The sequence below is a fragment of the Rhodococcoides fascians A44A genome, assembly GCF_000760735.1.
Taxonomy (GTDB): domain Bacteria; phylum Actinomycetota; class Actinomycetes; order Mycobacteriales; family Mycobacteriaceae; genus Rhodococcoides; species Rhodococcoides fascians_E.
In genome coordinates this window covers 793,059-902,496 of the sequence record NZ_JMEX01000005.1, presented here as the reverse complement: position 1 = coordinate 902,496, position 109,438 = coordinate 793,059, and the positions used below count along the sequence as shown (strand labels likewise).

General features: G+C 65.1%; 107 protein-coding genes, 2 tRNA genes, 1 other RNA gene and 2 pseudogenes. 66 read left to right on the top strand and 46 right to left on the bottom strand.

The genetic code is table 11. The features are described from left to right. Nucleotides 1–341: pseudogene (locus tag BH95_RS29450) on the top strand (preprotein translocase subunit SecA); the annotation flags it as partial. Between the two features lie 27 nt (nt 342–368). On the opposite strand, the gene BH95_RS08030 reads toward BH95_RS29450, so the two are convergent. Further along, entirely contained in the window at nt 369–950 is a 582-nt protein-coding gene (locus tag BH95_RS08030) for an Rv3235 family protein (RefSeq protein ID WP_019666113.1), read from the bottom strand. Nucleotides 951–1,147: 197 nt separating this feature from the next. Here BH95_RS08030 and BH95_RS08025 point away from each other — a divergent pair, with 197 nt between their 5' ends. The 5 genes from BH95_RS08025 (at nt 1,148) to BH95_RS08005 (ending at nt 7,148) form a co-directional block, all read left to right on the top strand. Next, nucleotides 1,148–2,599: a WS/DGAT/MGAT family O-acyltransferase gene (locus BH95_RS08025; protein WP_026347949.1), complete on the top strand. Its 1,452-nt coding sequence runs from the start codon at nt 1,148–1,150 to the stop codon at nt 2,597–2,599. Between the two features lie 7 nt (nt 2,600–2,606). Beyond that, entirely contained in the window at nt 2,607–3,128 is a 522-nt protein-coding gene (locus BH95_RS08020) for a DUF6912 family protein (RefSeq protein WP_019666110.1), read from the top strand. 115 nt (nt 3,129–3,243) lie between these two features. Beyond that, nucleotides 3,244–4,359 carry a ferredoxin reductase gene (locus BH95_RS08015; RefSeq protein ID WP_019666109.1) on the top strand — a complete coding sequence of 372 codons (1,116 nt, stop codon included), beginning with the start codon at nt 3,244–3,246 and terminating at the stop codon, nt 4,357–4,359. Between the two features lie 129 nt (nt 4,360–4,488). After that, on the top strand, nt 4,489–5,811 hold the full coding sequence (locus tag BH95_RS08010) for a fatty acid desaturase family protein (protein ID WP_020112114.1): 1,323 nt from the start codon (nt 4,489–4,491) through the stop codon (nt 5,809–5,811). A gap of 83 nt (nt 5,812–5,894) precedes the next feature. Continuing rightward, nucleotides 5,895–7,148, top strand: coding sequence for a fatty acid desaturase family protein (locus BH95_RS08005; RefSeq protein WP_019666107.1), 1,254 nt, complete (start codon nt 5,895–5,897; stop codon nt 7,146–7,148). A gap of 52 nt (nt 7,149–7,200) precedes the next feature. Here BH95_RS08005 and rsgA read toward each other — a convergent pair whose 3' ends face one another. The 3 genes from rsgA to ybaK form a co-directional block, all read right to left on the bottom strand. Continuing rightward, the gene (rsgA, locus tag BH95_RS08000) at nt 7,201–8,079 is read right to left on the bottom strand and encodes a ribosome small subunit-dependent GTPase A (RefSeq protein ID WP_231383863.1); all 879 of its coding nucleotides are present in this window, start codon (nt 8,077–8,079) and stop codon (nt 7,201–7,203) included. A 104-nt stretch (nt 8,080–8,183) separates the two neighbouring features. Continuing rightward, nucleotides 8,184–9,527 (bottom strand): 3-phosphoshikimate 1-carboxyvinyltransferase, encoded by a 1,344-nt coding sequence (aroA, locus tag BH95_RS07995; protein WP_196248741.1) that lies wholly within the window; start codon nt 9,525–9,527, stop codon nt 8,184–8,186. Between the two features lie 6 nt (nt 9,528–9,533). Then, nucleotides 9,534–10,043 (bottom strand): Cys-tRNA(Pro) deacylase, encoded by a 510-nt coding sequence (gene ybaK / locus BH95_RS07990; protein ID WP_020112111.1) that lies wholly within the window; start codon nt 10,041–10,043, stop codon nt 9,534–9,536. Between the two features lie 194 nt (nt 10,044–10,237). Here ybaK and BH95_RS07985 point away from each other — a divergent pair, with 194 nt between their 5' ends. Continuing rightward, on the top strand, nt 10,238–10,909 hold the full coding sequence (locus tag BH95_RS07985) for a sigma-70 family RNA polymerase sigma factor (RefSeq protein WP_019666103.1): 672 nt from the start codon (nt 10,238–10,240) through the stop codon (nt 10,907–10,909). Continuing rightward, complete coding sequence (gene rsrA, locus BH95_RS07980; protein ID WP_020112110.1) at nt 10,906–11,208, top strand: mycothiol system anti-sigma-R factor; 303 nt, start codon at nt 10,906–10,908, stop codon at nt 11,206–11,208. The genes BH95_RS07985 and rsrA overlap by 4 nt, the downstream gene beginning before the upstream one ends. An 86-nt stretch (nt 11,209–11,294) precedes the next feature. Here rsrA and BH95_RS29965 read toward each other — a convergent pair whose 3' ends face one another. After that, the gene (locus BH95_RS29965) at nt 11,295–11,369 is read right to left on the bottom strand and encodes a 50S ribosomal protein bL37 (RefSeq protein WP_099052202.1); all 75 of its coding nucleotides are present in this window, start codon (nt 11,367–11,369) and stop codon (nt 11,295–11,297) included. A gap of 108 nt (nt 11,370–11,477) precedes the next feature. On the opposite strand from BH95_RS29965, the gene BH95_RS07975 reads away from it, so the two are divergent. Both BH95_RS07975 and BH95_RS07970 read left to right on the top strand, forming a co-directional pair. Further along, on the top strand, nt 11,478–11,693 hold the full coding sequence (locus tag BH95_RS07975; protein ID WP_019666101.1) for a biotin/lipoyl-binding carrier protein: 216 nt from the start codon (nt 11,478–11,480) through the stop codon (nt 11,691–11,693). A 47-nt stretch (nt 11,694–11,740) separates the two neighbouring features. Next, entirely contained in the window at nt 11,741–13,216 is a 1,476-nt protein-coding gene (locus tag BH95_RS07970; protein ID WP_020112109.1) for a sensor histidine kinase, read from the top strand. A 126-nt stretch (nt 13,217–13,342) separates the two neighbouring features. Here BH95_RS07970 and BH95_RS07965 read toward each other — a convergent pair whose 3' ends face one another. Further along, a complete protein-coding gene (locus tag BH95_RS07965; RefSeq protein WP_026347946.1) occupies nt 13,343–13,597 on the bottom strand; it encodes a WhiB family transcriptional regulator in 255 nt (84 codons plus the stop codon). 332 nt (nt 13,598–13,929) lie between these two features. Further along, a complete protein-coding gene (locus BH95_RS07960) occupies nt 13,930–14,886 on the bottom strand; it encodes a diacylglycerol/lipid kinase family protein (RefSeq protein ID WP_019666098.1) in 957 nt (318 codons plus the stop codon). A 137-nt stretch (nt 14,887–15,023) separates the two neighbouring features. Between BH95_RS07960 and BH95_RS07955 the strand changes: the two genes are divergently transcribed. Then, the gene (locus tag BH95_RS07955; protein ID WP_020112108.1) at nt 15,024–15,449 is read left to right on the top strand and encodes a hypothetical protein; all 426 of its coding nucleotides are present in this window, start codon (nt 15,024–15,026) and stop codon (nt 15,447–15,449) included. On the opposite strand, the gene BH95_RS07950 is transcribed toward BH95_RS07955, so the two are convergent. Continuing rightward, nucleotides 15,446–15,931, bottom strand: a complete 486-nt coding sequence (locus tag BH95_RS07950) for a GNAT family N-acetyltransferase (protein ID WP_037181531.1) — start codon at nt 15,929–15,931, stop codon at nt 15,446–15,448. The two genes, BH95_RS07955 and BH95_RS07950, sit on opposite strands and share 4 nt — an antisense overlap. Continuing rightward, on the bottom strand, nt 15,928–16,572 hold the full coding sequence (locus tag BH95_RS07945) for an acid phosphatase (protein WP_179275226.1): 645 nt from the start codon (nt 16,570–16,572) through the stop codon (nt 15,928–15,930). Before BH95_RS07945 ends, BH95_RS07950 begins: the two co-directional genes overlap by 4 nt. Nucleotides 16,573–16,839: 267 nt before the next feature. Between BH95_RS07945 and BH95_RS07940 the strand changes: the two genes are divergently transcribed. Together BH95_RS07940 and BH95_RS07935 are read left to right on the top strand one after the other, a co-directional pair. After that, nucleotides 16,840–18,318, top strand: coding sequence for a DHA2 family efflux MFS transporter permease subunit (locus BH95_RS07940; RefSeq protein ID WP_026347944.1), 1,479 nt, complete (start codon nt 16,840–16,842; stop codon nt 18,316–18,318). 107 nt (nt 18,319–18,425) lie between these two features. Beyond that, nucleotides 18,426–19,220, top strand: a complete 795-nt coding sequence (locus tag BH95_RS07935) for a ParA family protein (RefSeq protein ID WP_020112107.1) — start codon at nt 18,426–18,428, stop codon at nt 19,218–19,220. Here BH95_RS07935 and BH95_RS07930 read toward each other — a convergent pair. Then, nucleotides 19,202–20,470: an Rv3212 family protein gene (locus tag BH95_RS07930; protein WP_037181530.1), complete on the bottom strand. Its 1,269-nt coding sequence runs from the start codon at nt 20,468–20,470 to the stop codon at nt 19,202–19,204. The genes BH95_RS07935 and BH95_RS07930 overlap by 19 nt on opposite strands. A 9-nt stretch (nt 20,471–20,479) precedes the next feature. Further along, entirely contained in the window at nt 20,480–22,237 is a 1,758-nt protein-coding gene (locus tag BH95_RS07925; protein ID WP_196806178.1) for a DEAD/DEAH box helicase, read from the bottom strand. 340 nt (nt 22,238–22,577) lie between these two features. Between BH95_RS07925 and BH95_RS07920 the strand changes: the two genes are divergently transcribed. Continuing rightward, a complete protein-coding gene (locus tag BH95_RS07920; RefSeq protein WP_033190541.1) occupies nt 22,578–23,321 on the top strand; it encodes a ferritin-like fold-containing protein in 744 nt (247 codons plus the stop codon). A 108-nt stretch (nt 23,322–23,429) separates the two neighbouring features. Further along, nucleotides 23,430–23,657, top strand: a complete 228-nt coding sequence (locus tag BH95_RS07915) for a DUF3107 domain-containing protein (RefSeq protein WP_026347943.1) — start codon at nt 23,430–23,432, stop codon at nt 23,655–23,657. Nucleotides 23,658–23,756: 99 nt separating this feature from the next. Here the strand turns inward: BH95_RS07915 and BH95_RS07910 are convergent, their stop codons facing one another. Beyond that, complete coding sequence (locus BH95_RS07910; protein ID WP_019666086.1) at nt 23,757–24,410, bottom strand: TetR/AcrR family transcriptional regulator; 654 nt, start codon at nt 24,408–24,410, stop codon at nt 23,757–23,759. 244 nt (nt 24,411–24,654) lie between these two features. On the opposite strand from BH95_RS07910, the gene BH95_RS07905 reads away from it, so the two are divergent. The 3 genes from BH95_RS07905 to BH95_RS07895 all read left to right on the top strand — a co-directional run bounded on the left by BH95_RS07905 (nt 24,655) and on the right by BH95_RS07895 (nt 27,951). Next, nucleotides 24,655–25,791: a DUF3152 domain-containing protein gene (locus BH95_RS07905; protein WP_037181529.1), complete on the top strand. Its 1,137-nt coding sequence runs from the start codon at nt 24,655–24,657 to the stop codon at nt 25,789–25,791. An 83-nt stretch (nt 25,792–25,874) separates the two neighbouring features. Continuing rightward, on the top strand, nt 25,875–27,050 hold the full coding sequence (gene moeZ / locus BH95_RS07900) for an adenylyltransferase/sulfurtransferase MoeZ (RefSeq protein ID WP_033190542.1): 1,176 nt from the start codon (nt 25,875–25,877) through the stop codon (nt 27,048–27,050). 46 nt (nt 27,051–27,096) lie between these two features. Beyond that, complete coding sequence (locus BH95_RS07895; protein ID WP_026347942.1) at nt 27,097–27,951, top strand: TIGR02569 family protein; 855 nt, start codon at nt 27,097–27,099, stop codon at nt 27,949–27,951. Nucleotides 27,952–27,969: 18 nt separating this feature from the next. Here BH95_RS07895 and BH95_RS07890 read toward each other — a convergent pair whose 3' ends face one another. Next, entirely contained in the window at nt 27,970–28,635 is a 666-nt protein-coding gene (locus BH95_RS07890) for a FadR/GntR family transcriptional regulator (protein WP_037181528.1), read from the bottom strand. A gap of 100 nt (nt 28,636–28,735) precedes the next feature. Between BH95_RS07890 and BH95_RS07885 the strand changes: the two genes are divergently transcribed. Then, complete coding sequence (locus BH95_RS07885; protein ID WP_037181527.1) at nt 28,736–29,983, top strand: MFS transporter; 1,248 nt, start codon at nt 28,736–28,738, stop codon at nt 29,981–29,983. 542 nt (nt 29,984–30,525) lie between these two features. Here the strand turns inward: BH95_RS07885 and BH95_RS07880 are convergent. The 5 genes and pseudogenes from BH95_RS07880 to BH95_RS07865 form a co-directional block, all read right to left on the bottom strand. Continuing rightward, nucleotides 30,526–30,921 carry a hypothetical protein gene (locus BH95_RS07880; protein ID WP_019666080.1) on the bottom strand — a complete coding sequence of 132 codons (396 nt, stop codon included), beginning with the start codon at nt 30,919–30,921 and terminating at the stop codon, nt 30,526–30,528. Beyond that, a complete protein-coding gene (locus BH95_RS07875; protein WP_019666079.1) occupies nt 30,921–31,433 on the bottom strand; it encodes a hypothetical protein in 513 nt (170 codons plus the stop codon). Before BH95_RS07875 ends, BH95_RS07880 begins: the two co-directional genes overlap by 1 nt. 284 nt (nt 31,434–31,717) lie before the next feature. Then, the gene (locus BH95_RS07870) at nt 31,718–32,371 is read right to left on the bottom strand and encodes a hypothetical protein (RefSeq protein ID WP_244164904.1); all 654 of its coding nucleotides are present in this window, start codon (nt 32,369–32,371) and stop codon (nt 31,718–31,720) included. A 108-nt stretch (nt 32,372–32,479) separates the two neighbouring features. Continuing rightward, nucleotides 32,480–32,734: pseudogene (locus BH95_RS29770) on the bottom strand (GAF domain-containing protein); the annotation flags it as partial. Nucleotides 32,735–32,776: 42 nt separating this feature from the next. Further along, entirely contained in the window at nt 32,777–33,211 is a 435-nt protein-coding gene (locus BH95_RS07865; RefSeq protein WP_037160924.1) for a hypothetical protein, read from the bottom strand. A gap of 164 nt (nt 33,212–33,375) precedes the next feature. Here BH95_RS07865 and BH95_RS07860 point away from each other — a divergent pair, with 164 nt between their 5' ends. The 5 genes from BH95_RS07860 (at nt 33,376) to BH95_RS07840 (ending at nt 39,854) form a co-directional block, all read left to right on the top strand. Then, nucleotides 33,376–34,800 (top strand): nitrate/nitrite transporter, encoded by a 1,425-nt coding sequence (locus BH95_RS07860; protein ID WP_037181525.1) that lies wholly within the window; start codon nt 33,376–33,378, stop codon nt 34,798–34,800. 51 nt (nt 34,801–34,851) lie between these two features. Further along, nucleotides 34,852–37,359 (top strand): nitrite reductase large subunit NirB, encoded by a 2,508-nt coding sequence (gene nirB, locus BH95_RS07855; RefSeq protein ID WP_037160939.1) that lies wholly within the window; start codon nt 34,852–34,854, stop codon nt 37,357–37,359. A 113-nt stretch (nt 37,360–37,472) separates the two neighbouring features. Continuing rightward, nucleotides 37,473–37,865 carry a nitrite reductase small subunit NirD gene (gene nirD / locus BH95_RS07850; protein WP_019666074.1) on the top strand — a complete coding sequence of 131 codons (393 nt, stop codon included), beginning with the start codon at nt 37,473–37,475 and terminating at the stop codon, nt 37,863–37,865. Then, nucleotides 37,862–39,115: a uroporphyrinogen-III synthase gene (locus tag BH95_RS07845; RefSeq protein ID WP_037160943.1), complete on the top strand. Its 1,254-nt coding sequence runs from the start codon at nt 37,862–37,864 to the stop codon at nt 39,113–39,115. Before nirD ends, BH95_RS07845 begins: the two co-directional genes overlap by 4 nt. 1 nt (nt 39,116) lies before the next feature. Further along, nucleotides 39,117–39,854, top strand: coding sequence for a sirohydrochlorin chelatase (locus BH95_RS07840; RefSeq protein WP_080733952.1), 738 nt, complete (start codon nt 39,117–39,119; stop codon nt 39,852–39,854). Nucleotide 39,855: 1 nt separating this feature from the next. Here the strand turns inward: BH95_RS07840 and BH95_RS07835 are convergent, their stop codons facing one another. From BH95_RS07835 to BH95_RS07820, 4 genes are read right to left on the bottom strand one after another with little or no spacing between them, the layout of a single operon-like run. Beyond that, nucleotides 39,856–41,610 (bottom strand): NTP transferase domain-containing protein, encoded by a 1,755-nt coding sequence (locus tag BH95_RS07835; RefSeq protein WP_037181523.1) that lies wholly within the window; start codon nt 41,608–41,610, stop codon nt 39,856–39,858. Continuing rightward, nucleotides 41,607–42,041 (bottom strand): PaaI family thioesterase, encoded by a 435-nt coding sequence (locus BH95_RS07830; protein WP_019666070.1) that lies wholly within the window; start codon nt 42,039–42,041, stop codon nt 41,607–41,609. The genes BH95_RS07835 and BH95_RS07830 overlap by 4 nt, the downstream gene beginning before the upstream one ends. Nucleotides 42,042–42,052: 11 nt before the next feature. Next, nucleotides 42,053–42,358 carry an MGMT family protein gene (locus BH95_RS07825; RefSeq protein ID WP_037181522.1) on the bottom strand — a complete coding sequence of 102 codons (306 nt, stop codon included), beginning with the start codon at nt 42,356–42,358 and terminating at the stop codon, nt 42,053–42,055. Continuing rightward, entirely contained in the window at nt 42,359–43,135 is a 777-nt protein-coding gene (locus BH95_RS07820) for an alpha/beta fold hydrolase (protein WP_037181521.1), read from the bottom strand. A gap of 90 nt (nt 43,136–43,225) precedes the next feature. Between BH95_RS07820 and BH95_RS07815 the strand changes: the two genes are divergently transcribed. Both BH95_RS07815 and BH95_RS07810 read left to right on the top strand, forming a co-directional pair. After that, on the top strand, nt 43,226–46,588 hold the full coding sequence (locus BH95_RS07815; protein ID WP_037181520.1) for an ATP-dependent helicase: 3,363 nt from the start codon (nt 43,226–43,228) through the stop codon (nt 46,586–46,588). Beyond that, complete coding sequence (locus tag BH95_RS07810) at nt 46,585–50,052, top strand: ATP-dependent helicase (RefSeq protein ID WP_052060007.1); 3,468 nt, start codon at nt 46,585–46,587, stop codon at nt 50,050–50,052. Before BH95_RS07815 ends, BH95_RS07810 begins: the two co-directional genes overlap by 4 nt. Nucleotides 50,053–50,055: 3 nt before the next feature. Here BH95_RS07810 and BH95_RS07805 read toward each other — a convergent pair whose 3' ends face one another. After that, nucleotides 50,056–50,439 (bottom strand): DoxX family protein, encoded by a 384-nt coding sequence (locus BH95_RS07805; protein ID WP_037181519.1) that lies wholly within the window; start codon nt 50,437–50,439, stop codon nt 50,056–50,058. A gap of 148 nt (nt 50,440–50,587) precedes the next feature. Between BH95_RS07805 and BH95_RS07800 the strand changes: the two genes are divergently transcribed. Together BH95_RS07800 and nudC are read left to right on the top strand one after the other, a co-directional pair. Further along, nucleotides 50,588–51,655, top strand: coding sequence for a potassium channel family protein (locus BH95_RS07800; RefSeq protein WP_026347941.1), 1,068 nt, complete (start codon nt 50,588–50,590; stop codon nt 51,653–51,655). Between the two features lie 64 nt (nt 51,656–51,719). Beyond that, on the top strand, nt 51,720–52,625 hold the full coding sequence (nudC, locus tag BH95_RS07795; protein ID WP_208601147.1) for an NAD(+) diphosphatase: 906 nt from the start codon (nt 51,720–51,722) through the stop codon (nt 52,623–52,625). Between the two features lie 43 nt (nt 52,626–52,668). Here the strand turns inward: nudC and BH95_RS07790 are convergent, their stop codons facing one another. After that, nucleotides 52,669–52,941: a mycoredoxin gene (locus tag BH95_RS07790; RefSeq protein WP_026347939.1), complete on the bottom strand. Its 273-nt coding sequence runs from the start codon at nt 52,939–52,941 to the stop codon at nt 52,669–52,671. 109 nt (nt 52,942–53,050) lie between these two features. On the opposite strand from BH95_RS07790, the gene BH95_RS07785 reads away from it, so the two are divergent. From BH95_RS07785 to BH95_RS07775, 3 genes are all read left to right on the top strand, one after another. After that, the gene (locus BH95_RS07785; protein ID WP_037181517.1) at nt 53,051–55,177 is read left to right on the top strand and encodes an ATP-dependent DNA helicase UvrD2; all 2,127 of its coding nucleotides are present in this window, start codon (nt 53,051–53,053) and stop codon (nt 55,175–55,177) included. A gap of 130 nt (nt 55,178–55,307) precedes the next feature. Then, on the top strand, nt 55,308–55,613 hold the full coding sequence (locus BH95_RS07780) for a hypothetical protein (protein WP_230594153.1): 306 nt from the start codon (nt 55,308–55,310) through the stop codon (nt 55,611–55,613). Between the two features lie 277 nt (nt 55,614–55,890). Beyond that, nucleotides 55,891–56,154: a WhiB family transcriptional regulator gene (locus tag BH95_RS07775; RefSeq protein WP_170947480.1), complete on the top strand. Its 264-nt coding sequence runs from the start codon at nt 55,891–55,893 to the stop codon at nt 56,152–56,154. Nucleotides 56,155–56,229: 75 nt separating this feature from the next. Here BH95_RS07775 and BH95_RS07770 read toward each other — a convergent pair whose 3' ends face one another. From BH95_RS07770 to BH95_RS07760, 3 genes are all read right to left on the bottom strand, one after another. Then, the gene (locus tag BH95_RS07770; RefSeq protein WP_019666054.1) at nt 56,230–57,546 is read right to left on the bottom strand and encodes an ABC1 kinase family protein; all 1,317 of its coding nucleotides are present in this window, start codon (nt 57,544–57,546) and stop codon (nt 56,230–56,232) included. 72 nt (nt 57,547–57,618) lie between these two features. After that, entirely contained in the window at nt 57,619–58,500 is an 882-nt protein-coding gene (locus BH95_RS07765) for a hypothetical protein (RefSeq protein ID WP_037181924.1), read from the bottom strand. A 149-nt stretch (nt 58,501–58,649) separates the two neighbouring features. Then, on the bottom strand, nt 58,650–60,092 hold the full coding sequence (locus BH95_RS07760; RefSeq protein ID WP_037181516.1) for a zinc-dependent metalloprotease: 1,443 nt from the start codon (nt 60,090–60,092) through the stop codon (nt 58,650–58,652). Nucleotides 60,093–60,307: 215 nt separating this feature from the next. Between BH95_RS07760 and BH95_RS07755 the strand changes: the two genes are divergently transcribed. After that, complete coding sequence (locus BH95_RS07755) at nt 60,308–61,330, top strand: YlbL family protein (protein WP_020112083.1); 1,023 nt, start codon at nt 60,308–60,310, stop codon at nt 61,328–61,330. Nucleotides 61,331–61,340: 10 nt separating this feature from the next. On the opposite strand, the gene BH95_RS07750 is transcribed toward BH95_RS07755, so the two are convergent. Further along, nucleotides 61,341–61,946 (bottom strand): PPA1309 family protein, encoded by a 606-nt coding sequence (locus tag BH95_RS07750; RefSeq protein ID WP_170947479.1) that lies wholly within the window; start codon nt 61,944–61,946, stop codon nt 61,341–61,343. Nucleotides 61,947–62,173: 227 nt separating this feature from the next. Here BH95_RS07750 and BH95_RS07745 point away from each other — a divergent pair, with 227 nt between their 5' ends. Beyond that, entirely contained in the window at nt 62,174–65,152 is a 2,979-nt protein-coding gene (locus BH95_RS07745) for a UPF0182 family protein (protein WP_026347936.1), read from the top strand. Nucleotides 65,153–65,259: 107 nt separating this feature from the next. Here the strand turns inward: BH95_RS07745 and BH95_RS07740 are convergent, their stop codons facing one another. Further along, nucleotides 65,260–65,862, bottom strand: a complete 603-nt coding sequence (locus BH95_RS07740) for a transglycosylase family protein (protein ID WP_033190585.1) — start codon at nt 65,860–65,862, stop codon at nt 65,260–65,262. Nucleotides 65,863–66,382: 520 nt separating this feature from the next. Between BH95_RS07740 and BH95_RS07735 the strand changes: the two genes are divergently transcribed. Both BH95_RS07735 and BH95_RS07730 read left to right on the top strand, forming a co-directional pair. Next, nucleotides 66,383–66,459, top strand: a tRNA-Met gene (locus BH95_RS07735). A gap of 159 nt (nt 66,460–66,618) precedes the next feature. Next, nucleotides 66,619–67,137 carry a heme-degrading domain-containing protein gene (locus BH95_RS07730; RefSeq protein WP_019666047.1) on the top strand — a complete coding sequence of 173 codons (519 nt, stop codon included), beginning with the start codon at nt 66,619–66,621 and terminating at the stop codon, nt 67,135–67,137. Here the strand turns inward: BH95_RS07730 and BH95_RS28710 are convergent. The 5 genes from BH95_RS28710 to BH95_RS07710 form a co-directional block, all read right to left on the bottom strand. Further along, on the bottom strand, nt 67,134–67,313 hold the full coding sequence (locus BH95_RS28710; protein ID WP_141216288.1) for a hypothetical protein: 180 nt from the start codon (nt 67,311–67,313) through the stop codon (nt 67,134–67,136). The two genes, BH95_RS07730 and BH95_RS28710, sit on opposite strands and share 4 nt — an antisense overlap. Nucleotides 67,314–67,422: 109 nt before the next feature. After that, nucleotides 67,423–68,694 carry an RNA polymerase sigma factor gene (locus BH95_RS07725; RefSeq protein WP_037181515.1) on the bottom strand — a complete coding sequence of 424 codons (1,272 nt, stop codon included), beginning with the start codon at nt 68,692–68,694 and terminating at the stop codon, nt 67,423–67,425. A gap of 12 nt (nt 68,695–68,706) precedes the next feature. Continuing rightward, a complete protein-coding gene (locus tag BH95_RS07720; RefSeq protein WP_026347935.1) occupies nt 68,707–69,042 on the bottom strand; it encodes a YciI family protein in 336 nt (111 codons plus the stop codon). A gap of 172 nt (nt 69,043–69,214) precedes the next feature. Then, nucleotides 69,215–70,438, bottom strand: a complete 1,224-nt coding sequence (locus BH95_RS07715; RefSeq protein WP_019666043.1) for an acyl-CoA dehydrogenase family protein — start codon at nt 70,436–70,438, stop codon at nt 69,215–69,217. 46 nt (nt 70,439–70,484) lie between these two features. Next, entirely contained in the window at nt 70,485–71,891 is a 1,407-nt protein-coding gene (locus tag BH95_RS07710; protein ID WP_019666042.1) for an acyl-CoA dehydrogenase family protein, read from the bottom strand. A gap of 123 nt (nt 71,892–72,014) precedes the next feature. On the opposite strand from BH95_RS07710, the gene BH95_RS07705 reads away from it, so the two are divergent. Further along, entirely contained in the window at nt 72,015–72,383 is a 369-nt protein-coding gene (locus tag BH95_RS07705; RefSeq protein WP_019666041.1) for a DUF1304 domain-containing protein, read from the top strand. A 65-nt stretch (nt 72,384–72,448) separates the two neighbouring features. Here BH95_RS07705 and hisN read toward each other — a convergent pair whose 3' ends face one another. Together hisN and BH95_RS07695 are read right to left on the bottom strand one after the other, a co-directional pair. Next, entirely contained in the window at nt 72,449–73,237 is a 789-nt protein-coding gene (hisN, locus tag BH95_RS07700; protein ID WP_037181514.1) for a histidinol-phosphatase, read from the bottom strand. 58 nt (nt 73,238–73,295) lie between these two features. Continuing rightward, nucleotides 73,296–73,787, bottom strand: a complete 492-nt coding sequence (locus BH95_RS07695) for a beta-class carbonic anhydrase (RefSeq protein WP_019666039.1) — start codon at nt 73,785–73,787, stop codon at nt 73,296–73,298. Between the two features lie 345 nt (nt 73,788–74,132). Here BH95_RS07695 and prfB point away from each other — a divergent pair, with 345 nt between their 5' ends. The 19 genes from prfB to BH95_RS07605 all read left to right on the top strand — a co-directional run bounded on the left by prfB (nt 74,133) and on the right by BH95_RS07605 (nt 91,833). Continuing rightward, nucleotides 74,133–75,245, top strand: coding sequence for a peptide chain release factor 2 (gene prfB / locus BH95_RS07690; RefSeq protein WP_019666038.1), 1,113 nt, complete (start codon nt 74,133–74,135; stop codon nt 75,243–75,245). A 7-nt stretch (nt 75,246–75,252) separates the two neighbouring features. Continuing rightward, the gene (locus BH95_RS07685) at nt 75,253–76,158 is read left to right on the top strand and encodes a mechanosensitive ion channel family protein (RefSeq protein WP_019666037.1); all 906 of its coding nucleotides are present in this window, start codon (nt 75,253–75,255) and stop codon (nt 76,156–76,158) included. Next, nucleotides 76,155–76,628: a hypothetical protein gene (locus tag BH95_RS07680; RefSeq protein WP_020112076.1), complete on the top strand. Its 474-nt coding sequence runs from the start codon at nt 76,155–76,157 to the stop codon at nt 76,626–76,628. Before BH95_RS07685 ends, BH95_RS07680 begins: the two co-directional genes overlap by 4 nt. 68 nt (nt 76,629–76,696) lie before the next feature. After that, nucleotides 76,697–77,386, top strand: coding sequence for a cell division ATP-binding protein FtsE (ftsE, locus tag BH95_RS07675; protein WP_019666035.1), 690 nt, complete (start codon nt 76,697–76,699; stop codon nt 77,384–77,386). Nucleotides 77,387–77,478: 92 nt separating this feature from the next. Continuing rightward, entirely contained in the window at nt 77,479–78,384 is a 906-nt protein-coding gene (gene ftsX / locus BH95_RS07670) for a permease-like cell division protein FtsX (protein ID WP_019666034.1), read from the top strand. Between the two features lie 120 nt (nt 78,385–78,504). Further along, nucleotides 78,505–78,978, top strand: a complete 474-nt coding sequence (smpB, locus tag BH95_RS07665; protein ID WP_019666033.1) for an SsrA-binding protein SmpB — start codon at nt 78,505–78,507, stop codon at nt 78,976–78,978. Nucleotides 78,979–79,029: 51 nt separating this feature from the next. Continuing rightward, a complete protein-coding gene (locus BH95_RS07660; RefSeq protein ID WP_080733949.1) occupies nt 79,030–79,881 on the top strand; it encodes a DMT family transporter in 852 nt (283 codons plus the stop codon). A 65-nt stretch (nt 79,882–79,946) separates the two neighbouring features. Then, on the top strand, nt 79,947–81,356 hold the full coding sequence (locus BH95_RS07655) for an NAD(P)H-binding protein (protein WP_033190591.1): 1,410 nt from the start codon (nt 79,947–79,949) through the stop codon (nt 81,354–81,356). An 81-nt stretch (nt 81,357–81,437) separates the two neighbouring features. Continuing rightward, nucleotides 81,438–81,808: a transfer-messenger RNA gene (gene ssrA / locus BH95_RS28210) on the top strand. 126 nt (nt 81,809–81,934) lie between these two features. After that, the gene (locus BH95_RS07650) at nt 81,935–82,597 is read left to right on the top strand and encodes an alpha/beta fold hydrolase (protein WP_244164849.1); all 663 of its coding nucleotides are present in this window, start codon (nt 81,935–81,937) and stop codon (nt 82,595–82,597) included. Then, complete coding sequence (locus BH95_RS07645; protein WP_170947472.1) at nt 82,594–83,850, top strand: FAD-dependent oxidoreductase; 1,257 nt, start codon at nt 82,594–82,596, stop codon at nt 83,848–83,850. Before BH95_RS07650 ends, BH95_RS07645 begins: the two co-directional genes overlap by 4 nt. Further along, complete coding sequence (locus BH95_RS07640) at nt 83,841–84,581, top strand: DUF1365 domain-containing protein (RefSeq protein WP_037181512.1); 741 nt, start codon at nt 83,841–83,843, stop codon at nt 84,579–84,581. Before BH95_RS07645 ends, BH95_RS07640 begins: the two co-directional genes overlap by 10 nt. Continuing rightward, the gene (locus BH95_RS07635) at nt 84,578–85,849 is read left to right on the top strand and encodes an SAM-dependent methyltransferase (protein WP_020112071.1); all 1,272 of its coding nucleotides are present in this window, start codon (nt 84,578–84,580) and stop codon (nt 85,847–85,849) included. The genes BH95_RS07640 and BH95_RS07635 overlap by 4 nt, the downstream gene beginning before the upstream one ends. After that, nucleotides 85,846–87,144: an SAM-dependent methyltransferase gene (locus BH95_RS07630; RefSeq protein ID WP_037181510.1), complete on the top strand. Its 1,299-nt coding sequence runs from the start codon at nt 85,846–85,848 to the stop codon at nt 87,142–87,144. The genes BH95_RS07635 and BH95_RS07630 overlap by 4 nt, the downstream gene beginning before the upstream one ends. Next, the gene (locus BH95_RS07625; protein ID WP_020112069.1) at nt 87,141–87,944 is read left to right on the top strand and encodes a DUF1295 domain-containing protein; all 804 of its coding nucleotides are present in this window, start codon (nt 87,141–87,143) and stop codon (nt 87,942–87,944) included. The genes BH95_RS07630 and BH95_RS07625 overlap by 4 nt, the downstream gene beginning before the upstream one ends. A gap of 75 nt (nt 87,945–88,019) precedes the next feature. After that, nucleotides 88,020–89,660 carry a phosphoglucomutase (alpha-D-glucose-1,6-bisphosphate-dependent) gene (gene pgm, locus BH95_RS07620; protein WP_026347934.1) on the top strand — a complete coding sequence of 547 codons (1,641 nt, stop codon included), beginning with the start codon at nt 88,020–88,022 and terminating at the stop codon, nt 89,658–89,660. Further along, complete coding sequence (locus BH95_RS07615; protein ID WP_019666023.1) at nt 89,657–90,880, top strand: MFS transporter; 1,224 nt, start codon at nt 89,657–89,659, stop codon at nt 90,878–90,880. Before pgm ends, BH95_RS07615 begins: the two co-directional genes overlap by 4 nt. Nucleotides 90,881–90,900: 20 nt before the next feature. Further along, entirely contained in the window at nt 90,901–91,653 is a 753-nt protein-coding gene (locus BH95_RS07610) for a DsbA family protein (protein WP_037159836.1), read from the top strand. 107 nt (nt 91,654–91,760) lie between these two features. Further along, nucleotides 91,761–91,833, top strand: a tRNA-Ala gene (locus BH95_RS07605). 69 nt (nt 91,834–91,902) lie between these two features. On the opposite strand, the gene BH95_RS07600 is transcribed toward BH95_RS07605, so the two are convergent. Then, nucleotides 91,903–92,250 carry a histone-like nucleoid-structuring protein Lsr2 gene (locus tag BH95_RS07600; protein WP_037181509.1) on the bottom strand — a complete coding sequence of 116 codons (348 nt, stop codon included), beginning with the start codon at nt 92,248–92,250 and terminating at the stop codon, nt 91,903–91,905. 444 nt (nt 92,251–92,694) lie between these two features. On the opposite strand from BH95_RS07600, the gene BH95_RS07595 reads away from it, so the two are divergent. Both BH95_RS07595 and BH95_RS07590 read left to right on the top strand, forming a co-directional pair. Next, nucleotides 92,695–93,702, top strand: coding sequence for an N-acetylmuramoyl-L-alanine amidase (locus tag BH95_RS07595; RefSeq protein WP_037181922.1), 1,008 nt, complete (start codon nt 92,695–92,697; stop codon nt 93,700–93,702). Nucleotides 93,703–93,731: 29 nt separating this feature from the next. Continuing rightward, nucleotides 93,732–94,793 (top strand): CobW family GTP-binding protein, encoded by a 1,062-nt coding sequence (locus BH95_RS07590; protein WP_037181508.1) that lies wholly within the window; start codon nt 93,732–93,734, stop codon nt 94,791–94,793. Here the strand turns inward: BH95_RS07590 and BH95_RS07585 are convergent. From BH95_RS07585 to BH95_RS07575, 3 genes are read right to left on the bottom strand one after another with little or no spacing between them, the layout of a single operon-like run. Continuing rightward, nucleotides 94,790–95,203: a molybdenum cofactor biosynthesis protein MoaE gene (locus BH95_RS07585; protein WP_019668000.1), complete on the bottom strand. Its 414-nt coding sequence runs from the start codon at nt 95,201–95,203 to the stop codon at nt 94,790–94,792. The two genes, BH95_RS07590 and BH95_RS07585, sit on opposite strands and share 4 nt — an antisense overlap. Then, nucleotides 95,200–96,174, bottom strand: coding sequence for a bifunctional molybdenum cofactor biosynthesis protein MoaC/MoaB (gene moaCB / locus BH95_RS07580; RefSeq protein ID WP_244164898.1), 975 nt, complete (start codon nt 96,172–96,174; stop codon nt 95,200–95,202). The genes BH95_RS07585 and moaCB overlap by 4 nt, the downstream gene beginning before the upstream one ends. A 44-nt stretch (nt 96,175–96,218) precedes the next feature. After that, nucleotides 96,219–97,466, bottom strand: a complete 1,248-nt coding sequence (locus BH95_RS07575; protein WP_244164847.1) for a molybdopterin molybdotransferase MoeA — start codon at nt 97,464–97,466, stop codon at nt 96,219–96,221. 131 nt (nt 97,467–97,597) lie between these two features. On the opposite strand from BH95_RS07575, the gene moaA reads away from it, so the two are divergent. Both moaA and BH95_RS07565 read left to right on the top strand, forming a co-directional pair. Beyond that, on the top strand, nt 97,598–98,683 hold the full coding sequence (moaA, locus tag BH95_RS07570; RefSeq protein ID WP_019668003.1) for a GTP 3',8-cyclase MoaA: 1,086 nt from the start codon (nt 97,598–97,600) through the stop codon (nt 98,681–98,683). Next, nucleotides 98,676–98,918 (top strand): MoaD/ThiS family protein, encoded by a 243-nt coding sequence (locus BH95_RS07565; RefSeq protein WP_019668004.1) that lies wholly within the window; start codon nt 98,676–98,678, stop codon nt 98,916–98,918. Before moaA ends, BH95_RS07565 begins: the two co-directional genes overlap by 8 nt. Before the next feature lie 6 nt (nt 98,919–98,924). Here BH95_RS07565 and nadE read toward each other — a convergent pair whose 3' ends face one another. After that, nucleotides 98,925–99,770, bottom strand: a complete 846-nt coding sequence (gene nadE, locus BH95_RS07560; RefSeq protein ID WP_037181505.1) for an ammonia-dependent NAD(+) synthetase — start codon at nt 99,768–99,770, stop codon at nt 98,925–98,927. A gap of 37 nt (nt 99,771–99,807) precedes the next feature. Further along, nucleotides 99,808–100,401 carry a TetR/AcrR family transcriptional regulator gene (locus BH95_RS07555; protein ID WP_019668006.1) on the bottom strand — a complete coding sequence of 198 codons (594 nt, stop codon included), beginning with the start codon at nt 100,399–100,401 and terminating at the stop codon, nt 99,808–99,810. Nucleotides 100,402–100,506: 105 nt separating this feature from the next. Here BH95_RS07555 and BH95_RS07550 point away from each other — a divergent pair, with 105 nt between their 5' ends. From BH95_RS07550 to nrdF, 6 genes are all read left to right on the top strand, one after another. Then, complete coding sequence (locus BH95_RS07550) at nt 100,507–101,073, top strand: NAD(P)H-dependent oxidoreductase (protein WP_037181504.1); 567 nt, start codon at nt 100,507–100,509, stop codon at nt 101,071–101,073. A 38-nt stretch (nt 101,074–101,111) separates the two neighbouring features. Further along, the gene (gene ykgO, locus BH95_RS07545) at nt 101,112–101,234 is read left to right on the top strand and encodes a type B 50S ribosomal protein L36 (protein WP_019668008.1); all 123 of its coding nucleotides are present in this window, start codon (nt 101,112–101,114) and stop codon (nt 101,232–101,234) included. 448 nt (nt 101,235–101,682) lie between these two features. Then, the gene (nrdH, locus tag BH95_RS07540) at nt 101,683–101,916 is read left to right on the top strand and encodes a glutaredoxin-like protein NrdH (RefSeq protein ID WP_019668009.1); all 234 of its coding nucleotides are present in this window, start codon (nt 101,683–101,685) and stop codon (nt 101,914–101,916) included. A gap of 38 nt (nt 101,917–101,954) precedes the next feature. Next, nucleotides 101,955–102,419, top strand: coding sequence for a class Ib ribonucleoside-diphosphate reductase assembly flavoprotein NrdI (nrdI, locus tag BH95_RS07535; protein ID WP_019668010.1), 465 nt, complete (start codon nt 101,955–101,957; stop codon nt 102,417–102,419). Between the two features lie 47 nt (nt 102,420–102,466). Then, on the top strand, nt 102,467–104,629 hold the full coding sequence (nrdE, locus tag BH95_RS07530; RefSeq protein WP_019668011.1) for a class 1b ribonucleoside-diphosphate reductase subunit alpha: 2,163 nt from the start codon (nt 102,467–102,469) through the stop codon (nt 104,627–104,629). Between the two features lie 44 nt (nt 104,630–104,673). After that, on the top strand, nt 104,674–105,675 hold the full coding sequence (gene nrdF, locus BH95_RS07525; RefSeq protein ID WP_019668012.1) for a class 1b ribonucleoside-diphosphate reductase subunit beta: 1,002 nt from the start codon (nt 104,674–104,676) through the stop codon (nt 105,673–105,675). Between the two features lie 27 nt (nt 105,676–105,702). Here the strand turns inward: nrdF and BH95_RS07520 are convergent, their stop codons facing one another. The 4 genes from BH95_RS07520 to BH95_RS07505 all read right to left on the bottom strand — a co-directional run bounded on the left by BH95_RS07520 (nt 105,703) and on the right by BH95_RS07505 (nt 108,496). After that, complete coding sequence (locus tag BH95_RS07520) at nt 105,703–105,900, bottom strand: hypothetical protein (protein WP_019668013.1); 198 nt, start codon at nt 105,898–105,900, stop codon at nt 105,703–105,705. A gap of 4 nt (nt 105,901–105,904) precedes the next feature. Next, nucleotides 105,905–106,822 (bottom strand): SPFH domain-containing protein, encoded by a 918-nt coding sequence (locus BH95_RS07515; protein ID WP_026348295.1) that lies wholly within the window; start codon nt 106,820–106,822, stop codon nt 105,905–105,907. Between the two features lie 137 nt (nt 106,823–106,959). Then, nucleotides 106,960–107,430, bottom strand: coding sequence for an NUDIX hydrolase (locus tag BH95_RS07510; protein ID WP_019668015.1), 471 nt, complete (start codon nt 107,428–107,430; stop codon nt 106,960–106,962). Between the two features lies 1 nt (nt 107,431). After that, on the bottom strand, nt 107,432–108,496 hold the full coding sequence (locus BH95_RS07505; protein ID WP_037159712.1) for an ABC transporter substrate-binding protein: 1,065 nt from the start codon (nt 108,494–108,496) through the stop codon (nt 107,432–107,434). Between the two features lie 239 nt (nt 108,497–108,735). Between BH95_RS07505 and BH95_RS29440 the strand changes: the two genes are divergently transcribed. Next, a partial coding sequence (locus BH95_RS29440; RefSeq protein WP_196250061.1) for a cbb3-type cytochrome c oxidase subunit I occupies nt 108,736–109,438 on the top strand: 703 nt, incomplete at its 3' end.

The window sequence follows — 109,438 nt, the reverse complement described above, 5'->3', positions numbered from 1 at the left end:
GCCCGGCCCCGGCCCCGGCAGCGTCGGCTGTCGCGGGCGCGGCTCCGGCGTCGGCGGGTCAGCCCGCGCCGGCCCGTCCGGAACCGAAGAAGGAGGCGCCTGCCGCCCCCGTTCCGTCGGCCTTGCGCGCGAAGGGCCTGGACGACCGCACCGAGGAGCGTCTGACGTTCTCCGGTCCGGACGAAGACGGAGGGACCGCAGTTCGCCGGTCCGGTGTCGCGACGGCACCCAACTCGTCGGGCGGCGACGCCGCGGCGCAGGGAACGCGTCGGGAACGCCGCGAAGCCGCTCGGGCACAGTCGAAGACGTCCAAGCCGGCGCGGTCCAAGAAGAAGCGCTAGGGGTCTCGGTCACGTCGCTGCACGGCATCAGACGACGCGCAGCGACGTGACTGTCCACCCGGTGTACTTGAGGCTGCGCCGGTACTCGAGGCGGGCCGCGACCGCGAACACCCGCGTCCCGCGCGTGTAGGTTCCGAACACTTCCGTCGCGTTGCGTGCGGCGTGCGTGACGTGAATGCGACGCAGGCTGGCCGCCCCCAGCCGTCGACCCGGTGGTTCGGTGCGTGCGATCGTCCGCACCGATTCCACGACGTTCGGGGCGAACAGCTGTCCCATCTTCTCGGGCGGCCGTCGTCGATCCAGGACCTCCAGCAGCAACCGAACTGCCTGCTCGGCGCCGCGGCGAGCATCGTCGGACACCGGATTCTCGCTGTCCACCACCAACGGGCCGATGCGCGATCCGCGTGCGGCGGCAGGTCCGGAACCTTCGGGGTGCTCGTGGTGTCCGACGCTGCGCGGGAACGGGCGTCGGCGACGGGTCGGCCTGCTGCAGGCAGCAGGGACGGCCTGACTGTCCGTCACCGGCCCGTCGTTCGCACGTGCGCTGTCCGTCGGCGGTTCGAATGCTGTGGCGCGGGCGATGTACGCGAACCGGCGTGCATCCGACATGGCGTTCATTCTCGGTCCCTCCGGCGGATTCGGCTTCTTGGTAATTCAGACGGAACCGAGGCGCAGTCGGTTCCATCGAACGTCGGCCGAATGGCTGTAGCCTGTGGGTTCGTCTAGGTTCGAGTACGACGAACCACCTCGCTCGACGAGTGGTGATCGGCACGGTGTGGCTAAGGATTGGGGAACCGGTACCCGCGATGGCGAACAGACTGACAACTCAGGATGCGTCGTTCTACTTCCTCGAGGCCAGCAGTACACCGATGCATCTCGGTTCTCTCGCGGTGTTTCGCACGCCTCGCAACGGTTTCCGCTACGAGGACCTGCTGTCGCTGGTGGAGCAGCGCCTCGCTCTGGTGCCGCGGTACCGACAGAAGGTTCGGGAAGTTGCGTTCGGCCTGGCCCGGCCGGTGTGGGTGGACGACGGCGAGTTCGACATCACGTATCACATTCGCCGCTCGGCCCTACCGAAGCCGGGATCGGACGAGCAACTTCACGATCTGGTGGCGCGGCTGACGTCGCGGCCCCTGGACCGCACTCGGCCCCTGTGGGAGATGTACCTGGTCGAGGGTTTGAGCAAGAACCGGTTCGCGATCTTCACGAAGTCGCACTCGGCGCTCGTCGACGGTGAGAAGGCGCTCGAGATCGGCCAGGTCATTCTGGATGCAACCAAGAGCCCGCCCGCGATGGCGGAGGAATTGTGGATGCCTGCGCGCGAACCCAAGGAATCCGCGCTGGTGATCGACGCCATCACGGAACTGATCGCCTCCCCGAGCGAGGGAGTCGAGATCTTGCGTGGTGCCGCGGCCGGGGTGGCCGGAATCGCCGGGGGAGCGCTCGGCGCAGCGGGAAAGGTGCTGTCCGTCGTTCGGACCGCCGCCCAGACCGCGCCGACGAGCCCCCTGAACGCCCCCATCTCGAGGAACCGACGTTTCGCGGTCGCGAAGACCGAACTGACCGACTACCGCAAGATTCACACACGTTTCGACTGCTCGATCAACGACGTCGTGTTGGCCGTCGTGACCGGAGCTCTCCGCAACTGGCTGCTGTCGCGGGGCGAGCCCGTCACGGCGTCGTCGACCGTGCGCGCGATGGTTCCGATGTCGGTCTACGTCGCCGAGGATCCGTCGGGTTACGAGCGCGCGGACCGGCTGACGGGAGACCACGACCCGGAGATGCCGCCCCGCAGCGAGGTGTCGTCGTTCCTGATCGACCTGCCGGTGGGTGAGCTGAACGCGGTGGTGCGGTTGTCGCACATCGCGCACGCCACCGAGGCGCACGCCAAACAGTCTCCGGGGGTCACCGCGGACACGTTGATGCGGATCTCGGGGTTCGCGCCCGCCAGTCTGCACGCGATGGGTGCCCGGGCGGGCAGCAGGCTGTCGAGGCGCCTGTTCAATCTGATCGTCACCAATGCCCCGGGCCCACAGTTCCCTCTGTACGTGGGAGGTGCCCGTATGTTGGAGATGTTCCCCGTGTCGCCGCTGTTCGAGAACCAGGCTCTCAGTATCGGTTTGACGTCGTACGACGGATTCGTGTGCTTCGGCCTGAACGCCGATCGTGGCGCGATGCCCGACGTCGACGTCATCACCGTCCTGTTGCGCGAGGCGCTCGAAGAGCTCGTCGACGCCAGCAACGAATCGAGAGTGTGAGGTACGCGTGAGGGTCTATGTTCCGGCGACGGTCGCCATGTTGCGGACGCTGGTGGCCGACGGTGAGTTCCATCCGGTCAGTCGTACCGCGTTCGCGGTGACCCCCACCCTCCGTGAGGCCTACTCGTCGGGAGACGACGAGGAGCTGGCCGAGGTCGCGATGAACGAAGCGGCGAGGGCGTCACTGCGTCTGGTCGGTGCAGCACTGGAAGACGAGGGCGACGGTGTCGTCGACGGCTCGGTCGTGTTCCGGCGTGCGGTGATCGCCGCGGACGTGGAGGATCCGACGCTTCGGCCGGACCTGGACGACGCCGTCGTTCGGTTGAAGGAGCCGCTTCGGATGAGCGAGGTCGCGTCGGTCCACGTCGACCTCGAAGGCGCCGAGTCCGCTGTCGAGAAGGCGGTCGGGGTCGTGGATGCGGCGGACATGGGCGATCCGGACGCCGAGTTCGTCCTCGGTGATGCCGAGGATCACGCCCTCGCGTGGTACGCGACGCAGGAGCTGCCGTTCCTGTTGGAGTTTCTGTAGAAGTCGAACGCCCCAGTAACCTACGGTAGCGTAACCTTGATATGGGCCTGTTCGCGCCAGCTGGTCCAGCACGTCAGCGTTGTCTCTGTCTCGAACGAGGGGTAAGTACTTTCCGATGGATCTCAAGAAGTGGCTGGAAGCTCCCGCCGCGGGTGTATCTGCTCCCAAGCGTCCGAAGCTCAACATGTTGCGTGGCGCGATCACGCGCATCACCACACCATTGCTACCCGACGACTACCTGCACCTCGCCAACCCGTTGTGGTCGGCGCGTGAGCTGCGCGGTCGGATCGTTCGGGTGGAGCAGGAGACCGCAACGGCGGTCACTCTGGTCATCCAGCCTGGATGGGGATTCAACTTCGACTACCAGCCCGGGCAGTACATCGGGATCGGATTGCACCTCGGCGGGCGCTGGCACTGGCGCTCGTATTCGCTCACGTCCGCACCCAACTGGGACGAGAAACTGATCTCGATCACGGTGAAGGCGATGCCGGAGGGCTTCCTCTCCAGCCACCTCGTCGGCGGCGTGCCCCAGGGCACCATCGTTCGGCTGGCCGCTCCGAAGGGCAATTTCGCGCTCCCGACGCCGCCGCCGGAAAAGATTCTGTTCATCACGGCAGGCAGCGGCATCACACCCATCATCTCCATGCTCCGCACCCTGGACAGGCACGGAGACATGCCGGACACGGTGCACATTCATTCGGCACCCACCGAGGACGAAGTGATGTTCTCCGACGAGCTCGCATCGCTGGCGACCGGTCATCCGCAGTTCACCTCGCACGTGCAGTTGACCAGATCGGACGGCAAGTTCGCGTTGGCGTCGCTGGACGAGCTCTACCCGGACTGGCGCGAGCGTCAGACGTGGGCGTGTGGGCCGTCCGGCTTGCTCGAGGAGATCGAGCGAGTGTGGAAGTCGGAGGGAATCGAGGACAGACTGCACCTCGAACGCTTCGAGATCGCCCGGGCCGACACGTCCGGCAAGGGCGGCAAGGTGACCTTCTCCAAGTCGGACCGGTCCGTCGAGGTCGACGGTGCCACGAGCTTGTTGGAGGCAGGGGAGGGTCTGGGTGTGCAGATGCCGTTCGGGTGCCGGATGGGTATCTGTCAGACGTGCGTCGTGCCGTTGACGGCCGGGCACGTCATCGACTTGCGCTCGGGCAAGGAGCACGGTGAAGGCGACCGTATTCAGACCTGCATTTCGGCGGCTGCAGGCGACTGCACACTCGAGCTCTGACCGGCCGAGACGCGGTGTGAGCGTGCTCCAACCCACACGGACTTCTCAGTAAGTTCGGCTACCCTTGCACTGGCGCACAGAGGCGAAAACGCATTTCGGGCCCGCGCCCACGACTTTCGGAGGACCACGGTGGCCATCACGGACATCAAAGAGTTCGCACACCTGACCGAAGAGGACATGGAAGCCTTCGGCAGAGAATTGGACGCGGTCCGCCGCGACATCGAGGATTCGCGCGGCGAGAAGGATGCCGCGTACATCCGTCGGACCATCAAGCTGCAGCGCTGTCTCGAGTTCGGCAGCCGAATCGTGCTGTTGGGCAGCAAATACCGTCCAGCGTGGCTTGTGGGTACCGCGATGTTGAGCGTTGCGAAGATCATCGAGAACATGGAGCTCGGGCACAATGTGATGCACGGGCAGTGGGACTGGATGAACGACCCGGAGATCCATTCGGTGTCGTGGGAATGGGACCAGACGGGCCCGTCGGAGCAGTGGAAGCGCGCGCACAACTACTCCCATCACACCTACACCAACATCGTCGGCATGGACGACGACATCGGCTTCGGCATTCTCCGTATGACTCGCGACGAAGCGTGGAAGCCGATCAACCTCTTGCAGCCGATTGCCAACGTCCTCCTGGCGGCGACGTTCGAGTGGGGCATCGCTCTGCACGACTTGGACGCGCAGAAGGAACTGGACGGCGAGCACGAGAAAGAGTTCTGGAAGTCTCCGTCCAATCGTGCGTTCGCTCGCAAGATCGCCCGTCAGGTCGGCAAGGATTTCGTTCTGTTCCCCGCGTTGACCGGTCCTGCGTGGAAGAGCACTCTGACCGCCAACGCGACGGCAAATCTCGTCCGAAACCTGTGGGCCTACGCGGTCATCTTCTGCGGCCATTTCCCCGACGGTGCAGAGAAGTTCACCATCGGTCAGTTCGAGACGGAGACGCGCGCGGAGTGGTACCTGCGTCAGATGCTCGGCAGCGCCAACTTCGACGCCGGCAAGGTCATGGCGTTCATGAGCGGCAACCTGTGCTACCAGATCGAGCACCACATGTTCCCGGACCTGCCCAGCAACCGGTACGAGGAGATTTCCGAGAAGGTGCATGCGCTGTGCGAGAAGTACGACCTTCCGTACACCACCGGGTCGCTCGGGAAGCAGTACCTGCTGGCGCTGCGTACCATTCACAAGCTGTCGCTTCCTGATCAGTGGTTGCGTGCCACGTCGGACAATGCGCCCGAGACCAGTTCCGAGCGTCGGTTCAGGGCGGGTGACGAGCCGACGGTGCATGCGCTCCGAATCGATCCACTGACCGGTAAGCGTCGCGGTCTCCGTTCGGCCATTGCAGAAGCGCGGGTCACGTTGCGGAACGCGAAGAAAGAAGCCAAGCGACAGGCCAAGGCTCTCCGTCAGGCGCAGAAGTCGCGCGTGAAGTCTCTCACACCTACGGGGTCGTAACCTACGCTCCCGTAAGTTACGGTACGGTAGTGGTGAACGTGCACGACGTGCATCACCGACGACTGCCAGGAGGGCCGTAACCCGTGGCGATTTCGGACATCAAGGAATACGCGCATCTGACCGATGCGGACGTGGAGGCGCTCGGCGTCGAGCTGGATGCAATCCGCCGTGACATCGAGGCGTCTCGCGGAGAACGCGACGCGCGGTACATCCGCAACACCATTCGGCTGCAGCGCACGCTGGAGATCGGTGGCCGTGCCGTCCTCTTCGCAAGCCGCAAGCGCCCGGCCTGGTTGCTCGGGGCAGGCATGCTCGGCGCCGCCAAGATCATCGAGAACATGGAGCTCGGGCACAACGTGATGCACGGGCAGTGGGACTGGATGAACGATCCGGAAATCCACTCCACATCGTGGGAGTGGGACAACACCGGGCCGTCGGCGCACTGGAAGCAGACGCACAACTACATCCATCACAAGTACACCAACGTGCTCGGAATGGACGACGACGTCGGCTACGGACTTCTGCGTGTCACGCGCGACCAGCGGTGGAAGCCCTTCAACCTCGGCAACCCGGTCTACAACCTGCTTCTGCAGCTCTTCTTCGAATACGGCGTCGCCGCACAGCATCTCGAACTCGGCAAGGTCGCCAAGGGCCGCGTCGAGCGCGAGGAGTTCGAGCGCAAGCGTCGAGAGGTCCTCGAGAAGATCGGCAAGCAGATCGCCAAGGACTACGTGGTCTACCCGGCCCTCACCGGTCCGGCGTGGAAGAGCACGCTGACGGCCAACATCGTCGCCAACATGATCCGCAACGTCTGGACCAACACGGTCATCTTCTGCGGGCACTTCCCGGACGGTGCGGAGAAGTTCACGAAGTCGGACATGGAGGGCGAGACCCAGGGGCAGTGGTACCTGCGGCAGATGCTCGGCAGCGCGAACTTCGAGGCAGGCCCCGTCATGGAGTTCATGAGCGGCAACCTCTGCTACCAGATCGAGCATCACCTGTTCCCGGATCTGCCCAGTAATCGCCTGCGCGAGATCAAGTTCCGAGTTCTGGAACTCGCCGAGAAGTACGACCTGCCCTACACCACCGGCTCGATCGGCAAGCAGTACCTGCTGTCCTGGCGAACCATCGCCAAGCTCTCGCTGCCCAACAAGTACCTCAAGGCAACCGCGGACGACGCGCCGGAGACGGCGTCGGAGCGCAAGTTCACCGACGAGTCTCGCGGGCTGCTGACCGTCGATCCGGTCACCGGAAAACGCCGCGGATTGCGCACGGCCATCGCGGAATCGAAGAAGAAGAAAGGCATTCGCGGCCTCGTCGCGAAGTTGTCCGCCTAGGACCGTACAAGCACGGACTGGTGACCTCGTGGGTGGAACTGCACTCGCGGGGTCACCAGTTCTCGTTGGTGCGCACGGCTTCCAGCAGTAGACGGACCGCAGCGACGCGTCTCGCTGCATCGCCGGTCAACGTATCGAGCGCGCACTCCGGGTCCGCCGGAGGACCGAGGTGAGTACACCCACGCGGGCAGTCATCGATGGCGTCCGCCAGGTCGGAGAACGCGGCCACCACGTTCTCCGGTGAAATGTGCGCGAGCCCGAAGGATCGAATGCCAGGGGTGTCCACCACCCACCCGCCTCCCGGCAACGGAAGTGCAATCGACTGCGTCGACGTGTGACGGCCCTTGCCGACACCGGACACCGTGCCGGTTGCGCGCTTCGCGTCGGGCACCAACCTGTTCACCAACGTAGATTTCCCGACGCCGGAGTGGCCGATGAGTGCCGTGACGCTGTCGGTCAGCCGTGCGGTGAGGTCGGTCAGATCCTCGCTCTGCCCGGCCAGCACCACCGGGACGTCGAGGTCGGCGAACGCCGAGGCGAACTCGTGTGGGTCGGCCAGATCGCTCTTGGTCAGGCACAGAACAGGTTTCAGACCGCCGACGTATGCGGCGACGAGCGCACGCTCGACGAATCCGGTGCGCGGCGGAGGGTCGGCCAGTGCGGCGACGATCAACAGTTGTTCGGCATTGGCGACCACGACACGTTCGTACGGATCGGTGTCGTCGGCAGTACGGCGAAGCACGGTCCGGCGCTCGGACACCCGAACGATGCGAGCCAACGTGTCCACCTTGCCGGACAGGTCTCCCACTATGTCGACATCGTCTCCGACGACGATGGGTGTGCGACCCAGTTCGCGTGCGCGCATGGTGACGACCGGCCGGGACGGGTCCCCTCCGAGAACGCATCCCCACCGGCCGCGGTCCACGGACACGACCATTCCCGACTGGGCATCGGCATGGTCGGGTCGCGTCTTCGTCCGGGGGCGTGAGCTCTTGCCCGGGCGGATGCGGACGTCCGACTCGTCGTAGCGGCGACTCAGGACGAAACACCTTCGGTGGTCGGCCGTGTCCCTCGCCCCGCGAGCGGCGAGTCTCCCAGCATCGAGGCCCACAGATTTTCGAAACCTGGGAGGGTTTTCGCGGTGGTTCCGATGTCGTCGACTTCCACTCCGGGGACCACCAGTCCGAGAATTGCTCCTGCCGTTGCCATCCGGTGGTCCGCGTACGCTCGCCACACCCCGCCGTGCAGGGCCGCGGGTGCGATGTCCAGACCGTCGTCGGTCTCGGTCGCGTTCCCGCCCAGTCGGCGGATCTCCGCGACAAGTGCTGCGAGACGGTCGGTTTCGTGTCCGCGCAGGTGAGCGATTCCGCGTAGGTGCGATGGGCCGTCCGCAAGCGCGGCGAGAGCCGCCACCGTGGGTGTGAGCTCGCCGACGTCGTGCAGGTCGATGTCGACTCCGGTCGATGTCGCCCCGCCTCGCACCTCGAGGGTTCCGTTCTCGAGGGTTACCGTGGCGCCCATGGATTCGAGAATTCCTCGGATGGCATCACCCGGTTGCGTCGTCGACGACGGCCAGTTCGGAACCCGTACGACACCTCCGGTCACCGCCGCCGCGGCCAGGAACGGTGTCGCGTTCGACAGGTCGGGTTCGACCACCCACGACACGGCGTCGACCGGGCCGGGATGCACGCGCCAGGTGTCCGCGTCGCCGCTGTCGGCCGGAGTGCTCACCTGCACACCTGCGCGCCGGAGCATCTCGACCGTCATGTCGATGTGCGGCATCGACGGTACGGGCTTTCCAGTGTGGTGAATGGTGATGCCGTCGTCGAACGCGGCTGCGCTGAGCATCAGCCCGGACACGAACTGCGAAGAACCCGAGGCGTCGATGTCGACGGCCCCGCCCCGCAGAGTGCCGGACCCGGTGACGGTGAACGGCAGCGAATCCCCGGCCACGTCGGCTCCCAGGTGGCGTAGCGCGCCCAGAATGGTGTCCAGCGGCCGGGTCCGTGCCTGCTCGTCACCGTCGAAACGCACCACACCGTCCGCCAGGGCAGCAAGAGGCGGAACGAACCGCATCACCGTTCCGGCGAGCCCGCAATCGATCGATCCGCCGCGCAGGGCGCCGGGAGTGACCGTCAGAGACGTCGGATCGGCCGGGTCGATCGTGATACCGACTCCGAGTTGCTGCAACGCGGCGATCATCAGGTCGGTGTCACGGCTGCGCAGGGCCGCTGTGACCGTCGACTGTCCGCCTGCCAGTGCGGAGATGATCAACGCGCGATTGGTGATGGACTTGGAACCGGGCAGCGTGACGGTCGCGTCGACGGGGGCTGTGGAGAGCGGTGCGGTCCAGTTGGTCACCACACCATCTTTGCGCATCGGCGCTCAGCTGGTGGCGACGGGCGCCGTCACGGCCCGCGCGAGCCGGACGAGGTCCTTCGGGTCGAGCTCGATCTCGAACCCTCGCCTGCCTCCGCTGCAGAGAATTCGGTCCCAGGCCAGGGCAGATTCGTCGACGACGGTCGCGAGCGCTCGTTTCTGGCCGAGCGGGGAGACGCCGCCGAAGACGTACCCGGTCGATTTCTCCGCCTCCGCTCGGTCTGCCAGCACGATCTTTCTGGTACCGAGGGCCGAGGCTGCGGCTTTGAGGGAGAGTGTCGCCGTGACGGGCAGAACCGCCACCGCGAGTGTGTTGTCGGAACGCCTGAGCACCAACGTCTTGAAGATCTGGTCGGCGACGACACCGAGACGTTCGGTGAGGACGTCCGCCGCTTCCGTGCCGAACGATTCCGACCTCGGGTCGTGGTCGTAGGTGTGCACCGAGTGCTCGACCTTCTCCGCGATCAACAGAGCGACGGCAGGTGTGGAGGCGGCGGGCCGGTGCGCTGAGGGCATCGGATCACTGTAGCCAGACCGGCGCCTGGAATGACCGGGGTGAAGCCGGTGTTGAAGAGCCAAGAGGTACGCAAGGCAAGAGGAAGGGATCTGCTGTGGCAGTGACGACGACCGAGCGCCCGCTCCGGTCCGCTCCGAGTTCGAGTGCGATCTACGTGAAGGCGCTGCCTTCTCCCGCTGTAACCTGGTCGGATATGGCTACCGAAGGGATCAGCGTGGAGGAAGTCGAGCGCCCAGCTCAGGCGGAGGCCGAGGCACCGGTGGAGTCGGCGGCGGACCTGACCGAGCGGTTCGAGCGCGACGCACTGCCGATGCTGGATCAGCTCTACGGCGCGGCACTGCGGATGACGCGGAACCCGGCCGACGCCGAGGACCTGGTCCAGGAGACGTACATCAAGGCGTACTCCGCATTCCGCTCGTTTCGTGAGGGAACGAACCTCAAGGCGTGGCTGTACCGGATCCTGACCAACACGTACATCAACTCGTACCGAAAGAAGCAGCGCCAACCCGCGCAGTACCCGACGGACGAGATCACGGATTGGCAGCTGGCCGCAACGGCCGAGCACACGTCGACGGGACTGCGTTCCGCCGAGGTCGAAGCTCTCGATGCGCTGCCCGACGACGACATCAAGGCCGCGCTTCAGTCGCTGCCCGAGGAATTTCGTATGGCGGTGTACTACGCCGATGTCGAAGGTTTTCCGTACAAGGAGATCGCCGACATCATGGGCACGCCCATCGGCACCGTCATGTCCCGGCTGCACCGAGGACGTAAACAGCTCCGAGGCCTGCTGTCGGACGTGGCACGTGAACGTGGTTTCAATCGCAACGGTGCGGTCGACGCGCACGAGCAGGAGGTCTCGAAGTGACATCGGATGCGAACGACGAAGCCGAACAGAATCGGCAGTTCGAGGCGTTGGACTGCTCCGCGGTCATCGCCGACGTGTGGCTGATGCTCGACAACGAGTGCGACGAAGGCAGCCGGGCTCGGCTTCAACGTCACATCGACGAGTGTGGATCATGCTTTGCCGCGTACGGCATCGAAGAGAAGGTCAAGAGTCTGATCAGTCGCAAGTGCGGTGGTGACCAGGCGCCCGCCGGTCTGCGGGAGCGCCTGAGCATCGAGATAAGGCGAACCGTGCTGATCAAGCACACCGAGCAGGAGTGACGACGCCGGGGTAGATCCGGCCGAGGTACGACGAAGGCCGGGAAGCATCGCGCTTCCCGGCCTTCGTCGTGTGATGAGGCAAATCGTCAGCTGTTCGGACGTTTGCCGTGGTTTGCCTTGTTGTTCTTGCGACTGCGCTTCTTGCGCCCACGCTTACCCATGATGAGCTCCTCTCTACTGGTTCACTACAGTCTTTCACGAGTGGTCGGCCGCCCTGTCACGGGTGCCGGAACCACAGGCGAAACCGCCCGTGAACGAGAGGATGCCAAATGGCCGAGGACGTGCGCGCGGAAATGGTGTCGACCGTGTTCCAGATCGTGGTCACCGAGGGGGACGAGGTGGCGGTCGGGGACACTCTCGTCGTTCTCGAATCGATGAAGATGGAAATTCCGGTGCTCGCCGAGTCAGCCGGCGTGGTCAGCACCATTGCCGTCACCGTGGGCGACGTCATAAAGCAGGGCGACCTGATCGCTGTGGTCTCCTAGACTCTCACCGCCTCGCACCCGCCCACAATCGCGACGGAGCCGTCACCGTGTCGACACTGAGCGACCTGCTCGCCGAACACACCGATCTGACCGGAGAAGCTGTCGATCACCTGCAACGGGTGGTCGGGGAGTGGCAGCTCCTCGCGGATCTGTCGTTCGCGGACCTTCTTCTCTGGGTCGGAACCGACGACGTGGATGCGAGCCCGGACGCCAAGATCCTGTGCGTCGCGCAGTGCCGACCGACGACCGCACCGACGGTGTTCACCGAGGACATGGTCGGCGCCGTCGTCTCGGAGTCCCAGCACCCGACGGTCATGGACTCGCTGGTCACCCGCGACATCGTCAGCAGTGGTTCCAACACCGACAGCGTGCCGGTGCGGTGCGGCGACCACGTCATCGCGATTCTCACTCGCGACGCCAACCCGACGCGGCAGCGGACGGCAGGCGCGCTCGAGGTCGCATACCGGGGCTGCGCCGACGATCTGTGCCGGATGATCAGCGAGGGGACATTTCCCAGCCCCGTGGAACGCACCGACGTCAACTCCTCACCGCGTGCAGGCGACGGCTTCATCAGGGTCGACACCGACGGCCGCGTCGTCTATGCGAGTCCGAACGCACTGTCCGCCTATCACCGGATGGGCTTGGCGACCGACCTGTCCGGGACGGATCTGGCGTCGGTGACGCGGTCGTTGATCACCGATCCGTTCGATTCCCAGGAGATCGCCGACCACATTCGTGCGTCGCTGTCGGGAAGCGAGGGATACCGGATGGAAGCCGACGCGCGCGGTGCGACGGTGTTGATCAGAACTCTGTCGCTTCGGCCGCGTGGTGAGTCGGTGGGGGCCATCGTGCTGGTGCGGGACGTGACCGAGGTCAAGCGCCGAGACCGTGCGCTGCTCAGCAAGGACGCGACCATCCGCGAGATCCATCACCGGGTGAAGAACAATCTGCAGACCGTCGCCGCTTTGCTTCGCCTGCAGTCACGGCGATTGGAGAACGAGGAAGCGCGCGTGGCGTTGTCGGAGTCGGTTCGACGGGTGACGTCCATCGCGCTGGTGCACGAAATGCTGTCCATGTCGGTGGACGAGGAAATCGACCTCGACGAGATCGTCGACCGGCTGGTCCCGATCATGCTCGACGTCGCCACGGTCAACCCGCGCGTCCGCGTCGCGCGGGAAGGTAAGTTGGGCGTCTTCTCCGCCGAGCGGGCCACACCACTGGTGATGGTGTTGACCGAACTGGTGCAGAACGCCATGGAACACGGATTCGACGCCGGCACCGCGGGTGTCGTCCGCATCTCGGCCGACCGATCCGCGCGGTGGCTCGACGTCGTCATCCACGACGACGGGCGTGGTTTGCCCTCAGGGTTCTCGTTGGAGAAGTCCGAGGGTCTGGGCCTGCAGATCGTCCGTACGTTGGTGTCCGTCGAACTGGGTGGCTCCCTCGGGCTCCATCCATCGCCTCGCGGGGGCACGGACGCCTCCCTCCGCGTCCCGCTCGGGCGTCGCTCGCCCCGAACCTGAACAGCTGAGCGCCGGACGTCTGGGCATCGGACAGCAAAAAACCCGGGCTCCGTCGTGGAGTCACCGGGTTCTGCTGTGCCCGGGCGAACCGGGGTGAGGGACTGGCCCTCACCGGTTCACCGGGAGTTATACGGAGCTACGAGCCCGCGTACGTGCATTGCGACGCTTCAGCGCGCGACGCTCGTCTTCGCTCATACCGCCCCACACGCCGGCATCCTGGCCGGACTCGAGTGCCCAGGACAGGCACTCAGCGGTGACAGGGCACCGCGTGCAGACGACCTTGGCATCGGCGATCTGCGCGAGTGCCGGGCCACTGTTTCCCACGGGGAAAAATAGTTCCGGATCTTCGTCGCGACAGATTGCCTTGTGGCGCCAGTCCATCCTCTGCTCCTTACCGGGCGCCGCAGCGCCGTGTTGATTGTTGTTACCGCGATCTGTGTCGTTGCGTTTTCGACTGATGTTCACTCGTGCGTATCCAATGTTTCCGCACTGTTGCTTGTGAATGCTTTCACGAACTTAGGGGAAGTCAAGAGATAGCCGCGCGTCCGTGGTCAAGCTCACTCTGTTAGGCTGCCTTAAGCCTCCTGCGCTCCTTTGTACCCGCTCGAGGGGCAATGTGCAGAGGTTTTCCCAGCAAAAACGCTATGACGCTGCCCACGGGGCCCGGTCTGGGTGCGTCGAAAACCGGTTGAAAACTACCCATTCGGGCAGTATCAGGACCTGTTCTCCGCGATGACCTCGAGCGCCGACGGTGTCGAGTGAAATTCGGCCTCGGTGCGCAATCCGAGGAAGTCTCCGTCCATTTGCAACCCGATGGGTTCGCTGGACGTGATCTTGATGCGTGGAACGTCGTCGACTCGAAAGAGCTTGCGTGACTTGGGTTCCGCGCCTGCCGACAGGAGTTGGCGAGATACGTTCAGGCTCGGCAGGACGCGCGTCGTCCGCATCGCGAAGAGTCCGAGTCCGGTGTCGAACGAGGTGCCCGGATTGGTGTGCACCGGACGCTCGTTCAGATAGGTCCACGGACTCGAGTTGGAAACGAAAGCGTAATGCACGCCCGTTACCGGATCGTGATCTGGAATTTCGACGGTGAGTTTCGGATCACGTCGTTTGTTGCGAAAGAAGGCGCTGACGGCGGCGCGAACGTACCGAGTCGCGGAGACGGGTCCGCCGTCCTTTCGGCCCGCGTCGATCGCCTGGCACACGTCGGCGTCGAGACCCAGACCGGCGTTGAACGTGAACCACCTGTTGTCGCAGTGGCCGAGACCGATGGTGCGGCGCGATCGCGCGGCAAGAAGGTCGATCAGCTGATTGGTGGCGGCAACCGGGTCGGCGTGGATTCCGAGTGAGCGTGCGAAGACGTTGGCGCTTCCGCCGGGGACCACGGCCAGAGCCGGGATGGGACCGATCGTGACGGCGCGCATCGATGTGGGCAGTGGGACCCCGAGCAGCCCGTTGATCACCTCGTTCACGGTGCCGTCTCCACCGTGGACGATGACCAGACCGACACCGTCCTCGCGGGCCTGGCGTGCCAGTTCCGCAGCATGATCGCGGTGGGTCGTGTGTGCCGTGGTGACGCGCACCCGACTCGACAGCGCGTGGGCCAGAAGGTCGCGGGCCGCCGGCGTGGTCGACGTTGCATTCGGGTTCACGATCAGCAGCGCGCGCACGGGGCGTCAGCCTATCCGGTTCTCGGCGTCGGTCCGGTATCGGCGTCGGTCCGGTATCGGTGTCGCGCCGGTATCGGTCACGGGGTGCCGTCGGGACAGAACCCTGTCGGGCAGGATCGGTGTTCTAGGCTTTACCGGTGTCCACGCCATCCCTGCCCTCGGTGCCTCCACCTGCGTTCAGGGCCGCAGGAGTTCTCGTCGCGGTGGAAGGAGCGGTTGCCCTCGTCGCAGCGGTGGTCCTTCTCGTTCGCGCGATGAACGGCGTGGAGGACCAGGTTGCGAACGGGTACGGAACGGCTGGTTGGTTCGCGGTGATCGGCGTTGCCGTCGGTACGGCGGGAGTCGCTCTCATTCTGGGTCAGCGGTGGGGACGGGCAATCGCCCTCGTCGTTCAACTGTTGCTGTTGCCGGTCGTGTGGTCCTTGCTGACCGATTCTCACCAGCCCCTGTACGGTGTGCTGCTCGGTGCGGGCGCTCTGGCGATACTCGCGCTGCTGTTCAGCCCGCCGTCGTCGAGGTGGATGGCAGCGCAGTACGTCGATGCCGACGACGAGACGCTCTAGCTGCGGGCGGATGCGCGCGCTGCGAGTGCCCTGAGTGGTTCGCCTCCGAGGCGGAACGCTGTCCATTCGCTCTGTGCCACCGCTCCGAGAGATTCGTAGAAGCCGATCGACGGCGTGTTCCAATCCAGCACAGACCAGCCGAGTCTGGTGTACCCGTGCGTCACGCACTCGGCAGCGAGTGCAGCGAGCAGGTCGGATCCGATTCCCGACCCCCTGAGCTCCGGCTTGACGTACAGGTCTTCGAGGTAGATGCCGTTCACGCCGTCCCACGTCGAGAAACTGAGGAACCACATCGCGAACCCGACGACCTGACCGTCGACGTCCGCGACGTGTGCGAACACCGACGGATCGGCACCGAACAGGGCCGAGCGGATCTGATCCGGACGCACGGTGCACTGCTCCCGCAGCTTCTCGTACTCCGCCAGTTCGTGGATCAGGCCGGTGATGGCGTCGACGTCTCGGTCGGTGGCCCGCCGAATCACGATGCAACTCCGGTCCGAACCGACGGATGGATGTTGTGCACCACGACCTGCCGGAACGAGTGCTCGAACCCGAGGACCGAATACGCGGCAGGGGAGAGGGCGAACCTCTTGCCCTCGGAGACCGGCAGTTCCAGCCAGCGAGTCAGCAGAGCCCTCGAGAAATGTCCGTGTCCGACGAGGACCACGTCGCGTTCGCCCAGGGCCGGAAGAATCACCGACAGCACCAGGTCCGCGCGTGCGCCGACCTGCTCGACGGACTCGCCACCCGGACACGGATGGGTCCACACGGTCCAGTGCGGCACCGTCCGTTGGATCTCGGCGGAGGTCTTTCCTTCGTAGTCTCCGTAGTCCCACTCGGACAGTGCGTCCCACTCCCGTTCGACGGTCAGCCCCGCGAGCTGCGCGGTCCGCAGCGCCCGTGTTCGTGGACTGCTGACGATCAACGGGTCACGCAGGCCGAGCTCGCCGACGAGTTCGCCTGCCGCGGCCGCTTGGCGTTCTCCGACGTCGGTCAGTGGAACGTCCGTCGTGCCGGTGTGCCGTCCCGAGGTGGCCCATTCGGTCTGGCCGTGGCGCAACAGAACTACACGTCCGGAAGCAGTAGTCCCGGAATCAGGGGTCGAGGTGGGGGTGGCGCTCATGGAAGCAATGATGCCGTGTCGGGTGTCACAGGCCTGCAGGTGGTTACCCGTACAAAACGGATTGAGTCGGACGGGCCGTCGGTGGATACTGTTCCGGTCGCGCGACGCACTCGGTTGCTCGCGCATGGGGGCTGCCCGGGGATGCATCGAACTTCTCGGGGACGGATGGTCCACCGACGGAACGGACACACCGCGCACGTTGTCGTGCGTGTTCAGGCAGATGGTGGGCAGTGTTCCTGCTCACCGAGACACGAAGGACGATCGACCATGACGCAGCCAGGGGTAAGTCCGAATCCGGTGAAGCCGGACAAGCTCGACTCCGCCGTCCTCAAGATCGCGGGTGTCGTCGTTCTCGGCGCCATCATGTCCATTCTCGACGTCACCGTGGTGAGCGTCGCGCTTCCCACGTTCATGGACGTGTTCGACGCGACGTACGCGACTGTCGCCTGGACGATGACGGGATACACGCTGGCGCTGGCGACGGTGATTCCGCTGACCGGCTGGGCGGCGGACAGGTTCGGTACCAAGCGCCTGTACATCACCGCTCTCGTGCTGTTCGTGCTCGGCTCGGTGCTCTGCAGCTTCGCGTGGGACATCACCACGCTCATCGCTTTCCGTGTGCTTCAGGGACTGGGCGGCGGCATGCTGATGCCGCTCGGCATGACGATCATGACCAGGGCCGCAGGTCCCGAGCGGATCGGTCGTGTCATGGCCGTGCTGGGCGTGCCGATGCTTCTCGGACCCATCAGCGGCCCGATCCTCGGCGGATGGCTGCTGGAGGCTGCGAGCTGGCACTGGATCTTCCTGATCAACGTTCCGATCGGCGCGGTCGCGCTGATCGCAGCAATCGTCATCTTCCCGAAGGACGATCCGACGCCGTCGGAATCGTTCGACTTCGTCGGCATGCTGATGCTCTCTCCCGGCCTCGCACTGTTCCTGTTCGGAGTGTCCTCGATTCCCGAGACCGAGACGGTGTGGGCTGTTCGCGTGCTGGTGCCGGCGATCGTCGGTTTCGTGTTGATCGTCCTGTTCGTCTTCCATGCCCTTCGCACCGAGCATCCGTTGATCGACCTCAGGTTGTTCGCCAACCGGGCGCTCACCGTGGCGGTCCTGACGACCGTCCTGTTCATGGTTGCGTTCATGGGCGCGGGTCTGCTGTTCCCGAGCTACTTCCTGCAGATCCGCGGGGAGACGACTCTGGCTGCAGGTCTGTTGCTGGCGCCCCAGGGAATCGGCGCGATGTTGACGATGCCCATCGCGGGCACCCTCGCGGACCGCATGGGCCCCGGCAAGATCGTGCTCGCGGGCATGGTGTTCATCACCGCGGGCATGGCTGTCTTCACACAGGTCGGTGCCGACACCTCGTACGTGATTCTGCTCGGTGCGCTGTTCGTCATGGGCATGGGTCTCGGTGCGACGATGATGCCGATCATGACCGCTGCTCTGCAGACGCTCACCGATCACAACGTCGCGCGAGGATCGACGTTGATGAACATCGTGCAGCAGACGGCGGGCTCGATCGGTACGGCGGTCATGTCCGTGGTGCTGACCAATCAGTTGAAGGACGTCGCGAAGGCGACGTCTCCGGTCGAGGCTCTCGACATCTCGGCGGGAGCGTTCGGCTCCACGTTCATGGTCGCGCTCGTGCTCATCGTGCTGACCTTCGTGCCGGCGTTCTTCCTGCCCCGGAAGAAGATCACTCCGGCAGAGGGTGCGGACAGCGCCAAACCGGTTATGCTGCACTGATTTCGGTGACGGGCGCGTCGGACCGGGACTGTTCCTGGCCCCTTCCCGACGCGCCCACGACCCGCTCGCTCTGGCCGATCGCCCCGATGTAGGCAAGGATCGGGGGCGTGACGACAGTACTGGCGGTAGCGAATCAAAAGGGCGGCGTCGCGAAAACCACCACGGTGGCTTCACTTGCGGCCGCGCTTCATGCACTGGACCGGCGGGTTCTGGTGGTCGATCTCGACCCGCAGGGGTGCCTGACGTTCTCCCTCGGGCACAACCCGGACAAACTCGAGACGTCCGTGCACGAGGTCCTGACGGGGGATACCCCGGTGGCCGAGGCGCTGCTCGAGACCGACGAGGGTATCGACCTGCTTCCGGCAACGATCGATCTCGCGGGCGCCGAGGCACTGTTGCTCATGCGTGCGGGCCGTGAATACGCGCTGAAGCGAGCGCTGGCGCCGATTCTCGACGACTACGACGTCGTGATCATCGACTGCCCGCCGTCGTTGGGTGTGTTGACACTCAACGGGTTGACGGCCGCCCGGTCGGTACTGGTGCCGCTGCAATGCGAAACACTTGCTCACCGCGGCGTCGGGCAGCTGCTGCGGACGGTCTCGGAAGTTCAGCAGATCACCAATTCCGAACTGTCGCTCCTCGGCGCGCTCCCCACGTTGTTCGACGCACGCACCACGCACAGCCGCGACGTTCTCGGTGATGTCTCCGACCGCTACTCCCTTCCGGTTCTCGATCCGCCCATTCCTCGGACGGTGCGTTTCGCGGAGGCGTCGGCGTCGGGGGCGACGGTGTTGTCGGGTCGAAAGAGCAAGGGTGCGCAGGCGTATCGAGACCTGGCGGGGAACCTGTTGGAGCACTGGGAGAACGGATCCCCGCTCCGCACCTATTCGCCCGAGGACTGACCCTCCGTGCCGGAGAGTGCAACCAGGTCGGTACCGCGTTGTTCGATGAGTACGTCGCCGACGACGGCGAGTCCGACCGGGCCGGAGTAGTCACCGCGGTCGACCGGGATCGTTCGTTCGGCGGTACCCGTCGACGGATCGATGACCGCTGTGCCGTCCTGGACCGGCAACAGCAGGCGTCCGGCCATCAGTGTGCCGGGGCCGAGCGCGCCGGGCACGGTCCACTGCGGTGACAGATCGCTCAGATCCAGTGCGACAGTGCTGGATCCGGTCCACCAACTGAAGACGTTCGCGGCCTTGACGACCGTCGGATACAGATCGGCCGGTACCTCGGGCACCGTCCCGTCCGGAAGATCGAATTCGGTGAGAGGCTGAGCATTGCCGTCGAACAAGGCGACCTTCGCTGGTTCACCGGAATGCGGTGGGATCGACAACGCCACCCGATCCCCCGAGGCGATGAGGACGCGCGCTCCCTCCACTGGGCCGTCGGCGCTGGTCAACGACGCGACGACGCTGGAGCCGTACTCCTGAGGTTCGGTGGCGTCCTTCGGTGCCGGGTTCATGGTGGTCAGCCGTGCACCAGATTCCTCGGGGCACTGCTCGAGTACCGCTACGCGGGAACTGTTCGACGCGGTGGACAGCAGGGTGCAGCCGGTGCGAGGTTGGGTGCCGGGGTTCTGCGGGGCGTCGACCCGTCCGTACTCGAGGGTCCGTACGAGGTCCGACCGCCAGAGTTCCATGCGCGTGTCACCCAGGGATGTGACGTAGGTTCCGTCGTCGCTGAGACGGACTTCGGAATCTGCGTCGCTGGATCGCTGAGCTTTGCGTGATCCCGTCGCCCCGTCCAGTTCGGTGACCTGTGCGCATCCGCGGTCGTCGGCGAACACGGCGACGGCGGTGTTCCATGCACTTGTCACTGCGCAGAGCGGAACGTCCCTGCGGTAGCTCCACGCTGTCTCACCGGTGGACGGATCCAGACCGTCCACTCCGCCGTCGTCACCGCTCACCACGGCGCTGCCGGTGACCACCGGTGTCGACGTGAGCGGGCTCTGCGCTCGCCACACTTCGGTCAACGACGCGGGCACGGTGAGTGCGGTGGTGGCCCGCGGCAGTGGAGTGGGCGCGGTCTCGGACGTCGTGCCGTGTGCGTCGCTTCGGAACCAGATGACCCCGGCAGCGAGCACCGCGACAACCAGAATGGTTGCCGCGGCGACGAGATCCGAGCGTCGACGACGTTCGGGTGCAAGCACAGAAGAAGGCTACTCGGCTGCCGGTGCTGACGCGGGCGACGACTCGGGGGTGGAGCTCGGCTGTCCGGACGAGGCGGGCGAGCGGCGGCGGCGACGCCGACGCTTGGGTGCTGCGCCGTCACCGGACGGGGCGTCACCGCTGGTGCCCGACTCGGTCGGGGCGCTGTCCGAGGACGTATCCCCGCCTGCGGCTGTGCCGTTGGTTGCAGCTGCGGCTGTGCCGTTGGTTGTAGCTGCATCGGCCTTGCCGCCGCGGGTGCGACGGCGGGCGCGGGTTCGGCGTGGCCGAGAAGGTTCGGCTGCTGCATCCGAATCGACGGCACTGTCGACGCTGTCGGTGACTTCGCCGTTGTCGCCCGTGTGCGCGCGTTCGGTCCGCTCCGGCGCCTTCTTGATCGAGCCGGTCACGCCGTCGGGGATGCCCAGTTCCTCGAAGAGGTGCGGTGAGCTCGAGTAGGTCTCGACCGGGTCCGGGATTCCGAGGTTCAGCGCTTTGTCGATCAGCTGCCAGCGAGGGATGTCGTCCCAGTCGACGAGGGTCACGGCGATGCCGGTGCGGCCTGCGCGGCCGGTGCGGCCGATGCGGTGGACGTAGGTCTTCTCGTCCTCTGGGCACTGGTAGTTGATGACGTGAGTGACGTCGTCGATGTCGATGCCTCGCGCTGCCACATCGGTCGCGACCAGGACGTCGATGCCGCCGGTCCGGAACTTCTTCAGTGCCTTTTCGCGCTGGATCTGTCCGAGGTCACCGTGCACGGCACCCACGGCGAACCCGCGTTCGAGGAGTTCCTCGGAGACCTTCTGCGCGGTGCGCTTGGTGCGGGTGAAGATCATGGTCGCTCCGCGGCCTTCTGCCTGGAGGACCTTGGACACCATCTCGACCTTGTCGAGAGCGTGCGCGCGGTAGATGTGCTGCGCGGTGCGATCGTGCACGGCGGAGGACTCTGCTTCCTCGGCACGGATGTGCGTGGGCTGTGTCAGGAACGTGCGTGCGAGCGTGATGATCGGTCCGGGCATGGTGGCCGAGAACAGCATCGTCTGGCGACCACGCGCGGAGCCTCCGGCCGAGGGACCGCGAGTGGAGCCTGCGGAATGAGCCGAGGGACCGCTGGGCACCATGCCGAGGATGCGCTCGATGTCGGGGAGGAATCCGAGGTCGAGCATCTCGTCGGCCTCGTCGAGAACGAGGACGCCGATCTTGCCGAGGATGAGGTGGCCCTGTTTGGCGAGATCGAGGAGACGACCGGGGGTGCCGACGACGACGTCGACGCCCTTCTGCAGCTGTGCGATCTGGGCCTCGTAGGGACGCCCGCCGTAGATGGACAGGATCTCGACGGACTTGCCGCCGGACTTCAGGAACTTGGACGCATTGGTCAGATCCGAGGTCACCTGAACACACAGTTCGCGGGTGGGGACGATGACGAGCGCGCGGGGTGTTCCGTCGAGTGCCGCGGTGCCGGAGTCGGTCGTGGCTATGCGGTGCAGGAGCGGTACGCCGAAGCCGTATGTCTTGCCCATTCCGGTCCTGGCCTGACCGATGAGGTCGTCTCCGGCGAGGGCGAGGGGGAGGGTCAACTCCTGGATGGCGAAGGTCCGCTCGATGCCGATGGCCGTCAGGGACTTGACGATGTCCTCGCGAACACCGAGTTCCGCGAAGGTCGGGGGTACGTGTGTGTCGTCGAGCTGGGCGGACAAGGTGGTGTCGCCGGTGTCGGATTCTTGGTCGATAACGATCTTGCTCAGGGGTCTGGCCTTCCTCGTGTTCACACGTACGCACAAGGAAGGGCACAGGCCTATTGCCGGCCGAAGTCGATGCCCTCGATCCTGGTCTGTGATTTCGCCTCGAGCCTCAGCCGTGTCGGTGGAACGTAGTGGTACTCGACAGGCGGCGAAGCAGTCGTAGCGACCCGGATCAGGTGCGCACACATTGTCGGTGTGGTTCGACGCGTGGAAAATCGGTCCGTGTCATCGGTCCGGGCGTCGATCCGTGCACCATGGTAGCTTGCCGACCGCCCAAAACCCGTATTCCGAGCTTTGCGGGACGTGAGAGGCATCGCGTTTCGGTGACAGCGCGCACGTGCGTCGGGCGCGACTACGATCGATTCTCATGGGAGCCCACTCGCCTGAATCGTTCGCCGCCGACGCCCTACCGACCACCCCGGAAGCCCTTCCCGATGCCACGGAAACCTCCGATGCGCAGCCGCGGATTCCGTTCGATCATCCGGGAGTGTCCGAGCTGTACGCGGTGCTCGCGTACGGGGAGATCTCGGCGTTCTACCGCCTGGCCGAGGACGCGCGGTCGGCCCCGTCGATGCAGGGGCGGGTGGCGTTGGCGAGTATGGCGGCGGCCGAGATGAACCACTTCGAGACCCTCGTGTCCGCGTTGTCGGATCGCGGTCTCGACGTGTACTCCGCGATGGATCCTTTCGTGCGTGCGTTGGACGATTACCATGCGTCGACCAACCCGTCGACGTGGCTCGAGGTGTTGGTCAAGGCTTACGTCGGCGACGGGTTGGCCGCTGATTTCTACCGCGAGATCGCGCACACTCTCGACCCGGCCGTCGCGGCGACGGTACGAGAGGTGCTTGCCGAGACGGGTCACTCGGAGTTCGTCGTGCACGAGGTGTCCACCCGGGTGTCCGCCAGCTCGCAGGACAAGGCGCGGCTGATGTTGTGGGGGCGCAGACTGCTCGGTGAGGCGATCACGCAGGCGCAGTACGTGCTCGCGCAACGCGAGAGTCTGACCGATCTGGTGATCACGGCATCGGGTGATCTGAACGGTGTCGCCGCTCTGTTCGATCGGATGCAGGAGCAGCACGCGGAGCGCATGCGGGTGCTCGGCCTGGTCTGAGACCACGGTGTTCGCTGACAGCACACCGTCGGACGTCACCGCCGCCGCGTGGCTGCACTAGCCTGGTCGAAGCAGCTGAAGTTTCTCTACTGAGTTCGGAGGTTGGCCGTGGAGGTCAAGATCGGTGTGTCGGAAAGCTCTCGCGAGCTCGTCGTGAACAGCGCCCAGTCGCCCGAGGAGGTCGAGGCGCTCGTCGCCGAGGCACTCGCCGGCAAGAAGGACGTCCTGTCGCTGGTGGACGAGAAGGGGCGTAAGTACCTGGTCCAGTCGGCGCGAGTCGCGTACGTGGAGATCGGTCCGGCCGACGCCCGCAAGGTCGGTTTCGCCACGGTGTAAGTGCACGGGATGCACACGAGAAGAGGGGCCGCGCAGTCGATGCGCGGCCCCTCTTCCGGTGTCCGGGTAGGCAGTGTGCGAGTACGGCAGTGCCGATGTCTAGGGAGCTTGGAGCGGCACGTGGGACAGGCCTCCCCATGCCAGCGACACGGTGGTGTCGACGGCGTCTTCCTTGGAGATCGGGCGGTCCGCTTCCAGCCAGTAGCGTGCTGTGAACTGACTTGCTCCGACGAGTCCGACAGCGAGCACTCGGGCGCGGTACGGGTCGAGGCCGGAATCGTGTGCAACGAGGTCGAACACCGCGTCGACGCACGCTTCTGTCGCCTGCTCCACCCGGGCGTTGACCTGAGGGTCGCCCATCAGATCTGACTCGAACACGAGCCGGAATCCCTGGGTGTCGGTGTCGACGAAGTCGTAGAACGCGAGTACGGCAGCTCGGACGCGCTTGCGGTTGTCGGTCGTCGAACGAAGGGCCTGACGCACGCCGGCGATCAGGGTGTCGACGTAGCTCTGCAGCACCGCAAGGTAAAGCTCGAGCTTGCCGGGGAAGTGCTGGTAGAGCACCGGCTTGCTGACGCCGGCGCACTCGGCGATCTCGTCCATTCCCGACGCGTGATATCCGCGACTGACGAACACTTCGCTCGCAGCCGCGAGGAGTTGCGCGCGGCGTGCGTCGCGAGGCAACCGTGCGCTGCGCCGGTTCGCCTGTGAGGTCGAACGGTCCGAGGACATTCGATCCGCCAGTTCTGTCATGTAAGAAGTTCCCATCCGCATCGTCACCGCGCCGAAGGGGTGTCCGTAGCGCAGGTCGTGGAGCAACGATACCCGCAGCGCGCCGCATCGTCGGGACGGCGGTGCGCCAGTCGCAGTGACGAATACCAGAGAAACGGCGCTCTCACCCCGTTTCGCGTGCACTACGGCGGTGTGGGGATTGTTCTGAAGTACAAACATCGGCGCGGCGAACGGCGTATGCCGGCGACTGTGAGATTCTGGCGAGGTGAGTGACCGAGGTGGGCCGCGACGCAGCGGGAGGGCGTGGGCCGACGACGAGTACGACGACCAGCGTCCGGCCTCTGCCGCACGGCGCGTCGAGCGGCGTCACCCGGTCGAGGGCCGGAGCCGGGACGGGGACTTTTCCCGTGGTGTCGGCGGCCGGGGTTCTCACCAACCTCTGCGGGCTCAGTGGGATCCGACGGCGCGCGACGAGTCGGCTCGCACTCGGGCGCCGCGACCGCCTCGGCAGGCGAAGAAGCAGTCCAAGCTGGGCAAGTTCACGTCGGTGTACGGCTGGCGCGCCTATGCGGTTCCGGTTCTGTTGGTGGTGACGTCGTTGGTGGTTTTCGATGCGGTTCGTACCGGTGAGCCGACGACGACGGCGTCGACGGGTATCGATCAACCGGCTGATCCAGGTTTCGGTGCCCTCAGCCCGAGTGGGGATTCGACGGGTGTGATCGGTGTTCCGCCTGCTGCGGACGGCAACTTCGCGGATTCCGTTCCCTCCGGTGAGCTGCCCGACGGTGGTTCGTTCACGGTCCAGGGTGCGGGGACGTGGCATGTCGTTCCCGGATCGACCGGTCAGGTGGGCCAGGGGAGCGAACGGGTGTTCACCTACACGGTCGAGGTCGAGGACGGTGTCGACACGGACGGTTTCGGCGGCGAGGAGTCGTTCGGCCGACTCGTCGATCAGACGTTGGGCAATCCGAAGAGCTGGACCAACGATCAACGCTTCGCGTTTCGACGGATCGATCAGGGCGAACCGGATTTCCGCATCTCGCTGACGTCGCAGATGAGCATTCGGCAGGCCTGCGGGTACGACATTCAACTCGAAGTGTCCTGCTACAACCCCGGTATCGGCCGCGTCGTGCTCAACGAGCCGCGCTGGGTTCGGGGGGCCATCGCGTTCCAGGGTGACATCGGTTCGTACCGGCAGTACCAGATCAACCACGAAGTCGGGCACGCCATCGGATACCAGCAACATCAGCCGTGTGAAACGGACGGCGGATTGGCGCCGGTGATGATGCAGCAGACGTTCGGAACCGCCAACGACGACATCGCCCGACTCGATCCGGAGGGCGTGGTTCCGATGGACGGAAAGACGTGCCGATTCAATCCGTGGCCGTATCCGCGAGGCTGATGTCGGCGAGTAGCGTGGCATGAAGTCCGCCGCCGTGGCACCCGGGCCACGGTCGGCGGTGCCCGCGAGGAGAAAGCAAGTCGATGAGCGTGTTGCCGCCCCTGGTGGAACCGTCGGGCCCGTTGTCCTACGACGAGGTCGCCCGCTACAGCCGCCACCTGATCATTCCCGATGTCGGAACTGTCGGTCAGCGACGTCTGCGCGCCGCGCGTGTGCTCGTCATCGGCGCCGGGGGCCTCGGCTCGCCTGCTCTGCTGTACCTGGCCGCAGCCGGGGTGGGCACGCTGGGAATCGTGGAATTCGACGACGTCGAGTTGTCCAACCTCCAGCGTCAGGTCATTCACGGGGCGTCCGATGTGGGGCGGCCCAAGGCCGTCAGTGCGCGTGAGTCCATTCTCGAGCTCAACGACGGCGTCGACGTGCGGCTGCACCAGATTCGGCTCGACAACAGCAACGCGGTGGACCTGTTCCGGCAGTACGACCTGATTCTGGACGGCACCGACAATTTCGCGACTCGGTATCTGGTCAACGACGCTGCGATCCTGGCGGGCAAGCCGTACGTGTGGGGGTCGATCTACCGGTTCCAGGGCCAGGTATCGGTGTTCTGGGAGGACGCCCCCGGTGGTCTCGGGCTGAACTACCGCGACCTCTACCCGGAGGCGCCGCCGCCGGGACTGGTGCCGTCGTGCGCCGAAGGCGGTGTGCTCGGTGTGCTGTGCGCGTCCGTCGGTTCCATCATGGTCACCGAGGCGATCAAACTGATCACCGGAATCGGTGAGACCTTGCTGGGGCGGCTCATGATCTACGACGCGTTGTCGATGAGTTACCGAACCCTGCGCGTCCAGCGGGACCCGGATCGGCGTCCGGTCACCGAGCTGATCGACTACGACGAATTCTGCGGTGTGGTCACCGACGAGGCAGCCGATGCCGCCGAATCGTCGTCGATCACCCCCGCGGAACTCGCGGCGTTGTTGAAGGGGCCCGACGAGATCGCGCTGATCGACGTGCGTGAGCCGGTGGAGTGGGACATCGTCAGGATCGACGGCGCGACGCTCGTTCCGAAGGGTCGATTCCTGTCCGGTGAAGCGATGGCGGAGCTTCCGCAGAATCGCCGAATCGTTCTGCACTGCAAAACCGGAATTCGGTCGGCGGAGGTGTTGGCAGTGCTGAAGAAGGCCGGCTTCGCCGACGCTGTTCACCTGCACGGTGGCATCGTCGCGTGGGCTCGGCAGATCGATCCGTCTCTTCCGGTGTACTAGCGCGCCGTCCTCCCTGTCGGAAGCGGCCCACGGTAGCGTGACGAACGTGAGCTCAGTGGAACCCCCTCAGCACGTGATCTCCACGTTCGGGCTGCGCGACGTGCCTCCCGTGCCTCTCGGTGCGGATTGGGACGGTGGATGGAGGCTCGGCGACGTCGTGCTGTCCCCGGTCGCCGACCACGCGCGAGCCGCGTGGTCCGCGAAGGTGCGCGAGACCTTGGCCGTGGACGGTCTGCGTTTGGCGCGCCCGGTGCGGTCGACGGACGGCCGCTACGTCGTGAGTAGTTGGCGCGCGGACACGTTCATCGTCGGCTCGCCGGAACCGCGGCACGACGAGGTCGTCTCCCTGTCGGTGAGGCTGCATGCCGCGACTGCCGGCTTGGAACGACCGCGCTTTCTGGTGCAGCCGCCCGTCGCGCCGTGGTCCGATGCGGACGTCTTCACCGCCGCGGACCGTGCAGCGTGGGAGGCGACGCCGTTGCGTGTGGCTCGTGCGGCCGGGGCGCCGGAGGTCACCTCGGTGGACGGCAAGCAGAGCCTGGAATTGATCAAGCAGCTTGCGAGCCTCCGCAAGCCGGTGGGTGTCGGTGATCAGTTGGTGCACGGTGACCTGTTCGGGACCGTGTTGTTCGACGGAAGCGAGGCGCCGGGTATCACCGACATCGCGCCGTACTGGAGGCCGGCCTCCTGGGCAGCCGCGGTGACGGTCGTCGACGCGATCTCGTGGGGCGGAGCCGACGACGCGTTGATCGGGCGTTGGGAAGATCTCCCGGAGTGGCCGCAGATGTTGTTGCGCGCGTTGATCTTTCGTTTTTCCGTTCATGCGCTCCACCCGCGTTCGACCCCGGAGGCATTCCCCGGTCTCGCGCGCACCGCGGACCTGGTCAGGCTGCTGCTCTGAGCGCCGAGGGCTCGGGAGTCAGTGTTCCGGCGCCTCGAGTTCGTCGAAGAACCTCAGTGATGCCGCGCGAGCGCCTTCGGCGTCGCCGCGGACGATGGCGTCGACCAGTGCCGAGTGCTCGTCGTCGTATCCGTTGTCGTGGTCCGCGACGTGGTGGTGCATCGTCTGGACGATGATCGGCATCAGCGAGTCGTAGAACTCGAGGTAGATGGCATTGTGACTGGCCGCGACGATGGCGCGGTGGAATCTGGCATCGACCGCGATCGCGGTGTCGGTGCCGTCGTGCGCCCACGCCGAGTGCCTGTCGGCGAGTGCCGCGGTCAACGCGGCGACGTCGGCAGCGTCGCGGCGTTCGGCCGCCAGCATCGCCGCGGTCACTTCGAGGGTGCGTCGCAGCTCGGTGACGTCGCGATCCTGCGCGTCGGCGAAGTACTTGCCGAGCGTTCCGCCCAGGTCCGAGGTCGCCAGCACGAATGTGCCCGACCCTTGACGGCGTTCGACCATTCCTGCGTGCACGAGGGCCTGCACTGCCTCGCGGACGGTGTTGCGGCCGGTGCCGGTCAGTTCACAGAGCTCGGTTTCGGTGGGGATTCGGGTGCCGACGGGCCAGCGTTCGGCCACGATCTCGGCCCGCAGTTGCGCTGTCACCTGCGAGATCAGGCTGGACCGTTGAACCTGCTGCACCCGTGCTCTCCCCGTCGTCGTTCGATGTTGTCGACTTGTCGTTCGGCGGCCAGTTTAACTTCTTTGCGTCTGGTGATCCGGTCATCCTATGATTTCTGCCGTGAGTACTACCGCAACGACCGCGACCGGGGCAGGCGCCGAGGCGCAGAACCTTCTGCGCGGGCGCGTCCTGGTATTCGCCGCCATCATCGTCTCCGCGTTGACGCTCCGCGCCGCAGTGACGTCCATCAGCCCGTTGTTCGGCCGTATCGGAACCGACCTGCAGTTCGGGTCGTCCGTCGTGGGACTCATCGGCATGCTTCCTCCGGCGATGTTCGCCGTCTTCGGACTGTTGACGCCCGTCCTGGTCAAGCGAACCGGTATGGAACGCGCTGCTCTTCTCGCGATGGCGTTGACGACGGTCGGCATGGCCACGAGGGCCTTCGCTCCGGGCACCGCGTCGCTCATTCTCCTGTCCGCGGTGGCTCTCGCCGGAATGGGAATCGGCAACGTCGTCATCCCACCTCTGGTGAAGCGGTACTTCTCCGACCGACTCGCCATCGTGAGCACCATGTACATCTGCGCACTGCAGGTCAGCACCATGGTCCCGCCGTTGCTGGCGGTGCCGGTCGCCTACGCACACGGGTGGCGACTGTCCATCGGAATCTGGGCGTTCGTGGGCCTGGCCGCGGCCCTGCCCTGGCTGGGCGTGGTGATGTCGCGTCGCGGCCACGACGTCGCGGACACGACCGGCGAGGGCGGCACGTCCGCTGTGCACGAGAAGCCGCAGGGTCGTATCTGGCGGTCGTCGCTGGCCTGGGGGATGGTCGGCATGTTCGCAATGACGTCGTTCATCACCTACGCGATGCTCACGTGGCTGCCGACCGTGCTCACCGACGCAGGCATCGGGGAGGCCGCAGCAGGGGCGTCGGTGGCCGCGTTCGGCGGAATGGGGCTGATCGCGTCACTGGCCGCACCGTCGCTGTGCGCTCGGCTGCGCAACCCGTACGGCCTCGTCGTCGCCGCCGCTGTCTTCTACCTGGTGGGATTCGCCGGCCTGCATTTCACCCCGACCAGTGGAACGGTGGTGTGGGTCTGCCTCGTCGGGCTCGGCACCATGACGTTCCCGATGTCGTTGACGCTCATCAACCTTCGGACACGGACTCCGGCGGGATCATCCGGCCTGTCCGGGTTCACGCAGGGATTGGGCTACGTGGTCTCGGCGACGGGTCCGCTGTCTTTCGGTTTCCTGCACACGCTCTCCGGGGGCTGGGGCGTCCCGATCCTGGTTCTCACCGGTTGCGTCGCAGTTCTGCTTGTCGCGGGATACCAGTGCTGCAGGCCCCGCATGCTCGAAGACACGTGGTGAGGCGCAGGCTCGACGACAATCATGCGCGGAGAAGATCGACCTTCGGCGACCATGTCAGTCACCCCGGCACCACAGACTTGCACAGCGTTGTAGCGGATTTGCTGTACGTATCGCTTACGACGACGGAGGCGGCAATCGTATTGTGGGAGACGCAAGCTTCTGTACACCCTCGCGTCGCAAGAAACTGTCCGCAGCATCTTCGGCAAGCAGCCCGCCAATTCCATCCGCGCTACGCCCCTCCCGACGATTTAGGGGACTCACAAGGTGACCAACTTGTACTCCGGGACAATTGCACAACCACACCGAACTGATTAAAGAATCGGATATCAAAAATCCGCAGTTGATGCATCAACGGTGGTCGTCACTTCAGCATGACGGTGCGGAAACTACCCGCAGCTATCCATTCGGTTGAATAACCGCCTCGCTGGCAGGCTGGGCTGTCTCACTTTTCGGTCGGTCCGGCCGATACGCGCAGCACCGCGGCATGCGTCATGACTGCCGTACGCCGCGGTGCTGCCGGATACTGACTGTTCGTCACACCGTCAACGACTGTCCCGTCCTCGGCGAACGAGCAGGCCGAGAACCAGTGAACCGAGAACCATCCCGGTCACCGCGCTCGAACCGGACCATCGGACATCGTCGGACATGCTGAAGATCCCGGTGTACCCAACCACGAACAGGATCGCGATGGCCGCCGCTCCGCCGGCAGCCACCACGCTCGAACGTCCAGCTCCGCGGCGTATCGCCACAGCGAGCGTCGCCGCCACGATAGCGACCGCATACACAACAGCGGCAGCGCCGAACGTCGACCACCCCGCGGAAGAGACAACGACCGGAACGACAACTGCGACAACGACAACGAGGGCGATCACTCCGAGACCGGGGCCGCCGAAGAAGTCTTTCGTGCGCCGGTCCGCTCTGAGCAGTGCGTCGTTCATCAGATGTACTCCCAAATGATCCCACCGGCGCAGCTGACTGCGCCGAGCACGCCGAGCCTACGTACCAAGAACTTCGCGGCCCGGTCCCAACTGGTCAACTCGGCTTCGATGCTGGCCCAGAATCCGGTAGCAGTCAGTGACACGCCCAAGCAGGCTGCGACGACCCGCTTGATTTCGTCGACGATCCCGGCGCGGAGCAGCGGGTTGTTCTCCAGCGCCGCTGCGGACCGTTCGTAGGTGGTGCCATCCGCGAGGTACCCCACCACGCTGCCGTCGGTGCGATACTCCAGAGCCACTGTTCCTGTGAGGATTTGCTCGTTGCCGGCGGCGGCAAGCTGGTCGTTGAAGAGCACCAACTTCTCCGCGTCGATCTGCTCGACACGATCCTGATCCACTGGCTGCTCCTGCTCCTGCGCCTCGCCAGTAGTGGGACCGGGACCGACGCTGGGCTGAGCAGACGCGGGCACGGCGAAGATCGTCAATGCGATCGCCGCGACCAAACCGGATGACACAGCAACATTTTTCACGTGCACAGCTCACTCCAATTTCTGTCTTCCCGGTTCATGGGAGGGAAGTCGATTCGGGTACGGACCGGCCAGCAAGGTCGCGCCAAGATGCTGGGCCGGGTGGAACGGCGACACGGCACGCTCACGCGAGCATGCCCATCAGCTCCCACACGGGGCTGGAAGAAGACCGTCCCGACGTGTCCCAGGATCGAACTTCACACACCGAAGCGTATTGCTGTGGAACTTACCAAACGGAGTCAGACACTGCATGGCAACGTTTGGTGTGCCGTTTACTCGACGGTCAGCACAACCAGCAAGGCGCACTGTCCCGATTCGAGGTCGAGTAGCGACGCCGACAGCTCGACGGGTTCGTATCCGCCGTCGATGGTGAGGAACCGGACTGTCAGCGCAACGCTGTGACCCGGACCGGATGTGCGCAGCTCGTCGACTGCGCGTTGCGCCGCAGGAAGGTCCGCTGGATCGATGATCGGGTTGTCCGTCGTGTTGTCGGACATCCACGCGATGCGCGGGGCCGCAGGGCCGTGCCAGTACAGCAGGTTGAGCGTATCGGGGTCGGAGATGGCTCGGTACTGCCGCGGCGGTGTCAACGCCTGCGCGATCCGATCCCCGAGTGCCGATCGTCGGGGTCTCGACTGGGGTGGAGCATGGCCGATATCGACCGAGAGCCCTCGAAGGAACCGGACTTGCGCGCCATTCTCAGTCGACGACCCGGACTCCTCAGTGACCGAGTGCACAACGAAATGCACTTGCCGATCACCGTCCGGGCGGTGTTCGACCACTGTGTACCGATCGATGCTGCGTCCGGACTTACGAGCGAGCCCGGCCAGAGCCGCGGTGTTGTGATCTCCCATGTCGAACACACGCAATGCATCCGCGATCGGACGCCGCACCGGCACACCGAGATCGGCCCAGCTCGACGACATTCCCACTGCCTCACTACGATAGGCGAATCCTTCGGCCAAATCCCATACGAAGCACCATGACGGCGAAGGAACTGCCACGAGTTCTTCCTCTGGGTGAGTGCTCACCCACACCCCGTGCACACGGCTGAGAACGCTGTCGATGACTGGCACTGCTGTGAGGCGTCTCGATCGCGAAATGCTCACGCTGACTGGGTCCTTCGCGCGGACCGATGCCCGTACAACCTCCAGCATGCGGTCCTGATTTCGAGTCACCACCGACTGCAGCGGTACACCGGATCGCACTTTGTCTCCGACCATCACCACCGACATCGCCCGCAGATCGACCACATCGACAAGCAACCAACTGCTCTTCCCCGCTGTCACCGTTCAACCATCGCACACACGGCCGCGATGGGGGTGCATGCGTCAGTGCACGCACTGGGCTCGGACCTCTCGGGCGACGAAGGCGACGTCGTCGACGACATGGGTGTTCAGCCACATCTTGGCCGTGAGCAGGCCGGCGTTGCCGGAAGCGCACACCGCGGAGACGTTCATGGTAGGGCCGTGAAAGTGGTGTTCCTGCATGAGTTGGGAGATCGGTGTCGAGGGCATCAGTTTCAGGTAGTCCCGCACCCGCCGTCCAGCCGCGGGTGTAGGCGTCGGTGATGGCCTCATTCGCAGCGGTGCGCGGCTGAACCGGCTCGCCGATCCGTCGGCACCGGCGCCGCCGTCGGGGATTTTCGCCAACCACCGGGCCGTTCGCCACCGAACCGCGGGATGCGCGCCGAGCGGAAACAGTGCAGCGTCGGTGGTGACCGCGACGGCGTCCTCACGGCAGGCGTTCCGTGTTCGTGAGACCAAGTTAATCAAGGGGTCACCGCGCGCAGCGCCCGCGCAACATGGCTTTTCTATCTTTGGGTCTCCCACGCGATCAGGAGGCCCACGTGACCAGCATTCCCGAGGCACCACAAGCCGATGCGGCGCCCGAATCGACACCCACACCGTCGACACCCCCTCCGGGGACGGTGCCGGTGTCGATCAAGCACCGCATCAGCCACTGGAACTCCGAGGACGTCGCGGCCTGGGAGGCCGGTGGAAAGGCGATCGCGAAGCGGAATCTGATCTGGTCCGTAGTCGCCGAGCACGTCGGCTTCTCCATCTGGTCGATCTGGTCGGTCATGGTGCTGTTCATGCCTGTGTCGGTGTACGGAATCGACGCCGCAGGAAAATTCTTCCTCGTCGCCGTTCCCACGCTCGTCGGCGCTGTGCTTCGTATCCCGTACACCTTCGCGACAGCGAAGTTCGGCGGTCGGAACTGGACGATCTTCAGCGCTCTCGTACTTCTGGTCCCGACGGTGCTGACCATGTACTTCATGCTGAACCCGGCGTCGTACACGACCTACATCGTCGTCGCGGCGTTCGCGGGCCTCGGCGGCGGCAACTTCGCGTCGTCGATGACCAACATCAATGCGTTCTACCCGCAGCGTGAGAAGGGCTGGGCGCTCGGCCTGAATGCAGGCGGCGGCAACATCGGCGTTCCCGTCATTCAGCTGATCGGTCTGCTCGTGATCGCGACGGTCGGCAACACGGCACCGGAGATCGTCTGCGCCGTCTACCTCGTCTTCATCGCGATCGCCGCAGTCGGCGCCGCATTGTTCATGGACAACCTCGACAACCAGAAGACCAACGGGCGCTCCATGATCGACGTCCTCAGGTTCTCGGACTCGTGGTGGATCGCGTTCCTCTACATCGGCACCTTCGGTTCGTTCATCGGTTTCAGCTTCGCGTTCGGCCAGGTGTTGCAGATCAACTTCCTCGCGGGATTGACCGACGGTGCACCGGCGACGGCCGCCCAGCAGGCGCAGGCGTCACTCCACGCAGCTCAGATCGCTTTCCTCGGTCCACTTCTCGGATCTATCTCCCGCCCGTTCGGCGGCAAGCTCGCGGACAAGATCGGTGGCGGCAAGATCACGCTGTACACCTTCGTGTCGATGGTGTTCGCCACCGGCATTCTGGTGGCCGCAAGCACCTGGGACGACAACACCGCGGGGGCAGCCAGCGGCACGATGATGGCGCTGTTCGTCGTCGGATTCATCCTGCTGTTCCTGCTGTCCGGTCTCGGCAACGGCTCGGTCTACAAGATGATTCCGGCGATTTTCGCCGCCAAATCAACCGAGCTGCAGGGCATGTCGACCGAGGAACAGCAGCACTGGTCCCGCCGGATGTCCGGAGCGCTCATCGGAATCGCAGGCGCCATCGGCGCCTTGGGCGGCGTCGGCATCAACCTGGTTCTGCGCGCGTCGTACTCCGGTGAGGCGAAGTCCGCGACCACGGCCTTCTGGGTGTTCCTCGCCTTCTACGTACTGTGCTGCGCGGTGACATACGCCGTCTACCTGCGCAGACCGCGTGTAATCGCCGACGAGGCGACCCAGTCCTCGGTGGAAGTCTGACGCCCTCCGCGTCTTTCAATGCTCTGCAGTAATTCTCGGAAGGAACCCCTGATGAAGAACGCGACGAAGAACGCGGTGGTCATCGGTCACGGCATGGTCGGACATCGCTTCGTCGAGGCATTGCGGTCTCGCGACGAGGCAGCGGAATGGAAAGTCACCGTCCTCTGCGAGGAGGCGCTGCCTGCCTACGACCGCGTCGGTCTGTCGTCGTACGTCGGGGCCTGGGATCACAAGGAACTGGCGCTCGCCGGCAACGACTACCCGGGCGACGCCGCGGTGGACATGCGGCTCGGTGTCCGCGCGGACAGCGTCGACCGCGAAGGTAGGACGGTTGCGACGTCGACCGGTGAGGTGATCGGTTACGACGCACTGGTGTTCGCGACTGGCTCCTACCCGTTCGTGCCGCCCATAACCGGACACGACCTGGACAAGTGCTTCGTCTACCGCACCCTGGACGATCTGGATCGCATTCGCGCCCGCGCCGACGCGGCGGGACCGGGCGCGGTCGGCGTGGTCGTCGGCGGTGGCCTCCTGGGGCTGGAGGCAGCCAATGCGCTGAAGAAGCTCGGAATGACTCCGCACGTCATCGAGTTCGCGCCGCGGTTGATGCCGCTGCAGGTCGATGAAGGCGGCGGCGCGCTCCTGGCGCGGCTGGTGACCGATCTGGGGCTCAACGTGCACACCGGCGTCGGAACGTCGTCCATCACCGAGAACGACAGCGCCGGGCTGACGGTCGAACTGTCCGACGGCAGCACCATCGACGCAGCCCTGCTGGTCTTCTCCGCGGGCGTGCGCCCACAGGATCGTCTGGCACGGGAGAGCGGCCTCGACGTCGGGGAACGTGGCGGCATCCTTGTCGACGCCGGCTGCCGCACATCCGATTCGGCAGTGTTCGCCATCGGTGAGTGCGCCGCCGTCGACGGTCGCTGCTACGGATTGGTCGCCCCGGGGTACTCGACGGCGGAGGTCGTCGCGGACAGGTTGCTCGGCGGCGCCGCCGAGTTCCCGGGCGCGGACATGTCCACCAAACTCAAATTGATGGGCGTGGATGTCGCCAGTTTCGGTGACGCCATGGCCGCAACGCCGGGTGCACTCGAGGTCGTCTTCAGCGACGCACCGAAGGGGACGTACGCCAAACTTGTCGTCTCCGACGATGCGAAGACGTTGCTCGGTGGGATTCTCGTCGGCGATGCCACCGCCTACTCGCTGCTGCGTCCGCTCGTCGGTCGTGAATTGCCGGGCGATCCAGGCTCGTTGATCTCACCCGTAGCGGAAAAAGTGGGCATCGGCGCACTTCCCGACGAGGCCGAGATCTGCTCGTGCAACGGTGTCACCAAAGGTGCGATCTGCGGCGCGATCGCGGACGGGGCGTGCGATGTCGCCTCGGTCAAGAGCTGCACCACTGCCGGTACCACCTGCGGAGGCTGCCTGCCGTCCATCAAGCAACTGTTGGCGGCGTCCGGTGTCGTGATGTCGAAGGCACTGTGCGAGCACTTCGGTCAATCCCGCGCGGAACTGTTCGAGATCGTCCGCGCGACCAACACGCGCACGTTCTCGTCGCTGATCGCCAAGTACGGCACGGGAAGTGGCTGCGATATCTGCAAACCTGTCGTCGCGTCGATTCTGGCGTCCACTTCCTCGGACCACATTCTCGACGGCGAACAGGCGTCTCTGCAGGACACCAACGATCACTTCCTGGCGAACATCCAGAAGAACGGAACCTACTCGGTCGTACCGCGTATGCCGGGCGGCGAGTGCACCCCGGAGCAACTCATCGTCATCGGTGAGGTCGCCCGCGACTTCGGCCTCTACACCAAGGTCACCGGTGGCCAGCGCATCGATCTGTTCGGTGCACGCGTCGAGCAGTTGCCCGCCATCTGGAAGCGACTGGTCGACGCAGGCATGGAATCCGGCCAGGCGTACGGAAAATCGCTGCGGACGGTGAAGAGCTGCGTCGGGTCGAGCTGGTGCCGATACGGTGTCCAGGATTCGGTGGGAATGGCCGTCGATCTCGAAAACCGTTACCGCGGACTGCGGTCCCCGCACAAGATCAAGTTCGGAGTGTCCGGCTGTGCACGCGAGTGCGCCGAGGCCCGTGGAAAGGATGTCGGCGTCATCGCGACCGAACACGGCTGGAACCTGTACGTCGGTGGCAACGGCGGACAGTCTCCGAAGCACGCTCAGCTGCTGGCGTCGAACCTCGACGATGCGACCCTGGTCAGTTACATCGACAGGTACCTCATGTTCTACGTGCGGACAGCGGACCGGCTCCAGCGCACTGCGCCGTGGCTCGATTCTCTCGACGGTGGTCTCGACCATCTGAAGGCCGTCGTGTGCGAGGACAGCCTGGGCATCGGCGCCGAGTTGGAGGCCGACATGGAGCGCCACGTCGCGGGCTACAAGGACGAATGGGCAGGCGTACTCGAAGACGAGGAGAAGCTCGGCCGGTTCGTGTCGTTCGTCAACGCTCCCGCGGAGTCGGACCCGACCATCTCGTTCGACGACACCGGCCGGCGCAAGGTGCCGGTGTTGATGGGCATGCCGAAGATCGGCGCCTGAGCACCTCACGCGGGTCGGTTCCCGGGTCTGCACGCATGTGCACACCCGGGTAATCGGCCCTTAACGACGAAGAAACATCGGCACAGTGCAATTGCATCAGGAGGTCCGACACCATGACTGTCATCGATTCGCTCAGTACCACCACACCGGCCGCGGGCGGCACTCATTCGGCTCGTGAGTGGACACCGGCGTGCACCGTCGATTCCCTGGTACCCGGCAGGGGAGTAGCCGTGCTGTTGCGCGGAGGTACACAGGTAGCCCTGTTCCTGCTCGAGACGGGCGAGACCTACGCCGTCGGCAACGTCGACCCGTTCGGTCGTGCGGCCGTCATGTCCAGAGGACTCGTCGGCGATCGGGCCGGGGAGGCGACCGTCGCGTCGCCGCTGCTCAAGCAGGTTTTCTCGCTGGTCGACGGACGGTGCCTCGACGACGAGAGCGTCGGCCTCGGTTCCTTCGAGACCAGGACGGACGGCGGCGTCATCCACGTGCGGGGCGAATCGACGTGACGAGTGCAGCCGAGGCGGGAACGGAGTCGTGCGCTGCGACACCGATCTCGGGGGAGCCTCTGGCCGGATTCGCCGTCGGGATCACCGCGTCACGCCGGGCCGACGAGCTCGAGACACTGCTGCAACGACGAGGTGCGACGGTCATGCACGCACCCGCGATCCGAATCATCCCGCTGGCCGACGACGCCGAGTTGGAACGCGTCACCGAGGAAATCATTGCCGACCCTCCCGAGATAACCGTCGCCACCACGGGTATCGGTTTTCGAGGATGGATCGAGGCCGCGGAGGGGTGGGGCCGAGCGGAAGCGTTGAACGAGGCCCTCGCGGCGTCGAGAGTTCTTGCTCGCGGGCCCAAGGCGAAGGGCGCCATTCGAGCCGCCGACTTGCGAGAAGAGTGGAGCCCGGCGTCCGAATCCTCGGCGGAGGTGCTCGAACACCTGCTCGCCGAGGGCGTCGAGGGCACACGGATCGCGGTTCAGCTGCACGGTGCCACGACCGAATGGGAGCCGGTGCCCGATTTCTGCGAGGCGTTGCGCAATGCCGGCGCCGAGGTCGTGCCGGTTCCGGTGTACCGGTGGACGGCTCCCGACGACAGCTCACCGATGGACCGGATGATCGAGGCCGTCGTCCTGGGGGATCTCGACGCGATCAGCTTCACGAGCGCCCCGGCGGTAGTGTCGCTGTTGATGCGGGCGGACGAGAACGGTGTTCTGGACGCGTTGCTGCATTCTTTGCGGACGCGCGTTCTCGCCGTGTGCGTCGGACCGGTCACCGCGGCGCCGTTGGAACAATCGAACGTGCCGACGACGCAACCGACGCGGGCCCGGCTGGGATCGCTCGCGCGGCACATCGCCGAGGAACTACCGAGACGTGCCGCTCCGATGAGCGCAGGCGGTCACTCGCTGAGTGTGCGGAGTCGATGCGTCGTCGTCGACGGTGTCGTTCGGGCGGTGTCTCCGGCAGGCATGGCGATCCTGAAGACGTTGGCTGCCACACCGGGCCGCGTCGTGTCCAGGGACGATCTGCTCGGCGCTCTCCCGGGAGGCGGCGACGACACCCATGCCGTCGAGACGGCCATGACGAGACTGAGATCCTCCCTCGGTGCGCCGAAAGTGATTCAGACAGTGGTCAAGCGGGGCTATCGACTCGCGATCGATCCGGTCGACACACTCCCCGATGCACCATCCGACACCGGCGTCGCTGCCGAGAGCGTCGGTGTAGCTGCATACCAGGAAGGAAGCAAGTACTGACATGAACGGTATTCGCTCTGCCGCAACACCTTCGCTGGTGTTGGTGGCCCATGGAACTCGCAATCCACGCGGCGTCGAAATGATCGCGACACTGGCCGAGGCCGTCGGCGCCGAGGTCGGACCGACCCGGGTGGCGTTCGTCGACGTGCTGGGGCCGTCCCCTGCCGAGGTGCTGCGCGAGCTGGAGGGTCCCGCTGTGGTGGTCCCGGCGTTTCTGGCGTCCGGGTATCACGTGCACACCGATGTTCCACGTGAGGTCGCCGCGAGCGAGCATCCGTGCACGACGGTGACGCCGGCACTCGGACCGGACCGTGTGTTCGCCCGAGTGATGGTGGACCGACTGCTCGCGGCGGGCTGGCGACCGGGTGATGCCATCGTGTTCGCTGCGGCCGGGTCGTCGGATCGGCGCGCCCTCGCCGAACATCGCCGCGCTGCACTGATGGTGGCCGAACTGACCGACGTGCCGGTCCGGATCGGCTATGTCGCGACCGCCAGCCCCACCGTTCCCGACGCCGTGGCGACACTACGGTCGTACGGCCACCAGCGGGTGTTCGTGGCGTCGTATCTGTTGGCACGAGGGCTCTTTCACGACCGACTGTCCGACGCCGGGAGCGACGGCGTGGCCGATCCTCTCGGGCTGCATCAGGGCATCGTGGACCTCGTCGTCGACCGATTTCGTAGCGGCTCCGCCGAGCTTGCGGCGCGGTCGAACGACTACTCGCGCGGGTCCGTGCGGTAGTTCACCGAGGCAGGAGCACCAGTTCGACGGGTACGTCGGGGTCGTGCTCCGGCGGGATCAACGCCACGGCGTCGCTGTCGATCAGAGTGCGCAGATGGGCGGTCCCGATGCCGGGGGAGACGCGCCAGCCAGTGCCGTCCCGCACAACGGGCACGATGCGTGTCGTCGACGCCTTGTCGGTCCCGCTCACGTACCCCAGCAGCGGAGGTCGGGGAGTTCGCGCTGTGAGAGCGTCGACGACGGCGGGTCCAGTCACCATGACCGTCGCGACGGCCGCGAACGGATTACCGGGCAGTCCGAGCACCACCGTACCGTCCGGTAGCACCGCTGTGATCTGCGAACCGCCCGGACGGACGCGCGTGCGGTGCACCACGACGTCCGCGTCCGCGTCGACGAGCGCGCTGCGCAGAGAATCGGCGGCTCCGCCTCCGGTCGCACCGACGACGACGACGAGATCGGCGTCGGTGGGGTCGGCGAGGAGATCGTCGAACGCCGTGGGCGAATCGTCGAGGTGTTCCGAGTCGGTCGTGGAGATGCCGCACGCAGCGAGATAGTTCGGCAAGACCGGCCCGATGGTGTCGCGGGTCTGCCCTGGTTGTAGCTCGCCGGGTCCCCGAATCTCGTTCCCGCTGAGAATTATTCGTGCTCGGACCGGTCCGCGTACTGCGATGTCCTCGATCTCGGCGCCGAGGGCGACGGACACGAGGGCGGCCCCGATGTCGGTTCCCGCCGGGGCGAGTACCGTTCCGGCGATCCAATCCTCGCCCGCACGCCGAGTGTCGTCGCGCACGGGTGCACCCTCGGCTCGATTCAAGTCGTCACCGGACACTCGCACGTCTTCGTCCCGTACCACCGAGTCCGCTCCCGCGGGAACGAGGGCACCGGTGGCGATGCGCATGGCTTCCCCGCGCCCCAGCGGCCGGTGGCCCGATGTGCCTGCGAATGCGATCTCGCTGCGAATCGTCCACGGCCCCGTCCCGCACACCGCGTATCCGTCCATCGCCGAGATGTCGACCGGCGGCAGAGGGGCCGACGCGATCACGGGCTCGCTCGAGGTCGCACCGAGAGCGTCACGGGTGGCCGTACGTCGGGTCGGAATGGGGCGCAGCCTGTTTCGGATCGTCTCGCGTGCCTCGTCGACGGTCGGTACGGGTTGAGCCGGCAAGTACTCGGCGAGGTGTCGCCGCGCCAGACTCAGATGCTCGGGAGTGTCGCAGTCGTCGACGCCGTCGATGCGGATCACGCGGTGATCCTGCGGAATCAACGCACGCATCGGCAGATCCCGCGTGTCCGGGAGATCGTCGATGCTGCGCCTGAGGGCTGCGGTGTTCCAGACACCGAAGAGGTACTGCGTGCGTCCGTCGCCGTCCGCCGCGAAGGTGGCGGCAGCAGCGTCCGACTCCGCCACGAGGCGATCGATCGCCGCGGCGTCGACGAACGGGAGATCCGCGGCCAGTATCAGAAGTGCGTTCGCGTCACCGGTACCGACGCTGCGATCGCGGAGGGCGTCCAACCCCGCTGCGATCGCCGCGACCGGCCCGGACCCGGCGGGATTCTCGCGGGTTTGCACGATGTGCGGCGCCAACTCCGGTCGATGCGGTCCGACGACGATGATGGTGTCTGCTACCGCGGCCGCGTCGATCATTCTCTGCAGCATGCTGATTCGGCCGACGGTCAGGCCTGGTTTGTCGACGCCGTGCATCCTGCGTGCGGCGCCTCCCGCAAGGATGACCGCGTCGACACCGGTGATGCTCATGTCGGGAGCGGCACGTTCTGCAGCCGAACCTGCCCCCGGGCAATGGCCTTTCCGCTGTCCGTGGCGGTGATCGTGACCAGCCACAGTTGCTGAATTCGGCCTTGCTGCAGCGGCTCTGCGACGACGTCCACTCTGCCGCCCTTACTGGCGCGAAGGAAATCGGTACCGTTGTGCACACCGACGGCGAACTCGCCTCGATCCTTCACCGCTTCGCTTGCGCCGATGCTCGCAGCGGATTCGACTGCCGCGGTGTAGACCCCACCGTGCACGACGCCCCACGGAGTGTGATGGTCCTCCGACAGCTCGATGTGGCCGACCACCCGAGTTCCGGAGACCTCGTCGACGACCAGTCCGGCTGCCGCGACGAACGGGCTTGCCTTACCGAGTGCGTACTTGGCAGTCGGGCGAGGATCGAACGGTCCGAGGTTCATGCTTTCCGAGGTTAGTCGGCGCCGAACGCGAACCGAATTTCCCCCAGGTGCACCCGCCCGTCGACGGCGAGGACGCCTTCGCTGCGCAGGTTCTCCAACTGGCGAGTCGCGAGGTGAGCTGCCGGTCTGCCGCTCACCGGCAGCACCCGATGCCACGGCAGGTCCGCGGAGTCGGTGCGCATGATCCACGCCACGATGCGCGGACTCGACAGGCCCGCTGCGGCAGCGATGTCCCCGTAGGTACTGACGCGTCCAGCTGGAATCGACGCGACGAGTTCGCGGACCCGTTCGACCTGCTCGTCGGTGATCGCTGCCATCTAAAGGAGCCGACGCACCAGCTCGGCGACCTCTGCAGGCTTGGCCTGAGCCACCATGTGGTCGCAGTCGAACTCGAGGACGGTCAGGTTGTCCCCGAGTCGATCGGACAACGCGGCCTTGAACTTGTCTCCGACGTACGGAGGTTGCACGCGCATCGCCTGCACCAGAATCGTCGGCACATCGGCAGGAGGAACCACGAGCGGCCGGGCGAGTTCACCCCACGACGAGACGATCGCCGGGGTCGAGATCCGCCAGGCGACACGCCCCTCGTCGGCGTCGACGAGGTGGTCCTCCACCTCCTGATCGAGCAAAGCCGGATCGACGTCGGCCCACGCGCCGTTCAGTTTCTCCGACTTGGCTTCCTCGGCGTCGGTGTAATCGGGGAACTTGGCCGTGAGCCCAGCCACTTCGAGGAGGTCGGACGGGTCCAGCTCGATCGCCGGATCGAGCAACAGCAACCCGCGTACCTTCTCGGGACGGGACTTCGCGAGGTGTACGGCAAGCGCACCACCGTAGGAGTGACCGACCACCACCACCGGGCCCCGAGCATGCGCGTCGAGCAGCTCGCTCAAGCCGTCGACCTGAGCGTCGATGTCCCACGGCGGCGTCCACGGAGACCGGCCGTGGCCGACGAGATCGGGAGCCAGCACGCGAACATCGGCGAGATGCTGGTGGGCTAGGTGCGCCCAGCGTGCGCCGTGTCCCGTCATTCCGTGAACAGCGAGAACTTCGGGTCCGTCGGCGGGACCGTACGTGTAAGAGTTCAACTTCGGCACGGCTCAACTATGCCGTAGCCGGAGTTCTGTCGCTCGTTCCGCAGTCCGAGGTGGGCATGACATGTCGGTGGCGCATGATCCAATCGAGCAATGAGTTCGGACAGTCGGAGCGGTACCCACCACGGGGGTAGGCACGCCGCTGCGGCCACCCTCGTGCGGGCACCGAAGGTCGCCGTACCGCCCCGGACGTGGACGGGTTCTGCGGCGCACATGCTCGCCGGGAGGACCGACGCCGTGTCCGCCGCGGTGGACGGCGCACCCGCCTGGCAGCCGTGGCAGGTGATCGGAGGTCCGGGTACTGGTAAGTCCTCCCTGGTCGCGGACTATGCGGTGTCGCGGATCGTCGCCGGTGACCCGGAAGCGGTCCTCGTGCTGACTCAGTCGAAGCGCGCGGCCACCGCGATGCGTCAGCAGATCACCGGGGGATTGTTCGCCGGTGAGCACGCCGTGCGCGCAACACGGGAGCCCCTGGTACGAACGGTACATTCCTACGCCTTCGCTGTGCTGCGCCTGCAGGCGGCCATTCACGGCAACCCGCCCCCTCGGCTGCTCACCGGCGCCGAACAGGACGCCGTCGTCCGCGAGATGCTGCGCGGCGACCTCGAGGACGGAGCCCAGGACTGGCCGGACCGATTGCGTCCCGCGCTCGGCATGGCGGGGTTCGTCACCGCGGTACGCGACCTCATGCTGCGTTCGGCAGAACGCGGGATCGGTCCGGAGGATCTGGTGAAACTGGGTCGTAAGCATGCGCGTCCGGAGTGGGTGGCCGTCGGAAAGTTCGCCGCGCGGTACGAGCAAGCGATGCTGCTGCGCGGAGCCGTCGGAGTCGAGGCGGCAGGCGCGTCGGCACCCGGGCTGGACGCTGCCGAACTCATCGGCAGTGCACTGATGGCGTTCGCCACCGACCCCGATCTCCTTCATTCCGAGCGCGCCCGCATCAGACACCTCGTCGTCGACGATGCGCAGCATCTGGATCCGCAAGCCGCACAGCTGGTTCGGTTGATCGGTAGCCGCACGGAATCGACGGTGATCGCCGGAGACCCGGATCAATCGGTGTTCACCTTCCGCGGCGCCGACCCGTCCTTTCTGGCCGACCTCGCCGACGCCGGGTCCGAGCGACACGTGATGCTCGACCGAAATTTCCGCAGCGCACCCGCAGTCGCTGCTGTCACCGCGAGGATCAGCGGCCGTCTACCCGGCCTCGGTCGGCACCGCGCCCCGGAGGCAGTGGCGTCCGCGCAGTACGGCGACGCCCGAGCGCTCGTGCAGGTGCTGCCGTCGGCCGCGAAGGAAGCGGCGCTGATCGCGGACACGATGCGGCGCGCGCACCTCGTCGACGGCATGCCGTGGTCCGCGATGGCCGTGGTCGTACGGTCCGTTCCCCGCGTCATCGCGCCGCTGCGCCGAGCCTTGCAGGCGGCGGGGGTCCCGATCCTGACGCCGGCGTCGGAACTTCCGCTGCATCGTCAGCACGGCGCCGTCGGTCTACTGCTCGTGGTGCGCGCCCTGGTGGACCCGACCTTCGACGGTGAGGACGCGCTCGCTCTGCTGTCGGGTCCGGTCGGCGGCGCGGATCCGGTGGCACTTCGACGCCTCCGCCGCGGTGTCCGGCGTGTGGAGCTGGCCTCGGGAGGGGAGCGGGATTCGGCAGAGCTGCTGCGGCAGGCCATCACCGGAGTTCGATCGCACTCCGGTAGCGACACCGCCCCCGAGACGGACCGTTCTCGGTGGATGGCCCAGTTGTCCGACGTGGAGGCGGCTCCGCTGCGCCGCGTGCTCGGTGTGGTGCGCAAGGCCAACGCCGTCGCACGCCGCGGACGTGGAGTCGAGGACGTGCTGTGGGCTGCGTGGCAGGCCTCCGGGCTCGAGCGGCGGTGGTCGGCGGCGTCGGCTCGTGGAGGATCGGCCGGTGCTCAGGCGGACCGTGATCTCGATGCCGTCGTCGCCCTGTTCGACAGCGCAGCCGCATACGTCGATCGTCTGCCGCAGGCGCGGCTCGCCGGGTTCGTCGAATACATTTCGCAACAACAGATTCCGACGTCGAATGGCATGGCCGGTGCTGTCCCCAAGGATGCCGTGACCGTACTGAGCGCACACTCGGCAGCGGGCCGGGAGTGGGATCTCGTGGCTGTAGCCGGTGTGCAGGAGGGCTTGTGGCCAGGTCTCCGGGCTCGCGGCAGCTTGTTGGGAACGGAATCCCTCGTCGATCTCGCGTCCGGAGTCGCCGACGACGTGACGTCGGACGGAACGTTGTCCAAGACGGCGCCTCTGCTCGCGGACGAGAGACGGTTGTTTCTGGTCGCATGCAGTCGAGCGCGGTCGACTCTGCTGGTCACTGCAGTGGACTCCTCGACGGGTGACACCGATCTGGTTCGGTCGCGCTTTCTCGACGAACTTCGAGGTAACGAGGATGCGTACGAGCTGGAGCAGGTTCCCGAGGTGCCGCAGCCTGCGGCACGAGTACTCGCTCTGCCCATGTTGGTCGCCGAGCTCCGCAGAGTCGTGTGCGACGCCGATGTCGCCGAACACGACCCGCAGAAGCACGCCCGCGCCGCGCGGCAACTGGCCAGGCTGGCCGACGCTGGGGTGAAGGGCGCACACCCACGCGAGTGGTTCGGAGTTGCGGGTACCAGTACCGACGCTCCGCTGTGGACACTCGGTGACGGCCCGGTACCGCTGTCGCCGTCCACCGTGGAGCAGCTCACCACATGCCCGCTCCGGTGGATGCTGGACCGCCACGGCGGCAACGACGGCGCCAACACCCACGCGGTGACGGGAACTCTCGTGCACACTCTCGTTCAGGCTGTTGCCGGAAAGATGCCTCCGGAGCAGGTCCGGCGTGCTCTCGAAACAGCCTGGGATGCGGTGGATCTCGGCTCGCAGTGGTTCTCGCGTCACGAGTTGGATCGCACCGGAGCGATGCTGGACACCTTCGAGAGATGGCTCAGTGGAACCCGAGGTGAGCTCACCGAAGCAGGGGTGGAGGTAGCAGTCGACGGTGTGCTCCCGGCGCGGACCGACGACGAACCGTCCGTAGCGCTCCGTGGACGAATCGACAGGCTCGAGCACGACCCGGACGGTCGGCCGGTGATCATCGACGTCAAGACGGCCAAGACGGTCATGTCCAAGGAGGACGCTCGCTCCCACAATCAGTTGGCCACCTACCAGGTGGCGGCCGCGGCCGGCGCCATCGAAGGAGAGCCGGCGGGCGAGCCGGGCGGAGCACGGTTGGTCTTCGTCGCCAAGCCCCACAAACAGGACGGTGCGACGCAGCGTATCCAGGAAGCGCCGACGCCGGAGAAGTTGGCCGAGTGGCGCGACACGGTTCACGCCGCGGCGTCGGCGACGCAAGGCCCGTATTTCGAGGCATTCGTGAACGACGGGTGCAGGCATTGCCCGGTGAAGTCCAGTTGCCCGGCGCAGGAAACCGGAAGGCAGGTCACCGAAAGTTGAGTACGGACACCAAAACCGGCACACGGCTCGAACGTTCCGTTCGCGACGCACGGATCGATCCGATCGAGTTGTCTCGGGCGCTGGGGCAGAAGCATCCGCCGACAGCAGAACAGGCGGCAGTGATCTCGGCCCCGCTCGGGCCGACGCTCGTCGTCGCAGGAGCGGGAGCGGGCAAGACCGAGACCATGGCTGCGCGCGTCGTCTGGATGGTCGCCAACGAATTCGTCGACCCCGACGCCGTACTCGGCCTCACGTTCACACGAAAGGCCGCGCAGCAGCTCACTTCGCGAATCCGGGCCCGCCTCGCGCGGCTCGCCGGTTCCGACATCGTTCGAGAACTCGATCCCAGTCTCGCTCTGCGAGAACGAATTCTGAGCGGTGAGCCGGAAGTGAGTACGTACCACTCGTACGCGGGGCGGCTGTTGACCGAGCACGGACTGTTGCTCCCGATCGAGCCCTCGGCCACACTCCTGTCGGAGACCGAACTGTGGCAGTTGGCGCATCGGGTGGTGAGCACGTGGGACGGCGACCTGGACACCGAACGCAACCCCACGTCGATCACCGAGGCGGTTCTTGCGCTGTCGGGTCAGCTCGCCGAGCATCTGGTCGCGCCCGACGCCCTCCGCGGCGCGCACCTGGAGCTCGATCGACTCGTCCACACCCTCGGCCCCGGTCCCAAGCAACGAGGCGGTCCGGCGAAGGCCCTGCTGGACATCGTCGATGCGCAGCACGCACGTGTTGCGTTGTTGCCACTGGTCGAGCGGCTCGCCGAGACACTGCGTCGTGAGGGTGCGCTCGACTTCGGCAGTCAGATGTCGCTCGCGGCACGGGTCGCGGCCGAACACCAGGACGTGGGCAGGTCCGAACGGAGCAGGTTCCGGCTGGTACTACTCGACGAGTATCAGGACACAGGCCATGCACAGCGAGTCCTGTTGTCCTCGTTGTTCGGTCGAGGATCCGACGCCACTCTCGCATTGACAGCGGTCGGTGATCCGATGCAGTCGATCTACGGATGGCGAGGTGCCTCGGCGGCCAATCTCCCGCGGTTCGCAACCGATTTCCCGCAGTCGAGCGGCGCACCCGCACCCAGGCTCGAACTGCTGACCAGCTGGCGCAATCCTGCCGAAGCGCTCGAACTCGCGAATCGGATCACGACGCCGCTCCGTGAGGGGGCTGGGAGCGGAGCCGGCAGGAGCGACCGGGGGGCTGGGAGCGGAGCCGGCGGGAGCGACCCGGAGACTGGTGTGTCGGTGCCGACGCTTCGGCCGCGGCCGGGGGTGGAGCCCGGTGACGTGAGGATTGCGTTGTCGGCGACGGTGCTCGACGAGCGCGAGTGGGTCGCGGACAGCATCGCCGGGGAGTATCGATCGGCGCTCGCCGAGGATCGGTTACCCCCGACGGCGGCGGTGTTGGTGCGTAGGAACGCCGACGCCGAACCGATAGCCGATGCACTACGCGCCCGGGGTCTTCCGGTCGAGGTGGTCGGACTCGGCGGCTTGCTGCACGTTCCGGAGGTCGCCGACGTCATCGCGATGCTCCGACTGGTCGCGGACCCGATGGCGGGAAGTGCAGCCATGCGTGTCCTCACCGGTTCGCGTTGGCAGATCGGTGCCGCCGACCTTCGTGCTCTGTCGCGGCGAATGCGGGAACTGGGAATTCGCTCCGGCCACGGAACACCGGGCCGAGTCGACGATGTGGCGGCGCTCGATGCCGCGCTCGAAAGTTCGCTCCCGGGTGAGCATTCGGAGGACGCCGGACTGGCGGACGCCATCGCCGATCCCGGTCCGGAGGAGCGCTATTCGGAGAGCGGATTCGCGAGGATCTCCGCGCTCGCCGCCGAGGTGCATGCACTACGGGATCGAATCGGTCAGCCTCTGACGGAGCTCGTGGCCGACATCGAGCGGTCGATGGGCATCGGAATCGAAGCCCAGGCTCGTACGCCGATGTCCGCCGTCGGAGTGGTCGGCCGCGAGCACCTCGACGAATTCGCGGTTGTCGTGGCCGATTACGCCGACAATCCCAGCTCGACGGTCACCGGTTTCCTTGCCTTTCTCGCCGCGGCGGAGACCGTCGAGGACGGACTTGCACCAGGGGAGATCGAGGTGGCGCCGCACCGAGTGCAGGTACTCACCGTGCATTCGGCGAAGGGCCTCGAATGGGAGGTCGTCGCTGTCCCTCACGTGTCCAAGGGTGTTTTTCCGTCGTCGACGGCTGCATCGACCTGGCTCGGCGCGATGGCGGAGCTTCCGCCGACACTGCGCGGAGACAGATCGGTCGCCGACGACAGCGGTCGGTCGTCCGAGGGCGTCCCCGTTCTGGAACTCGACGACGTGCACAACCGTAAGGACCTCGCCGACGCCATCGACCGGCACAAGGACGCGCTGGCACGTCGCCGGTCGGCCGAGGACCGCCGCCTGTTCTACGTAGCGCTCACCAGGACGGAACGGGTCCTGTTCGTCTCGGGTCACCACTGGGACGAGACGAGCAGCAAACCGCGCGGACCGTCCGACTTCCTCAGTGAGGTGCGGGCCGTCCTCGACGACGGCTCCGATCGCGGCCGCCCTGTCGGCGTCGTCGATCATTGGGACCCCGCGCCCGAGGACGGATCGGAGAATCCGCTTGCGGCCCAGCCTCATTCTGCCCTGTGGCCGCGAGATCCGCTGGGACTGCGCCGCGACGCCGTGGAGCGTGGAGTGAGGGCGGTCCTGGGCGTGGACACGTCGCAGCCTTCCGGGCACGACGACGAATCCGATCCGGAGAACTGGGCTGCCGACGTCGATGCTCTGCTCGCCGAACGAGAGGAGCGTATGCACACCAGGGTGGATGTGGAGTTGCCGCACAACCTCTCGGTGAGTCAGCTCGTCGATCTCGCCGCAGATCCGGACGCGTTGGCGTCGCGACTTCGTCGACCGTTGCCGTTTCCTCCCAACCCTCTGGCGCGTCGAGGCACAGCGTTCCACGCCTGGATCGAGCGACGCTTCGGAGCGACGAGGTTGTTGGATCTCGACGAGCTACCGGGCTCGGCGGACACGGGTGCCTCCGCCGATGTCGATCTCGAGACGTTGCAGCAGGCCTTCCTCGACTCCGACTGGTCGCTTCGTAGTCCGATCGAGGTCGAGGTCCCGTTCGAGACGTCCGTTGCCGGGACGGTACTTCGGGGCCGGATCGATGCGGTGTTCGCCGATTCGGACGGTGGATGGACCGTCATCGACTGGAAGACGGGGCAGGAGCCGACTGCCGCCGAGGAGAAGTCGGTGGTCATGCAGCTCGCTGCGTATCGCATCGCGTGGGCCGAGCTGATGTCCGCGTCGACTGCGGAGCCCGTTCCTCTGGATCGTGTGCGTGCCGCGTTCCATTATGTGCGCAGCGGCCGGACCATCGCTCCGGACGACCTGCCCGACGCCGGGCAGCTCGCGACCCTCATCGACGGGACCCGGGACATCGAGTTCGGCGAGAGATCGTGAGCGTCAGGACAGTCGTCGTACCTTCAGGGCTTCGGTCACCAGTGGAATCTGGAGCGGAAGACGGGCCAGCACAGCGGCTTTGACGGCGGGGGAGGTCTTGGGGTTGCTCACGAACCTGCGCGCCATGTCGATGTTCGCGGGAAACACCGCGATGAAGAGCGCTGCAGCGAGCCCGCCACCGAGGCGCCGTGTCGCCGGAACGGCCACTGCACCGGCCACGGCGAGCTCGGCGATTCCCGACACCTGCGTATACGTGCGCGCCTTGCCCGGAAGAGCGCGGGGTACCTGCATGTCGAAGAACTGGGGGGTGACGAAGTGGAGGACCCCCGCGCCGCCCAGAAGAACGGCGAGTCGTGCGGCCGCGGCGTGACTCGTGCGCTGTGTCATGGCTACACCGTGCCACAAGCGGCGACGACAGTGGTCGACGCGTCGGCACGAGCGAAATCGCGGATTGGGGTTAGGCTGCCAGCCGGACCGTTGCGGTGAACGAACGGGCTGCGACGAGTGCAGATGCGACGAGAGCAGAGAAGGAAACGTGGCTGGTAGATTGCGTGCCCGCTTGAGTGCGGGCGACACGCTGACCGACAAGCCGGACTTCGCGTTGGTGGGTGTTCTGCGAGTTCCGGAGTTGCAGAGCAGCCCGTGGCGCGCGATCTATCGGCGCATCCTCATCGCGCTCGCGGCCTTGCTGCTGGCCGCGGTGATCGTGTACCTGGACCGCGACGGGTATCGGGACGCTCAGGACAACGAACTGTCCTTCCTCGATGCGCTCTATTACGCGACGGTCTCGTTGTCCACGACCGGATACGGCGACATCACTCCGATCGCGCCGTCGGCCCGCCTCGTCAACATTCTGGTGATCACACCACTTCGAATCTTCTTCCTCATCTTGTTGGTCGGCACGACGCTCGCGGTTCTCACGGAGCGTTCCCGGCAGGCATTCAAAATTCAGCGATGGAGGCGCAGCGTGCGCAATCACACCGTGGTCATCGGTTTCGGAACGAAGGGCCGCACCGCGGTCGACGCCATGCTCGGGGACGGTGTTCCCGCGTCGGAGATCGTCGTCGTGGACACGGACCAGACGGTCCTCGATTCCGCGTCCAACATGGGGTTGGTCACGGTGCACGGTTCCGCGACCAAGTCGGACGTGTTGCGATTGACCGGCGCGCAGCACGCCGCAGCGATCATCGTCGCCACCAACCGCGACGACACCGCGGTGCTGGTGACGCTCACCGCGCGCGAGATCGCGCCGAAGGCCAAGATCGTCGCGTCGGTACGAGAGGCCGAGAACACTCACCTGGTTCGGCAGTCGGGTGCGGACTCGGTGGTGGTGTCCTCGGAGACCGCAGGACGTCTGCTCGGCATCGCTACCTCGACGCCGAGCGTGGTGGAGATGATCGAGGATCTCCTGACGCCGGAGGCCGGATTCGCTGTCGCCGAGCGCGAAGTCGAGCGCGACGAGGTGGGCGGGTCGCCGCGACACCTCACCGACATCGTGTTGGGCGTCGTGCGCGGAGGCAAGCTGTACCGCGTCGGATCGCCCGAGGTCGACGCCGTCGAGGCATCGGATCGTCTGCTCTACATCCGCCGCGTAGGGGAGTGAACGCGCGGACGATCCAGTCCACGCGGTCGGACGAGGGTCCGAGCGGGCGCAGTAGGGTTCAGTGGTGCCACGATTCGAACTCGCTTCTCCACCGTTGTTGTCCCGCTCGCCACTCGATCGAGCCGAGGAACTTCGAAAGAACACCGACGCGCTGCGCAGCGGCTGGCCGACGGCGAAGGTACTGCAGGTCGATCACCGGGGAAGGCTCCGGGTCGAGGGCGATTCTCTGGTGTACGTCGATGCGACGGACCTCGGTTCGGAACCCGCGCTGGACGCCGTGTTTCTCGGCATCGACGACGGACGTCATCTGTGGGCGCAGCGCGTCGGGGCTCTGACCGGCGAGCTGGGGGACCTTCGGACCATCGGTGAGCGTCTGGACGCGACCCAGCTGTCGATCCTGACGAGCGCGCTCGCGATCCTGAACTGGCATGCGAGTGCAAGCTTCAGTGCGCTCGACGGCGCAGCGACGACTCCGTCGGCGGCCGGGTGGTCGCGTGTCAGCACGTCCAACGGCCACGAGCAGTTTCCCCGCACGGACCCCGCGGTCATCTGCCTCGTGCACGACGGAGCGGACAAGGTCCTCCTGGCCCGGGCTCCGGCGTGGCCGGAGCGTCGATTCTCGGTCCTCGCGGGCTTCGTCGAAGCGGGCGAATCGCTCGAGACCTGCGTCCTACGGGAGATCCGCGAGGAAGTCGGCATCACCGTCTCCGACATCACGTACCTCGGCAGTCAGCCGTGGCCGTTTCCGCGGTCGGTGATGATCGGGTTCTCCGCCGTCGCCGATCCCGAGGTTCCGCTGAACTTCCTGGACGGTGAGATCGCCGAGGCGCACTGGTTCGACCGCAGCGAGGTCCGAGCGGCTCTCGAAGTCGGCGACTGGGCCGCCGACTCCGACTCACGGCTTCTGTTGCCGGGCTCGATCTCGATCGCCCGGGGCATGCTCGAAGCGTGGGCGGGCTCCGCCGGTTAGGTTGCGCAGCGTCGTTACCGCGTCCGACCCGCCACGCGTGGCATCAGAGTCCGAGTGCGCTCTTGACGGCGGCGAGTGACGGGTTGGTCGCGGTCGAGCCGTCGGCGTACAGAACGGTCGGGACGACGTGGTTGCCGCCGTTGACGCTGCCGACGAACTCGGCGGACTTCGGATCTTCCTCGATGTCGATCTCGGCGTACGCGATGCCGGCTTCGTCGAGCTGGGTCTTCAGACGCCTGCAGTAACCGCACCACGTCGTGGAGTAGACGGTCAGTGCCGCGGGGGACTCGGGTGCTGAGTTCTCGGTGGTAGTCACGAGACGATTCAACACCGATGCCGAATGTGTTGTTCCGTCGGTCGAGTGAGCACCGGCGGAGTCCGAGGCGGCAGACGGGATGACGGGTGTGTCGGCACCCCCTGACAAGATGGAGACCATGTCTGTGGATTCGATGACCGCCGGGTTGGATCCCGAACAGTCGGCCGCGGTGGCGGCCCCACGAGGCCCCGTCTGCGTTCTCGCCGGTGCCGGTACCGGCAAGACGAGGACGATCACGAGGCGCATCGCACACCTCGTCGACGCCGGTCACGTGTCGGCCGGGCAAGTCCTCGCAGTGACCTTCACGGCGAGGGCCGCGGGGGAGATGCGCGGCCGGTTGAGAGAACTGGGTGTCGGTGGTGAGGGCCCGTCCGTGCAGGCCCGCACGTTCCACGCTGCTGCGCTGAGGCAGCTGAAGTACTTCTGGCCTCAGGTGGTCGGGGACACGGGCTGGCAGCTTCTGGATCGGAAGTTCGCCCTGGTGAGCCAGTCGGCGCACCGCGCCGGAGTGTCCACGTCGACGGACTCCGTGCGCGATCTGGCCGGTGAGATCGAATGGGCGAAGGGCTCGTTGATCGCACCCGAGGACTACCCGGCAGTGGCCGCGCGGCTGCGCCGGGAGGTGCCGATCGATGCTGCGAAGGTCGCCTCGGTCTACGCCGGGTACGAGGATTTGAAGTCGCACGGCGGCGACGGAATGCTGCTGGATTTCGACGACCTGCTGCTGCACACCGCTGCTGCGCTCGAGGAGCATTCTGCCGTCGCCGACGAGTTCCGTGAGCGGTACCGCTGCTTCGTGGTGGACGAGTATCAGGACGTGACGCCTCTGCAGCAGCGAGTGCTCGATGCCTGGCTCGGCGAGCGTGACGACCTGACGGTCGTCGGTGATGCGAATCAGACGATCTACTCGTTCACCGGCGCGACCCCGCGATACCTACTTGATTTCTCGCGACGCTTTCCCGACGCCACCGTCGTGCGTCTCGAGCGTGACTACCGATCGACTCCCGAGGTGGTGTCGCTCGCCAACCGGGTGATCGGTGCAGCGCGCGGGCGGATCGCCGGGACTCGGCTGCAGTTGATCGGGCAACGCCCGGCAGGCCCAGAACCGGAGTTCTTCGAGTACGACGACGAGCCGGCCGAGGCCGACGGTGTCGCTCGGGCGATCAAGAGGTTGATCGGCAAGGGTGTCGCGCCCGCGGAGATCGCGGTGCTCTACCGCATCAACGCGCAGTCGGAGGCGCACGAGCAGGCTCTGACGGAGTTGCAGATTCCGTACCAGGTCCGTGGCGGCGAAGGGTTCTTCAACAGACCTGAAGTGCGGCAGGGTATTTCGACTCTTCGCAGCGCCGCCGGCAGGGAAGATCTGCCGGACGAGTCCAAGTGCGGCGACGGCCTGCCGTCGCTGGTGCGCGCTGTACTGGCGCCGCTCGGTTTGACGTCGACGGAGCCGACGGGTGCGCAGGCGCGGGAGAAGTGGGCATCGCTCGGCGGGCTGGTACAGGTCACCGAAGAATTGTTGGCGCAGGATCCGGCGCTGGATCTGGATCGTCTGCTCGGTGAACTGGCGGCCCGCGCCGAGGCGCGGCATCCACCGGTCGTCCAGGGTGTGACGTTGGCGTCGCTGCATGCAGCGAAGGGTCTCGAGTGGGACGCTGTCTTCATCGTCGGACTCGCCGACGGCACGCTGCCCATTTCGCATGCGCTCGGCAGCGACCCGAGTGCCAACAACGACGCCGCGATCGAAGAGGAACGGCGGCTGCTGTACGTCGGCGTCACTCGTGCGCGCGAGCATCTGCATCTGTCCTGGGCGCTCGCGCGCAACGAGGGCGGTCGCAAATCCAGGCGTCGGTCGCGTTTTCTCAACGGATTGATTCCCGAGGATTCACCCGCATCACGCATCGCCACTCCGACGACCAAGAAGTCCGGACCCAAGTGCAGGTTGTGCGGCAAACCGTTGATCGGAACGGCGGCGACCATGCTCGGTCGCTGCGAAAGTCACCCGACGGACGTCGATGTTGCTCTGCTCGATGCGTTGAAGGCATGGAGGTTGGACAAATCGCGGGAGCTGAAAGTGCCTGCCTACGTTGTCTTCAGCGATACGACGCTCACGGCAATCGCGGAGCAGCAACCACAGGACGACCGCGGTCTCGTGGCCATTCCCGGGATCGGCGCGAAGAAGTTGGAACGTTTCGGTGAGGACGTCCTGACCGTCGTGCGGGAATCATCGACCAATTGATGTAAAGCCGCAGGTAGAAAATAACTTGTGCAGTTTCGACCAACAGGTTTAGTCTGTTTTCACCGCTCGCGGGAGACCGCGTGCCACAGACATTGTCCGCATATCGATTCGGAAGTAGGAGGTGGAGAACATGAAGATTTTCAATTCGATCGTCACGAGCGCTGTCGCACCCGCGACCGACGCACGGCTGATGCACGTCCTCGGTAACTCCGCTCACTTCTCTTCCGCGTCGACGGGCGCGGCAGTGCGCGTCGCCGGAGCGCATCAGCTCGCGGCCGACGCAGCCTGCGCACCAGCAGCAGTCGTTCCAGCCGCTGCAGCGGCCGAAGCTTCTGCCGCCCAGTGGTTCGCCGCCAAGGCGTCCCCCGCAGCCCGCCGTCGCCGTACGGCAGTGGTGTCCGTGGTCGAAAGTCGGTATCGAGAGAAATCTCGGTAGAGCTTTCGACTTGCCTTACAGGCCACGGACCCGCATACGCGGACCGTGGCCTTTTTCGTTCGATGAGTCCCCTCGAATTCGAACTTCTCGGCCCGACCGGTTCGCTCAGATACCGAACAACCGTAAACACGCCGCACGAAAAGTAGAGGAGACCGACGTGTCAACCGCCACGATCCGGACGACATGCCGATACGAACGATCCGAACATGCTGCAACCGAGCGATACTCGGCCACGCACCTCGGCGACCAGGCGACCCCGGCCAGCGAGACCTCCTCGTTGGACACCCAGAATGCCGGCACCCTCGGCGACGAAGTGCCGTGCCGTGTGGCCGATCCGGATCTCTGGTTCGCCGAGACACCGGGAGAATTGGAGCGAGCAAAGGCGCTGTGCGCCGAATGTCCCATTCGGCGCACGTGTTTGAGTGCCGCACTCGACCGTGCCGAGCCATGGGGAGTATGGGGAGGTGAGATTCTCGATCAGGGAGTCGTCATCGCCCGCAAGCGCCCGCGTGGACGGCCGCGGAAGCAGCAGGTCGCGTGACCTGGATGCGATCCGGTGTTCGCCGTATCCATTGCACACCACGGGCGTATCCGCCCCGTTCTCGGACGAGACCGATCAGGTCTCGTCCGAGAACCCAGGCATCCACTCCGTCAGGATGGCCATGTACGGCGCGTAGGCATCCAATTGCGCGCAGATGCCCACGAGTCCGCCCAGCACCCTGAAGATCATGACCTGCTCGGCAGGCATGTTGAGCGCCCGCGCGGTCTTGAACTGCGCACTGTCGAATTCCGTTGCCGTACCAGCAGCTTTCTGCAGCCACGACCTGGTGAAGTGAAAAGAGTCGGTCCTGATCGGATCGGTGAACGGACGTAGGTAATCGGCAATCTCCCTCGCCGTCACCGTTCTACCTGGAATCACGAAACCACTGGCCGTACACAGTTCGACCAGTTCGTCGAACTTTTCTTCCCGCGCCAGCCTGACCATCCGGCCCAACACCGGCGGGAGGCCGTCGGGCATCGGTGCGGTGGCCCCGAAGTCGATCACACCGAGACGCCCGTCGGGCAGCATCATGAAGTTGCCGGGGTGCGGATCGGCGTGCAGCAGGCCCGCGAGTGCGGGCGCAGCGAACGCGAAAAGCACCAGAAGCTCACCCGCGGCATTGCGCTGCTCCACGGAACCGTCGGCGATGATCGACGACAACGAAGTACCGCTCATCCATTCGGTGACCAGCACCTTGGGTGCACTCGCCACCACGCGGGGCACAGCGAACCGGCTGTCACCGTCGAACGTCGACGCGAACACACGTTGGCTCGCCGCCTCGATCCGATAGTCCAGTTCGTCCTCCGTACGGGCGATCAACTCGTCGAGGACTGGTTTGACGTCGGCCCCGGTGAAGATCGCACTGAAGGTGTTGGCAAACCGCGACATCGTCTTCAGGTCGGCACGGAGCGCGTCGTCTGCACCCGGATACTGCACCTTCACAGCGACGTCTCGGCCGTCGGACCATACTGCACGGTGCACCTGCCCGATGCTCGCCGACGCGATCGGGGTGTCGTCGAACGAAGCGAACCGTGACCGCCAGGCGGTGCCCAGCTGCCTGTCCAGTACCCGGTGCACCTTCGCGGCGGGAAGCGGCGGAGCGTCTGCCTGCAGCTTGGTGAGAGCCTCGCGGTACGGTTCGGCGAACTCCTCCGGCACGGCGGCTTCCATCACGGACAACGCTTGCCCGAATTTCATTGCACCGCCCTTGAGCTCGCCCAGTACCGAGAACAACTGCTCGGCAGCTTTGGCGGCAAGATCGGAGTCGATCTCCTGGCGGTTCCCCCCGGCCAACTTCTTTCCGAAACCGACTGCAGCCCGACCGGCGATACCGATCGGGATGCGCGCGAGTTTGGCTGTCCGGGCCGAACCCCGGCGTGGAATGTCTGGCACGCCTCCATCATGTCGGACGGGACGACATTCTGCCGAGACTGCAGGCCACAGCGCCTGTGTTCGCGTCGTTCGTCACACGGCACAATCGCAGTGCGGATGACGAGTCCACCGACGCCGTTCGATGACGTGCGAGCCGAGGTCGATCTCGACGGTCGTGTCGATCAACGACGGTCGACGGTCGCGGACGAACTGGTGTATCTGTCCGAGAACGACCGCCGCGGCTGCCAGGACGGTGGGTTTGTCCGCATGCCCGACGCTGCCGAGGAGCTGCGCGGAGATGTGCGGCCACTGTGGGTCGAGGCCGCCTCTGGTCAGGTCGGCGCACCGGAGACAACTCGTCGTCCCCGGAATGACGAACGGACCGACCACGCCCGTGCCGTCGCGCAACCGAACCTGCACGTGCGGTGTTCTGGCGCGAACCAGCTCGGTCACGAGATGTGGATCAGGGGCCAGGTCGTCCGTGAGAACCGCGACATCGCCGGCCGTGATGGCGGAGCCCGCGACTTTGCCCGCCCCCGACGAGGAACGCCGGACCGTGATCGAGGACGACGTCGGGAGGACCGCGACGACAGCGTCGGCCAGCGGCCCGCGTCCGACGACGTGCACCACGGTCTGCGTCGTTCCCTCGGGAACGTGAGGCCGCGAACGCCCTTCGACCAACAGTTCTGCCTCGACGAGCTCGGCCAGCAGTGTGGACATCGCATTGGCGGACATCCCGACGGTGCCCGCGTACCAGATCGTGTGGGCTCTCGAATGAACTCCGTCGAGCCGACGCAATAGATCGACGAGGACGTCGTACTCGACACCCGGCGGAGGCGTGACGACGAACGACCGATCCGGATTCCACCCGAGTCGGATCGTGCCGTCTCGTTGCGAGAACACCGGTACGTCGAGCCTGGGCCGCCGCAGCATCGGGACCGGCTGGGCAGGATGGGGTGATTCCTGGGCGGACATGGACGCAGAGTCGCACACGACGCATTCCCGGCGACGGCGTCGAGGACGGGTTATCCACAGGCCGTCGGACGCCTCACCAGCGCGATCGAGACAAAACGAGGGATGCGCCGAAAATTTCGGCACACCCCTCGTCGACCGTGAATTCGGGATCAGCCGGTGCTGCCGGCGTCCCCGTCCTTCTTGTCCCCGTCCTTCTTGTCCCCGTCCTTCTTGTCCCCGTCGTCCGTGTCCGTCTCGTCCGACTTGTTCTTGGCTGCTCGTTCCTGAGCCTCCATGGCCTCGAGCTGAGCGATGGGGTCGTCGAAGGAGCTGGACCCTCCGCCGATGACGCCGTCGACGAACCCGGCCGGGTCGTCAAGATCGGACGACACCGGCAGGAGGTCCGGGTGGGCCCAGACGCCGTCGCGTCCCTCGATCCCTGCGGCGGTGGTGAGTCGACGCCACAGATCGCCTGCTTCGCGAACCTTGCGCGGACGAAGTTCGAGGCCCACGAGCGTCGCGAACGTCTGCTCGGCCGGTCCACCGGATGCACGTCGGCGACGAATGGTTTCCGCGAGCGCCACGGCGCCGGGCAGCCTGTCCCCGAGGGCTTCGGAGACGACCGTCTCCACCCAGCCTTCGACGAGGGCGAGCAGAGTCTCGAGTCGTTCGAGCGCCTGCTTCTGTTCGGGAGTCGTCTGCGGCTCGAACGCGCCCTGCTGCAGAATCTCCTCGATCTTCGACGGATCGGTCAGCGACGCCGGGTCGAGGCCCGACGCGGCTTCCTCGATGGCCGAGAAGTCCATCCGGATACCGCGTGCGTACTCCTCGACCGTCGCCAGCACGCGCTGACGAAGCCACGGAACGTGGCTGTACAGGCGCTGGTGCGCAGCTTCGCGGGCTGCGAGGAACACCAGAACTTCACGTTCGGGTTGTTCCAACCCTTCGGTGAACGCCGTGATGGACTCGGGGAGAAGCGCGGACCCTCCGTTCGGTCCGAGGGGAATGCCGATGTCGGTCGACGTCAGAACCTCCTTGGACAGCTGCCCCAACGCCTGGCCGAGCTGGGAACCGAACGCCATGCCGCCCATCTGCGTGAGCATCCCCATCATCGGTCCCGCCATCTGCTGCGCTTCGGCAGGCAGACCGGCAGTCCACATTCCGGAAATCTGCTCGGCCACCGGATCGCACAGCCTCTTCCAGGTGTCGATCGTGTTCTCCAACCAGTCGACCGGAGTCCACGCCGACGTCTTGGACGCACCAGCGGGAAGAGTCGTCGCGCCGTCGAGCCACAGTTCCGCGAGATGAGCGGCCTCGGAGACCGCGTCGGCCTTGCCCTTGCCGACGGGAGTGAAGTCCCCGATCTGCTGGCGTGCCAACTGCTTGGCCAGGTCGTAGTTGACCGGGCCCGCAGCGGAGCCACCGGCACCGGGCGCACCCATGCCGCTCAACATCTGCCCGAACTGGGTGAGCATCTGCCCCAGGGCCGCAGGATCGAAACCCTCGGTGCCGAAGCCGAAACCGCCGGGATTACCGCCGGAGCCCTCGCCACCGCTCTGATCCTTCTTCTTGTCCGGATCCTCGTCGGAGCCCTGAAAACCGAAATTGCTCATAAGTCAACGGTACAAGGCGAGGGCGCGAACAGCACCGCTGGTGATCACGCTTACGGCGAACGCTTTGAGTGGAGCCTGCGGAATGAACCAGGAGGCTGTGAGTGGAGCCTGCGGAATGAACGGGGAGGCTGTGAGTGGAGCCTGCGGAATGAACGTGGTGGGTTCTGACGGGGGTCTCACATCGTCGTCACAGTCGGCGGATCTATGTTTGTCGGGTGAATCGTCGGATTGCCACTCTTGTCGCCGCCCTCGTACCGGTTGTCGTGCTCGGTGTGGTCGGTACCGTCGTGACGGTTCCGTTCGCTGCGCTCGGACCGGGACCGACGTACAACACCCTTGGTGATGCGGACGGGGTTCCTGTCGTGCAGATCGACGGGACGGATGTCGATCCCACCACCGGGCATCTGAACATGACGACGGTGGCGGTGCGTGATCAGCTGAACATCTTCGAAGCGCTCGGTTACTGGGCGAGTGGACGGCAAGGGCTCGTCCCGCGCGAGGAGGTGTATCCGCCGAACAAGACGAAAGAAGAGGTCCAGGAAGGCAATCAGGCCGATTTCGAACAGTCCGAGAACAGTGCTCAGCTCGCGGCGCTGCACCATCTGGGACTGCCCGTTGTTCTCGTCGTCGGTTCGGTGGCGCCCGACGGTCCGGCCGCAGGCCTGTTGAACGAAGGTGAGCGGCTCGTGTCGGTGGCGGGGGAGCCCGTCGCTTCGGTCAGCGCTGTGCGTGAGTCGGTCAGTGCTCGCTCACCGGGGGAGTCCGTCGACATCGTCGTGGAGAAGGACGGTGCCACCCGGACCGAGTCGGTGGTGCTCGGTTCCCGTCCCGACGATGCGGAGTCCGGCTACCTCGGGGTCACACCTGCCGAGGAGCCCGACGTTCCGTTCACGGTCACGTTCAACCTGGCCGACGTCGGCGGGCCCTCGGCCGGTCTGATGTTCAGCCTGGCCGTCGTCGACAAGTTGAGTCCCGGCGAGCTGAGCAACGGCGATTTCGTCGCCGGGACCGGCACCATCGATTCGGCCGGAGCAGTCGGGCCGATCGGCGGCATTCCGTACAAGCTGATCGCTGCGCGTGAGGCCGGGGCGACGACGTTTCTGGTGCCGTCGCAGAACTGCGACGAGGCGTCGCAGAACGTTCCTGCCGGACTTCGTCTGGTCAAGGTCGACTCGCTCGACGGAGCCATCGACTCGCTCGATGCCCTCGGCCGTGGGGAAGACGCGCCCAGCTGCTGACGAACCGAGGTCAGTCGTCCTCGACGAGGTCGAATGTCGCGTGCAGGGCGGCGACGATGCCGGGTGCAAGGCCCTCGTAGAGCAGGAGCTCCACCGGGGCGAACGGATCCGCGTCCTCGTCGGGCTGCAACTGCAGAAGGGTCAGGGACGGACCGTCCTTGAGCACGGCTGCGATGAGCCTGCCGTCCTTGCGGTCGGGATGCGCATGGGCGGCGGCGCGGGCGGCGTCGTCGGCCGCGTCTCGGTCGGCGAGGAGTGGGACCAGTGCGTCGTCGAGTGCCGATTCCGCGGTGGGAGGCAGGACGACGATCTCCTGCACCAGTGCGCACCCGACGACACCGTCCGGCCACGTCGTGGTGGCCAGGAATTCGTCGAGCGCGGGCGATCCGCCGGTGATGTCCTCGGGTAGCGAGTGCTGCTGGATCGGGGTGAGCAACGCACCGTCGGCGAGGTCGTCGAGCAGTCCGGGTTCGGCGGCCGCCAGAAGTTCGGTGGGAACCAGCGCGAACAGCTGGGGGACCTGACCCCAGCCTTCACCGTCCACGAAGTCGGCGACCTCGCGCGCGCACCGCCCGAGAGCGGCACCGAGGGCATCGTTGTCGGCGTTGGGTTCCACGCCGTCACGGAACAGGTCGTCGCTGAAATCGCTCACCCGCCCATCTTCCCATTCCGCTGTTCGGCCGTCGCCGACCCATGGTCCGCGCGCGCAGGACGAAGGGGTGTCAGCGGCCGGTGCCGCCGTTCCGTACAGTGGTTCCCAAATCGGACAGGCGACGCACTCGGTGCGCCGTCGAACCCCATCAGCGATACCTAGGTGTATCGCCCGAAGTTGGAGTGTGGCACGTGGGCATGAGGGCCCCAACCGGTCTACCGTCGCTGTCGCGGCGCGGACGGATTCTACTTGTTCTGGCATTGGTCCTCGCAGCGTTGCTGCTTGTCGGCCCTCGCCTCATCGACACCTACACGAACTGGCTTTGGTTCGGGGAGGTCGGCTTTCGGCAGGTCTTCACGACCACGCTGCTGACGCGCGTCGTTCTGTTCCTGGTCGTCGGATTGTTCGTCGGCGCGGTGGTCTTCGCGTCGCTGCTGCTCGCGTACCGCAATCGGCCGGTGTTCGTTCCGGTCGCCGGTCCGAACGATCCGGTCGCCCGCTATCGCACCACGGTGATGAGCCGTCTGCGCCTGTTCGGTATCGGAATACCGTTGGCGTTCGGCATCATCTCGGGACTGATCGCGCAGACCAACTGGGTGACGGTCCAGTTGTTCCTCAACGGTGGCGAATTCGGAATCACCGACCCACAGTTCAACTTGGACTACGGCTTCTACTCGTTCGATCTGCCGTTCTACCGATTCATCCTGAACTGGCTGTTCGTCGCGACGCTGATCGCATTCTTCGCAAACCTGCTCACGCAGTACGTCTTCGGCGGAATCCGGCTGGCGGGTCGTGAGGGCGCTCTGACCCGCGCGGCGCGCATCCAGCTCGCGGTGCTCGCCGGATCGTTCGTGTTGTTCAAGGCGATCGCGTACTGGCTGGACCGGTACTCGCTGCTGTCCAGCGGTCGCAAAGAACCCATCTTCACCGGTGCCGGCTTCACCGACATCAACGCGGTGCTTCCTGCCAAGCTGATCCTGCTCGCCATCGCGTTGATCTGTGCTGCAGCCTTTTTCGCCGCGATCTTCCTCCGTGATCTGCGTGTTCCCGCTCTCGCGACGGCACTCCTGGTGTTGTCCTCCATTCTCGTCGGCGCGGTCTTCCCGCTGCTGATGGAGCAGTTCTCGGTCCGACCGAACGCGGCCGAGAAGGAGCGTACGTACATCGAGCGCAACATCGCCGCGACACGTGACGCGTACGGCATCGGTGACGATCAGGTGGAGTACCAGCCGTACTCGGGAGAAGGCTCGCAGAATCCGCGCGAGAGCGACGCGGACATCACGACCATCGCCAACACTCGTCTTCTGGATCCGAACGTGCTGTCTCGCACGTTCACCCAGCAGCAGCAGCTGAAGAACTTCTTCGGCTTCCCGTCGACCCTGGACGTCGACCGTTACGAGATCGACGGCCAGCTCCAGGACTACATCGTCGCCGCCCGTGAGCTGTCGCCGGAGTCCCTGACCGGTAACCAGACCGACTGGATCAACCGCCACACGGTCTACACCCATGGAAACGGCTTCGTCGCCGCGCCGGCCAATCGCGTCAACGCGGCCGTCGAGGATCCGACAGCAGAGGGTGCCACCAGCAACAGCGGCTACCCGATCTACACCGTCAGCGACATCGCCTCGCAGGGCCAGGATCAGGTCATCCCGGTCGATCAGCCTCGCATCTACTACGGCGAGGTGATCGCCCAGGCCGACCCGGATTACGCCATCGTCGGCGCGACGGGCGCCGGTGACCGTGAATACGACACGGACGATTCCAACTACACCTACACCGGTGCGGGCGGCGTCTCGGTCGGCAACTGGTTCAACCGTCTCGCCTTCGCGGCGAAGTATGCCGAGCGCAACATTCTCTTTTCGGGCGCCATCGGTGACGACTCCAAGATCATCTTCAACCGCGATCCTCGGGACCGCGTCCAGAAGGTGGCCCCGTGGCTGACGACCGACACGGACTCCTACCCGGCGGTCGTGGACGGCAAGATCGTCTGGATCGTCGACGGTTACACCACGTTGGAGAACTTCCCGTACGCGCAGCGGGCGTCGCTGGACGGTCTGACCGCGGACAGCATCGAGCCCACGACCGGCAGGCCGCTCCCGCGCGAGGAAGTGTCCTACATCAGGAACTCGGTCAAGGCCACCGTCGACGCATACGACGGCACCGTGACGCTCTACCAGGTCGACGACACCGACCCGGTGTTGAAAGCGTGGATGGGTGTGTTCCCGGATTCGGTTCAGCCGGAGTCGGATATTTCGCCGGAGCTTCGGTCGCACTTCCGCTACCCGGAGGATCTGTTCAAGATCCAGCGCGAGATGCTGGCCAAGTATCACGTCGACAACCCCAGTGAGTTCTTCACCAACAACGCGTTCTGGTCGGTTCCCAGTGATCCGACGGTGGACGGCGGAACGGACTTGAATCAGCCTCCGTACTACGTGCTGATCGGTGATCCGGAGACCGGTGAACCGTCGTTCCGTCTGACCAGTGCGATGGTCGGGTTCAACCGTGAACTTCTCTCCGCGTACATCTCGGTGCGTTCGGATCCGGAGAACTACGGAAAGTTCACGGTGCTGCAGCTACCGACCAACACGCAGACGCAGGGTCCACAGCAGGCGCAGAACTCGATGACATCGGATTCGCGCGTGGCCTCGGACCGGACGCTTCTTCAGCAGTCCAACACGATTCAGTACGGCAACCTGCTGACCCTGCCCATCGCGAACGGCGGCATTCTGTACGTCGAACCGCTGTACACCGAGCGCAACACGGCGTCGACGTCGACGTTCCCACAGTTGACCAGGGTTCTCGTCAGCTACCGCGAGCCCGGTTCGGGAGGCGGCGTCCGCGTCGGGTACGCCGCAACGTTGTCCGAGGCCTTGGACCAGGTCTTCGGATCGGGTACAGGTACCGCGGCGACGGCACCGGGAGGTGACGCCGCGGATCCGCAGTCGACGGCAGAAGCGCCCGACACTGCGAACGGCACCGAGCAGGGAACGGCGCCGGCACCGGCGACGACGCCGCCGGCAACCGGTGGTCAGCCATCGGCCGCGGAGGTGCAGCGTCTGAACTCTGCTCTGGCCGACGTCAGGTCTGCGCAGCAGAGCGGCGACCTGGGTCGTCTGGGTGACGCGTTCGATGCCCTTCAACAGGCCATCGACGCGTACAACGCCAACTGACCGTGTACTGATCCGGCAGCCGCACACACGAAGGCGCCCGCATCGCTTCTCTTCCTGAAGCGGTGCGGGCGCCTTCGTGTGTCAGCAGGTCAATCCTGCGGACGGATTCAGCGTCCGATCGACGCGAGAACCGGGTTGGTGCTGACGAGCTGCTCGAACTGAGCGCTCAGGCCGTACTGGTCTGCGATGCCCTTCGCGGCGTCGAAGCCCTGCTTGGCTGCTGCGGTTGCCTGATCGACAGCCTGCTGCGCCGGTGCCTGGAACTCCGGCGCGACCGGAAGTGCCGGTGCTGCGGGAGCAGCGGGTGCCTCTTCGACAGCGGGTGCGGCCGGTGCAGCGGGGGCTGCCTCGGGCTCCGGGGTGGATGCACCGGTGGTGAGGTTCTGGCCGCAGACCGGCCATGCGCCGACACCCTGGCTCTGCAGCGTGTTCTCGGCAACGCGAATCTGCTCTGCCTTCGAGGCGTTGTGCGGCGATCCGGTGCCGCCGTTGGCGGTCCAGGTGCTCTGCGAGAACTGCAGGCCGCCGTAGTAACCGTTTCCGGTGTTGATGTTCCAGTTGCCGCCGCTCTCGCACTGTGCGACGCCGTCCCAGTTGTGCTCGGCTGCGCTGGCGGTGCCCACGGAAAGGCCGAGGGGAATCGCAACGACGGCGCCGGTGACGGCGGCCCATCCGAGTGCACGCTTGCCGAAATGAATTTCCTTGGTCATGCGGGGTGAATCCTCTCCGCGCTTGCCTGCGCAACCCAGCCAGGGGACGACGATCGTTCGTGATCGTCTCCAGGCACCGTGTACGAGAGGCCGGCGCGAGGACTCGGTGCGCGGCGTCGTACGTGTTGCGGCTCTGCCCCCGTGCGTATCGGGGAACCGTTCCCCGCGGGGCAGAGCGATGCAGCGGCGGGGGCGGTACTGACCCTGCGTTGTAGGGCCGACCGTGAAGGTAGTCGAGGATCGTCGTGACGTCACACAAAGAATTCGGGAACCCACTGTCCACCATGTGAGACGGATATTGGTGAAATCGCAGGTGGGACGGCCTTGGAATGCATTCGAGTCTCGTTCGTTACATAGCTGTTATGTGTGATGTCTCACGTGGTTTGTGTGGTCCAGCGCACTGGTTTCGGCCGCTTTTTCCGGTAATTCGCATGTCGAACGACGCAACGGTGTAGTTGTCGACGGCTGTGCACGTGATTTGCATCCGGCGGACACCTTCGGGTAACTTCATCTCTTGCAACGCGGGGTGGAGCAGCTCGGTAGCTCGCTGGGCTCATAACCCAGAGGTCGCAGGTTCAAATCCTGTCCCCGCTACCAAAGTAAGAACCCGGCACCGTTCGACGGTGCCGGGTTCTTTGCTGTGTACCCGAGGTGAGCGCCCTTCTGCTCGCATTTACTCCACTCGGCCGGCCTTCAGTGCTCTTCCGGTAGTTTGTCAGGACATAAAGACTTAATGGTCCGCGACAGGAGACGGCAATGGCAGATGTGAACGAGGAACAGGCACGGTGGGCCGCTGTGCATGCGCGAGTCGTGGAGCAGGAGAAGCTGATCGGCTTCGAGCGCTTCGACTACGACGATGCCTGGGCTGTCGGATCTGCCTTGGTTGCCGCAGCCCGAGGCACGGGGTTGCCGATAGTCGTATCGATCGTGTTCGGCGAGCAGCGGGTTTTTCACGCGGCCGTCGCCGGCAGCACGGCCGTGAACGACGACTGGGTCGGCTACAAGATCAACACCGTTCGCCGACACAATTTTTCGTCGTACGGGGTAGGCAGTCAGTATCGATCGGAAGGTCGGGACTTCGACGCGGAATCGCGGTACGACAACAGTCGATACGCAGCAGCAGGCGGAGCTGTTCCCATTCGAGTAGCGGGGTCACTCATCGGCGTCATCGGGATTTCGGGCCTGCCGGAAGCCGACGACCATCAGATGGTCGTCGACGCCCTTGCTTCGCATCGATCGCGCGCGATCCCGGCCGAACTGCGGGTCGGCAACTAGCTCGAGGAATCCGATTCCGTGCTCGCTGCGGACGATTCATCCGTCTCGTCCGCGGTGAGGTCGACGGTATCGACCCCCTCGAGAGCCGTGAGCTCCTGTTCGGCCTCGGCGATGAGTCCCTTGGCTTCGTCCTTGATCTTCTTCGCCCACTCGGACATCGTTGCCCTCACTTCCATCGAATATCGATTCCTGCAGTCCTCTCAGTCTATGAGTGTCGGTTCCGGCCCCGAGCGGGCAGCGTCGGACTCGTCCATCCGACAGTGACCCTGCAGTCCGTTTCGGGCATCACGAGCCCGCGGCCTCCCGAGCTTCGTCGGCCCGCCGTCGGAGGTAATCGCGCTCGGGTATCGACCCGGCAGTCGCGCACGCGCGCTCGAAACAGGTCGCTGCGTCCGACGATGCACCGAGGCGGCTGAGTACGTCGCCGCGAGCAGCGTGATACGGCGAGTAGGCCTGCAGGGCGGGTTCGTCGGCCAACGCGTCGAGCTCCATCAGCCCAGCGACCGGCCCGTCGCGCACCGCAATTGCGGCTGCTCGGTTCACAGCGACGATGGGAGACGGGGCGAGCGACATCAACACGCCGTACAGCTCCACGATCTGCGCCCAATCGGTGGTCTCCCACGTTTCCGACTCTACGTGGAGGGCTGCAATTGCGGCCTGTACCGAATAGGGGCCGGCGGCTACGCCCGTCAGCGCCCGCACGGTCAGGTCGGCTCCCTCGCCGATCATCTCCCGATCCCACCGGGCCCGGTCCTGCTGGTCGAGCATCACGAGCGTTCCGTCGCCGTCCACTCGTGCCGCAGAGCGTGCGTGAACCGACAACATGAGCGCCAGCAATCCCGTCACTTCCCGTTCGCGGGGCAGCAGTGCCTGCAGGATACGGGCGAGCCGGATTGCCTCGTCGGCAAGATCGACACGGACCAGGTCGTCACCGCTCGACGCCGCGTACCCCTCGGTGAAAATCGAATACACGACCTGCAGCACCACCGTCAGTCTGGCGGGCAGCTCGTCGGGGCCGGGTATTCGAAACGGAACCCGGGCCTCTCGGATCTTCTTCTTGGCCCGTGAGATTCGCTGACCCGCAGTCGATGACGGGATCATGAAAGCCCGGGCCACCTCGGCGGTCGTGAGCTGCGCGAGGCAACGCAACGTGAGCGCAACTCGGTCGTCGACGTTCAGTGCTGGATGCGCGCACATGAAGAACATCTGCAGCCGTTCATCGGGCACGTCGTCGAAGGCGCCGGCCGCGAGCGACTCGGTTCGCTGCCCGATGCCTGCGCGATCCTGCTCGATCTGAAGTATCGCCAGCTTGGTCGAGAGCGTCCGGTCTCTGCGGAGGCGATCGACCGCCCTGCGCCTGGCCGTGGTCAACAGCCAGGCGCCAGGTTTCGTGGGTACTCCGTCGATCGGCCAACGCTGCAACGCAACCTCGATCGCTTCCGAGGTGACTTCCTCGGCCAGGTCGATGTCGCCGTAGCGGTGCACCATCGACGCCAGAAGTCGCCCGTGCTCCTCCCTGAAGACGTCCGAGAGGGAGGCGCGTACGTCGTCGGACACGGCGTGACGCCGTCAGTACTCGGCGACAGGACGGACGACGACGGTGCCCCCGCCCTTGGAACCGGGGCACCGTGCGGCCCAGTCCAACGCGGCGTCGAGGTCGGGGACATCGATGATCTCGAAGCCCCCCAGAACCTCGCGGGTCTCCGCATACGGTCCGTCGGTGATGCTGCGTTCTCCGGACGAATCGACCTGCACGGTCGTCGCCGTCGTGAGGTCGGCCAGTGCGTGACCGGTGACCCATACGCCTGCGTCCTGCATCTCCTTGCCGTACTGCACCCAGTCCGACGGCGTGCATCCGTTGTCGAAATCGGCACGCGGTGCGTTGATCAGCAGCATGTACTTCATGGTGTCCTCCATCGAATTGCTCTTCTGTCTGCGTACATGATGACGACGAACGGGATACGCCGTCTTCGACACGACCCGAAGAAGTTTTTCGGTGGACACCCGATTCTTCCGTCGATACGCGACGTGGCCCCGCGAACCTCACGGTCCACGGGGCCACGTCGTCACAACTGCATCACTTCAGTTCGGCGGATGTCTTTCCGAGAACACGACGGGCGACGATCAACTGCTGAATCTGCTGGGTGCCTTCGAAGATGTCGAGAATCTTCGCGTCACGGCTCCACTTCTCGAGCAGAAGGCGCTCCGAGTAGCCGTAGCTGCCTGCCAGTTCGACGGCCTTGAGCGTGATGTCGGTGGCCGAGCGGCCGGCCTTCGCTTTGGCCATCGACGCCTGCAGCGAGTTCGGCTCCTTGTTGTCGGCCATCCACGCGGCCCGCAGCGCGAGCAGATGAGACGCCTCCCAATCGGCCTCGAGACGCAGGAACTCGGCTGCCGCGGCATGCTGACTGTAGGCGGGAGTGGTGTACGAGATCTCCACGCCGGCCTCGTCGAGGATGGAGCGCAGTTCTTCGAGGGCGGCACGAGCCACACCGATGGCCATACCTGCGACGAGCGGGCGAGTGTTGTCGAACGTCTGCATGACGCCCGCAAAACCCTTCTCGGTGTTCACCTCGGCGGAACCGAGGAGGTTGTCCTTCGGGATTCGGCAATCCTCGAGCAGGAGAGCGGCGGTGTCCGACGCCTTGATACCGAGCTTGTGCTCGAGCCGAGCAACACTCAGGCCCGGTGCGTCACGCGGTACGACGAAGGACTTGATCGCCGCGCGGCCCTTGGAACGGTCGACACTCGCCCACACCACGATGTGCGTCGAGCGTTCACCGGCGGTGACGTAGATCTTCTCGCCGTTGAGGACCCACTCGTCTCCGTCGAGCACCGCAGTCGTCGTCACGGCAGCGGAGTCCGAGCCGAAGCTCGGTTCGGTGATGGCCATCGATGCCCACACCTTGCCGAAGCGTTCGAGCTGCTCGTCGGTGGACACGGCCGCGATGGCGGAGTTGCCGAGGCCCTGGTACGGAATGGACAGTGTCAAACCGACATCGCCCCAGCAGGTTTCGATGACGTTGACCAACGCAGCCATGTTGCCGCCGTTGGCATTGGCGGTCTTGCTGGGCTTCGGAGCGCTCTCGCTGTCCTTCTCCCGGCCACCAGCGGCGCCGCCGACCTCGGTACCGGCGTCGGACATTCCCTCCACCATGGATGCCATGGTGTCGAGTTCGACGGGGTACTCGTGCTCGGCGAGGTCGTACTTGCGAGAGATCGGGCGGAAGATCTCGGCCGCAACCTGGTGAGCCTGATTCGCCTGTGCCCGAAGCTTCTTGGGAAGTTCTAGATTGATCATGAGTTCAGTCCTTGACCGATGAGTTGCCTACGAGGATGGGGGCGAATCAGATGAGGACGATGCCCTCGGTGACACCGACAGCGCGGAGATCGCGGTACCAGCGTTCGACCGGATGTTCCTTGGTGAATCCGTGTCCACCGAGCAACTGCACACCGTCGGAACCGATCTGCATGCCCTTCTCGGCGGCGAGGCGGCGGGCGAGTGCTGCTTCACGTGCGAACGACTTGCCCTGCTCGGCTCGCGATGCGCCGCGAAGAGTGACCAAGCGCAGCCCGTCCAGCTCGATCGCGATGTTGGCGACCATGAACGCAACCGCCTGGCGGTTGCTGATCGGCTCGCCGAACGCCTCGCGCTCGTTCACGTACGGGATCACGTAGTCGAGGACGGCCTGGCCTGCGCCGACTGCGAGAGCGGACCAGCCGAGCCGGGCAAGGCTGATGGCGTCGGCGTAGTCGAGTGCGCGCTGATCTGCGTCTCCATCACCGAGCAGTGCGGATTCCGGAACCGCGACGTCGGTCAGTACGAGTCGACCCAGTCCGGCGGCACGCAGACCCATGCTCGGATCGGCTTCGACGACGAGACCCTTGGTGTCGGACTCGACGATGAAGAACGCAGGCCTGCCTTCGAGTTCGGCGGCAACGACGAACAGTTCGGAGCTACCCGCCGCAGGCACGACGCTCTTGACGCCGTTGAGCTTGAATCCGCTGGGGGAGCGCACGGCCTTGGTCTGCAGAGCGAACGGGTCGAACAGTGCACGCGGCTCGTTGACCACGACGGCCGCACCCGGGACCTTCTCGCCGACGAACGCGGGCAGGTACGTCTTCTGCTGCGCGTCGGTGCCCCACTGCGTCAACGCGACCGCGACACCGCTCGGCGCGAGGATGGGAAGCGCGAGTCCGAGGTCGCCGTGGGCAAGCGCTTCCGCCACCAATGCGTTGGTGACGGCGCCACGCTCGGTGGCCGCGCCGTCGAGTTCTTCGGGAACGTTGATGAAGGTGATGCCGAGTTCAGCAGAGCGACGAACGAGATCCTCGGGCGACGATGCTGCCGCATCTGCGTCGTGCGCTGCGGGTCGGAGGATCTCCTCGGCGAACTCCTTGACGGTCTCGACGATCATGCGCTGTTCGTCGTCCGGAGTCAGGTCGAAGTAGTCGAGGTTCTTGACCGCGGCGTCCTCGAGGCGTTTCGGCTTGTCGCCTCCGGTGACCTTCGCGAACGTGCGGTTGGCGGCGCCGAGGGTCTTGAAACCCGTCTTGGTGCTCTCGTACGTCACGCGGTCGATGGTCTGGCGAAGGTTGTACTTCTCCGCGAGGTCGGACCCGGTGATTGCCGTGAGCACACGCATGGCGGTGCCGATGGCGTCTCGCTTGAACGGGTTGAGGCCAACTGCGGATGTATCGCGAGGCGCCTTGCGCTTCGTCTCGATGACACTGTCTTGCTTGCTCATGATCACCAGCTGTTTCTCGGCGTCGGGCTCGGACGGGATCTATCTTACTCCCGGGTAAGTTAGCTGTCTACTCCCGAGTAAGAAGTTGGCCCTTCGCGCACGTCACACCTGTTGTGGGAGCATTCGAGCATGCCTGTCATCGCTTCGATCTTCGCTGCCGTCGCCGCCGCGCTGCACGTGGTCATCTTCTTCATGGAATCCGTCGCGTGGACCAAGCCCGCCGTCTGGCGCAGATTCGGAGTCGCCAGTCAGGCCGACGCCGATGTGGTCCGCCCGATGGCCTTCAATCAGGGCTTCTACAACCTGTTTCTGGCAGTGGGAATCGTCGTGGGCCTGTTCCTCGGAGGCGACGCCGGGGACGCGATCGTCGTGTTCTCGTGCCTCAGCATCGTCGGTGCCGCGTTCGTGCTGGCCACCGGCGGGCGGAAGTACTTCCGCCCGGCCGTGATCCAGGGCATCACCCCGTTGTTGGCATTGCTGTTCGCAGCTTTCCTGTGAGTGGAAATGTCGCGTCTTCTGGTCGCTCCGCAGGCTCCGCTCCTGGCCCTGGCCTAGATTTCCACTCACGTGCGGCGGAGCCGCGTCAGAACCTCGTCGTGCAGAAGGGCGTTGGTGGCCACTGCGCTTCCGCCGTGCGGGCCTGCGGCGCCATCGAGTGAGGAGAAGCGCCCACCTGCTTCCCGAACCAGGATGTCCAGGGGTGCCAGGTCCCACAGCGACACCTCGGGTTCGGTCGCGATGTCGAGGGTGCCCTCGGCGAGGAGGCAGTAGGAGAAGAAGTCGCCGTACCCGCGAACCCGCCACACCTCGTCCGTCAGGTCGACGAATCGATCCCGCAGCCCACGCTCCTGCCAGCCGGACAGGCTCGCGAAACTCAAACTGGCAGAGCTCAGTTCGCGAACCGACGATACTGTGATGGAACGAGGTTCGCCGCCGTCGTAGGACGTCCACGCGCCCCCGTCCTTGGACGCCCACCAGCGCCGGTTCAGCAACGGAGCACTGATCACGCCCACCACCGGAATGCCGTCTTCGAGCAACGCGACGAGCGTGGCCCAGATCGGCACACCTCGCACGAAATTCTTGGTTCCGTCGATCGGGTCGACGACCCATTGCCGCCCGTCGAAGACAGCGTCGCCACCGAACTCTTCGCCCAGGACGGAATCGTCCGGCCGCTCGTCCTGGAGGATGGACCTCACCTTGTTCTCGACGGCGAGGTCGGCGTCGCTGACCGGGCTGAGGTCGGGTTTGTCGTCGACCACCAGGTCGAGAGCGAGAAAACGATCCCGCGTGATGGCGTCGGCCCGGTCGGCGATGGACAGTGCGAGCTGCAGGTCAGCGGCAGAAAAAGTCACGCGTCAAACACTAATGCCCGGGGTGTCGGTGGCACCGTCACCCCGGGCGCTGTGCACGTCAGGCCGTGACTTCGTTCAACTTCCCGGTCGCGACGTCGAAGACGAATCCGCGCACCGAGTCGTGCTTGGTCACGAACGGGCTCTGCTCGATCCGCGCGAGCGACTGCCGCACGTCGGCGTCGAGGTCGGGGAACGCTTCGGCCGCCCAGTTGGGCTTGATGCCGATCTCGTCCTGGATGCCGTTCTTGAATTCGTCGTCGGTGAACGTCAGCATTCCGCAGTCGGTGTGGTGAATCAGAATGATCTCCTTGGTCCCGAGCAGACGCTGACTGATGGCGAGCGACCGAATCTCGTCGTCGGTGACGACGCCACCTGCGTTGCGGATGACGTGCGCCTCGCCTTCGTTCAATCCGAGAATGCGGTAGACGTCGAGACGCGCGTCCATGCATGCCACCACCGCAACGTTCTTCGACGGTGGAAGCGGGAGCGGTCCGGTGAACTGTGCCGCGTACGCCTCGTTGTTCTTCAGGTACTCGTCGGTGACCGACATCGATTCTCCTCCAGAAGTTTCTGCGTGGGGTGGGGCTGCGCAGATGGCGCCGACTGTGGGCACCCCTGCGGTCGGGGTGAACCGTGGTCAGCGACAGAGACTGGCGCCGGTCCTGCAGAAATCGACGTGGAGGCGCGCAACCAACAGCAGGGGGTGCGCGGCATGGTCGCATGCGTATGTGTCGATGCCGAGAAAACTAACAGGAGATCGACGTTCGGGCCAGGGCTCGCGATCCACAACCGTGCCTGCTCACGCCCTTGGAAGGGCCCGTCGGCACCGTAGAAATCCTGCTCGTCGGGCAGCGTTGGTCGGGCGAGTGCGCCGCGGCCGGTAAACTTCGATCTCGTGCATCCTGACGTCTCCGCGGACCTGAACGAACTCGACATCACCCTCACGACGATCGAGTCGGTTCTCGACGTCGAGGAACTACGTCGCCGGATCGACGAGCTCGAACATCAGGCTGCGTCGCCGGACCTGTGGAACGACCAGGAACACGCTCAGCAGGTCACCAGTCAGCTCTCGCACGCGCAGGCCGAACTCCGCCGCGTCGAGGAACTGCGGGGGCGCCTCGACGATCTGCCGGTGCTCTACGAGCTGGCCGAAGGAGAAGAAGGCGACGCAGCAGCGTCGGCGACGGCCGATGCCGACGCCGAGCGGGCATCGCTGCGCGAGGACATCGCCGCGGCCGAGGTGCGCACGCTTCTCTCCGGTGAGTACGACCAACGCGACGCGCTCGTCAACATTCGTTCCGGTGCAGGCGGCATCGACGCCGCGGACTGGGCCGAGATGCTCATGCGCATGTACATCCGCTGGGCGGAGAAGCACGGCTACGGCGTCGAGGTCTACGACACGTCTTACGCCGAAGAGGCCGGAATCAAGAGCGCTACCTTCGCGGTGAAGGCTCCGTACACCTACGGCACGCTGTCGGTCGAGCAGGGCACCCACCGCCTCGTGAGGATCAGCCCGTTCGACAACCAGGGACGACGGCAGACCTCGTTCGCCGAGGTCGAGGTGCTTCCGGTCGTCGAGACGACCGATCACATCGAGATTCCCGAGGGTGACATCCGAGTCGACGTCTATCGGTCCAGCGGTCCGGGCGGACAGTCCGTCAACACCACGGACTCGGCCGTGCGTCTGACGCACATTCCCACAGGAATCGTCGTGACGTGTCAGAACGAGAAGTCGCAGCTGCAGAACAAGGTGTCCGCGATGCGGGTCCTCCAGGCCAAGCTGCTCGAGGTCAAGCGCAAGGAAGAGCGCGCCGAGATGGACGCCCTCAAGGGCGACGGCGGAAGTTCCTGGGGTAACCAGATGCGCTCCTACGTGCTGCATCCGTACCAGATGGTCAAGGATCTGCGCACCGAGTACGAGGTCAACAACCCCTCCACCGTGCTCGACGGCGACATCGATGGTTTCCTGGAAGCAGGAATTCGATGGCGTATGCGGGGGGACGAGTAGACACACGATGAACACAGCACTGTCGTTCTCGGTAACACCGGAGGTCCAACTCAACGGCCTCGGAATTGTGCTGTACATCCTCGGAGGACTCCTGGTCGCGCGTCTCATCACGTGGACAGGTACGCGGATCACCTCACGCATCGACTCCAACTATCAACACAGCGATGCCCTGGTGCGGTCCGAGGCAGCAAAGCATCGGCACGCACTCGCTCAGGTGATCACCTGGGTCGCTGTCACTCTCGTCTACATCCTGGTGACCATCGAGGTGCTCAGGAGGCTCGGCTTCGGCGTCGGTGGCCTCGTCGCTCCCGCGACGGTGATCGGTGCGGCACTGGGTTTCGGTGCGCAGCGGGTCGTGCAGGACATCCTGGCCGGATTCTTCATCATCACCGAACGGCAGTACGGGTTCGGTGATGTCGTGCAGATCGCCGTCAACGGCTCGGCAGAGGACGCGGAAGGCACCGTCGAGGACGTGACGCTGCGCGTCACCCGCGTTCGGAGCGTCGACGGGGAAGTCATCACTGTCCCCAACGGCCAGATCGTCAAAGCCATCAATCTCTCCAAGGACTGGGCACGCGCCGTCGTGGACGTGCCGATCCCGTCCATCGCGGACTTGAACCGGGTCAACGAGATCCTCCGCCGCGTGGGACACACGGCATTCGAGGACCGCCGTCTGCGGCCGCTGCTGCTGGACGAACCGACCGTCATGGGGGTCGAATCCATCGAGGTCGACCAGGTCAACGTGCGGCTCGTGGCTCGGACTCTTCCCGGCAAGCAGTTCCAGGTCGGCCGGGAACTACGTGTTCGGGTGGCAGCAGCGCTGCAGCCCGAGGGCATCAGCGTCAGCCCGGACGTGTCGACCGCAGGAGTCGCACCGGACGGCGCCCGCCGGGATCGCGAGGAGGAGCTGTGACCGAACCTCGACCGGACACGGACACCGACGCGCAGCCGCGTAACTGGAGAAGCTGGAGAATTCCGAACCGCATTCGTGGCGTGCGGACGTCGACGCTGTTCTTCGGTGTCTGCTTCGTACTGACCGGACTGCTGTACGTACAGGTGGACGAGGTCGTCACCGCGCAGCGAGAAGACGTTCAAGGACCGACGGCGGTCGACCCGGGGAGCTACCCGACGCAGGCGCCGCAACAGACGTACCAGCCGACGTACACGTCAACTCCTTCTCCGACCACCACGGTCGATCCGTCCGCCACCGACGAGCAGTCCGGCGCGCCCGGGGTGTCAGGTGACCCCGGATCGCCCACAGGGCAGACCGGTACGTCGGCAACGCAGGATCCGACGTACCTGCCGGGGCTGACGGTGCCGCCGCAACTGCGGTCCCTGCTACCCCCTGCTCCGCAGGCCCCGACGGCCACCGGATCTCCCTAGGATTCCTCAGGCAACACACATGTCGAGCCGAGTCGGTTACCGGTAGGTAAGGGCTACACTGGCGACCCGTGATCAGCACCTCGAATGTCTCCAAGTCCTACAAGACATCCACCAGGCCGGCGTTGGACGACGTCACGGTGTCGGTGGACAAGGGCGACTTCGTGTTTCTCATCGGACCGTCGGGATCCGGGAAGTCGACGTTCATGCGCCTTCTCCTGAAGGAGGAGACACCCACCTCCGGCGACATCCACGTCGCGGACTTCCACGTGAACCGGTTGTCCTCGCGGCGCGTGCCGAAGCTCAGACAGAGCATGGGGTGCGTGTTCCAGGACTTCCGTCTGTTGCAGCAGAAGACGGTCGTGGAGAACGTGGCCTTCGCGCTCGAGGTCATCGGCAAGCCGCGATCGATGATCAAGCGGACGGTGCCCGAGGTCCTGGATCTGGTCGGGCTCGGCGGCAAGTCGGATCGACTGCCCACGGAGCTGTCCGGTGGTGAGCAACAGCGCGTCGCCATCGCCCGGGCCTTCGTGAACCGCCCACTGGTGCTGCTGGCCGACGAACCGACGGGAAACCTCGATCCGGACACGAGCCAGGACATCATGATGCTGCTCGAGCGGATCAACAGGACCGGAACGACGGTGCTGATGGCGACCCACGACAACCACATCGTCGACTCGATGCGTCGGCGGGTCATCGAACTGGACAACGGCAGAGTGGTGCGTGACGAGGCCCGAGGGGTCTACGGCGTCGGTAGGTAGTACGCCGCCGCACTTCTGCCGCCACGACTACAGACATCGACGACTACAGACATCGACGACTGCAGACACCACCGAAGGGCCCGGATTCCCCGATGCGCGCAAGTTTCATTTTCAGCGAAGTCCTGACCGGACTTCGCCGCAACATCACCATGACCATCGCCATGATTCTGACGACGGCCATTTCGCTCGGCCTGTTCGGAGGCGGACTGCTCGTGGTGCAGATGGCGGGCAAGACGCAGCAGATCTTCCTGGACCGCGTCGAAGTACAGATCTTCCTCACCGACGACATCTCGGCGACCGATCCGGACTGCGCGGAATCCACGTGCTCCACGTTGCGCAGCGAACTCGAGCAGACACCGTCCGTGGTGTCGGTTCAGTACCTCAACCGCGACGACGCAGTCAAAGATGCGACCGAGCGCGTGTTCAAGGATCAACCGGAACTCGCGGAGCTGGTCAGCCCGGACAGCTTCCCGGCCTCTTTCAAGGTCAAGCTCAGTGATCCCGAACGCTTCGGCGTCATCAACGACAACTTCGCCGGTCAGCCGGGAGTGCAGAGCGTGCTCAACCAGCGAGACCTGGTCGAGCGTCTGTTCAGTGTGCTCAACGGTGTACGCAACGCAGCATTCGCCATCGCGATCGTTCAAGCCGTGGCCGCGGTTCTGTTGATCGCGAACATGGTTCAGATCGCGGCGTTCACCCGCCGCACCGAGGTGGGAATCATGCGACTCGTCGGTGCAACCAGGTGGTACACCCAGCTGCCCTTCCTGCTCGAAGCCGTGGTGGCTGCGCTGATCGGATCCGGGCTCGCGATTGCGGGGCTGTTCACCGCGAAGAACCTCTTCATCGACGACGTGTTGTCGGAGGTGTACGACGCCAACATTCTCGCCCGAATCTCCAACAGCGACGTTCTGCTCGTCTCTCCGTTCCTGGCGCTCGTCGGCATCGGTATGGCGTCGGTCACCGCGTACATCACGTTGCGGTTGTACGTCCGCGAGTAGGTTCCCGATTCGGCCGAGTCCATCCGGAAGAAAAGTGCTTGCGACACGGTTCTATGCTGGAGCGGACAGCGCAGAGAGCGCGTACGCACGGACGAACAGCGCTTGAGAAAGGGCCCTGAAGTGAAAGAGAAGGGCCGCAAGGCCATTGCGACGAACCGCAAGGCGCGCCACCACTACTCGATTCTCGACGTCTACGAGGCCGGTATCGCGCTCGTGGGCACCGAGGTGAAGAGCCTGCGTGAAGGCAAAGCGTCGCTTGCGGACTCGTTCGCGACGGTCGACGACGGCGAGATCTGGTTGCGCGGGCTGCACATCCCCGAGTACACGCAGGGGAGTTGGACCAACCATGCGCCCAGACGCACCCGAAAACTGTTGCTGCACAAGCGCGAGATCGAGCGACTCGTCGGGAAGACGAAAGAAGGGTCGCTGACCCTCGTACCGTTGTCGATGTACTTTTCCGACGGCAAGGTCAAGGTCGAACTTGCCCTCGCGAAGGGTAAGCAGGACTACGACAAGCGCCAGGACCTGGCCCGTCGCACCGCCGAGCGTGAAGTGACCAGGGAACTCGGCCGCCGCATCAAGGGTATGCGGTGAGGGGGTATGCGGTGAGGGGCGAGCGGTGAGGGGTTCGCGCTGACCGCGATCCTGCTCGCACTCGTCGCCGCGGTGGGATACGGCGTCAGCGATTTCGTCGGGGGTGTGGCGTCCCGTCGGGTGGCGGCCCTGCGAGTGGTGATCGTCTCCTACCCGTTCTCGTTGGTGATCGTGCTGATCGTGGCGCCGTTCGTCGGGGGCCAGATCTCTTTGGTGCCCATTCTGTGGGGCTTGGCGTCGGGAGTGGCAGGTGGCCTGGCCGTCTGGTGGTTCTACCTCGCGCTCGCGTCAGGCCCGATGGCGGTCGTGTCTCCGCTGACCGCCGTGCTGGTGGCGGGCATACCCGTCGTCGCCGGATTCGCGATCGGGGAGCGTCCGGGTGCGCTCGCATTCGTGGGTATCGCATTGGCGTTGATCGCGGTTCTCCTCGTCAGCAAGGAGTCTCCCGACGACACGACGGGTGAAGTAGCCGGTGGTCGCGAGATGAAATTCACCCCGACGGTGGCGTGGTTGACCGTCGGATCGGGTGTCACGTTCGCGCTCGCGTTCATCTGCCTCCATCAGATCGGCGACGGATCGGGATTGTGGCCGCTGGCGGCATCTCGCGCGTCGGCGACGGCGGTGGTGTGGTGTGTTGCGCTCGCCTCCGGTCATTTCGCGCTGCCGCACGGCAGTGTGCTGAAGCTCGCTGCGTTCGTCGGCATTCTCGACGTCGTGGCGAACGCCGCCCTGCTCTACGCGTACCAGGGTGGGTTGCTGTCCTTGGTCAGTGTCATCGCATCGCTGTATCCCGCGGCGACCGTGCTCCTGGCGATGGTCATGCTCGGCGAGCGTGTCGGCAGACTGCAGCAGGTTGGGATGGTCGTCGCTCTCGGCGCGGTGGGTCTGATCGCCCTGGGTTGATCGGCCGACGTCGACGGGCCAGGTGAGATCGGGTTGAGATACCCCCGCGGGGGTATCGATAGACGATGAACGCCAACAGCAGCCCCGATGCCCGCCGTGTCCTCGTCACCGGAGCGACCGGTTACCTCGGCGGCAGGCTCGCTCCGCGACTTCTGGACGCGGGATTCACGGTTCGGGTGTTGGCCCGCACCCCCGACAAGCTCCAGGGAGTGCCGTGGGCGGACGACGTCGAGATCGCCCAGGGAGATCTGGGTGACCGCGATTCGCTGAAGAAGGCGTTCGCCGACGTCGATGTCGTCTACTACCTCGTGCACTCGATGGGTTCCGGCGGCGGCGACTTCAAGAAGACCGAGCGTGAGAGCGCCGAGAACGTCGCTGCGGTCGCCGCGGAGGCCGGAGTGTCGAGGATCGTCTATCTCGGCGGGCTGCACCCCCAGTCGGGGGAGCTTTCCGAGCACCTGGAATCGCGCGCCGAGGTCGGCACGATTCTGTGCGAGTCCGAAGTGCCGACCTTCGTCCTCCAGGCCGGAGTGGTCATCGGTGCGGGATCGGCGTCGTTCGAGATGATTCGCCACCTCACCAACAGGCTGCCGGTCATGACGACACCGCGCTGGGTCCACAACAAGATTCAGCCGATCGCAGTGCGCGACATCTTGCACTACCTCCTCGGAGCTGCGGACGCGGACCTTCCCGAGAGCAGGACCTACGACGTCGGCGGCCCGGACGTGATGGAGTACGGCGAGATGATGAACATCTACGCGGACGTTGCAGGGCTCCGTAAGCGCCAGATGGTGGTACTGCCGGTTCTCACCCCGCGGCTGGCCGGCCATTGGATCGGTCTGGTGACCCCGATTCCGAGGGGACTGGCGATGCCGCTCATCGAATCACTGCAGTTCGACGCGGTGGCCCACGAAACCGATATCGACGCCGTCGTCGAACGACCGGAGGGTGGTCTGACGCCGTACCGCGATGCGGTTCGGCTGGCTCTACGCACCATCGACGACGGCGAGTCGGAGTCGACGTGGACGTCGACCGTGTCGGCCCCGTCGGATCCTCTTCCTTCCGACCCCGATTGGGCGGGAGAAACCGTCTTCACCGACGTGCGCAGCGTCTACCTCGGGAGCGGGGCCGACGAGATCCGCAGCCGTGTGGGCAAGGCCGTAGCAGCAGGCAGCGCCGAGAACTGGCAGATCGAGCGCGGTGCGTCGGACGGCGGTGCGTCGGACGGCAGTGATTCGGACGGCAGTGATTCGGACGGTGACATCAGGCTACGTTCCACTGCTACGTTGCCCGGGAACGCGTGGATGCAGTATTCGGTGGTGTCTGCAGGCGGGGGAACGCGGCTCGAGCAACGCATCGACTTCTTTCCTCGCGGCCTCGCAGGCCGCGCCTTCTGGTACGGATCGCTGCCCGCCCGCAAGGTGATCGCAGGGCGTCAGTTGCAACGCGTCGTTGCCCTGGTCGACCGCGCATAGTGACGCGCGCCGTATATCGGGATGATTCTGTCCGGGGGACGCGTTACACTGACAAGCCCCGGCAGAGTGCTGGGGACGTACGGGGCTGAACGGTTTCGACTCTGTATGTTGAGTCAGGGGAAGCGTGTCGGTGCAGGCGAGAGACCACCGTAAGCGTCATCGCAAACATATAAGCGCCGATTCCAATCAGCGCGACTACGCACTCGCTGCCTAAGTAGCGACTGCGTGTCTGTCAGTCCGGGTTCGCCCTCGACCCGGGTACTGGCATCAGCTAGAGGGCTTACCGATTCACTCGGCCACGGAGTGATGAGGAACATCAAACAGTGGCTGGGATCGTCATCCTGGCTTGTTTGCGAGATCAGGAGATCCAAGTAGAGGCATAGCAGACTGCACACGGAGAAGCCCTGGTGATACAGCGGAGGACCCGGGTTCGATTCCCGGCAGCTCCACCGAGACCGGGTCGGAAAGCACACGCTTTCCGACCCGGTTTTTTCTTGCCCGAAGCCTGTAATTCACCTCACAATCGCCTGGCATCGCAAGAATCCAACCCGTGGCAGCGATGGTGTCGAATAGTGATCATGAGCAAGATCGCCACGCCGAAGTTGTGGTCCGGCCCCAGTCCGCGCGGCACTGTCCGCGCCGTCGTCCTCGTCCTGCACGGAGGCAAAGTGGACAGCCACGCGCCCAGTAGGCCCAGGCATCTGTCGGGACTGCGCATGTGGCAGTTCACGTGGGCGCTGCGGCGTGCCGGCCGAGCCGATGGCGTAGCAGTACACCAACTGCAGTACCGGTTCCGCGGATGGAACGGTGTCGAACGCAGCCCCGTTCGTGACGCCCGGTGGGCGTTGCTACGGATTCGAGACGAGCACCCCGGTGTGCCGGTGGTGGTCGTCGGGCACTCGATGGGCGGGCGGACGGCAGCCGCCGTCGGCCACGATCCGGGGGTCCTGGGCCTCGTGGCGCTCGCGCCGTGGTGGCCCGACGGCGACGAGCTGGCGAACATCCAGTCCGACCGATCGGTGCGGGTCCTCCACGGGCGCGACGACAGTTGGACGGATCCGCGAAAGTCGTCGGCTGAAGTCGAGTCCGCACGCAGGCGGGGTGTCGATGCGACGTTCGTGGACATGGACGGCGGTCACTTCATGATTCGAAAGTCCCGCACATGGGTAGAGAGAACGACGAAATTCGCGATGGACATCATCGCGCGTGTCCCCTCTGAAGAAAACGGAGTGTCGTCGTGACGCGTCGGCGTGTGGCGGTCGTAGGTAGTGGTGTCGCGGGTTTGACTGCGGCGTACGTGTTGTCGAAGTCCGCGCACGTGACTCTGTACGAGGCCGACGACAGGCTCGGCGGTCATGCCGATACACATGATGTCGACGGTGTGGGCGTCGACACCGGCTTCATCGTCCACAACGACCGGACGTATCCGACTCTGCTCCGTCTCTTCGCCGAGTTGAACGTGCCCACGCAGGAATCCGACATGAGCATGTCGATTCGGTGCGACGGTTGTGGCCTCGAATACTCCGGTGGCCAGGGGGTCCGAGGGATTCTTCCATCGGTACGGACGTTCGCCCGCCCTCGGTATCTGAAGATGCTGCGCGAAATCACGCGATTCCACCGGACCGCGACGGAGTTGCTGCGAGAGACCGACAGCACTGTCTCCGACGAAACTCTGGCCGATTTCCTCGGTCGCACGCGCTTCTCCGAATACTTCACCGCGCATTTCATGGCTCCACTCGTCTCGGCGGTGTGGTCGTGTGATCCGGGCACGGCCCTGAACTATCCGGCGCGATATCTGTTCACCTTTCTCGAACACCACGGCATGCTCAGCGTGACGGGCTCTCCGGTCTGGCGCACGGTGACCGGCGGCTCGGCGCGCTACGTCGAGCGCGTCGCCGCGCACATCGACGAGATCCGCACGAGTACAGCGGTACACGCGGTGTACCGACACGTCGACGGAGTCGACATCCGCGATTCTCGCGACGTGCTGGAACGCTACGACGCCGTCGTCATCGCGGTACATCCCCACCAGGCGCTGAAGATGCTCGCCGACCCCACCGCGCTCGAGCACTCGGTGCTCGGGTCGATGCCGTACTCCATCAATCACACTCAGCTCCACACCGACGAGGCGGTACTTCCGGCGACGCCGAGGGCGCGGGCGTCGTGGAACTACCGAATTCCGGAATGCGGCGCGCAGCCGGACAGCGTTCTCGTCAGCTACGACATGACGAGACTGCAGAGGCTGGCAGGCTCGCAGCGATTCCTGGTGACACTCGGTGGATCTCACGTCGTCGACCCGTCGACCGTTCTCGACGAGATGACGTACGAGCACCCGCAGTACACGCCCGCGTCGCTCGAAGCTCAACGCAGGCTCCCGGAATTGAACACCGACACTGTGGCTTTCGCGGGTGCGTACCACGGTTGGGGCTTTCACGAGGACGGTGCGGAATCAGGTCGGGTGGCTGCCGAACGTGTGGGCGGGCAGTGGACGTGACGCACGCCAACGCCATCTTCTCGACGACCACCGTGCACGTGCGCACGGCGCCGATACGAAACAAGTTTCGCTACCGCAGTTACAGTTGGTTCGTCGACCTCGACCGTCTGCCCGCGTTTCCGCGGTGGATCCGGCCACTCGCGACGTTCCACGCGAGCGATCACATCGGTGACCCCTCGAAGTCCATCCGGCAGAACATCGACGCGTTTCTGGCGGACCAGGGCATCGACCTCGGCGGCGGACGGATCACGATGCTCGCCAGCGCCCGAGTGCTCGGACACACGTTCAACCCGCTCAGCGTCTTCTGGTGTCACGACCGGGAGGACAGGCTCGTGTGCGTCGTCGCTGAAGTCCACAACACCTACGGTGAGCGATACGCCTATCTGCTGCACACCGACGACGTGGGCGCGGCGCGAGCACGTAAAGAGTTCTACGTCTCTCCGTTCAACGATGTCAGTGGCGAATACCGGATGAAACTACCCGAGCCGGACTCGACGCTGGCGCTCTCCATCGTTCTCGAACGCGAAGGCGCACCGCCCTTTGTGGCGAGCGTGACCGGGCACCGAAGGCCTGCCACCACTCGATCGGTGCTGGCATCGGCAGTTTCGGTTCCGCTCGCGCCCGCGCGTGTGGTGGCACAGATTCGCTGGCAAGGAATTCGGCTGTGGGCGAGGGGTCTACCGATCGTTCCACGTCCGAAAGCACCCGCTGTACGAAAGGCAACACGATGACAACCGTCGTTCGATCGAAGTCCGACGTGGACACACACAATTGGCCAGGCATCGCTTTCGTGCCGGCAGGGACGAAGGCAAAGGTCGCCGCGCCGGTCGCCGACTTCCTGTTTCGCCGCGCAGTGGGAACGCTGCCACTTCGGGCTCGCTTCGCCGACGGCAGCGTGATCGGTGGCGGCGGCCCCGAATCCCCGGTGATGCATATCGTGCGGCCCGCCGACTTCGCTGCGCGAGTAGGCCAGAGCGGACTCATCGGGTTCGGTGAGGCGTACATGGCAGGGGACTGGGACGCGGAAGACCTGACCGCGGTACTCGAAGTGTTCGCCACTCGGATGGCAACGTTGATTCCGAGATCGCTGCAGCGTCTCCGCGGCCTGTACGTGCCGAAACCCCCACGTGCGGAGCGGAACACGACCGATAACACTCGATCCAACATCTCGCGACACTACGACCTGTCCAACGACCTGTTCGAACTGTTCCTCGACGAGACCATGACCTACTCGAGCGCGCTGTTCGCGTCCGGGGGCACCCGTGAGGACGGCGAACCGCTCGCGGAAGCGCAGCGACGCAAGATCGACAGGTTGCTCGACCGCGCCCGCGTCGGAGAAGGAAGCCGCGTACTGGAAATCGGCACGGGCTGGGGTGAACTGGCCATCCGTGCGGCGGCGCGGGGGGCGACGGTGCGCTCGGTGACGTTGTCCACCGAGCAGCAGGAACTCGCCTGCAAGCGTATCGCCGACGCCGGGTACTCGGAACGGGTCCAGGTCGACCTACTCGATTACCGCATGGTCGACGGTGAATACGACGCGGTGGTGTCGGTCGAGATGATCGAGGCGGTCGGACACGAATACTGGGGTACGTACTTTCGGACCATCGACAGGGTTCTCGCGCCCGGTGGGAGAGTGGCGATCCAGGCGATCACGATGCCGCACGATCGGATGCTGGCCACCCGGAACACCTACACCTGGGTGCACAAGTACATCTTCCCCGGTGGGTTCCTGCCATCGCTGCGCGCGATCGACGAGGTCACCGAGAGTCACACGACTCTCCGTGTGCGCGAGCGATTGTCGATGGGCGACCATTACGCACGGACCCTGCGGAGGTGGGACGAGGAGTTCACCGCCCGCCGCGCCGAGACGTCGGAGTTGGGGTTCGATCGGACATTCGACCGAATGTGGCACTTCTATCTGTGCTACTCGGAAGCGGGCTTCCGCTCCGGGTATCTCGATGTGCAGCAGATCGTTCTGGACCGTAGGGGAGACAGATGAGCACCGCTGGAGTTGCACCGCGTATCGCGGAGTTGGTGGCGCCCTATGTCGGAGGGAATCTGCCGGTGCGCTTGCACGCATGGGACGGCAGTGTCGCCGGGACCGTCGGCGCCCCCGACGTACACCTGAAGTCGCCGAACGTTCTGCGGCGACTGCTGTGGAACCCGGGGGAGTTGGGTGCGGCGCAGTCCTACGTACTGGACGAACTCGACGTCGACGGTGACCTCGGAGCTGCCCTCGCCCACGTGTGGAGCGAAGTTCGAGCGAGGAAGCTGTCGGCCGTTCGTCCGTCACCCGCGGCGCTGCTGAAGCTCGCCAAGTTGGCCCGTGAACTCGGAGTGTTCGGTCGTCCTCTCGCCCCGCCTGCGTCGCAGGCGGTCGTCAAGGGCAGGCTGCATTCGCTGGTGCGGGACCGCGCCGCGATCAGCCACCACTACGACCTGTCGAACGACTTCTACGAACTGGTGCTCGATTCCCACATGGCGTACTCGTCGGGGTACTGGACGTCCACCGCACCCACGTACACCCTCGACGACGCACAGACGGACAAGCTCGACCTCGTGTGCCGCAAGATCGGCCTGGACACCGCTCCCGGTCAGCGGTTCCTCGACGTGGGCTGCGGTTGGGGTTCGTTGAGTCTGCACGCGGCACAGGAATACGGCGCCCACGTCGTCGGCGTCACGATCTCGCGTGAGCAGAAGGCGTTCATCGACAAGCGAATTGCCGACCGAGGACTACAGGACCGCGTCGAGATCAGGATCCAGGACTACCGCGAGATCCCCGACGGTCCGTTCGACGCGGTCGCGTCCATCGAGATGGGCGAGCACGTGGGTGAGTCGAACTACCCCACGTACACCGCTGCGTTGCACCGCAACGTGCGGCCGGGCGGGCGGGTGTTGATCCAGCAGATGTCCCGCAAAGAAGGTGACAATCCGGGCGGAGGTGCGTTCATCGAGCAGTTCATCGCTCCGGGCATGTACATGCGTCCCGTCGGTCGGACCGTCGCGATGATCGAGGAAGCCGGACTCGAAGTGCGCGACGTCCATGCGATGCGTGAGCACTACGTGCGAACGGTGGACGTGTGGACCGAGCGATTCGAGGCGCGCTGGGACGACGTCGTCGAGCTCGTCGGAGAGGAGGTCGCACGCGTCTGGCGGCTGTATCTCGTCGGCGGAGGCATGGCGTTCCGCGAGGGCCGAATGGGCGTCGACCAGATACTGTCGGTGCGCCCCGGACCCGACGGGCAGGTCGACTTCGATCCCGTTCGACCTGTCTGGGTAGGTACCGAACCGTGAATGCATTCGATCGGTCCGAGTTCCTGACAGTGTCCGGCTCCGCGCTGCTCGCCACCGCCGTTCTGATGATCGTCACCGCACTCGTCGGCAGCAGGATCGGGCGGCACAGCGTCGTCGACGTGACGTGGGGGGGAGGTTTCGTCCTCATCGCGCTCGTGTCGGGCGTGGTCGGAACCGGGGAGGGATGGCGCCGGCTGCTGGTGACGGTCATCGTCGCGGTATGGGGACTGCGCTTGGCGTGGCACGTGTTTCGCCGGTCGATCGGCAGCGGCGAGGACCCGCGGTACGAGGAGTTGCTGTCGAAGGCCACGGGAAACCGTACTCTCTACGCCCTCCGGAAGATCTACCTGACGCAGGGGGTGGCCCTGTGGTTCGTCTCGCTGCCCATCCAGGTCTCCGCCGTCGCGCAGTCCTCCGTGCCGGTGACGGTCGTTCTCGGCGTGCTGCTGTGGGCTGCCGGCCTGACATTCGAAGCCCTCGGTGACGCGCAGTTGAGAGCGTTCAAGGCGGACCCGTCGAACAAGGGCAGGATCATGGACCGCGGTCTGTGGTCGTGGACGCGGCACCCCAACTACTTCGGTGACGCCTGTGTGTGGTGGGGGATCTTCCTCGTCGCGGCGTCGGCGTGGCCCGGGGTGCTCACGGTCCTCTCACCCGTTGCGATGACCTATTTCCTCGTGTTCGCGACGGGTGCGCGTCTGCTGGAACGCTCCATGGAACGACGCCCGGGATACGCCGACTACCAGCGTCGCACGAGTTACTTCCTGCCTCGCCCTCCGAAATCACCCCGCACTTCCTAGCCGCGCCCCGCCGCGTTCTCGGTCAGCGATTAGAGTCGAACTGGCCGGCACAGGGTGAGAACAAGGAGGCGCATCGTGGCGCACGAACGAGCTGGAACAATTGCCCTTCCCGAGGACCTCGTGGATGTCGCGCAGTTGATCACCGCCTACTACTCGCGGACGCCCGACGTGTCGGATCCCGGGCAACAGGTCGTGTTCGGAACCTCGGGACACCGGGGTTCCAGCCTCGACTCGGCGTTCAACGAACGCCACATCCTGGCGACAACTCAGGCGATCGTCGAATATCGTGCGTCCCAAGGGATCACGGGTCCGCTGTTCATCGGGCGCGACACCCACGCACTGTCCGAGCCTGCCTGGACCACGGCGCTCGAAGTGTTGGCCGCCAACGATGTCACCGTGCTGGTCGACTCCGGGGACCGCTACACACCTACTCCGGCTGTCAGTCACGCGATTCTGCGGTACAACGCGTCGGGACCGGAACGCCGCGCCGACGGAATCGTCGTGACCCCGTCTCACAACCCACCGCGTGACGGCGGCTTCAAGTACAACCCTCCCCACGGCGGGCCCGCCGACAGTGACGCCACGTCGGTCATCGCAGACCGCGCCAACGAACTTCTGCGCGCCGACCTCGCCGGGGTGCGGCGGGTGTCCCTCGACACCGCGATGCGCACCACCGTCGAACGCTACGACTACCTCGGCACGTACGTCGACGACCTGCCCAGCGTCGTGGACCTCGACGCGGTTCGCGCCGCGGGCGTTCGGATCGGTGCAGATCCGCTCGGCGGCGCGAGCGTCGACTACTGGGACGCGATCGCCGAGCGCCACAACCTCGACCTCACCGTGGTGAATCCACTCGTGGACTCCACCTTCCGTTTCATGACTCTCGACACCGACGGCAAGATCAGGATGGACTGCTCGTCACCGAACGCGATGGCGTCGTTGATCGCAGCTCGGACGTCGTACGACATCGCCACCGGCAACGACGCGGACTCGGACCGGCACGGCATCGTCACGCCCGACGGTGGACTGATGAATCCCAACCACTACCTGGCCGTGGCGATCGACTACCTGTTCACGCATCGTTCGGGATGGTCGCCGACCGCGCGTGTCGGTAAGACTCTGGTCTCGTCGTCCATGATCGATCGGGTGGTTGCCGGACTGGGTCGGCAGTTACTGGAGGTTCCCGTCGGTTTCAAATGGTTCGTACCCGGACTGCTCGACGGCGACCTCGGTTTCGGCGGAGAGGAGAGCGCAGGTGCGTCCTTCCTGCGCACCGACGGCCGCGTCTGGACGACCGACAAGGACGGCATCATCTTGGCGCTCCTCGCGTCGGAGATCACTGCGGTCACCGGAAAGACACCGTCCGAACGCTATTCGGAGTTCACCGCCGAGTACGGCGACCCGTCGTACGCTCGTGTGGATGCACCGGCCACCCGTGAGCAGAAGGCGGTCCTCGGCAAGCTGTCTCCCGAGCAGGTGACCGCAACCGAACTCGCAGGTGAAAAGATCACCGCCACCATGACGACGGCGCCCGGCAACGACGCTGCCATCGGAGGGCTGAAGGTCACCACCGAGAATGCGTGGTTCGCGGCACGGCCCTCCGGCACCGAGGACGTCTACAAGATCTACGCCGAATCGTTCCGAGGAGCCGATCACCTCGCTCAGGTTCAGGCAGCGGCAAAGGAATTGGTGTCCCAGGCCCTGAACGAGTCGTGACGGAAGACAATCGGCAGGAAAGCAATCGCACACCGGTCTCGTCCGAGATCTGGGTACTGATCGCGGCAAGCTTCGTCATCGCACTCGGGTTCGGCATCGTCTCGCCTGCGCTCCCGCAGTTCGCGACCGAGTTCGGAGTCGGCGTGTTCGCCGCGTCCGCTGTCATCAGTACCTTCGCGCTGATGCGTCTTCTGTTCGCCCCCGCAAGCGGGACGCTGGTGCAGAAACTGGGGGAGCGCCCGATCTACCTGTCCGGTCTGTTGATCGTCGCGCTGTCCACCGGTGCGTGTGCGTTCGCCCAGACCTACTGGCAGCTCCTCGTGTTCCGTGGGCTCGGTGGCATCGGATCCACGATGTTCTCGGTGTCCGCACTCGGACTGTTGATCCGGATGAGCCCACCACAGAGCCGTGGACGGATCTCGGGCCTCTACGCCACGAGTTTTCTGCTCGGATCGATCGGTGGTCCGTTGCTGGGCGGAGCCGTCGTCGGGCTCGGTCTCCGTGCGCCGTTTCTCATCTACGCGGTGGCGCTCGTGATCGCCGCGGCCGTCGTGTTCTTCGCGCTCGGCGACGTCGAGGAAGAGAAAGCGAGTGCGGATTCGTCGGTCCCCGTTCTCACCCTCCGGGCGGCGTGGGCGGTGCCCGCCTACCGAGCGGCACTGGCGTCCAACTTCGCGACGGGCTGGGTGATCTTCGGCGTGCGAGTGGCCTTGATTCCGCTCTTCGTCATCGAGGTACTCCAGCGGTCCGCGGCGGTCGCGGCAGTGTCGTTGGCCGTCTTCGCGGTCGGTAATGCGATAGTGCTCACCACCGCGGGGCGTCAATCGGACCTCCGCGGGCGCAAACCCTTCGTCGTGGCAGGTCTGGTCGTCGCAGGCGTCGGGACAGCGGGGATAGGGCTCACCGACGACATCGCGCTGTTCATGGCGTTCTCGGTTCTCGCGGGCGTCGGATCCGGTCTGATGACACCGGCGCAGCAGGCGTCCATCGCGGATGTCATCGGGTCCAAAGCGCGCGGTGGACCGGTGCTCTCCACCTTCCAGATGTCCGCGGACGTGGGTGCGATCCTCGGCCCGGTGGTCGCAGCCAAGATCGTCGAGGGGGCGTCGTACGGCACCGCTTTCGTGGCATCCGGCGTGATTCTGCTCGCGGCAGCCGCATGGTGGATCACCGTCCCCGAGCCGGGAGGTAGGAAGAGCGCCGCAGCCCCGTCCACGTGAGGCTTTCGTATCATGTGCACGTGAGTCAAAAGAGAACATCCGGGGCAAAGTACACACCTCAGCCGACGTCCAACACCTTCACTTACGTGCTTGCGGGCGTCGCACTTGTCGTGGTTGTCGCCGTGATCGTGGTGGCCATCCTCTGGCAGCGAGGGGGCGACGAGCCACGCAACGACGGATACGGCTCGGTCCGCAACGCCGAGGTCGTCTCGACCGTATCCGACGACGGTGTGGTCGAACTCGGTGTTCCGGGTGCGCCGCGCACCGTCGACATCTTCGAGGACCCGATGTGCCCGTTCTGCGGCGAACTCGAGGTGAAGCACGGCCAGGAACTGGCACAGAAGATCGACGAAGGAACCATCGCGGTTCGCTATCACATGGTCGTTCTGCCCCAACTGAATCAGTTGTCCGCGAGCGGCGACTACTCCAGTCGGGCGGTGGCTGCGTCGCGCTGCGTTGCCGAATCGTCCGACGCGATCGTGTACTCCGCGTTCCACGCAGAATTGTTCTCGACAGAGTTCCAACCGGAAGAGAACGGTGAGACCGACCACTCGAACGCCGAACTGGCGGAGATGGCCACGCGTAATGGTGCGAGCACCTCCGTAGCAGACTGCATCACCAGTGGAAGCGCCGCAGACGTCGCTGCTGCCGACGCGGAAACCGCCCGGGCTGCATTGGCTGCGGCAGGTGCCGCCGGCACCCCCGGCGTTCTCGTCGACGGGCAACTCGTCGACGCACTGCGTGAGTCGTCATGGGTCGAATCCATCGGCTGACACCCGCGCTTCGCCGGTGACGCGCTCTGAGCTGCTGATTTGTTCCCGTCAACGACAATGGTGTAACTTCGTTCGAGCAACCGCAAGGTAACGCGGAAGCGAAGTACGGGGCTATGGCGCAGCTGGTAGCGCACCACACTGGCAGTGTGGGGGTCAGGGGTTCGAGTCCCCTTAGCTCCACAAAAAGGAGAGTCACCACCAAGGTGACTCTCCTTTTTTGTGTAAGTACTACGGTCGGTCGCGGCGTTCCTAATGCGCCGCGTCGAAGGCTTGCTCCACGTCCGCCGGAATTCGACCGCGAGTGGAAATCGCGTAACCGTTCGACTTCGCCCATTCCCGAATCGCCTTGGTCTGATTCGCGTCGCGTTTGGAGTTCACCGAAACGGATCCGCCGGACTTCTTCGCGCGCTTTCCGCCCACCCGCAACGAATGCTCGATGTAGTAATCGAGCTTCCGGTGAAATTCCTTGGCGTTCTTGTCGCTGAGGTCGATTTCGTAACCGACACCGTTCACCGAAAAAGTTATGTGCTCGCCGCCGGATTCGATCGGCTTGTCATCGATATCGTCCACCAGTTGGACGAAGACTTTCTTGGCCATATGAAAAGTTCTCCAATGAAGTTCAGGTGCGTCTGCATCACACTCAACGCGACTATACGACCGACCGGGCAATTTATCCATGCACGACGAATTGTCGGATGCCGCTGTTCGGAGCGAACGTGACGTTCGGTCACTTGGAGTGACCGAACGGTTCATTCGGTCTCGGATGGTTGCTTTTGCGAGCTCGTTTTGTGTGTCACCGAAAGGAATATGAAGTGTGCGGAGGTTTTGGAGTGAACGGCAACGGTTGAGTCACGGCATGCTCACGATTTGCTTCCGAAAGGCTGATTGCTCGTCGATGTGCGTGATGCTGCTGCTTCACTTGGGGCTCAAGTGTCCACTGATTCCTGTGGGAACGACCGAGGGCTCGTGTGGCCTGGTGGCTGTCGGAGTGAGAGGGGAGCGGTGCGCCGGGCTCAGGCCGCGGTGCGCTCACAACCGTCGATGAACAAAACTGGTGTGCTCGCGTTTCTGTCGATCGGACTGCTGTCCGCTGCGGTGATCGCTCCCGCGGCGGCGAGTGCCGATCCGGCCTCCGACTCGACCGGGAACGAACTCTCCGGCAAGACGGTCTTCCTGGACCCGGGTCATCAAGGGACGGGCCACTCGGAGGATCTCACGCGTCAGGTCGACGATGGACGCGGCGGAACCAAGGACTGCCAGACGACGGGCATGACGTCGCTCGGTGGAGTGCCGGAGCACACGATCAACTGGAACGTCTCGCAGCTCGTGAAGTCGAGTCTGGAGAGCCTCGGTGCGACGGTGGTGACTTCGCGGGCGGACGACACCGGTTGGGGCGGCTGCGTCGACGAGAGGGCGGAGGCCGCCACGCGATCGGGGGCCGACGTGGCCGTCAGCATTCATGCGGACTCCACGTCCACAGGCCCGGACGAGAACAAGCACGGCTTCCACCTCATCGTTCCCACCTTGCCGATCCCCGATACAGCGGCCGACGCGGCACAATCGGCGGGTGGGCGACAGGCAACGTCACTGATGCGCGACGCCTACGAACGTGCCGGTTTCACTCCTGCCAACTACGCCGGTGTGACAGACGGTGTTCAGGAACGCGCCGACGTCGCAGGCCCTGCGCTGACGGGTGTACCGCTGGTGTTCGTCGAGATGGGCAACGGATCCAACCCGTCGGATGCGGACACATTGGAGACCACCGACGGTCAACTGAAGCACGCGATCGCGCTGTCCACCGGGATCATCGACTATCTGCTCGGGCCGGACACCGAAGTCGCTCCCGACGAGAACGCGGCCGAGACGGATGCCGAGACGGTGCCGTCGGTGCCGACTGTTCCCTCCGCTGCCGATTCGACCGCGGGAAACTCGCTGTCGCGGTTGCTGTCCGAGCTCGCTCCCTACGTCGACGCCGGTGGCGGTGAGGCGGACGTTCGGGCCGTCGCCGATGTCGCGCAAGGTCTGCTCCGTCAGATCCTGACTCGATGACCGAACGCGGCACCGAGTAATCTCGCTGCGTGGCCGAGGCAGACCGAACGATTCCCGTTGTCCTCGTCTCGGGCTTCCTGGGTTCCGGCAAGACGACGCTGCTCAATCACCTACTTCGGCACAATCGCGGAATTCGCATCGGCGTGGTCGTCAACGACTTCGGGTCGATCAACATCGACTCGATGATGGTTGCCGGACAGGTGGACTCGATGGTGTCGCTGGGCAACGGTTGCCTGTGTTGCGCCGTCGACGTGGACGAACTGGACGCGATGTTCGACGTCCTCGCGGGTAGCAAATCCGCGCTCGACGTGATCGTCGTCGAAGCCAGCGGTCTCGCCGAGCCCCGAAATCTCATACGAATGGTTCTGGCAAGCGACAATCCGCGGGTGTCGTACGGCGGTCTCGTCGGGGTGGTCGATGCCGTCGAATTCGCCTCTACCCGAGCCGAACACCCCGAACTCGACCAGCACGTGCAATTGGCCGACCTGGTGGTGCTCAACAAAGCGGACGTACCGTCGCCCGACGCACTGTCGGACATCGAATCCCTCGTCCGCGGCATCGTCACCGACACGCCTGTTCTGACGACCGACCACGGCCGCGTCGACGCCGAACTGCTCTTCGACGTCCCCGAGCGTGTGCAGGATCCCACGCAGGCGCGTCAGATGTCGTTCGACGAGATTCTCTTCGACCACGACCACGACAGCCATGGCGAACAGGACGACCATGCACATCATCTGCACGCGCAGTACTCCACGACGAGCTTCGAGAGCGACGAGCCGTTCGATCCTCGACGGTTCGTCGACATGTTGGAGAACCCGGCAGGCGACGTCTACCGCATCAAGGGCTTCGTTCACTTCGACGTACCCGGCTACCGCGAGCGCTACGAGGTGAACACCGTCGGCCGGCACATCACGATGACGCCGACGGAGTGGGGCGACGACACCACGAGAATTACCCGGCTCGTTCTGATCGGCACCGACCTCGACGAGGAACTGGCCGAGATTCGGCTACTGGATTGCGTCCGGCGGCCCGGTGACCTCGCCGACGAGTCCGCGATGCTCCCGGTCCACCGGTACGTCCGGTCCGGTTAGAGGCCGACCCATTCCGACGTGCCCGATGCGAAGTGCTGTCGCTTCCAGATGGGTACTTCTGCTTTGATCCGTTCGACGAGCAGCGCACACGTTGCGAACGCCTCGGCGCGGTGGGGCGAAGCGACGGCGGCCACGAGGGCGATGTCGCCGATCGACAGGTCACCGACGCGATGCACGGCTGCGACCGGCAGGCCGGATTCTTCCGCCACCTCCGCGCAACACGTACGAAGGAACCGTTCCGCCTCGGGGTGGGCCTGGTACTCGAGGGCCGACACCGATTGTCCGCCGTCGTGGTTGCGCACGACGCCGGAGAACAACACGACGGCACCGTGCGTCGGACCGGCCACGGCACTTTCCACTGCCGAGGTGTCGATGGGATCGGCGGATATCGCGGCGAGCAGGTCGGTCATGGGGTGTTCACGTCACTTTCCGAATCGGCGTGGAGTCCGTCTCCAGCAACCTGGGCGAGTAGATGGTCGACGATCGGATCCAGCACCGCCAGGCCGTCTTTCACGCCTCCCGGTGATCCGGGGAGATTGACGACGACGGTGCGGCCCGCCACCCCGGACAGTCCGCGGCTGAGCGTCGCATGCGGCGTGACCTTCGTTCCCTGGAGCCGGATGGCGTCGGATATCCCCGGAAGTTCGCGGTCCAGAACGGCCTTGGTCGCCTCGGGGGTCGCATCGGTCGGGGAGACACCGGTGCCACCGGTGCTGACGACGAGGGCGGGGCCGTCGGTGAGAGCGTCGCGCAGGCCTGCCGCGATCTCTGCGTCGGCGTAGACGAGGGGGCCGCGTACGGTGAATCCTCTGTCGAGAAGCCACGCTACGATGCGGGGCCCGGTCGTGTCCTCACGGGTTCCGTTCGCACCACCGGTGGAGGCGACCAGAACGGCGGCTGTTCGGCCCGCCGGAGATGTTTCTGTCACGGACGTAGGCCCAGCGGAGACGGTGTCCTCACGCGACCACGACCCTCGTTTGCCGCCTTCTTTGCGCACCAACCGAATACCGTTCATCGTCGCCGACGGGTCGACGGCCTTGACCATGTCGTGCAACGTGAGCCCGGCCACGGCGACGGCCGTCAGCGCTTCCATCTCCACTCCGGTCGGACCTGTGGTCTTCGCGGTGGCCTCCACCGTGATCGTGGTGTCGGTGAAACCGAACACGATGTCGACCTTCGACAACGCGAGTTGGTGGCAGAGCGGGATGAGTTCCGACGTCTTCTTCGCTCCGGAGATTCCGGCGATCCGTGCGGTCGCGAGCACGTCGGCTTTCGGCATGCCATCGGCACGCACCAACGCGATCACCTCCGCCGTGGTGGCCAGTTCGCCTGCAGCGACGGCGATTCGAGTGGTGTCCTGTTTGGCGGAGACGTCGACCATGCGCGCCCGACCCTCGGAGTCGAGGTGGGAGAAATTGGACGTGGTCACAGCGGGATCACCTGAACCTTCTCACCGGCTTCGAGGGCCGTCGTGTCTTCGGGAACGTCGACGAGTACGTCGGCCCACGCCATCGCTGCGACGAGGTGTGACCCTGGCCCGGCGACCAACGAGACACCGTCGTCGCCGAGTCGCGCCCGGAGCATCTGTCGCTTGCCGCGGATCGACGTGATCGAGTGCGCCAGCGGGACCGGCCGCGGCTCGATCCGATCCAGGCCTGCCGCCTCTCGCACGATGTTGCGCGCGAAGACCAGAAAGGACACGACCGTGCTCACCGGATTGCCCGGAAAGTCGAGCACGGGCGTTCCCTCGATGGTCGCGACGCCCTGTGGACCACCGGGCTGCATGCGCACGGAGCCGAAACGCCCACCCAGCGGACCCACTACATCCTTCACGACCTCGAAGTCACCCATCGACACACCGCCGGACGTGATCACGAGTTCGGCTTCGCGGGCAGCGTCGAACAATATTTTCTCGAACTCGCCTCGGTCGTCCGAGCTTCGGCGGACGGAGACGACATCGGCGCCGTTTGCCCGCAGGTGAGCCGCCAGCGTGAGCCCGTTGGAATCGAAGATCTCGCCGGGACGCAGGGTGCTGCCGGCGTCGACCAGTTCGGCCCCGGTGGTGATGACCGCGACCGTGGGTCGAGAAACCACGGCGACGCTGTCGAGTCCGACCGCGGCGAGCACCGCGATGTGGCGCGGTTCGAGGACCTGCCCGGCCCGCACCAGGATCGTGCCCGCGGTGATGTCGCTGCCCTGCTCACGGATGTAGTCACCCGGTTGCCTCGACACGGTGACGGTCACGGCATCACCAGTGGGCGTTGACCGTTCGGTGTTCTCGACGGGGACGACGGCGTCCGCGCCGACGGGCACGGGCGCGCCCGTCATGATCTTGACTGCCGACCCCGACTCGATCCGGACGATCTCCGACGGACCCGCGGCAACGACACCGTCGACCTGCAGCGTGACCGGAACCGCCGCGACGTCCGATGCGAGAACGGCATATCCGTCCATCTGCGAATTGCGGAACAACGGGAGGTCGACGGGGGAGACGACGTCGGCGTGGACGACGCGACCGAGAGCGTCGGCCACCGACACGGACAGAGGCGTTCTGGTGCGCAGCGGGCGCAACAGTTCTTCGACGACTGCGAGGTGTTCCTCCACCGACGCCGCGCTCGGACGGTGCGCCCGCCCGCCGCCATCCGGTGATCCATCATGCCCAGCACTGCTCATTCCACGATCCTGCTCATTCCACGATCCTATGCGCGCTCCGTCGCGCGAATGTTCGGTGGATCGCACGAAGAATCGGGCGGACGGCATACTGGAGGATGGACAGTCGGACACCGAACATTCGAAGGAGGGTCATGACAGTCGGCAATGCAGTGGGTACCGGTGCCGTCGGGCTCGGAATCCCTTCGATCGGCCGGGCGAGGACCGACACCGTCGAGGACCGGCCGGACGTTCCCGTCCTCGTCGACAGATTCGGACGCGTCGCCCGTGACCTCAGAGTGTCCATCACCGAGAAGTGCTCGCTGCGGTGCACGTACTGCATGCCCGAATCCGGCCTGCCCGCCATCGAGGCTCGAAATCTGCTGACGGCAAGCGAGATCGCCCGCGTGGTCGGTGTCGCCACCTCGCACCTCGGCGTCGAGGAAGTCCGCTTCACCGGGGGAGAACCCTTGATGCGTGCGGATCTGGCGGAAATTCTCCAGCTCTGTTCGGACGCCGCGCCGGGCGTGCCGCTGGCGATGACCACCAACGCCGTCGGTCTCGAACACCGTGTCGACTCCTTGGTGGCCGCGGGTCTCGGACGGGTGAACGTCTCGCTCGACACCATCGACCGGCACCACTTCGCGGAGCTCACTCGGCGTGATCGGCTCCCCTCGGTCCTAGCGGGTGTGCGCGCGGCCAGGCGCGCCGGTCTCGACCCGGTGAAGATCAACGCAGTCCTGATGCCGGAAACGTTGCACGGCGCAGCCGACCTGCTGCAATGGTGCCTCGACGAGGGCGTCGCACTGCGTTTCATCGAACAGATGCCCCTCGACGCGGACCAGGAATGGGCGCGCGCGAACATGCTCGACGCACAGCACCTGCTCGACGTGCTGTCGGCCCGGTTCGAACTGACGGAAATCGGTCGCGCAGACCCGTCGGCTCCCGCGGAGGAATGGGCGGTAGGCGGAACATCCGCCACCGTCGGAATCATCGCGTCCGTCACCAGGTCGTTCTGCTCGGATTGCGACCGAACGCGGTTGACCGCCGAAGGCACCGTTCGGTCGTGTCTGTTCAGTGACGAGGAAACCGACCTTCGCGCAGCATTGCGCGGCGGCGCCACCGATGACGAGATCGCACGGCTGTGGCGCGGCGCGATGTGGAACAAGTGGGCCGGCCACGGCATCGACGCCGCCGATTTCGTACCGCCTGCACGGAGCATGGGAGCAATCGGTGGTTGAGGTCAGGTACTTCGCCGGCGCAGCCGACGCTGCCGGATGCGCGCACGAAACGTTCGATCTTCCCGCCGGAAGCACACTTGCAGCTCTCAAAGCTGCTGTGCAACAAAGACATGGAAGCTCGGTGGTCGACGTGCTGCGAGTCTCGGCGTTTCTCGTCGGCGACGACCTGACCCGTGATGCGGGCACGACGCTCGGCGACAGGGTCGATGTCCTGCCGCCGTTCGCCGGCGGTTAGCGTCCTTCAGTTCTCGGTGGTCCACCAGTCGTCGAACGGAGTGACCGGAACGGCGCGCTTGTGCCTGGTGTCGAGGAACATCCGCTCCAACTTCTCGGCGACCTCGTCGGGCACGTCCTTGCCCTCGAGATAATCGTCGATCTGGGCGTACGTGACGCCAAGTGCTTCCTCGTCCGGGAGCGCAGGACGGTCGTCTTCCAAGTCCGCCGTCGGCACTTTCTTCCACGTGCTCTCCGGTGCGCGCAGTTCACGTAGCAATGCCGCACCTTGGCGCTTGCTGAGGCCGGTGAGCGGGGTGATGTCGACACCGCCGTCTCCGAACTTGGTGAAAAATCCGGTTATTGCCTCGGCTGCGTGATCGGTTCCCACGACGACGTAGCCCAACTGCCCGGCGAGCGCGTACTGCGCGACCATGCGCTGGCGCGCTTTGATGTTGCCGCGCACGAAGTCTCGGACCTCGGACGTGCCCAGTGCCTCGGCTGCGGAAGCCGCCGAGGCGTCGGACGCCTCCTTGATGTTGACGGTGACCGTCCGGTCCGGACCGATGAAGGTCAGTGCCGTCGTCGCGTCGTCCTCGTCGGCCTGGACTCCGTACGGCAGACGCACCGCGACGAACTCTGCCTCGGCGCCTTCGCTGCGTAGTTCGGCCGCGGCACGCTGGCAGAGCGCGCCCGTGAGGGTGCTGTCCTGACCACCGCTGATGCCGAGCACGAATCCCTTCGCGGGGCTCGAGCGCAGATAGGCCTTCAAGAAATCGACGCGGCGTGTGATCTCCGCCGCGGGGTCGATCGACGACTGGACCGCCAGTTCACGCAGGATGCGGGTCCGAAGTTCCGAGCGTAGTAGTGACATTCGGCCATTCTAGGGGCGGCGAGCGAACTTTCGCCGGTCAGCGGGTGGCTCGGCGCACCAGGTCTTCCCAGCCGTCGGCGAGCCGTTCTATCGGCATACCCAGATCGCGGAACTGATGCATGACCAGTGTCGCTTCGAGTGGGGTCAGCAGGTTGTAGGCCAGCAGTTCCAGATCGCCGCCGACGCCTGCGCTGCGCAGAAGTGTCAGCACATGGGTGTAGTTCACCATGTGAGCGGGCGCGGAGTACCGCACCAGGGCCGAGTTCTCGGCCGCGCGCATGACCTCGCCCTGAACCTCCACCAGTTGCAGCCGAGCGCGGCCGAAGGCGACGAGCCTGTCGATCGGGTCGGCACCCGGGCCCAACGGCGGGGGACCGAAGAGGAACGACTGCTGGAGCTCTTTCTCCGTGTGATCGAGCAGAGATTGCATCAGGCCGGATCGACTCCCGAACCGACGGAACACTGTGCCCTTGCCCACACCCGCCTTGGCGGCGAGGCCGTCCATGGTCACGGCGTCGGCGCCGACCGTCGCGACCAGTTCCGATGCCGCGTCCAGCAGAAGCCGCCGGTTACGCGCGGCGTCGCACCGCTCGGTCTCCTCGCCGGCTATGGGCAGCATGAAATCGGTCACAAGGGACAGTCTACCTGCTCGGGAATGGAAGTGGACCGCGGTCCGTTTGAGTGGTAAGAATTGGGTCGAACACCGGCTGCACACTCGAACTCGAAGGAATTACTCATGTCTGATGCACACGTTCTCGTTCTCGTCGGAAGTCTCCGCGCGGATTCGGTCAACAAGCAGATTGCCGATACCGCGGCGTCGCTGACCCCTGAGGGCTCCTCGGCGGTGGTCTACGACGGTCTTGCCGATGTGCCGTTCTACAACGAGGACATCGACGTCGACGGCAAAGTTCCCAGCTCCGCACTCGAGCTGCGTGCAGCGGCGGAGAAGGCCACCGCGTTTCTGCTCGTCACGCCCGAATACAACGGCACCATTCCTGCAGTTCTGAAGAACGCCATCGACTGGCTCTCCCGTCCGTACGGCGCCGGTGCGGTGTCGAAGAAGCCGGTCGCCGTCATCAGCGCGTCGCCGAGTGGAAACGGTGCCAAGTGGGCGCACGACGATGCTCGCAAGGCCGTCGGCATCGCGGGCGGCAAGGTGCTCGAGGACGTCGAGCTCACGATCGGCGGAACCATCGACAAGTTCGGAACTGCTCACCCGCGCGAGAACGCCGAGGTCTCCGCCGAGATCGGCGCCGTCGTTGCGGAGTTGGTCAAGGCATCCGACGAGCTCATCGCCGCCTGATTACGGTAACGGGAATCGTTTTCATGTAGGGTTTTCGTATGAAAGTACGAAACTCACTGAAATCGCTGAAGAACAAGCCGGGCGCCCAGGTCGTTCGCCGTCACGGCAAGGTGTTCGTGATCAACAAGAAGGAACCGCGGTTCAAGGCGCGCCAACGCTGACGGATCGACGGCGCATCAGCGCCTACGGGCGGCCGGAGGAGGCCCTCGGAGTCGACAAGACTTCGAGGGCCTTTCTCGTGCGCGAACCGGACTGTTTCACCCTTCGCGTGCGGCGTGTCGGCTTGCTGTACTCGGTCACCATGGTTTCGCGTCTTCGGTGTGACGCATGACATGAAATCGTGTCGCACGCGACACGCCGCAGCGGCCGAACAATTTGCTCGTCGGCAAGACTGTGACCAGCGAATACCAACGATGTTGTTCGCAACATCTCGTGTTGTAGGCATATGTCGGACACAAGGTGTAGTGTCTGAGCAGTCGAGAGGACACAACGCAGGAAGCCCCGAAAACGGGCTCGAAGCACGGTGAATCGTCTCGAAACTGCTCTGACCCGGGTTGCCGCTCGGCGTCGGAATCGTCGGCCGAGGTCGGTACGGAAAAGGGGAACATCATGAGCATCACCGTCTACACCAAGCCCGCCTGCGTTCAGTGCAATGCCACCTACCGCGCTCTCGACAAAGAGGGCATCGAGTACAACGTCGTCGACATCTCGCAGGATGCCGAGGCTCGTGATTACGTGATGGCGCTCGGCTACCTCCAGGCTCCCGTCGTCGTCGCGGGTGAAGACCACTGGTCCGGATTCCGTCCCGACCGCATCAAGGCACTCACGGCGAGTGTTGCTTGAACTCAGGATGCTCCGGACGTAGGAGGAGATGAGCAGGTGTGAATTCCGCTCCCGCTCCGCCGTCGACGCATCCGATCGTCTACTTCTCCAGCGCATCCGAGAACACGCATCGGTTCGTCACGAAGCTCGCGCTTCCGGCAAGTCGCATCCCGCTCAAGAACCCCGAGGACTTCTCGGTGGACCAGCCCTACGTGTTGATCGTGCCCACGTACGGCGGGGGAATGACGTTCGAGGGCCGCGACACCAGCTACGTCCCCAAGCAAGTCATCAAATTTCTCAACCGCAAGCACAATCGGTCGCTGATCCGAGCGGTCATCGCGGCCGGCAACACCAATTTCGGTGATTCGTTCTGCTTTGCAGGCGATGTCATTTCGCAAAAGTGCGCAGTTCCGTATCTCTACCGATTCGAACTGATGGGCACTCCCGAAGACGTACATCGAGTCCGCGAGGGTCTCGAGGACTTCTGGGAGCGCGAATCCCGCCGCGCCGCGCAGGTCCACTAGCGCAGCGCACACAACACACGACATGTAGAAGGAACTGGAGCGAAGCCGTGGCACCGACCATCACCGAGGTAGCACCCGTCAACGCCGCTCGATCGGACAGCGATCTGGATTATCACGCGTTGAACGCGATGCTGAATCTGTACGGTCCCAACGGCGAGATCCAGTTCGAGAAGGACCGCGAGGCGGCCAACCAGTACTTCCTGCAGCACGTAAACCAGAACACGGTCTTCTTCCACGATCTGGACGAGAAGCTCGACTACCTCGTCGAGGAGAACTACTACGAGCCCGAGGTGCTGGACCAGTACTCGCGCGAGTTCGTGAAGTTCCTGATCAACCACGCCTACTCGAAGAAGTTCCGTTTCCCGACGTTCCTCGGCGCGTTCAAGTACTACACGTCCTACACGCTCAAGACGTTCGACGGTAAGCGTTACCTCGAACGCTTCGAGGACCGCGTCTGCATGGTCGCTCTGACCCTCGCGGCCGGTGACGAAAGGCTCGCGACGGATCTGGTCGACGAGATCATCGCCGGACGGTTCCAGCCCGCCACCCCGACGTTTCTCAACTCGGGCAAGAAGCAGCGCGGCGAGCCCGTCTCCTGCTTCCTGCTGCGCATCGAGGACAACATGGAGTCCATCGGGCGCTCCATCAACTCTGCCTTGCAGCTGTCCAAGCGCGGTGGCGGTGTTGCCCTGCTGCTCAGTAACATTCGTGAGGCAGGCGCCCCGATCAAGCGGATCGAGAACCAGAGCTCGGGCGTCATTCCCATCATGAAGCTCCTCGAGGACTCGTTCTCCTACGCCAACCAGCTCGGTGCCCGTCAGGGTGCGGGAGCGGTGTACCTCCACGCGCACCACCCCGACGTCTACAAGTTCCTCGACACCAAGCGCGAGAACGCGGACGAGAAGATCCGCATCAAGACACTCTCGCTCGGAATCGTCATTCCGGACATCACGTTCGAGCTGGCGAAGAAGAACGAGGAGATGTACCTGTTCTCCCCGTACGACGTCGAGCGCATCTACGGCGTCCCGTTCGCGGACATCAACGTCACCGAGAAGTACTACGAGATGGTGGACGACAAGCGAATTCGCAAGACCAAGATCAAGGCGCGCGAATTCTTCCAGACACTCGCCGAGCTCCAGTTCGAATCCGGTTACCCGTACATCATGTTCGAGGACACCGTGAACCGAGCGAACCCGGTGAAGGGCAAGATCACCCACTCCAACCTCTGCTCGGAGATCCTGCAGGTCTCGACGCCGTCGCTGTTCAACGACGACCTGTCCTACAGCCACGTCGGCAAGGACATCTCCTGCAACCTCGGCTCGCTCAACATCGCCAAGACGATGGACTCGCCGGACTTCGGCAAGACCATCGCCGTCGCGATCCGTGGATTGACCGCCGTGTCCGATCAGACCCACATCTACTCGGTGCCGTCGATCGAGCAGGGCAACAACGACTCTCACGCCATCGGCCTCGGCCAGATGAACCTGCACGGATACCTCGCGCGTGAGCGCATCCACTACGGTTCCGTCGAAGGCGTCGACTTCACGAACATCTACTTCTACACCGTGCTGTTCCACGCCATCCAGGCGTCGAACCAGCTCGCGAAGGACCGCGGAACCTACTTCAAGGGGTTCCCCGAATCCAAGTACGCCTCGGGTGAGTTCTTCGACAAGTACACCGACCGGGTGTGGGAGCCGAGTACCGCTCGGGTGGCGTCTCTGTTCGCGGAAGCCGACGTGCACATCCCCACGCAGGCCGATTGGTCCGCGCTGAAGGAGTCGGTGCAGCAGTACGGCATCTACAACCAGAACCTGCAGGCCGTTCCGCCGACCGGATCGATCTCCTACATCAACAACTCGACGTCCTCGATCCACCCCGTCGCGTCCAAGATCGAGATCCGCAAGGAAGGCAAGATCGGTCGGGTCTACTACCCGGCGCCCTACCTGACCAACGACAACCTGGACTACTACCAGGATGCCTACGAAATCGGGTACGAGAAGATCATCGACACCTACGCCGCGGCAACGCAGCACGTCGATCAAGGCCTGTCACTGACGCTGTTCTTCAAGGACACCGCCACCACGCGTGACATCAACAAAGCGCAGATCTACGCATGGCGCAAGGGCATCAAGACGCTGTACTACATCCGGCTGCGTCAGATGGCACTCGAAGGCACCGAGGTGGAGGGCTGCGTTTCGTGCATGCTGTAGGCCGAGGCCGCTGAACTTCACCCGATTCGAACCCAGAGGACACCATGACTGCTGCACCGCACTCGCCCGCGGACGGGGCGAAGATCAAGCTCATCGACCGCGTCTCCGCCATCAACTGGAACCGCGTCCAGGACGACAAGGACGCTGAGGTCTGGGAGCGGCTGACCAGTAATTTCTGGCTGCCGGAGAAGGTCCCCGTCTCCAACGACATCCCGTCGTGGGGCACGCTCAACGCCGTCGAGAAGCAGCTGACGATGCGCGTGTTCACCGGATTGACGTTGCTGGACACCATCCAGGGCACCGTCGGCGCAGTCAGTCTGATCCCCGACGCCGTCACCCCGCACGAGGAAGCCGTCTACACGAACATCGCGTTCATGGAGTCGGTCCATGCCAAGAGTTACAGCTCGATCTTCTCGACGCTGAGCTCGACGCGCGACATCGACGACGCGTTCCGCTGGTCCGAGGAGAACCCGAATCTGCAACGCAAAGCCGAGATCGTCCTCGACTACTACAAGGGCGACGACCCGCTCAAGCGCAAGGTCGCGTCGACGCTTCTCGAATCGTTCCTCTTCTACTCGGGCTTCTACCTGCCGATGTACTGGTCCTCACGGGCGAAGCTCACCAACACGGCCGACCTCATTCGCCTGATCATCCGCGACGAGGCCGTGCACGGCTACTACATCGGGTACAAGTACCAGAAGGGCCTCGAAAAGGTCACCGAAGCCGAGCGCGAAGACCTCAAGAACTACACGTTCGAGTTGTTGTTCGAGTTGTACGACAACGAGGTCGAGTACACGCAGGACCTCTACGACGAGATCGGTCTGACCGAGGACGTCAAGAAGTTCCTGCGCTACAACGCGAACAAGGCTCTCAACAACCTCGGATACGAAGGCCTGTTCCCCAAGGACGAGACCGACGTCAACCCGGCGATCCTGTCCGCACTCTCCCCGAATGCCGACGAGAACCACGACTTCTTCTCCGGTTCCGGGTCGTCCTACGTCATCGGCAAAGCAGTCAACACCGAAGACGAGGACTGGGACTTCTGATCCTGTTCGACAGCGCAGGCCCTCCGGCTACGAGCCGGGGGGCCTGCCCTGCTTCCGCATCGTTTCCGCGTCCTTCGGCATCCGTCCTTGCTCGGTCAGAGCGCGACGCAACAGAAACTCGATCTGCGCATTCGTGCTCCGGAGCTCGTCGGCAGCCCAGCGGGCAAGCGCGTCGTGCACCGCTGGGTCGAGTCTGAGCAGAAGCTTCTTGCGTTCGACGGGCATCGGATTACTGGTAGAGCGATCCGGTGTTCACCACAGGCTGCGTGTCGCGGTCACTGCACAGCACGACGAGCAAGTTGGACACCATCGTGGCCTTCCGTTCCTCGTCCAACTCGACGACGTGCTTGTCCTCGAGCTTCGCGAGCGCCATCTCGACCATTCCCACCGCGCCTTCGACGATCTGCTGACGTGCAGCGATGACAGCACCTGCCTGCTGACGACGCAGCATCGCCTGCGCGATCTCCGGGGCGTACGCAAGTCGATTGATCCGCGTCTCGATCACCTCGACGCCCGCCGATCGAACCCGTGCGTGCACTTCCTCGCTCATCGCGCCGGTAATTTCGTCGGCGTTCTCGCGCAACGACATTCGACCCTCTGCATCGTACGGGTAGCTACCGGCGATATGCCGGACCGCCGACTCGGTCTGCACCGCGACGAACTCCTCGTAGTCGTCGACCTGGAACGACGCGAGCGCGGTGTCCGCCACCTGCCACACCACGATCGCCGAGATCTCGATCGGGTTGCCGTCGGCGTCGTTGACCTTCGACTGTCCCGTCTCGTGATTGCGAATTCGCGTCGAAATCGCCTTGCGGTACGTCAACGGATTCGTCCAACGCAGGCCGGGCGTGCGGAGCGTTCCGCTGTACGAACTTCCCAGGAGCTGAAGCACGCGAGCCTGATTCGGCTGCACCAACGTCAAACCTGCAAGAACGGGAAGCGACACGACGAACAACACAGCGCCGACGACAGCCAGCGGGACAACGGTGAGCACGAGGCCGAGTACGAACGCCGCAATACCTCCCAGGAACAGAACGAGCCCGACCCCGAGCATCGACCACCCCGGCAGATCCCACCCCGGCCGTTCGGCAATCGTCGTCGTCGGAGCACCCGTCGGTTTCTCGGCAACAGTCGATGGTCCAGTCACAATGGCCTCCCTCTCAGTAGTGATACTAAAGTGATATCACATTCCGCGCCCGCCGTCGCACCGAACGTGGCGTTCGGTCACTTGGAGTGACCGAACGTCACGTTCGGTCCCGAAAGGGGGGTGGGGGAGGAGGCGGCTCAGCGCCGGAACCAGGCTTCGGCGTTGTCGCCGAGAGCGTGGTGGATGCGCAGACGCGAGGTGTCGGCGAGGTTGTCGGGGAGTTCGGCGGGGTCGAACCATGCGACGGCGAGGTTTTCGTCGTCGGCGACGTGTGCGTGTCCGCCGGTGTGGTGGGCGAGGAAGGTGATGTCCAGGTACTGGGCGACGTCACCGTTGGGGTAGGTGATCGGCTCGGTGACGTCGACGCCGGTGAGGCGGACGAGTTCGGCGTCGATGCCGGCTTCCTCGCGGATTTCGCGGAGGGCGGCCGGTCCGGGTTCTTCGCCGGGTTCGAGGATGCCGGAGACGACGGCCCATTTTCCGTTGTCCCGCCGCTGGGTCAGGAGAACCTTGCCGTCGGAGATCACGACGGCGCTGACGCCGGACAGCCAGAGCGGTGACGTGCCGACCTTGTCGCGGAGAGCGAGGACGAATTCGGGGATCGGCATGTCAGGACACGTACGCGTTCAGGGAGTTGGTGACGTCCGCGAGGATCGTGCGGGCGGCGATCAGTCCGCTGCCCGACCACACGGTGTCGTTGACCACGAAGATGCGTCCGTCCTTCGCCGAGCCCAGGTCCTTCCACGCCTCTCCGGTCATGACCGAGGTGCCGTAGTCCTCCCCGGCGTCGCCGTCGAAGCGGACGTAGACGATGTCGCCTTCGGCGGCGGCGACGTCTTCGGCCGATCCGGTGGCGGTGGCGTCGACCTGCGTCGGAGGCCTTTGCACGCCGATCTCCGCGAGAACGGAGCTCGCGAACGTCGAGGGTGCGTCGGTGGAGAAGGAGTCCGGGAGGAACCGCACGACCGACGCCTGCGTCTGCTGGGCGTTGACGTCCCGGCCGACCTGCTCGGCGTCCGCCGTGAAGCGGGCCAGTTCGTCGAACGCGGTCCCGCCCCGCCCCAGTGCAGCGGCCGATTGCAGGAATGCGCCCTTCCATCCCTGGTCGGTGCTGGTGAAGACGGTCGGCGCGATGTCGCCGAGTGCCTCGTACATGTCCGGTCCCAGCGAATCCGCTCCGATGATCAGGTCGGGGGAGAGGCCTGCAATGGCGTCGATGTCCGGTGAGCCCACGGCCCCGACCGACGGGATCTGCGCGATTCCGGTTCCCAGGTACAGCTCCTGATCGCCATCGCCGCGGAAGTCGGGATCGAGCGGAGCTGCGCCGACGACGCGTTCCCAGACGCCGAGCGCGCAGGTGGCGTCCAGTGACGCCGCGTCCAGTACGACGACGCGCATCGGGTCCGCCGGCACGTCCGTGATGCCCTCGCTGTGACCGACCGGGCGGGTGTCACCGTCGATGCTCGTCGGATCCAGGGGTGCAGGAGCCGGGCACAGCCCGACGGTGTCGCGGTCGTTGCCGACGACGCCGGCTCCGGCGATGTTGGTGGTGCTCCGAACGATGGTCGACGCGTTGTCCTCGGAGGACGCGGTGTCCGAACATCCGGATGCGAGCGTCAGTGCTGTCACCACGATCGCAAGGGCAGCGGTGCGCGCCTGAGACGTCTTGGTCAACTCGGATGTTCCTTACGGGAGTCGGGATGCCGTCATACCCTATCGAAGAAGATCGACCGCTCCTCGAATCGCCGGTCTCGCTGGTCGTTCGACGCCGCCCAGCTGGTGCGGGAGCCGAATACGACACACGGTAGGACCGGTTGGTCAGGCTCGGAGTGCACGGTCTAGGATTCGAATAGCGCAAGACACCAGGACGTCCCGCTTGTCGATCGGGATGGGACGCATCTTCAGGAGGATCAGTGACTGCCCTAGCGCCTAGGCCTACTCCCGCTGTGACGGCGGCTCGGCCTTTTCCGCCGCGGATGGGACCTAAGGGTTCGTTCGTTCACAAGGCGATTACGACCACTGATCCCAAGGTGTTGGGGATCATGTACATCGCGACGTCGATTGCGTTCTTTCTCGTCGGTGGGTTGATGGCGTTGTTGATGCGCGCCGAGTTGGCTGTGCCGGGGATGCAGTTTCTGTCCAACGAGCAGTACAACCAGTTGTTCACCATGCACGGCACGATCATGTTGCTGTTGTATGCGACGCCGATCGTGTTCGGGTTCGCCAATTACATTCTGCCGTTGCAGATCGGTGCTCCGGATGTGGCGTTCCCGCGGCTCAATGCGTTCTCGTACTGGTTGTATCTGTTCGGTGCGTTGATCACCACGGCCGGGTTCATCACTCCTGGTGGTGCCGCGGACTTCGGGTGGACTGCCTACACGCCGTTGACGAGTGCTCTGCATTCGCCGGGTGTGGGTGCTGATCTGTGGATCATGGGGTTGGCGGTGGCCGGTTTGGGCACCATCCTCGGTGGCGTCAACATGATCACCACGGTCATCTGTTTGCGGGCGCCGGGTATGACGATGTTCCGGATGCCGATTTTCACCTGGAACATCCTGGTGACCTCGATTCTGATTCTTCTTGCGTTCCCGTTGTTGACGGCGGCGTTGTTGGGGC

Excerpts from the sequence above, each read along its gene's own strand:
- BH95_RS08030 (WP_019666113.1), bottom strand. The coding sequence starts at position 950 with ATGTCGGATGCACGCCGGTTCGCGTACATCGCCCGCGCCACAGCATTC.
- BH95_RS08025 (WP_026347949.1), top strand. The coding sequence starts at position 1,148 with ATGGCGAACAGACTGACAACTCAGGATGCGTCGTTCTACTTCCTCGAG.
- BH95_RS08015 (WP_019666109.1), top strand. The coding sequence starts at position 3,244 with ATGGATCTCAAGAAGTGGCTGGAAGCTCCCGCCGCGGGTGTATCTGCT.
- aroA (WP_196248741.1), bottom strand. The coding sequence starts at position 9,527 with ATGCGCAAAGATGGTGTGGTGACCAACTGGACCGCACCGCTCTCCACA.
- ybaK (WP_020112111.1), bottom strand. The coding sequence starts at position 10,043 with ATGCCCTCAGCGCACCGGCCCGCCGCCTCCACACCTGCCGTCGCTCTG.
- BH95_RS07985 (WP_019666103.1), top strand. The coding sequence starts at position 10,238 with ATGGCTACCGAAGGGATCAGCGTGGAGGAAGTCGAGCGCCCAGCTCAG.
- BH95_RS07975 (WP_019666101.1), top strand. The coding sequence starts at position 11,478 with ATGGCCGAGGACGTGCGCGCGGAAATGGTGTCGACCGTGTTCCAGATC.
- BH95_RS07965 (WP_026347946.1), bottom strand. The coding sequence starts at position 13,597 with ATGGACTGGCGCCACAAGGCAATCTGTCGCGACGAAGATCCGGAACTA.
- BH95_RS07945 (WP_179275226.1), bottom strand. The coding sequence starts at position 16,572 with ATGAGCGCCACCCCCACCTCGACCCCTGATTCCGGGACTACTGCTTCC.
- BH95_RS07940 (WP_026347944.1), top strand. The coding sequence starts at position 16,840 with ATGACGCAGCCAGGGGTAAGTCCGAATCCGGTGAAGCCGGACAAGCTC.
- BH95_RS07920 (WP_033190541.1), top strand. The coding sequence starts at position 22,578 with ATGGGAGCCCACTCGCCTGAATCGTTCGCCGCCGACGCCCTACCGACC.
- BH95_RS07910 (WP_019666086.1), bottom strand. The coding sequence starts at position 24,410 with ATGACAGAACTGGCGGATCGAATGTCCTCGGACCGTTCGACCTCACAG.
- moeZ (WP_033190542.1), top strand. The coding sequence starts at position 25,875 with ATGAGCGTGTTGCCGCCCCTGGTGGAACCGTCGGGCCCGTTGTCCTAC.
- BH95_RS07880 (WP_019666080.1), bottom strand. The coding sequence starts at position 30,921 with ATGAACGACGCACTGCTCAGAGCGGACCGGCGCACGAAAGACTTCTTC.
- BH95_RS07870 (WP_244164904.1), bottom strand. The coding sequence starts at position 32,371 with ATGTCGTCGAGCTGGGCCGATCTCGGTGTGCCGGTGCGGCGTCCGATC.
- nirB (WP_037160939.1), top strand. The coding sequence starts at position 34,852 with ATGAAGAACGCGACGAAGAACGCGGTGGTCATCGGTCACGGCATGGTC.
- nirD (WP_019666074.1), top strand. The coding sequence starts at position 37,473 with ATGACTGTCATCGATTCGCTCAGTACCACCACACCGGCCGCGGGCGGC.
- BH95_RS07840 (WP_080733952.1), top strand. The coding sequence starts at position 39,117 with ATGAACGGTATTCGCTCTGCCGCAACACCTTCGCTGGTGTTGGTGGCC.
- BH95_RS07835 (WP_037181523.1), bottom strand. The coding sequence starts at position 41,610 with ATGAGCATCACCGGTGTCGACGCGGTCATCCTTGCGGGAGGCGCCGCA.
- BH95_RS07830 (WP_019666070.1), bottom strand. The coding sequence starts at position 42,041 with ATGAACCTCGGACCGTTCGATCCTCGCCCGACTGCCAAGTACGCACTC.
- BH95_RS07825 (WP_037181522.1), bottom strand. The coding sequence starts at position 42,358 with ATGGCAGCGATCACCGACGAGCAGGTCGAACGGGTCCGCGAACTCGTC.
- BH95_RS07815 (WP_037181520.1), top strand. The coding sequence starts at position 43,226 with ATGAGTTCGGACAGTCGGAGCGGTACCCACCACGGGGGTAGGCACGCC.
- BH95_RS07805 (WP_037181519.1), bottom strand. The coding sequence starts at position 50,439 with ATGACACAGCGCACGAGTCACGCCGCGGCCGCACGACTCGCCGTTCTT.
- BH95_RS07785 (WP_037181517.1), top strand. The coding sequence starts at position 53,051 with ATGGAGACCATGTCTGTGGATTCGATGACCGCCGGGTTGGATCCCGAA.
- BH95_RS07780 (WP_230594153.1), top strand. The coding sequence starts at position 55,308 with ATGAAGATTTTCAATTCGATCGTCACGAGCGCTGTCGCACCCGCGACC.
- BH95_RS07765 (WP_037181924.1), bottom strand. The coding sequence starts at position 58,500 with ATGTCCGCCCAGGAATCACCCCATCCTGCCCAGCCGGTCCCGATGCTG.
- BH95_RS07760 (WP_037181516.1), bottom strand. The coding sequence starts at position 60,092 with ATGAGCAATTTCGGTTTTCAGGGCTCCGACGAGGATCCGGACAAGAAG.
- BH95_RS07740 (WP_033190585.1), bottom strand. The coding sequence starts at position 65,862 with ATGACCAAGGAAATTCATTTCGGCAAGCGTGCACTCGGATGGGCCGCC.
- BH95_RS07730 (WP_019666047.1), top strand. The coding sequence starts at position 66,619 with ATGGCAGATGTGAACGAGGAACAGGCACGGTGGGCCGCTGTGCATGCG.
- BH95_RS28710 (WP_141216288.1), bottom strand. The coding sequence starts at position 67,313 with ATGGAAGTGAGGGCAACGATGTCCGAGTGGGCGAAGAAGATCAAGGAC.
- BH95_RS07720 (WP_026347935.1), bottom strand. The coding sequence starts at position 69,042 with ATGAAGTACATGCTGCTGATCAACGCACCGCGTGCCGATTTCGACAAC.
- BH95_RS07715 (WP_019666043.1), bottom strand. The coding sequence starts at position 70,438 with ATGATCAATCTAGAACTTCCCAAGAAGCTTCGGGCACAGGCGAATCAG.
- BH95_RS07705 (WP_019666041.1), top strand. The coding sequence starts at position 72,015 with ATGCCTGTCATCGCTTCGATCTTCGCTGCCGTCGCCGCCGCGCTGCAC.
- BH95_RS07695 (WP_019666039.1), bottom strand. The coding sequence starts at position 73,787 with ATGTCGGTCACCGACGAGTACCTGAAGAACAACGAGGCGTACGCGGCA.
- BH95_RS07685 (WP_019666037.1), top strand. The coding sequence starts at position 75,253 with ATGAACACAGCACTGTCGTTCTCGGTAACACCGGAGGTCCAACTCAAC.
- ftsX (WP_019666034.1), top strand. The coding sequence starts at position 77,479 with ATGCGCGCAAGTTTCATTTTCAGCGAAGTCCTGACCGGACTTCGCCGC.
- BH95_RS07655 (WP_033190591.1), top strand. The coding sequence starts at position 79,947 with ATGAACGCCAACAGCAGCCCCGATGCCCGCCGTGTCCTCGTCACCGGA.
- BH95_RS07650 (WP_244164849.1), top strand. The coding sequence starts at position 81,935 with ATGAGCAAGATCGCCACGCCGAAGTTGTGGTCCGGCCCCAGTCCGCGC.
- BH95_RS07635 (WP_020112071.1), top strand. The coding sequence starts at position 84,578 with ATGACAACCGTCGTTCGATCGAAGTCCGACGTGGACACACACAATTGG.
- BH95_RS07630 (WP_037181510.1), top strand. The coding sequence starts at position 85,846 with ATGAGCACCGCTGGAGTTGCACCGCGTATCGCGGAGTTGGTGGCGCCC.
- BH95_RS07600 (WP_037181509.1), bottom strand. The coding sequence starts at position 92,250 with ATGGCCAAGAAAGTCTTCGTCCAACTGGTGGACGATATCGATGACAAG.
- BH95_RS07595 (WP_037181922.1), top strand. The coding sequence starts at position 92,695 with ATGAACAAAACTGGTGTGCTCGCGTTTCTGTCGATCGGACTGCTGTCC.
- BH95_RS07585 (WP_019668000.1), bottom strand. The coding sequence starts at position 95,203 with ATGACCGACCTGCTCGCCGCGATATCCGCCGATCCCATCGACACCTCG.
- moaCB (WP_244164898.1), bottom strand. The coding sequence starts at position 96,174 with ATGGTCGACGTCTCCGCCAAACAGGACACCACTCGAATCGCCGTCGCT.
- BH95_RS07575 (WP_244164847.1), bottom strand. The coding sequence starts at position 97,466 with ATGAGCAGTGCTGGGCATGATGGATCACCGGATGGCGGCGGGCGGGCG.
- moaA (WP_019668003.1), top strand. The coding sequence starts at position 97,598 with ATGACAGTCGGCAATGCAGTGGGTACCGGTGCCGTCGGGCTCGGAATC.
- nadE (WP_037181505.1), bottom strand. The coding sequence starts at position 99,770 with ATGTCACTACTACGCTCGGAACTTCGGACCCGCATCCTGCGTGAACTG.
- BH95_RS07550 (WP_037181504.1), top strand. The coding sequence starts at position 100,507 with ATGTCTGATGCACACGTTCTCGTTCTCGTCGGAAGTCTCCGCGCGGAT.
- ykgO (WP_019668008.1), top strand. The coding sequence starts at position 101,112 with ATGAAAGTACGAAACTCACTGAAATCGCTGAAGAACAAGCCGGGCGCC.
- nrdH (WP_019668009.1), top strand. The coding sequence starts at position 101,683 with ATGAGCATCACCGTCTACACCAAGCCCGCCTGCGTTCAGTGCAATGCC.
- nrdF (WP_019668012.1), top strand. The coding sequence starts at position 104,674 with ATGACTGCTGCACCGCACTCGCCCGCGGACGGGGCGAAGATCAAGCTC.
- BH95_RS07520 (WP_019668013.1), bottom strand. The coding sequence starts at position 105,900 with ATGCCCGTCGAACGCAAGAAGCTTCTGCTCAGACTCGACCCAGCGGTG.
- BH95_RS07510 (WP_019668015.1), bottom strand. The coding sequence starts at position 107,430 with ATGCCGATCCCCGAATTCGTCCTCGCTCTCCGCGACAAGGTCGGCACG.